We start from the raw sequence: 112,435 nt of genomic DNA on the forward strand, positions 1-112,435 counted from the left end.
ATTGGTACATCCGCTCGCTTTATGAAATGCGGGCGATGATCGAACCGCCGGCCGCGGCCTTTGCGGCCGAACGGCGGACCGAGGCGGATCTGCAGCTGTTCCGCGAGGCCCTGCATGCGATGCGCTATTGCGACATGACCGAGGACAGCTGGCACATGGCTGATGCCAGCTTTCACCGGGCGATCCTGATTTCCTCGCACAACCCGGTTCTTCTGTCGCTGGAATCCGGCATCTGCGCGGCGGTGGCCTATACAACGGCCTTCCGCTATCGCGACATGCCCAACCCGCATACGCGCAACCCGGTCAACGAACATGCCGCGGTCTTTGAACGGATCGAGGCTGGCGATGCCATCGGCGCCCGGCGGCTGATGACGGAACTGGTCGACACGGCCCTGCTGGACAGCAAGGGCACAACGGTGTTCGACCTGGGGCTGCCGACGCTGAAGGTCTGACGGACGGCGCGAAGGACAGGAATGATGACGGATGATCTGGCCGGGGCCTACCGGGCCTATATCGATTGCCTCAACCGCCGTGACTGGGCCGGGCTGGGCGAGCACGTGGCCGCCGAGGTCGAACACAACGGCCGGCGTTTCGGCCTGAGCGGTTATCGCGGGATGCTGGAGGCCGATGTGCAGGCGATCCCCGATCTGCGGTTCAACATCGACATGCTGATGACCGACGGGCCGATGGTGGCCGCGCGGCTGCTGTTCGATTGCCATCCCGTGGCAGAGCTGTTCGGGTTGGCGGTCGACGGGCGGCGGGTGCGCTTTGCCGAAAACGTCTTCTATGAATTCCGGGAGGGGCGGATTGCCCGGGTCTGGTCGGTGATCGACAAGGCGGCAATTGCCGAGCAGCTTTGAAGCCGTGATGTGATGACGGGTCCGAACGGGCAGGGCGTTTGGCATTGGACCCAGGCGGCGACCCGCCCGAAGGCAAGCGCGCCGGGCGAATGCTTGCCTGTCCCGGCGGGCTGGCGCTTTGACACCCTAGCGCACCCGCATCCATGTCACAGGCACATCACAGCGATAAAGTGACGACCTCAACGGGCAGAAGCGCCACCCCACGGGCAGGCGCGCGCCCGTCTCATGTTGGACCGAGAAAAAGCGCCCCGGCGGAAGGCAGCCGGGGCGCTGGCAGGGCAGGGCGTTCGGAGGTCCCTAACCCTTGACGCCCGACGAGATCATCACGGCCTCGGTCACGCGTTTCTGGAAGATCAGGTAGGCAATCACCACCGGGGCCGCGGCCAGCAGGGCCACCGACATGATCCGTGCATAGGCCACGCCGAAGGCATCGTTGACCTGGGTGATGCCCACGGGAATGGTCATCATGTCCTCGGTCGTGATCACCAGGAAGGGCCACAGGAAGGCGTTCCACGACATGATGAAGGTGATGATGCCAAGGGCCGTGGTGATGCCCCAGTTCAGCGGCAGGTAGACCTTGAACAGCAGCGTGTAATCCCCCCCGCCATCCAGCACCACGGCTTCCTTCATCTCCTTGGGCACGGCATCGAAGAACTGCTTGTAGACGATGATCACCACCGGCACGACCAGCTGCGGCAGGATGATGCCTCCCCAGCGGTTGATCAGGTCGAGATCGTTCATCAGCACGAATTGCGGCACCACCAGCGCCTGGGCCGGCACCATGAAACTGGCCAGCACGATCATGTACAGCGCCTTGCGGCCGGGAAACTGCATCTGGCTGAGCGCATAGGCGCACATCATGCCGGTCAGCAGCACGATGAAGGTGATGATCACCGAGGTGCCGATGGAATTGATGTACCAATCCATCAGCGAGGTGTTGAACAGCGCGTCGACGTAAGACGACAGGTTGAACTCGTCGGGGATCAGCCCGGCCTCGTCCGACACCACCCGGTTTTCCGAGCGGATCGAGGTGTTGAACGCCCAGTAGAGCGGGAAGATCCAGAGCAGCCCGGCAAAGATCGTGATGCAGGTCAGGGCCAGGTTCTCGATGCGGCGGATGGGGGTCATTTGTCACGGCCTCCGATGCGCAGGATCTGGAATTGCAGGACGGACACGACGACGATGATCAGAAACAGCACCAGCGAGATCGCCGCCGCATAGCCGCCGTTGTTCAGCTGGAACGCCTCTCGGTAGACCATCAGCAGCAGAACATAGCTGGAATTGAAGGGCCCGCCCTCGGACAGCAGGTAGACCTGGTCAAAGATCTTGAGTTGCAGGATCAGCTGCAGGGTCAGCACCAGCGCGGTGACGGGCCAGAGCAGCGGCCAGGTCACCCGGAAGAACAGCTGGCGCGACGTCGCCCCGTCCAGCTTGGCCGCCTCGTAAAGCTCTTCGGGGATGTTGCGCAGCCCGGCGATGAACAGCAGCACGTTGAACCCGTTGGTCCACCAGATCGTGACAACGGCCACGGCGGGCATGACCCAGAAGGGGTTCTTGAACACGGGCACCGGCTTGCCGGTGAAAAACTCCAGGACGGGCTGCAGGATACCGAACTGGAAATCCAGCATCCAGGCCCAGATCTGGGTGACCACGGACACGGGCAGCACGTAGGGCGTGAAGAACAGCACCAGGGCCAGGGCCTGCATCCGCCCCGACAGCCGGTTGACGGCCAGCGCGATCAGCAGCGCGATGACGGTCGTCGGCACGACGGTCAGCAGGACGAAATAGCCGTTGTTCTTCAGCGAGGTATAGAACAGCCGATCGGACAGCAGCCGCTTGTAATTGTCCAGCCCCACCCAATCGCCGCCGCCGATCAGCGGGGCGTCGGTGAAGCTGAGGCGGATGACCTCGATCACCGGGTAGGCAAAGACCAGGGCAAAGATCGCCACGAAGGGCAGGATCAGCGAATAGGCCACCAGCCTGTGCCGCCGGTTGTTGCGGATCATCGACATCTGTTGAACACCCTTCCTTGCGAACCGGGCGGCCGGGCCACGGGGGCGCGGCCGCCCGACCGTCTTACTTCATCCGGCTTTCAAGCTCGCCCTTCATCTGGGCGACGGCGTCTTCGGGCGACAGGTAGCCGTGGATCGCCGGCGAGATGATGTTCTGCGCGGCATCATAGGCGGGCGAGGCCACGCCGGCCACTTCGGAACGCGGATCGTAGGTCGCCTTGGAGGCCAGGGTGGAATAGGTGGCGTTGGGCTCCATCACCTTGAATTCCTCGGATTCCGCCACCGGTTTGTAGGCCGGGATATGGCCGGCATCGGCCCATTGGATGGCATGCTTTTCCATCCAGCCGATGACCTGCATGACCGCCGCGCGCTTGTCGGGGTCCATTGCCTCGTCGCCCTGCACCGGGATCGCCCAGGCATGGCTGTCGGCCCAGGTCGTCTGGCTGTCCATCAGCTGCGGGATCTCGACCGCGCCCCATTCGAAGCCCAGGTCGCCATTGGCCGCCAGGTCGTTCATCGTCGGCACTTCCCAGACGCCGTTCAGCTGGAACGCGCTCTTGCCCGAGGTGAACAGCGCGACCGAGGCCTCGTAGAGCGCCTGTTCCGGCTGCCAGCCTTCGTCGTGCCACTTGGTCATGATCTCGACGGCCTTGACGGCCTTTTCGGCGCTGTCGCCGGGCAGGACCTCGCCGTCGTCGGAGATCAGCGTGCCGCCCTGCTGCGACAGCAGAGTGTAGAACACCCGGAAGACCCCGCCGTCATCGCCGGTGGCATAGGTCACCGGGCTTTCGGCACCGTTCTCCTTGGCCGCGGCCAGGGCCTCTTCGAAATCGGCGACGCTGGAAATGCCGGTCAGGTTGCCGTCATCGTCCAGGAACCGCGTCCCTTCGAGGTAGGACTTGTTGTAGTAGAGCACGATGGAATGGATGTCGAAGGGCACGGCGTACAGCTGCCCGTCCGGGCCCTTGGCGCTGTCCAGGGCCCCGGCAAAGAAATCGCCCTCGGCAATGCCGCCGGCTTCGAGGTCCTCGGCGGTGATCGGGGTCAGCACGCCTTCGCTCAGGCCAAGGGGCATGCGCGACAGGTGATAGGTCATCAGGTCGGGCCCGCGCCCGACAGCGGCCGAGGTGCGGATCTTGGTGTAAAAGGGCACGCCCCATTCCAGCGTCGTGGCCTCGATCTCGATGTCGTCATGTTCGGCGTTGAACTGGTCGATCAGCGCCTTCATCCGCACGCCGTCGCCGCCGGCGAAGAAATCCCACCAGGTCACGGTCTGCTGGGCAAAGGCCGGCAGGCCCAGCCCGGTTATTGCTGCAATGGCAGAGACTTGCGCCAATGTCTTGAATTTCATGTCGGTCTTCCTCCTATGACCGGGTGCGCCCATGGCGCGCCCCCTCCCTTGTGGTCTGCTGTCGTGCAGGCCTAACGCAGCCTTTCGCCCTGGGGCGTGAAGGCAAATACATGTTCCGGCGCGGCCCCGATGCGCAGGGCCTGGCCTTCCAGCCGGTCGCGGCTGCCGCGCCGTTCGAATACGATGTCGGCCGCGGTGGTCGACCGGGCATGGACATAGGAATTGCCGCCCAACTCCTCGGCCACCTCGACGGTCACCGGCAGGCCGCCGGTTTCGACGGGCACCAGGTGTTCGGGCCGCACGCCCAGCACGATATCCGCGCCCTGCGCCGGTTTCGGCCCGTCCAGCCGGGCCGTCAGCACCCCGCCCATGGCCTCGGCCGTGAAGCCCTGGGGATCGGTGGCCGTGACCACCGCCTCGACGAAATTCATCGCCGGCGAGCCGATGAACCCGGCGACAAAGCGGTTGTCCGGATCGTCGTACAGCTGCAACGGCCGGCCGGCCTGCATCACGTGGCCGCCCTTGAGCACGAAGATGTCGTCGGCCAGGGTCATCGCCTCGACCTGGTCGTGGGTGACGTAGATCATCGTCGCGCCGATCTGCTTGTGCAGGCGGGACAGTTCCAGCCGCATCTGCACGCGCAGCTCGGCATCGAGGTTCGACAGCGGTTCGTCGAACAGGAACACCTCCGGCTCGCGCACGATGGCCCGGCCGATGGCCACGCGTTGGCGCTGGCCGCCCGACAGGGCCGAGGGCTTCTTGTCCAGGTGGTCGGTCAGTTGCAGGATGCGCGCGGCCTCGCGCACCTTTTCCTCGCGTTCATGGCGGGGCGCCCGGGCCAGCGACAGCGAAAAGCCCATGTTATCGGCCACCGACAGGTGCGGATAGAGCGCGTAGCTCTGGAACACCATGGCCACGCCGCGCTTGGCCGGTTCCACCGCCGTCACGTCGCGCCCGCCGATCTCGATGCGCCCGCCGCTGGTGTCCTCCAGCCCCGCGATCATGCGCAACAGGGTGGATTTCCCGCAGCCTGAGGGCCCCACGAAGACCCCGAATTCGCCTTTCGGGATCTCCAGCGACACGTCCTTGATGACATCATGGGCACCAAAGGACTTCTTCACGTTGCTCAGCTTCACGCCCGACATGGTTTACACTTTCAGCCGCACCATGTGGTAGGACAGTGGCGCCAGCGATCCGCCAAGCGTGCCGTCCTCGACCGCCAGGCCCTGTCCGGGCGCCGGCGCGATGGGCTCGGAGCCGGGGCCGTTGGTGGCCCTCAGGTCGTGGCCTGCAAGCACCTGGTGGTCGATCAGCGTGGCCCCCTCGAACCCGGTCAGGGCCATGCGCAGGTCGGCCGCTTCGGTCAGGTGGCGGTTGATCAGGAAGACCGTCACCGTGCCCGCGCCCTGGTCATGGGTGGCCGCCACGTCGAGGTAATCGACATCATCGGCCACGGTGCAATCGTATGTCGGCCCGTCCACCGACACCCGCAGCGCCGTGCCGCGCCCGTAGAGCGAGGCCAGCTGGTAAGGCCAGTAGATCGTCTGCCGCCAGGCCGGCCCGCCGGCCTCGGCTCGGATCGGGGCGATGACGTTCACCAGCTGGGCGATGCAGGCGATCTTGACCCGGTCCGACCGGCGGATGAACTCGTTCAGCAGGCAGCCGATGAACAGCGCATCTTCGAAATTGTAATCTTCTTCCAGCAGGGCGGGCGCCTCGGGCCAGTCCCAGCTTTTCCAGTTCTGGGAATCCTGTTCGCGTTTGTGATACCAGACGTTCCATTCGTCGAAGCAGATGTAAACATCGTTCTTCGCCCGCTTCTTGGCCTTCACGAAGTCGATCACCCCGGCGATGGCCTGGATGTAACGGCCCGTCTCTTCGACCTTGCCGAAGAAATTCAGCGTGTCGCGGCTGGAATTGCCGAAATACTTGTGCAGCGAGATGTAATCGACGTTCTCGTAGCATTCCTCCAGGACGCCGCGTTCCCAGTCGGGATAGGTCGGCATTTCATCGTTGGAGGACCCGCAGACGATCATTTCGGCGCCCGGCGTCAGCTGGCGCAGGGCCTTGGCCGTTTCGTCGGCCAGCCGGCCGTATTCCTTGGCTTCCTTGTGGCCGATCTGCCAGGGGCCATCCATCTCGTTGCCCAGACACCACATTTTCACGTTGTAGGGGTCGTTCACGCCATGGCTGCGGCGCAGGTCCGACCAATGGGTGCCCGAGGGATGGTTGACGTATTCCATGAAATTGCGCGCATCCGAGATGCCGCGGGAACCGAGGTTGACGGCCAGCATCATGTCGAGGCCCAGCTCCTCGGCCCAGACGGCGAATTCGTTGATGCCGACCTGGTTGCTCTCTTTCGACCGCCACGCGAGGTCGAGCCGCACGGGCCGGTCCTCCTTGGGGCCGATGCCGTCTTCCCAGTTGTAGGCCGACACGAAATTGCCGCCCGGATAGCGGATGGCGGGGATGTTCAGGTCGCGCACCATCTGCGCCACGTCCCGGCGGAAGCCATGGGCATCCGCCTGCGGATGGCCCGGCTCGTAGATGCCCGAATAGATCGCCCGGCCCATGTGTTCGATGAAGGCGGCATACAGCCGGTCGTCGATCTGGCTGATTTCGAAAGCGCGATGGATGGCGGCAGTGACCCGCATCGATTCCTCCCTTAATTTGTCCGACAAATTGGCGGGCGAACTGCCATCCTGTCAACAAAAGAAACCCCGCATCCGGGGTGGATGCGGGGGAAAGTCGGTCAGGGTCTTGATTTCAGGCGCTATTTTCAGGCGCCCGAGGTGGGCCGATCACGAGGCCCAGACAGCCTCTTCATTGGCAAAGCCCTTCAGTTCGATCGGGTTGCCGGCCGGATCGCGGAAGAACATGGTCCATTGCTCGCCCGGCTGGCCTTCGAAACGGACGGTCGGCGGGATGACGAAATCGATGCCGGCGGCAGTCAGCCGGTCGGCCAGCGGGCGCCAGGTGTCCAGCGGCAGGACGGCGCCCAGGTGAGGCATGGGCACCATGTGATCGCCGACATGGCCGGTCTCGGCGGTGTGGAACGGCGTGCCCCGGTGCAACGAGATCTGGTGGCCGAAGAAGCTGAAATCGACCCAGGTATCGGTGCTGCGGCCCCGGGTGCAGCCGAGCAGGTCTTCGTAGAACCGGGCGGCGGCGTCGAGGTCGTCGACATGGTAGGCAAGGTGGAACAGGGGCTTGAAGCTCATGGCGTGGTCTTTCGTGTCAGGATCGGCGCGACCCTACAGCGCCGGCCGGGCAGGGCCAAGGTATTGGGCCATTTGCGCAGGTTATAGATCGCGCGTGTCCGGCCCCGAGCCGCCAACGTCGGTCCCGCCGTTCGGGCCTGTTGTGCGCACCGGGTCCGTCGCTTTCCCCGTGTCTGTCACCCCGATCTCGGCGGTTGTGCCACCCCCTGTCGGGTGCTCCGTCGGCATCGGTCGTGCCGCGCTCTCTGTCGGCGTCGGTCGTGCCATCAATGCGCTTCGTGCTGCCCGCGTCAGTCAAGCCACCCCGGTCGCTCGTGCCATCCGCGCCGGTTGTGCCGCTCTTGTTGGTTCCGTCATGCGGCACCGTCGCGCCATCCGCTCCTATTGGGCGGGCAACAGCTTGCCGGGGTTCATCCTCCCGGCGGGATCGAACACCGCCTTGATGGCCCGCATCAGCGCGATTTCATCGGCGCTGCGCGACTGGCCCAGGAAGGGCCGCTTGAGCGTGCCGATCCCGTGTTCCGCCGAAATCGACCCGCCCGCCGCGCGCACCAGATCATAGGCCGCGGCCTGCAAGGCGGTCTCGCCGGCCTGCCAGTCGAGCCCGGGCAGGGCGGCCATCAGGTGCAGGTTGCCGTCGCCCACATGGCCGAAGAAGTAACAGTCCGCCGCCGGATCCAGCGCCCGCACCCGGGCGGTGCAATCGGCCACAAAGGGCGCCATCGCCGCGACGGGCAGCGAGACATCGAGGTTCAGCAGCCCGTCGAGATCGCGTGTCGGGTGCAGGCTCTCGCGGATCTCCCAGAACCGGCGCGCCTCGGCCCCCGACTTGGCCAGCAGGGCATCGGTGATCAGCCCGGCCTCAAAGGCCGCTTCGAGCACCGGTTCCAGCCCGCCGCCCTCGGCCTCGATCAGCACGACCAGCGGCGGGCGCTCGGCAAACAATCCGGCGCCGCCGCTCATCTCGAAATGGTCGCGCCACATGACCTCGAAGGCCGACAGGTCCAGCCGCGCCCGGGCATCGCCCATCAGCGCGATGACGGCGTCAAAATCGGGCAGGGCGCAGAGCGCCGTCTCGGGCGGGGCGGGCAACGGGCGCAGGCGCAGCACGACGCGGGTGATCACGGCCAGCGTGCCTTCGGAGCCGATCAGCAGGTGGCGCAGGTCATAGCCCGTGTTGTCCTTGGTGACCCGATTGAGATGGCTGATCACCCGGCCGTCGGGCAGCACGGCCTCGAGTCCCAGCACGTTGTCGCGGGTGGTGCCATGGCGCAGCACGCGCACGCCGCCGGCATTGGTGGCCACGATGCCGCCCACCTGGCACGACCCCCGCGCGCCCAGGTCGATGGGCAGCAGGAACCCGGCCTCGGCGGCGGCCTCCTGGGCGGTCTGCAGGACGGTGCCCGCCCGCACGACCATCGCGCCCGAGGCGCTGTCGATCGTCTCGATCCCGTGGAACCGGGCCAGCGACAGGGCAATCTGGCCGGGCCCGGCATTGGCCGCTCCGGCCAGGCCCGACAGCCCGCCCTGGGGCACGACGGCCAGCCCGTGGCGGTGACAGATGGCCATGGCAGCGGCGATCTCGTCGCCGGTGGCCGGGCGCAGCAGGGCCAGGGGCAGGCCCTCGGCCCGGTGCCCGCTGGCATCATGCAGCCGCGAGGCGCCGGTCATCGCCGGGCCGGTCAGGCAGCCGGCCGGGCCGAGGGCGGCGGCCAGCTCGGCCAGGGCCGCGTCGCTCATGCCCCGGCCCGGCGAAAACGCACCCGGCCATCGACCATGGTCAGATCGACCCGGGTCTCGTGCAGCGTCTCGGGCGGGATGGCAAAGGGGTCGCGGTCAAGCAGGCAGAGATCGCCCAGCATGCCGGGCACCAGCTGGCCCTTGAGGTCCTCTTCGCGCCCGGCATGGGCGCCCAGCCGGGTATAGGCCAGCACGGCCTCGTAGGGGGTGATGGCCTGGCTCGCATCCAGAGAGGCGCCGGTGGCCGTGCGCCGGTTGACCAGGGCGGACATGGCGGCAAAGGGATTGGCCGTGCAGACCGGGTGATCGGAATGGGCCGGGGCGATCACGCCGGCGTCGATCATCGCCCGGTGCGGCCACATGTGGGTCATCGCCCCGGGGCCGCGGGCGGCGATATGGGCATCGCCCAGGTCCCAGGCAAAGCCCGCCGCCGAGGAACAGATGATGGCATTCCGGCGCAGGCCCTCGAGGTTTTCGGGCGTCACGGCACAGCAATGTTCGATGCGCAGCCGGTGGTCGCGCCCGGGGTGATCGGCCAGCGCCCGTTCATAGACCGCGATGACCTCGGCAATGGCCCGGTCGCCCATGGCATCGGTGCAGACCACCAGCCCGGCGTCGAGCGCCTCGCGCATGCGGGCCAGGTGGGTCTCGGGATCGAGCAGCAGCGTGCCGCGATGGTCGGGCGGCTCGTCTGGCAGGGGCGTGCCCACATAGGGCGTGTGATAGGCCGCGCTGCGCCCGGAGGTCGAGCCGTCGCCGACCCATTCCACGCCGATCAGCCGCAGCCATTCGTCGCCGAACCCGCTGCGATAGCCCGACCGCAGGGTGGCCCGGACGAGATCTTCGTCGCGTCCGGTGACCAGGATACCCACGCGCAGGGCCAGCTCTCCGGCATCGCGCATGTCCTGGTAGGCCCGGATCGCCTGGGTCTGGGTCAGCGAATTGTGCACCGAGGTGATGCCCCAGGACAGGTATTCATCCAGCACCAGCCGGAGCCCGCGCCGGAAGTCATCCCGGGTGTAACCGGCCTGCACATGTTCGATGACCATGTGGGCCGCCCGGGCGAACAGCTTGCCGGTGGCCCGGCCCTGCGCCTTTTCGAGCGTGCCGAAGGGCGGATCGGCGCTGTCGTCGGCAAAGCCCACGGCGGCCAGGGCCGCGGAATTGCCCAGCCCGATCTGGGCGCAGCGGCGATAGAGGAAAACCGGCCGCCCGCCCGATGCGGCGTCCAGCTCGGCCCGGGTCGGATAGCCGCCGTCGCGCAGGTCGTCGAACTTGTAGCCCAGGAACCAGCCATCGGCCGGCGCATCGCGCAGCCGGTCGCGGATCAGGGCCAGCACGGCATCGCGCGTGGGCGTCGCGCCATCCGAGAAATCGTGCCAGCGCCCGCGCCGGGCGCCTTCCATGTCGGGGTGGCAATGGCTGTCGATCAGCCCGGGCAGCCCGACCCGGCCCCCGGCATCGACCACCTCGGCCTCGGGCGCCAGGGCCAGGATCTCGGCCGTGCTGCCCGTGGCCAGGATGCGCCCGCCCGACAGCGCCATGGCCTCGACCTGCCGGCCCGGCGCCTCCATCGTGTAGAGCCGGCCATTGACCACCACGGTCTCGATGGGCGCCATGCGCATGTGTCTGTCTTCCGTTGCAATGAAAAAGCCCCGGCAGGGACCCTTCAGACCTGCCGGGGAAGTATCGGGGTGAACCCGACGGGGATGGATTACGAGAGCATCATCTCGTTGAACTTCTCGATGACCTCGGGCCGGTTGTCGGCCCACCACTGGTATTGATAGGGCACCATGCGCGCGTAATTCTCGGGCGCGGTGGGCAGGTCCTTGAGGATCTCCTCGGGCAGGTATTGCGCCGAGTCGACATTGGTGAACCCGTAGGGCAGCAGCGCCGAATACCGCGCCTGGGCGATGGCCGAGCTGGAGAAGGCCGCGAATTTCTGGGCATTGCTCAGGTTCGGCGCGCCCTTGGGGATCAGCCAGGCATTGTTCAGCACCATGCCCCCGTCCCAGATCAGCTCGACCGGGTGGCCTTCGTCCTTGGCGGCCTTGATGCGGCCGTTCCAGGCAGTGACAAAGGGCGCTTCGTTGTCCAGCAGCAGCTGCATGTGCTGGGCGCCGGCCTCCCACCATTTCACCACGTCGGGCTTGATCTCGTAGAGCTTGGCAATGGCCCGGTCGATGTCGATCGGATAGGTCTCGTCCATTGGCACGCCATCGGCGATCAGCGCGCCGACCAGCTCGGGGATGTTGCCCTTGGTCGCGATGGGCAGCGACCGGCCGCCGGGGAATCTGGCCGTGTCGAAGAAATCGGTCCAGCCGGTGGGCGCGCTGTCCCAGACATCGGTGCGATAGGCCAGCATCTGGGCATAGGACACGATGTCCAGCCCGTATTCGCTGCGGTAATCCTCGGTCACGCCGTCTTCGACCAGGTCGTAGTCGATGGCTTCGAGGTAATCGCCCTGGCGCATCAGCTCGATCATCGTGCCCCGGCCGATCTGGCAGATGTCCCAGGCCACGGTGCCGGTGTCGACCATGGCCTTCAGCTTGGCCGGATCGGGGCCGATGGCCTCGACGACCTTGATGCCGCAAAGCTCTTCGAAGGGTTCGAACCAGGCCTTGCGCTGCATCTCGGTGCCGATGCCGCCCCAGGTCACGACGACAACCTCGCCGTCGCCCTTCCAGGCATCGGGGATCGCGTCAAAGGCCGGCATGGCCGCCTCGTCGGCCAGGGCGCGGGTGGCCAGCGAGGGGCCGGCCATGGCCAGGGCGGCAGCGCCGCCGAACATCTTGAGGAAATCACGGCGGGCGGTCGGCGGCACCTGCACGGTGCTGCGCAGGCGGCGGATCAGTTCCTTGTCCCGATCACTCATGAATTGGTCTCCTGTTGGATCGCGGGAAGAAGTCTTGGCGCCTGGTCTCTGTGTCCCGGGCTTGGCACGAGGCTAGGCCCGGGACGGTGGGAGCGGCAAGTTCAATATCCCAAAATCATCATTACATCTGTCAAAAATGTCAGATCGTATATTATTTGATCGGCGCCCGGAGAGGACGCTCAGATCCGGGCTTCGATCAGCTGCGGCCCGGGGCGCGACAGGGCGTCCTGCAGGGCGGTCTCAAAGGCGGCCACGGTCTCGGCGCGGCAGGCGTCGACACCCTGGGCCCGGGCCATGGCCACCCAGTCGATCGCCGGTTCGTCGAGGTTCAGCATGCGCTGCGCGTTGCGGCCGGGGTCACTCACGCCGACGCGGGTCATCTCGCCATGCAGGGTGGCATAGCTGTTGTTGGCGAAGATGATGGTCAGCACGTCCAGCGCCTCGCGGGCCTGGGTCCAGAGCGCCTGCACGGTGTACATGCCGCTGCCATCGGCCTGCAGGCAGATGACCTTGCGATCCGGGCAGGCGATGGCCGCGCCGGCGGCCAGGGGCAGGCCGATGCCGATGGCCCCGCCGGTCAGGTCCAGCATGTCATGGGCGGGCGCGCCCCGGGCCTGGTCCATGAACTGCCAGCCGGTGGTGATGGATTCGTCGACCACGATGGCCTGTTCGGGCAGGTGGCGGGCGACAAGGGCGGTCACCGCGCCGCCGGTCAGCGGGCCGTCGGCCGGCCGGTCGGGCAGGGCGGGCGCGGCGGTTTCGGCCTGGGCCGCATCGGCCCCCAGCGCCGTGCAGAGCGCGTCGAGTGCGCCGGTGGCGTCACGGCCCGGCGCGGCCAGGTCGATGATGTCGCAATCGGGCCGCGTCGGCAGGCTGGGCTGGCCGGGATAGGCAAAGAAGGCCACCGGGGCGATGGCCCCGACCAGCACCAGCACATCCACGTCGTCCAGCGCCTCGCGGGCCATCTCGATGCGATAGGGCACCCGTTCGACGGCCACCCGCCCGGCGCCCCGTTCGATCCGTGCCACCGAGGTCGGCGCCAGCAGGCGCAGGCCGGTCTGGGCGCGGATGCGGCCGGCCCTGTCCAGGGGACCGGCGCGCAGGGCCGGGCCGTCGAGCAGCAGCGCCACGCGCTTGCCCGCCCGCACCGCCGCAACCGCCCGGTCGAGGGCCGCACCGTCAAAGGGGGCAGGCGCAGGGGGCGTGGCCGGCACGACGGGATCGGTCGGCGCTTCGGACCAGGCGGTGTCGGCCGGCAGGATCAGCGTGGCCACCCCCGGCGCGGCCAGCGCGGCGACGTAGGCGGCGTTCAGGTCGGCGGCCATGTCCTCGGCCCGGTCACAGCTCTTGACCCAGGCCGACATCGGCCCGGCCAGGGTTTCCACGTCCGACGACAGCGGCGCTTCGAGATCGCGGTGATGGGTGGCATGGTTGCCCACGACGTTGATCATCGGCGTATGGGCGCGGCGGGCGTTGTGCAGGTTGGCCAGCCCGTTGCCCAGCCCCGGCCCCAGATGCAGCAGCGTGGCCGCCGGCCGGTCGGCCATGCGGGCATAGCCGTCGGCCGCCCCGGTCACCACGCCTTCGAATAGGCCCAGCACGCAGCGCATCTGCGGCCGCGCATCCAGGGCGGCGACGAAATGCATCTCGGACGTGCCGGGATTGGCGAAACAGACATCCACCCCGTTGGCCAGCAGGGCATCGCAGAGGCGGTCGGCACCATTCATCTTCGTCATCGCGCTCAGGCTCCGAAGGCCGGGGGCATCAGGGTCTCGGCCGGTCGGCCCGCCCAGTCGTACTTGTGCACCTCGGCGACCGAGGCCTTCTGCGCGGCCTCCAGCCGGGTCAGGGCGTCGTCCATGTCGAAGGCCAGCGCGGTGCCGTCCTTCACCACCCGGGCCCCGTCGACATAGACATCGCGCACCGGCCGGTCGCCGGCCGAATAGACCAGGCTGCGCAGCGGGTCGAAGACCGGGCGCATCGACGGATCGTCGAGATCGACGGTGAAGAAATCGGCCTTGGCTCCCGGCGCGATCCGGCCCAGGTCGTCGCGGCCCAGGGCCTTGGCCCCGCCAAGTGTCGCGGCATGGATCATGATCTCGACATTGGCCGCGCGCACGTCATGGGCCGACACCCGGGCGGCATAGATCCCGTTGCGCATTTCCTCGATGAAATTGTGCGGATAGGTATCGGTGCCGATGCCAACGTTGACGCCTTCGCGCACGTATTTGCCCACGTCCTGAAGCGCGATGCCCCGGCGCACGAAGACCGTCGGGCAATGGGCCACGCTGGTGCCGCTTTCGGCCAGCAGGCCGATGTCGCGCCGTTCGGGCCAGCCCAGCCAGTCGTTGTGATCAAGGAAGATGCCGTGGCCGACGATCATGTCCTCTCCCAGCATGCCCATCTTGTCGAGCCAGCCGATCGGCGTTTCACCGTGGCGGCGCATGATCTCCTGGAACTCGACGACGCTTTGCGCGGCGTGGGTCTGGATCTTGAGCCCGCGCGCGCGGGCCGCGTCGCGGGCATCTTCGAACATCTCGCGCGAACAGGTGTCGATCTGGGCCGGGCAGATCATGCCCGACAGCCGGCCCGAGGGATGGGCCAGCGCGGCATCGACCTCTGCCAGGGCCGCGGCCATGCGCGTTTCGCCGGCGGCCTCGTCCCAGTCATAAAGCACCTCGTGGCCATTGGGCGTGTACCAGCGCGCCTCGCGGAACATCGGCGCGGCGATGGCCCGCATGCCCGAGGCGCCCAGCGTGTCGATCCAGCCGGCATGGGGCGTGGAGATGTCGCAGATCGTGGTCACGCCCGATTGCATCAGCTCGCTCAGCGCCACCTGGGTGGCGGCGACCATGCCGGCATGGGTCGTGTCGAAGAGGAAGAGGTATTCGTAAAGCGACGACATCTGCAGCTTGAGGCTGCCGACCTCTTCGGTCAGCCCCTTCAGCATGGTTTCAAAGCCCGGATGAGCGTGGATGTCGACAAAGCCCGGCAGGATCATCCGCCCGCGCCCGTCGATCGTCTCGCCGATGTCCTCGGCGGCCAGGCTGGCCGGATCGACAAAGCGGCCCCCCCGAAAGGCCATGTCGGCGTCGCGCATCATGCGGTGGGTGCCGGCCTCGGCGTCATAGGCCAGCAGGTAATCGATGCCGCGGATCAGCGTGGCCTTGCCGGCGGTGGCGTCGGCAGGGCCGGCAATCGGGGTTTCGGGCATGTCAGGTCCTTTCGCGGCCGGCCAGTTCGCGGCCGAGGTAAACGGTGTAATCTTCGACATAGGCCAGGAAAGCCTCGGCCCGGTCGCGGGCCAGGGTCTCGTCTCCGGCCACCACGGCATCGCCGATCTCGATGTGGAAATCGGTCAGGGTCTGGTCGCGGTACTGGGTCTGGTACAATTCGTGATGGGCCCACCAGAACCGCCGCGACAGCGAATAGAGCGGCAGGATCTGGCCCAGGAAGGGATTGCCCGAATAGGCGATCAGCAGGCGGATGAAATGGCGGTCGAGGCGCAGCAATTCGCGGTTGTCATCGCCGCCCGACAGCTCGCGGAAGCTTTGCACCACCCGGGCCAGGATCTCGGCATCGTCGCGGGTGCGGCGGCGGGCGGCGGCGGGCACCAGCACCATTTCCAGCGCCCGGCGGGTCTCGAAGACCTTCATCTGCAACGAAAAGCTGATGCCCCGCACGGTCATGCCCTTGCGCGGCGTGGCCACCAGCAACCCGTCGGCGGCCAGCCGCAACAGCGCCTCGCGGATCGGCGTGCGCCCGATGTCCAGCTGCTTGACCAGCGCGCTTTCGACCACCCGCGCGCCGGGCTGCATCTCCATCATGACGATCATGTCCTCGATGCGCTCATAGGCCAGGTCGACCTGGTTGACCGCCCGGTCGGCGTCGAGCGCCTGCAGGATCGTATCTGCCATCAATATGCCTCCAGTTCGGGCGGCGAGAGCGCGTCGATCCCGCGCCCGGCCCAATCGCCCGGTCCCATGTTGCGCCACACCCGTTCGGCCGCGTCCTGCAGCCCCCGTGCGGCCTGTCGTTCATCCAGGCGCGTCAGGCGCCGGTCGGTCATCAGCCAGTCGCCATCGACCATGACATGGGCGATGTCGTCGGACTGGGCGGAAAAGACCAGGTTGCGCAGCGGATCGCGCAACGGGGTCATCGACAGGCCCAGCCCGTCCCAGATCACCAGGTCGGCCTTGGCCCCCGGCGCGATCCGGCCGAGGTCGTCGCGGCCCAGCACCCGGGCCGGGGCCAGGGTTGCCGCGTCAAAGACCTCGCGGGCGCTGGCCCGGCGGCTGTCGCGGTCGGCCACCTTGCACAGGATCGAGGCCATGCGCATGGCCACCAGCATGGATTGCGGCGCGGTGTCGGAGCCCAGGCACATGTTGACCCCGGCCTCGCGGTACCGCGCAAAGCTTTCCATCACCACGCCCCGCCGGGCAAAGACCCAGGCGCAATGGGCCACCGATGCTCCGCTTTGTGCAATGATCTCAAGGTCTCGCCCGGGATAGTTGATCCAGCTGTGGCCGCTGGTAAAGATCGTGTGGCCCAGGATCGTGCGGTCGGTCAACAGGTCCTGGCGGGCCAGCCATTCGATGGGTGACAGGCCCTCGCGGGCGATCATCTCGTTGACCTCGAAGACCGCTTCGGACGTGTGCAGGGTGACCGGGATGTCCAGCTCTTCGGCCATGGCCCGGGTGCGGGCCAGCAGTTCGGGCGTGACCATGGCCACTTGCATCGGGCTCATCAGCCCGGTCAGCCGGCCATTGGCCCGGCCGTCGATGCGCCGGGCGAAATCGGCCGCCGCGTCCAGCCCGGGCAGCCCGCCGTCGGGCTTCCAGTCATAGCTCATGCGCTTGCCGTCGCGGGTGCGCCAACGCGCGGCGCCATAACCTTCGCCGATCCAGGCCCGCAGCCCGGCCCGTTCGATGGCCTGGGCCGTGTAATCGCCCGGCCCGCCGATGTCGAAGACCGTTGTCGTGCCGTTTCGGGTCAGCTCGGCCACCGAGAAATCGGTCGCCGCGCGGATCGCCTCGGCATCCAGCGCCGCGCCCATGGCCGGCAGCAGCTCGGGCAGGCCCGAGAAACAGAACCCCGGCTTGCCGACATCCTCGACATAGGACCGGTCGAAGGGCGCGCTGGTGATATGGGCATGCATGTCGATCAGCCCGGGCGCCAGCAGCGCGTCGGGCAGGTCGAGCCGCTGGTCGAACGCGCCGTCGACCGGCCCGCCGGTCACATGGGTGACCCGGTCGTTTTCGATCACGACCGACCCGTTGCGCAGCAGCCGGTGGGCCCCGTCGCGATAGGCGATGACATGGCCGCAGGTGATCAGCCGGCGCATCACTCACCCCCTCCGACAAGCGCCCGGGTGCGGCGCCGGGTGCGGGCCTGCAACCAGTGCGAGGTGAAGAACAGCGCGACCGAGACCGTCACGGCCAGCACCGAGACGGCCGCCAGCGTCGGGTCGAGCGAAGAGCGCATGCTTTCCCACATGCGCAGGGGCAGGGTGACCTGGCGCGGGCCGGCGATGAACAGCGCGATGATCAGCTCGTCGAAGGACGAGATGAAGGCAAAGAGCGCACCGGCAAAGATGCCCGGGCGGATGATCGGCAGGGTGACCAGCCGGAACGTGTCCCAGGTGCCGGCGCCCAGGTTCTGGGCGGCCATTTCCAGGCGCCGGTCAAAGCCCTGCAGAGAGGCCGAGACATTGATGACGACAAAGGGCACGGCGATCGTCGTATGGGCCACGGCAATGGCGATGGGCGAGCCGACCAGGCGCATCTGGGCGTAGAAGAAATAGATGGCGATGGCCACGATGACGCCCGGGATGATCAGCGGCGACAGGATGAAGGCCAAGATGATCCGCTGGCCCCAGAACGACCCGCGCACCAGGCCAAAGGCGCCCAGCGTGCCAAGCACCGTCGAGGCCAGGGTGACCAGCAGGGCGATCCAGACCGACAGCCAGGCGCTTTCGGCCCAGACATCGCGCTCGAGCAGCCGCTGGTACCATTGCAGGCTGAACCCCGGGGGCGGAAAGCTGAGGAAGCTGCCGGCCGAGAACGAGGTCGGCACGATGATCAGCACCGGCACGATGAGAAACAGCGCGACCAGCAGGGCGATGGCGCCCAGCACGGCCTGGGTGACGGGGCCCGAGACCCGGATCGACCGTTTCATCAGCTGCTCCTTCCGAGGATGCGGTCGATGCTGACCAGCCGCCCGACCAGCGCCAGGGCGGCCAGGGTCAGCACCAGCAGCACGGCGGCGATGGCCGAGGCCTGCGACCATTCGTAAAGCTCGACCTTCTGGGCGATCAGCATCGAGATCATCATGTCCTGCGGCCCGCCGATCAGGGCCGGGGTGATGTAGAACCCCAGCGCCAGCACGAAGACCAGCACCGACCCGGCGATCACCCCGGGCATCGACAGGGGCAGGATGACATGGCGGAACACGCTGGGCGCCCCGGCGCCCAGGTTCTCGGCCGCGGCGACCAGCCGGCCGTCGATGCCCTTGAGCGCGCTCAGGATGGGCAGGACCATGAAGGGCAACAGCACGTGGATCATGCCGACATAGACCGCAAAGGTCGTGTTGAGCATGCGGATCGGCGCGTCGATCAGGCCGGCCCAGGACAGGAATTCGTTGATCACGCCCTGCCGGCCCAGCAGCACCATCCAGGCATAGGACCGGATCAGGATCGAGGTCCAGAACGGCACCAGCACGATGGCCATCAGCAGCGCGGCCATGCGCTCGGAGGTGGTGACGATGAAATAGGCCAGCGGATAGGCCAGCAGCAGCGTCAGCAGGGTGACCAGCACGGCGACCTTGACCGTGAAGGCAAAGACCTTGAGCGTCACGGCGCTGTCGAAGGCCTCGGCAAAGGGCGCCATGGTCCAGCCCTCGCCGGCGCTGCGCAGCAGCATCAGCGCCACGGGCAGCAGGTAGAAGACCAGCAGGAAGGCCATCAGCGGCACCAGCAGCAGGCCCGGTTTGCGCAGCAGGGTCATTGCAGGGCGACCCCGTCGGAAAAGGCCCGGATGCGGCCGGCGGGCCAGTCCAGCGCCACCCGGGCGCCGGGGGCCAGCGGGGTCAGCCCGTCGGTCTCCTGCTTCTTGGCCACCAGCATCGTGCCATCGTCCAGCGCGATGTCATAACGCCGGTGATCGCCCACGTAGGTCACGTCGCGCACGGTGGCGATGCCGGCCGCATCGGCGTGAAACGACAGGTGTTCGGGCCGCACGGCCAGTTTCACGCTGGCCGCCGCAGGCGCCCGGCTGGCCGGCAGCACGAGGTCTTCGCTGGCCATGTCGATCGTCAGCCTGCCATCGGCATAACCCTTGACCGGCCGGGTGAACATGTTGGATTCGCCCAGGAAACCGGCGACGAACTCATCGGCCGGGGCCTGGTACAGCGTTTCGGGCGCGCCGATCTGGGCAATGCCACCGTCGCGCATGACACAGATCCGGTCGGACATGGTCATGGCCTCGTCCTGGTCATGGGTGACATAGACGACCGTGATGCCCAACTCGCGCTGGATGCGCTTGATCTCGATCTGCAGGCGCGAGCGCAGGTACTTGTCCAGCGCCGACAGCGGTTCGTCCATCAACAGGACCGGCGGGCGGAAGACGATGGCCCGGGCCAGGGCCACGCGCTGCTGCTGCCCGCCCGACAATTGGGTGGGGAAGCGCTCGGCCAGCTCGCCAAGGCCCACGGTGTCGAGCATCTCGTCGACCATGCGCGCCTGTTCGGACGCGGCGATCCCGCGCATGCGCAGGGGAAAGGCCACGTTCTGGCGCACGGTCATGTGCGGGAACAGCGCGTAGTTCTGAAAGACCATCCCGATGTTGCGCCGGGCCGGGGGCATGGCCGTGATGTCGGTGTCGCCGACCAGGATGCGCCCGGTCGACGGGCTTTCGAACCCGGCCAGCATCATCAGCGTCGTGGTCTTGCCCGAGCCCGAGGGCCCGAGGAAGGACAGGAATTCGCCGGGCTGAACGGTCAGGTCCATGGGCTTTACGGCCGTGACCGGGCCATATGTCTTGGACAGCGACGAGAACCGGACGGAGCGGCCGGAGACGGGCTGGTCGGGGGTTGCGGACACCATGGCCGGGCGGGCTCCTTCGATGGGCGGAACGTGGTCTGGTCCCCGTGATGCGGGGCGCATGATGGGTTTGCAATGGTTTCGTATCTGAAAGTGTCAAGATTGTATATTTTCTTTCGAAGATCCCCGCCATTGCCCTCTTTTGCGGCAGAGTCGTGCCATGTCCGGCCCGGGTGCGGCGCATTTTGTCCTGCAGGGCCGGGCGCTTGACGCCCTTTGGGGCGGGGCCTAGCAAAGGCCGGCAAGACGCGGTCGGAGCAGGTAATGAGTGAAGACAGGGGGCAGATGCCGCCGGGTGAAAACCTGGTGGGCGCGGACCTGGTGGGCCCGGATGTGTCGTGGCATGTGCCCGAACTGGGCCAGAGCCTTGGCGTGGGCTGCGACGAGGGCGGCCGCGTGCTGACCCCGCCCGGGGCGGTTCCGGCGGCCTTGTGGATGTTCAACGGCGGCATCCGGCCGCTGGATGGCTGCGGCGTGGTGCCGGCGCGGTCGCACAACCAGACCCCGCTACCGGTCGAGCAGATCGATCACCTGGTGCCCGCGCGGGAGGCCAGCAACGGGCGGTTCCACGAAACCCACCTGACCGCCCTTGGCGCGACGCTGCTGGACCGGCTGGCGGTGCCTCCGGCCCGGATCGTGCTGTCGGCCCACGGGTTCGGCTGGTCGGCCTATGCGGCGATCCGCAAGGGCCAGCCGGCCTATGCCAATGCCATGGCGGCGGTTGCGGCCCATGTGCGGCTGGCCCGCGCGGCGGGGCTGCGGCCGGTGGTGCCCTTCGTGACCATGGTGCATGGCGAATCCGATGCCGGCCTGTCGCGGGCGGCCTATGCCGGCCATCTGCGCGAATTCCTGGCCGATTTGCGGGCGGATATCCGGGCCGCGACGGGGCAGGCACAGGCGCCATTCCTGCTGATCGGCCAGACCGGGGCGCAGCATTGGGGCCGGGTGTCGGACGTGGCCCTGGCGCAGCTGGAGGTGAGCGGCGCGGATATCCTGTGTGCCGGGCCGAAGTACCAATGGGACTTCAGCGATCCGCTGCACCTGACCAGCGACGGGTATCGGCGGATGGGCGAACAGATGGGCGCCATGGCGGCGGCGCGTCTGGCCGGACAACGGGCGGGACCGCTGCGGCCGGTGGCGCTGGAGCGGGTCGATGCGCGGCGCATCCGGCTGCGATTTGAGGTGCCGGTGCCGCCGCTGCGGATCGATCCGGCCCAGGGGGTCGGCGATCCGGGCGATTGCGGCATCGAGGTCTATGTCAGGCGGCAGGGATGGCTGCGGGTGGCGGTCCGGGCCGTGGGCAAGGCCGGGCCGGCGTCGGTGATCCTGCGGCTGGGCGAGGCGGTCGAGGGGCTGCCGGTACATGTGCGGTTGGGCATGAGTGGAACGGGCCGGCAGGGGCCGCAGACCGGGCCGCGCACGGTGATCCATGACAGCGAGACGGCGATCGGCGTGCTGACCGGGGCGCCGCTGACCCATTGGTGCGCCCATGCCGTACTGACCGATCCGCCCGAGGCCGCGCCCTGATCCGGGCTAATTGGCTGATCGGTGCGCCGGGTTCTGACAGGTCTGGGCTGAGCGTGTCGGGTTCTGACAGGTCCAGGCCGGGTGTGTCGGGCGGTGACTGGCTTGCCCGGCTCTGAAGGCGCCGTCATGCCCGCGCCCGGCTCGTCAGGCCCTGTCAGGCCTGCTCGCGGCTCAGCGCGATCACCCGGGGGTCTTCGGTCCATAGCCGGTCGACCAGGTCGGCCCGGTGGCGCAGCACGGCGCGCTGGTTGACCGAACCCTTGTCGGTCACCTCGCCCCGGTCGAAGCTGAGCGGCGCTTCGAGGAACATCAGCCGCATCACCCGCGTGGCCGACCCGCCGGCGCGTCGGGCATGATCGGCGAGCAGCTCGGCGGTGCGCCGACGCAGGCGGGGATGGTCGAGCAGGGCAAACCGGTCGAGCCCGGGCGCCCGGGCCAGGGCCTCCACCGCCGCCCAGTCGGGCACCACCAGCGCGCCCAGGCTGTCATGGCCTTCGCCGGCGATGACCACGTCGCTGGCCAGCCCGCCGAGGTCGTCCAGCAGCCGTGCCCGCAGCGTACCCACGGCCACCCAGGTGCCCGAGGCCAGCTTGAAATTCTCGGCCAGCCGGCCATCAAAGCGGAACCCCGCCTCGGGCCGGGCGGGATCGACCGGGCGCATTGCGTCGCCGAAGCAATAGAACCCCTCGTCGTCAAAGGCCCGGGCGGTCAGCTCGGGCGCCCGCCAATAGCCCGGCGTGACCGACGGGCTTTTCACCCGGGCCTCGTAGCGGTCGCCGTGGGGCACCAGTTTCAGCACCACGCCGGGGGCCGGGATGCCCAGGTTGCCGGCCCGGTCCTGCGGTTCGGTGCACATCAGGCAGAACGGCCCGGTTTCGGTCGCGCCGAACCCGGTGCAAAGCAGGGCGCGGCCGGGGGCGGTGGCCCGGGTGATGCGGGTGATGCGGTCCCAGACCGGCTGTGACATGCCGGCCCCGGCATACATCATGACCTTCAGCCGGGCAAAGAAGCTGCGGCAGAGGTCGGCATCGCCTTCCATCGCGTCGAGCAGCATCTGGTAGCCGAGCGGCACGTTGAAATACCAGGTCGGCGAGATGTCCTTGAGGTTGCGGATGGTGCGCCCGATGTCGGCGGGCGTCGGCCGGCCGTCGTCGATGTAGAAGGTGCCGCCGTTGCTGATCACCATGTTGAAGACCTTGTTGCCGCTGGCCGTGTGGTTCCAGGGCGCCCAGTCGATGACGACGGGCGGCTCGTGGCGCATGAACGGATAGCAATTGGCCACCATTTCCTGGTTGGCGCAGATCATGCGCTGGGTCTGGATCACGGCCTTGGGCGTGCCGGTCGTGCCGGAGGTGAAGAGGAACTTGGCCACGGTGTCTGGGGTGATTGCCGCGTGGGCGGCATCGGCGGCGCGTGCGGCGGGATCGGAGGGCGGTGCGCAGGCAGTGTCGAAGGCGATGATTGTGCGGTCGGTCAGGGCGTCGGGCAGGGCCTGCGGCGGGGTGTTGGCCTGGTTGTGTGGCGGGTTGTCGAACGGGGCGTCAGACGGGGTGGGCAGCGGCGCGTCGGGCGGGGTGGGCTGCGTGGCCTCGGCAAGGGTGTGCGGCGGGGCGCCGGCCGTGGTGTGGCGCGGGATGTCGGCCTCGGCACAGGGCGGGGCACCCCGACGCGTGATGATTGGCACGTCGGGCGGCAGGGTGGCGGCAATGGCCGGGGCAAAGGGGGCGAGATCTTCGGCAAAGACCAGTCCGGGGGTCAGCTGGGCCACGATGTCGCGCAGCTTGGCATGGTCGCCCGAGGCCAGCGCATAGGCCGGGGCCAGCGCGGCCGAGGGGATGCCCACGTGCTGGGCTCCGAGCGCCATCAGCCCATGGGCCACCGAATTGCCCGACAGGATCAGGAGCGGCCGGTCAGGCCCCAGCCCGAGGCCCAGCAAGGTCGCACCGATGGCCCGCACCAGGCGCGCGGCGGTGCCATAGCTGGTGCCCTGCCAGGCCCCGTCCGGCCCGCGTTCGGCCATCCAGGTGCGGTCGGGCGCGGCATCGGCCCAATGCAGAAGGCGGTCTGTGATGCAGCGGGCATGGGGGCCCAGCGGATCCTGGCGCCAGACCAGCAACGTGCCGTCGGGCCGCGTCTCGCTGCGGATCTCGGGCTGCCAGAACGCGGGCGCGGGCCGGTCGATCATGTGAGTCCTCCTCCAAAGCTCGCATGTGCGGGGATATTGGCGAGGGGTGGGAATTTTGTCTACTGGGAAACTAAATTCGGGGCTGCAGGGATGCGGTCGGGCGGGTCAGACCGGCCCGGGGACTGATGGGCCGAGGTGGGCGGCGGCACGTGGATGGGTGGCCAGAGACGGGGCCGGGATATGCGGGTCGGGATACGGGGGGCAGAACGGGCTGGTACGCTGACAGGTGGGCCGAGGTCGGACTGGGCGTAGACAGACACCCGGGCCGGCGTGCCGGTTGGGACACTGACCCGGACGGCGGGCGGCGGCGCGGGTCTGTGACTGGAGCCCGTCCGTCACAGAGTGCGGGCAGGGCCCGCCCCTTGAGGCAAGGGATCAGGCCAGCGGGGCGGGGAAACAGGCTGCCGGGCCGGAGATCAGGCCAGCGGAACCGAAGATCAGGCCAGTGGAACCGAAGATCAGGCCAGCGGAGCCGAAGATCGGGCCGGCGGGCCGGGGGATCAGGCCGGCGGGGCGGCGGTGCTGTCGCGCACGACCAGCTCGACATCGACGGTCAGCACCTGGCCACCGGCCGGCGCCGGGGCCTGGCCGCCCAGCCGGTCCAGCAGCAGCTGCGCGGCCCGTGCGCCCAGCTGGCGGCGGAACTGGCGGATCGTGGTCAGGGCCGGCACGTAATATTCCGACAGCTCGATATCGTCGAACCCCACGACCGACAGGTCCTGCGGCACCCGCAGACCGGCGGCATTCAGCGTCGAGATCAGGCCAAAGGCCACCTGGTCGGAGGCGCAGAAGACGGCCGTCGGCCGGTGGCGCATCTCAATGATCCGCCGGGCCGCCTCGCGCCCCGATTCCAGCGAGAAATCGCCCCGGATGATCCAGTCGTCGCGGGCGGGCAGGTCCAGCCGGGCGCGTTCCTCCAGCATGCCCTGGCGGCGGGCATGGGTCAGCACGTTGTCTTCGGGCCCGGTGACATGGGCAATCTGGCGGTGACCCAGGTCGTGCAGGTGGCGCACGGCCAGCCGCGCACCCTGGACATTGTCGCTGCGCACCGAGGGCAGGGGCGTGTCCTGGACCCATTCGCAGGCAAAGATCATCCGGTCGGTCGCGCCCTGGGCGGCAAATTCCTCCATCGTGGCCGGGGTCAGCCCGCCGTCGAGGCTGATGATCCCGTCGACCCGGGCCAGCGAGTAATCGACCAGCCGGCGGTTGGCGGCCGCCGGGCCGCGGGTGTCGGCGATCAGCACCGAGTAATCGGTTTCCATGAACACCCCCGAGATGCCGGCGAGGATCTGGCTGAAGAAGGGGTTGGACAGGTAGGGCACCAGGATGAGCACCGCTCCCGCCCGCTGCATGCGCAGGTTGCGCGCCGCGTGGTTGACCCGGTAGCCCGTCGCGCGGATCGCCTCGAACACCGCCTTGCGGGTCTCTTCCGACAGCTTCTCGGGCGTCGACAAGGCCCGGCTGACCGTCGCGGTCGAAACCCGCGCGGCCTGGGCAACATCCTGGATCCTAACCGTTTTCTGAACCATTCCCCTGTCCCGTTCCTGCTGACGTCCGCTCGATTTGCTTATGCGCGATACGATGGCTTGACACGAATCTCCTCACGGCAAATGGTACATGTAATCGTTTGCATGCCAAGACGGAGAAGCATCGGGCCGCAATTGACCCTGAACATGTAAACGATTTCATGCGGGTGGAGGCCCGCAGCATATTCCGGGCGCAAGCCCGAAGGGAGGACGACATGAAATCAATCCGCAACGCCTTTTGGGCGGGCACGGCGCTGTGCGCGGCATCGGCCGTTTCGGCCACGGAACTGGAAGTGACGCATTGGTGGACATCGGGCGGCGAGGCGGCGGCCGTGGCGGAATTTGCCAAGGCTTTCGACGCGACGGGCAACACCTGGGTCGACGGGGCGATTGCCGGGTCGGGCGGCACGGCCCGGCCGATCATCGTCAGCCGGATCATCGGCGGTGATCCGATGGGCGCGTTCCAGTTCAACCATGGCCGCCAGGCCGAGGAACTGATCGAGGCCGGCCTTCTGCGCGACATGACGGCCGTGGCCGAGGCCGAGGGCTGGAAGGACATCGTCAACCCGCCGTCGCTGCTCGATGCCTGCACCGTCGATGGCAAGATCTACTGCGCGCCGGTCAACATCCATTCGTGGCAGTGGATCTGGCTGTCGAACAAGGCCTTCGAGGATGCCGGCGTGGCGGTGCCGACCAACTGGGAGGAATTCGTCGATGCCAACGAGGCGCTGCGGGCGGCCGGCAAGCAGCCCCTGGCCCTGGGCGGTCAGCCCTGGCAGAGCGCGGGGCTGTTCAACGTGCTGCTGGCCACGATCGGCGGGCCGGAGGTGCTGCAGCAGGTCTATGGCGACGGTGACACCGACGTGGCGGCCGGCGAAAAGATCCTGGGCGTGTTCAACGCCGCCGCCCATGCCCGCGACATGGCGCAGGGGTCCAGCATCCAGGACTGGAACCAGGCCACCAACCTGGTGATCACCGATGCCGCCGGCGGCCAGGTGATGGGCGACTGGGCGCAGGGCGAATTTGCCGTGGCCGGAGAGGTCGCGGGCCAGGATTACACCTGCCTGCCGGGGCTGGGCATGAACGAGGTCATCTCGACCGGGGGGGATGCCTTCTACTTCCCGGTGGTCGACGACCCCGAGATCACCGCCGCCCAGGACGTGCTGGCCGCGACCCTGCTGGCGCCGGAAACCCAGGTAGCCTTCAACCTCAAGAAGGGGTCGTTGCCGGTGCGCGGCGATGTCGACCTGGATACGGCCAATGATTGCATGAAGAAGGGCCTGGAGATCCTGGCCTCGGGCAACACGCTGCCCGACGTGAACATGCTGAACACCGAAGACACCAACAACCAGCTGAACGATCTCTTTGTCGAGTTCTTCAACGACCCGTCGATCACCGCCGAGGATGCCCAGGAGCGTTTCGTGCGGATCGTCAAGAACAAGGACTGATCCCGGCCCGCAGCGGCCTGGCGCCGCTCCACCGGTCCCGGTCCGCCCATAGGGCGGGCCGGGACCCTTCCGCAAAGACCTGACTGCAAGGACCCGCCCATGGCGACGGACCGTCCGCTCAGCCTGTTCCGCAACATGGCCGCCAAGATCGCGGCCATCCCGATGATCCTGACCGCTTCGGTGGTCTTCGTCGGCGGAACGATCTGGACCATCACCTATTCCTTCACCAATTCCAAACTGCTGCCGCGGGCCAATTTCGTCGGTCTCGATCAATATGAACGGCTGTGGTCGACCAACCGCTGGGTCGTGTCGCTGGAAAACCTGCTGATCTACGGGCTGTGCTCGCTGGTGCTCAGCTTTGTCATCGGCTTTGTCCTGGCGGCCCTGCTGGATCAAAAGATCCGCTACGAAGACGCCTTTCGCACGATCCTGCTCTATCCCTTTGCACTGTCCTTCATCGTCACGGGCCTCGTCTGGCAATGGATCCTGAACCCCGATTTCGGCATCCAGGGCATTGTGCGGGGCATGGGCTGGGAAAGCTTCACCTTCGATCCACTCTACAACCCCGACATCGTCATCTTTGGCGTGCTGATCGCCGGGCTGTGGCAGGGCACCGGGCTGATCATGGTGCTGATGCTGGCCGGCCTGCGCGGCATCGACCAGGAGATCTGGAAGGCCAGCCGCGTCGACGGTATTCCGGCCTGGAAGACCTATATCTTCATCGTCATCCCGATGATGCGCCCCGTCTTCATCACCACGCTGGTCATCATCGCAAGCGGCATCGTGCGGCTTTACGACCTGATCGTGGCCCAGACCGGGGGCGGGCCGGGCCTCGCCTCGGAAGTGCCGGCGAAATACGTCTATGACTACATGTTCCAGGGCCAGAACCTGGGCCAGGGCTTTGCCGCGTCGACGATGATGCTGCTGGCCGTGGCCATCGTGGTCATCCCCTGGGCCATGCTCGAATTCGGAGGGCGGAAACGTGGGTAACAAGACCGCAACCATGCCCGAGTTCACCTATGACCGCGCGCTCGAAGGCCCCGCCGGACCCAAGCCGAAAAAGCGCCTGTCGCGGCGCAACATCATGATCTACGGCACGTTGATCGTGGTGAGCCTGTATTACCTGCTGCCGCTCTACGTGATGGTCGTGACCTCGCTGAAGGGCATGCCCGAGATCCGCCTGGGCAACATCTTCGCGCCCCCGATGGAGATCACGTTCGAGCCCTGGGTCAAGGCCTGGGCCGAAGCCTGCACGGGGCTGAATTGCGATGGCTTGTCGCGCGGGTTCTGGAACTCGGTGCGCATCACCATGCCGTCGGTGATCCTGTCCATCGCCATCGCCTCGGTCAACGGCTACGCGCTGGCCAACTGGCGGTTCAAGGGGGCGGATATCTTCTTTACCATCCTGATCTTCGGGGCCTTCATCCCGTACCAGGTGATGCTCTACCCGATCGTGATCATGCTGCGCGAGATCGGCCTTTACGGCACGCTCTGGGGGCTGGTGCTGGTGCATTCGGTCTTCGGCATGCCGATCCTGACGCTCTTGTTCCGCAACTACTTCACGTCCTTGCCCGAGGAGCTCTTCAAGGCCGCCCGCGTCGATGGCGCCGGGTTCTGGGGGATCTACTTCCGCATCATGCTGCCCATGTCGCTGCCGATCTTCGTGGTGGCCATGATCCTGCAAGTCACTGGGATCTGGAACGATTTCCTCTTCGGCGTGGTCTATACCAAGCCCGAATTCTACCCGATGACCGTGCAGCTCAACAACATCGTCAACTCCGTCCAGGGGGTGAAGGAATACAACGTCAACATGGCCGCCACGCTGCTGACCGGGCTGGTGCCGCTGGTCATCTACTTCGTGTCCGGCAAGCTCTTCGTGCGCGGCATCGCCGCCGGCGCGGTCAAGGGCTGAGGGGAGGATTTCCATGGAACCCAGCATTTCCATCCGCAACCTGGCGCTGAACTTCGGCGCGCTGAGGGTGCTCGACGATCTCAACCTCGACGTGGGGCAGGGGGAATTCGTGGTCCTGCTGGGGTCGTCGGGCTGTGGCAAGTCGACCCTGCTGAACTGCATCGCGGGCCTTCTGGACGTGACCGAGGGCCAGATCTTCATCAACGGGCGCAACGTGACCTGGGAAGAGCCCTCGCAGCGCGGCATCGGCATGGTGTTTCAATCCTACGCGCTCTATCCGCAGATGACCGTCGAGGGGAACCTGTCCTTCGGCCTGAAAAATGCCCGCATCCCCAAGGCCGAGATCGCCGACCGGGTCGCCCGGGCGGCCAGGACACTGCAGATCGAACCCCTGCTCAAGCGCAAGCCCGCGGCCCTGTCGGGTGGCCAGCGTCAGCGGGTGGCCATCGGGCGCGCCCTGGTGCGCGATGTCGATGTCTTTCTCTTCGACGAGCCACTGTCCAACCTTGATGCCAAGCTGCGCGCCGATCTGCGGGTCGAGATCAAGCAGCTGCACCAGCGCCTGCGCAACACGATGATCTATGTCACCCATGACCAGACCGAGGCCATGACCCTGGCCGACCGCATCGCCATCATGCGCGGCGGCCAGGTGCTGCAGTTCGACACCCCCAACGAGATCTACAACCGCCCGGCCTCGCGCTACGTGGCCGAGTTCATCGGCTCGCCGACGATGAATTTCCTCGAAGGCACCGTCGACCTGTCGGCCGCGCCGCGGTTTGCCGGGGAACAGGGCGAATTCGCCCTCGACGGCTATGATTTCGTCCGCCGGCCCCAGGGCGGGCCGGCGGCCTTCGGCATCCGGCCCGAACATATCGCCACCGGGGCCGCGGCCGGGGCCAAGCCCATCCGCTTCGACACCCGCGTCGACCTGGTCGAGCCGCTGGGGTCCGACACGCTGGCCTGGGTGCATGCCGGGGCCCAGCCCTTCTGGGTGCGGCTCGACGGCCAGTCGGCCATCCGGCCCGGCGACCAGCTGCCCATCGGGTTCGACCCCGCCCGGGCCAATCTCTTCGATACGCAAACCGAGGCCCGGCTCTAGGCCCGGCCCTGACAAGGACAGGACGATCATGGACGTTTCCTACCAGCTCTATTCCTCGCGCGATGCCGGCCCCTGGGCCGAGACGCTCAAGACCCTCGCCGGGGCGGGCTATACCCAGGTCGAAGGTTTCGGCGGGGTCTATGATGACGCCCCGGGCTTCAAGGCCCTGCTCGATGCCAACGGGCTGACCATGCCGTCGGGCCATTTCTTCCCCGTCGGGGCTTTCGAAGACGGGCTGGCCGACACGCTGGCCGCGGCCAAGGCCCTGGGGATGCAGCGGCTGTTCTGCCCCGCGCCCGAGGACATGTACCGCAACGGGGCCGATGCCGCGGCCTGGATCGACCTGGCCCGGCGGCTGGAAACGGCCGGCCGGAAGGTGCGCGATGCCGGGCTGCGCTTTGGCTGGCACAACCACCATTGGGAATTCATGCCCCTGCCGGGCGGCGAGATCGCCATGGACCTGATGCTGGAACATGCGCCGTCGATCGAATGGGAAATGGACGTGGCCTGGGTGGTGCGCGGCGGGGCCGATCCGCTGGCCTATATCGCCGAACACGGCGACCGGATCACCACGGCCCATGTCAAGGATATCGCGCCCCAGGGCGAATGCACCGACGAGGACGGCTGGGCCGACGTGGGCCAGGGCACGATGGACTGGCCGGCGCTGATGGCCGCGCTGCGGGGGGCCGGGGTCGATCTCTTCGTGATGGAACATGACAAGCCGTCCGATGCCAATCGCTTTGCCACGCGGTCCATCGCCGCCTTCAAGACCTTCTGAGGACCATTCCATGAGCAAGACACTGGGCATCGGCGTCATCGGCTGCGGCAACATCTCGGCCGCCTACATGCGCCTCGCGCCGCTCTTCAAGGGCATCGAGATGCGCGCCTGCGCCGACATGAGCGACGAGGCGGCCCGGCTGCGGGCCGAAGAGTTCACCCTGCGCGCCGAGACCGTCGAGGGCCTCCTGGCCGCCGACGACATCGACATCGTCGTCAACCTCACCGTGCCCAACGCGCATTTCGAGGTCTCCCGCGCCGTTCTCGAAGCCGGCAAGCATGTCTATTCCGAAAAGCCCTTCGTGCTGACCCGCGAGGAAGGCGCGGCGCTCAAGTCCATCGCCGCCGGGAAGGGCCTGCGCGTGGGCTCGGCCCCCGATACCTTCCTGGGCGGCGCCCATCAGCTGGCCCGCCACCTGGTCGATACCGGCGCCATGGGGCGCATCGCCTCGGGCACCTGCTTCGTGCAATCGCCGGGCATGGAGATGTGGCACCCCAATCCCGACTTCTTCTTCCAGCCCGGCGGCGGCCCGATCCTCGATCTCGGCCCCTATTACGTCTCCAACCTGGTCCAGCTGCTGGGCCCGGTGAAACGCGTCACGGCGATGTCGTCCTCGGCCCGGGCCGAGCGCACGATCACGTCCCAGCCGCGCTTCGGCGAAAAGATCCCCGTGGGCACGCCAACGACGATCCACGCCATCCTGGCCTTCGAAAGCGGCGCCCAGGTGACCTATTGCGCCAGCTGGGATGTCTGGGAACACGGCCATTCCAACATGGAGCTCTACGGGCTGGACGGCACGCTGCACGTGCCCGATCCGAACTTCTTCGGCGGCGAGGTGCGCATGACCCGGCAGGGCGCCTTCGTGAACCCCGGCCTGGCCTGGGATCATCCCTTTGCCGTGGCCAATGACAACGGCCGGGCCAATTACCGGGCCGCCGGGCTGGCCGACATGGCCCAGGCCATCGTCGAAGACCGGCCGCACCGCTGTTCCGACGATTTCGCCCTGCACGTGGTCGATGTCATGACGGCCATCCTGGCCTCGGGCGAAGAGGGGGCGTTCAAGGACATCACCACGCCCTGCGACCGGCCCCAGGCGCTGGATCCCGACGCCGCCCGCGCCCTGCTGGCCTGAGCCCATGATCCGTGCCGTGCCCGGCCATGTCACGCCCCGTTCCGGCTGCCGCCCGGTGCGGCCGGGCCGGGCCGCCTCCGGTCGAACGACCCCGGGCGGCGGCCCACCGCGTCTTTGCAAGCGACAGGTGTCCCGATGATCCGCAATCCGATCCTGCCGGGGTTCAACCCCGATCCCTCGATCTGCCGCAGGGGCGAGACCTATTACATCGCCACCTCGACCTTCGAATGGTTCCCGGGCGTTCAGATCCATCGCTCGACCGACCTGGTCAACTGGGACCTGGCCTGCCGCCCGCTGTCGCGCCCCGCCCAGCTGGACATGCGCGGCAATCCCGACAGCTGCGGGGTCTGGGCGCCCTGCCTGTCCTGGGCCGATGACCGGTTCTGGCTGGTCTACACCGATGTCAAACGGCTGGACGGCAATTTCAAGGACGCCCACAATTACATCGTCACCGCGCCCGGGATCGACGGCCCCTGGAGCGACCCGGTTTACGTCAGCTCGCACGGGTTCGATCCCTCGCTCTTTCACGACGAGGACGGGCGCAAATGGTTCCTGGTGCTGCAATGGAACCATGTCTCGGCCTCGGTCGGGGGCAAGCCCCGGACCTCGGCCTTTGACGGCATCCTGTTGCAGGAATGGTCCGAGACAGACGGGCTGATCGGCACGCCCGAGGTCATCTTTACCGGCAGCCACCTGGGCCTGACCGAAGGCCCGCACCTCTACCGGCGGGATGGCTGGTATTACCTGACCGTGGCCGAAGGCGGCACGGGTTATGACCATGCCGTGACCATGGCCCGGTCGCGCGACATCCGCGGCCCCTACGAGCTGCATCCCGACACCCACCTGATCACCGCGCGCAACACGCCCGACCATCCGTTGCAGCGGGCCGGGCATGGCCAGATCGTCGAGACGCCCGACGGCCAGACCTATCACACCCATCTCTGCGCGCGGCCCTTGCCCGGGCGCTGTTCGCCGCTGGGCCGCGAGACGGCGATCCAGAAATGCGAATGGCGCGCGGATGGCTGGCTGTATCTCGACGGGGGCGGCCGGCTGCCCGAGGTGCTGGTCGAGCCGCCGGTGCCGGCCACGCCGCGCCCGCCCGCGCGGATCGACCGCAGGTTCACCGGCACCGCCCTGCCGCCCGAATTCCAGTGGCTGCGCACGCCCCAACCCGAGCGGATCTTTTCGCTGACCGGGCAGGCGCTGCGGCTGACCGGGCGGGAAAGCATCGGCTCGTGGTTCGAACAATCCCTGGTCGCCCGCCGGCAAGAGCACCTGAGCTATCGCGCGGCGACCGAGCTGACCGCTTTCGACCCGGTGACCTATCAGCAGGCCGCCGGGCTGACGACCTATTACAACCGGCACAAGTTCCATTTCCTGGCCGTGTCGCATCATGCCGATATCGGCCGGTGCCTGATGATCCTGTCCTGCCCGGGCGACTGGCCCGATGGCCGGCTGCAATTCCCGGCCGAGCCGCTGGCCCTGCAGGACGGGCCGGTCGAGCTGGCCGTGACGGTCGACCGGGCCACCCAGCAGTTCCACTATCGCCAGGGCGGCAGCTGGAAGCCCCATGGCCCGCCGCTCGATGCCGCCGTGATCTCGGACGAGGGCGGGCGGGGCGAACACGGGTCCTTCACCGGGGCCTTTGTCGGCATGATGGCCTTTGACATCACCGGCCATGGCATGACCGCCGATTTCCCGCGCTTTTCCTACGCGCCGGAGGGCAGCTGATGCGTGCATGTGTCGAGATATTCGACCTCGACAGCGGCCGGTCCCATGTCGTGCTGGACTGCGACCGCCATGTCGAGGCGCCCAACTGGGCGCCCTCGGGCGATTGGCTGCTGGTCAATGCCGAAGGCCGGCTCTATCGCATCGACCTTGACGATCCCGCGCTGGTGGCGCTCGACACCGGCCCCTGCATCACCTGCAACAACGATCACGGCATCTCGCCCGACGGGCGCCAAATCGTGCTCAGCGATCATTCGCTGGGCGAGGGGTCCTGCATCCACGTGGTGGATGCGGGTGGCGGTGATCCCCGGCGCCTGACCGATCACGTGCCCTCCTGGTGGCATGGCTGGTCGCCCGATGGGAGCACGCTGGCCTATACCTGCGTCCGCGCGGGGCATTTCGGCATTGCCACGCTGGCGGCCGACGGCGGGGACGAAACCGTCCTGCTGTCCAGCCCGCATCACTATGACGGGCCGGATTACACGCCCGACGGGCAGTGGATCTGGTTCAATTCCGACCGTGCCGGCACGATGGACCTGTGGCGCATGAAACCCGACGGATCGGCGCTGGAGCGCATGACCCATGGGGCTTCGGTCGACTGGTTTCCGCATCCCTCGCCGGACGGCAGCCAGGTGCTGTTCCTGGCCTATCCGCCCGGCACGACGGGCCATCCCTTCGGCCGGCACGTGCAGCTGTGCCTGATGCCCGCCGCCGGCGGCGCGGCGCGGGTGCTGCTGGATCTCTTCGGCGGGCAGGGCACGCTCAACGTGCCCTGCTGGGCGCCCGACGGTCGCCGTTTCGCCTTTGTCCGCTATTTCGAGAATGACCAACCATAGGAGACGCCCATGCCCGGAAGAATAAAGGGGCCCGCGCTGTTCCTCGCCCAGTTCGCCGGCGATGATGCCCCGTTCAACAGCCTGGAAAACATCACCCGCTGGGCCGCGGGGCTCGGCTACAAGGGGGTGCAGATCCCCACCTTCGACGGCCGGCTCTTCGATCTCGACAAGGCGGCCGAGAGCGACACCTATTGCGACGAGGTCAAGGGCATCTGTGCCGATGCCGGGGTCGAGATCACCGAGCTGTCGACCCACCTGCAGGGCCAGCTGGTCGCGGTGAACCCGGTCTATGACCGCGCCTTCGACGGCTTTGCCCCGGCGTCGGTCCATGGCAACCCGGCTGCGCGCCGGGCCTGGGCCGTGGACCAGCTGAAGAAGACCGCCGTGGTCAGCCGCAAGCTGGGCCTGGCCGCCTCGGTCAGCTTTACCGGCTCGCTGGCCTTTCCCTTCCTCTATCCCTGGCCGCAACGGCCCGCAGGGCTGATCGAGGAAGCCTTTGCCGAGCTGGCCCGGCGCTGGAAGCCGATCCTCGATGTCTATGACGAGAACGGCGTCGACGTGGGCTATGAAATCCACCCCGGCGAGGATGTCTTTGACGGGGCGACCTTCGAGATGTTCGTCGATGCGCTGGACGGCCATTCCCGCGCCCAGATCAACTATGATCCCAGCCATTTCCTGTTGCAGCAGATGGATTACCTGGCCTTCATCGACCTCTATCACGACCGCATCTGCGCCTATCACGTGAAGGATGCCGAGTTTAATCCTGATGGCCGGCAAGGGGTCTATTCGGGCTATCAGCCCTGGTTGCAGCGGGCCGGGCGGTTCCGGTCGCTGGGCGATGGCCAGGTCGATTTCGGGGCGATCTTTTCCAAGCTCGCAGCCTATGATTACGACAGCTGGGCCGTGCTGGAATGGGAATGCTGCATCAAGTCGCCGGAACAGGGCGCGGCCGAGGGCGCGCCTTTCATCGCCAGCCATATCATCGATGTCACCGACAAGGCCTTTGACGATTTCGCCGGGGGCGAGACCGACATGGGCGCCATCCGTTCCATGCTGGGGATCACGTCATGAGCCGTTTGAAACTGGGTATGGTCGGCGGCGGCCAGGGCGCTTTCATCGGCGGCGTGCACCGGATCGCCGCGCGGATCGACGACCGCTGGGACCTGGTCGCCGGGGCGTTCAGCTCCGATCCCGACCGGGCGAGAGCCTCGGCCGCCGAGCTGAACGTGGCACCCGACCGGGCCTATGGCTCCTTTGCCGAGATGGCCGAGGCAGAGGCGGCGCGGGCCGACGGGATCGACGCCGTGGCCATCGTGACCCCCAACCACATGCACGCCCCGCCCGCCGTGGCCTTCCTGAAGGCCGGCATCCACGTGATCTGCGACAAGCCGCTGGCCGCGACGATGGACCAGGCCCGGGAGATCGCCGATGCGGTGGCGGCCTCGGGCAAGCAGTTCATCCTGACCCACAATTACACCGGCTATCCGCTGATCCGGCAGGCCCGCCAGATGGTGGCCGACGGCGAGCTGGGGGATCTACGGGTGGTGCAGGTGGAATATCCGCAGGACTGGCTGGCCGAGGCGACCTCGAACAAGCAGGCCGACTGGCGGACCGATCCGGCGCGGTCGGGGGCCGGGGGCTGTGTGGGCGACATCGGCACCCATGCCTATAACCTGGCCAGTTTCGTGACCGGGCTGCGGGCCGAGCGGCTGGCGGCGGATCTGGATGCCTTCGTGCCGGGCCGGCCTGTGGATGACAACGTGCACGTGATGCTGCGCTTCCCCGGCGGGGTGAAGGGCATGCTCTGGGCCAGTCAGGTGGCCGTGGGGAATGAAAACGCCCTGAGGCTCAGGGTCTACGGGACCAGGGGCGGGCTGGAATGGGCCCAGGAGAATCCCAACGTGATGCGGTTCACGCGGTTCGGCAAGCCGACGCAGATCCTGACCCGGGGGGGCGCCGGGGCGACGGCGGCGGGCACACGGGTGACGCGCATCCCGCCTGGCCATCCCGAGGGCTACCTGGAGGGATTTGCGACGATCTATGCCGAGGCGGCCGACCTCGTGGCCCACGCCCGCGACGGCACGGCGCTGCCCGAGGGGCTGCATGTGCCGGATATCGAGGACGGGCTGGACGGGATGCGGTTCATCGCGGCCTGTATCGCGTCGAGCCGCGATGACGGGGTGTGGACGGCCCTGGGCTGATTGGCCCGGTCACATGGCTTGCGGGGGCGCGGCACGGGGATGTGCGGCGCCCTTTTTCGTTGGGGGATTGGCGCGGTGACCGGAGGGTTGGACGGTTGGGAGCGTGGTTGGGGGGCGCTGCCCCCGTCCTCCGTTGGAGGACTCCCCCGGGAATACTTGAGAAGAGAAAGAAGCAGGAACGCGGCGCGATGCAGGAGCGGCCCGCTTGGCCGGGACCTTCGGGCGGGGTATGGCTGAGGGGGACGCGGTTTCGGGAGTGTGGGTGATGGTGGCAAGGGCGGCCGAAGCGGCGGATGTGCCGGGGATGGCGGAGCTTTTGCTGGCCGAGGCGCGGCGGCGCATGGCGCTGGACCCCGGGCTTTGGGCAATGAAGGCCGGGGCCGGGGCGGCGGTGGACCGGGCGCTGCGGGTCGCGCTGGACGAGGCCGGCGGGCCGGTCCGGCAGGTCTGTATCGTGGTCGATGAGGGTGGGCAGATGGCGGCGGTGGGGCGCGGGCTGCGCTTGCCGGTGCCGCCGATCTATGTCGGGCGGTTCGGGGCGCCGGGGCTGATCCTGGCGGATCACGGGCAGAGCGATGCGGCCTCGGGCGCGGCCGGGGTGGCGGCCCGCGAGGGGATCGAGGCGGCGCTGCTGGCCGATGGCGCGCAGGTGTTGGTACAGGCGGTGGTGCCGGGGCGCGAGGCGTTGGCGCCGGGATACGGGCCGTTGACGCTGTATTACACGCGGGACCTGGGCCGGGGTGTAGAGCAGGGAGAGGCCATCCGGCCAGCCGAGGCCGGGGATCTGCCGGGGATCGTGGCCGGCAGCGCGGTCAACCGGCGGGTGCTGCACGGGATCGACCGGTTCTGGGAACCCCATCCGGAGGCCGATGTTCGGTTCGGGGCCTGGATGGGCCGGAGCCTGGGGTTGGACGACCGGGACATGCTGGTGGCCGATGGGCCGCGGGGGCTGGCCGGTTATGCCGTGGCCCAGCCGGCCGGGCCGTTACACCTGCCGCCGGCCCATGAGGCCGCGGGGGTGGGGTTTCTCGATGATTTCCACCATGAGGATTTTGCCGATCCCGTCGGGCTGGCCGGTGACGGCGCCGGGGCGGCGGCTCTGCTGGCCGCCTGCGAGCGCGCCTTCGTGGCCAGAGGGTGCCGGTCGGTGCTGGTGGTCTGCCCGGCGGGCTGGGCCAGCAAGCGGGCGGTGCTGGAACGGGCGGGTTACCGTGTCGGGCTGAGCTGGGGGATCCGCTGGGCCTGAGACCCCGGAGCCGAGGCCCGGGTGGCAAGATTAGGGGGACAAGACTAGGGGGGGACAGGGCCAAGGGGACAGGCAAAAACGGGGCCCCCGAAGGGACCCCGTTCCACCACAACAAGGCAAGGGAGGGGGAGGGCGTCAGAAGAAGCCCAGCTTGTTGGGGTTGTAGCTGACCAGCATGTTCTTGGTCTGCTGGTAATGGTCGAGCATCATCTTGTGGTTCTCGCGCCCGATGCCCGATTGCTTGTAGCCGCCAAAGGCCGCATGGGCCGGGTAGGCATGGTAATTGTTGACCCAGACCCGGCCGGCCTCGATCGAGCGGCCGAAGCGGTAGCAGGTGTTGGCATCGCGCGACCAGACCCCGGCGCCCAGGCCGTACATCGTGTCATTGGCGATCGCCAGCGCCTCGGCCTCGTCCTTGAAGGTGGTGACCGAGACGACCGGGCCGAAGATCTCTTCCTGGAAGACGCGCATCTTGTTGTGGCCCTTCAGGATGGTCGGCTGGATGTAATAGCCGTTCTCCAGCCCGTCGACCGTGGCCGCGCCGCCACCGGTGAGCACCTCGGCGCCTTCCTCGACACCGATGGTCAGGTAGGACAGGATCTTGTCCTGCTGTTCGCGGCTGGCCTGGGCGCCGACCATCGTGTCGGGCAGGCGCGGGTCGCCCTGCTTGATCGCCTTGACCCGGGCAATGGCCCGTTCGATGAAGGCCTCGTAGATGTCCTCGTGGATCAGCGCCCGCGATGGGCAGGTGCAGACCTCGCCCTGGTTGAAGGCAAAGAGCACGAAGCCTTCGATGGCCTTGTCGAGGAAGGCATCATCGGCGGCCATGACATCCTTGAAGAAGATGTTGGGGGACTTGCCGCCCAGTTCCAGCGTCACCGGGATCAGGTTCTCGGTGGCATATTGCATGATCATCCGGCCGGTCTGGGTCGAGCCGGTGAAGGCGATCTTGGCGATGCGGGGCGATTTGGCCAGCGGCGCGCCGACCTCGGCGCCATAGCCGTTGACCACGTTGAGCACGCCGTCGGGCAGCAGGTCGGCGATGATTTCCACCAGCACCATGATCGCCGCCGGGGTCTGTTCGGCCGGTTTGAGCACGATGCAATTGCCGGCGGCCAGCGCCGGGGCCAGCTTCCAGGCGGCCATCAGGATCGAGAAGTTCCAGGGGATGATCTGGCCGACCACGCCCAGCGGTTCGTGGAAGTGATAGGCCACGGTGTCGGCATCGATCTCCGACATGGTGCCTTCCTGGCCGCGCAGGATGCCGGCGAAATAGCGGAAATGGTCGACGGTCAGGGGGATGTCGGCGGCCGTGGTCTCGCGGATGGGCTTGCCGTTGTCCCAGGTCTCGGCCATGGCGATGCGCTCGAGGTTCTCCTCGATGCGGTCGGCGATCTTCAGAAGGATGTTCGAGCGTTCCGCCGCCGGGGTCGCGCCCCAGGCTGTCTTGGCCGCATGGGCGGCATCGAGGGCCAGTTCCACATCCGCCGCGCCGGACCGGGCGACTTCGCAGACCACGGCGCCGGTGATCGGCGTGATGTTCTCGAAATAGGTGCCGTTGACCGGGGGCACGAAGCGGCCGCCGATGTAATTGTCGTAGCGCGTCTTGAAGGGCGAGGCGAATTGCCCCTGCGCCTGGGTCATGACGTTCATGATGGTCCTCCTCTGGTCCCGGCTCCTCTGCCGGGGATGAGGTCAGCACATCATGGAACGGCGCGCCGGTCAGCGGGGGCGCAACAGGCCGGCGCCGGGCATTGTCTCAGTTGCGAGACACATCCGAGCCGCTTTTGTCGATGCCCAGCCGGGCCATGCGCCGGTAGAGCGTGGCCCGGCCGATGCCAAGCGCCTTGGCCGCCGCCGAGGCATTGCCGCCGGCGCGGGTCAGCGCGCGGACAAGGGCCGCGCGTTCGGCCTTTTCGAAGCCGGTGGGGCCTTCGCGGCCAAAGATGTCGGAGGCCGGGCGCGGGCTCATCGGCCCCTGGCGCTCCAGCCCGAAGGCCTTGCGGGCCGCGCGCGTGGCGCCCACGACGATATCATGCGCATCGACGGCCAGCAGCAGGGCCGCCTCGCTGTCATCGCTGTCGGCATAGAGGATGCGGGCCCGGGGAAAGGACGCGCGGAAGGTGTCGATCTCGATCTGGCGGGCGGTCTGGGCGACCATGGCCGCGATCAGCCGGTTGAAGCCCTCGGTCTGGTCGGCCCGGGCCGAAGAGACATCGAGCGCGGCCAGCACGTGGCCGTCCGGCCCGTAGATCGGCGCATCCATGCAGGACATGCCGATGTTGCGGGCCAGGAAATGTTCGTCGCGGTGGATCGTGACCTGGCGTTTCTCGGCCAGGCAGGTGCCGATGCCGTTGGTGCCCTCGGCCGCCTCGGACCAGTCGGCCCCGGTCCACAGCCCCCAGGATCGAAAGATATCCTCGTCGGCCGCCGCGCAGCGCTGGTCGATCACCACGCCCTGGGCATCGGTCAGCAGCACGCCGCAGCCCGACTGGCCGATCAGCCCGAAGAGCTGGTCGAGCTTGGGCGCGGCCACGTGCATCACCTGGTCCAGCGCGGACCGGCGTTCGCGGATGGTGCCTTCGTCATGCAGGTTGGGGCTGCGCCGGTCGGCCGGGTCCAGCCCGTGCTGGATCAGCGAACGGTGCCAGGACGCCGCCAGCCGTGACCGGGCGGCGGCCGAGCCGGAACGGGCGGTCGAGACGACACGGTCGACATGTTGCTTGGCGGTGCTGATGGTCCTCTCCTCCTCGCCGCCGGCCCCTCCTGGCCGCCTGCGGTTGAACCAGGAGCGTAATCAAGGCGACATTCCATATCAAGCGGCCGTGTCGGGGCCGGCTTTTGCCCGCCTGTGGGGGTCCTGTGGGGGTGTTGCGCCCGGCAGGCGGGGCGGCGGGCGCTGTGGTGTGCATTTCTTCAGGGCGTTTGCCTGACGATTGGGCAGACGTTCCGATTGTGCCTGCGTGAACACTCACATTTCGCTGCGTTGCAGCATTTTGCCCGCGCGGCGACCGGCCCGGCCGTCTAGGGTCGGCGCTGTCCGGGCCGGGGGAGGCAGGCCCGGGGAATGGCATGACGCAGGAGCAAGAACATGTGCCTCACGACAGAAGCCCTGGTGCTTTTTCTCAACATCATCGGTGCCGGCATGGTCAGCACGCCCGAACCGGGGCGGATCATCGTCCATGCCGAGGCGGCCGACGTGCATTGGGTTGCCCGCGACGACAGCGACGACCGTTGGTGCACCATGGGTCCCCAGATCGACCGGCTGGCCCGGTTCGACGCCGCCAAGTAGGCCGGGACCGGCGCGCCCGGCCTAGCGGGCGCGTTCGAACAATTCCTGGCGGGTGTAGGACCGGCGGATGCGTTCCAGCTCGCCCTGGGCAAACCGCGGATCCCAGGGCAGGCATTTCGGCCCGCAGAGCAGCTCGACCCGCGAGGTTACCCCGTCGACCAGCCAGAACCGCCCGCCGGGCGTGGCGACATAGCCGCGCAGACCCTGGGACCGTTCGCTTTCGAGGTCGATGATCGAGGGCACCTCGTTGTCATAGCCGGCCAGGTAGCCGCCATGGGTGTGGAAACTGGCCACGATGCGCTTGGCCGTGCGGGGCCGGCGAAAGGTGCAGCGGGCAGCTGTCCCGCGCGAGATCGGGCCGACGACATAGCGCCCGCGATCATCCACGCCGATCATGCCACAGAATTCCCGGCTCTCGCGGATCGACCGGGCCTGCATGTCGCTGAGCAGGCGCCGGGCCAGCTCGACCTCGGCCTTGGGCTGGGCGACGGCGGGCAGGGCGGCGACCAGCGGCAGGGCCAGCAGCCACAGGGCCCGGGCCAGCCGAGGCAGGCCGCGGCGCAGGAGCAGGGCAGGGAACGGGGCGCGCGGAAGTCTTGGCATGGAATGAAACGTGGGAGAAGGGCGTAACGAAGGGTTGGTCGGATGACAAAAGGCGCTTCTTTCCGGGCAATGTCAAAGCGGTGACGGGCGGCGATCACGGAATGGTCATATCCTTGCCGGTTGTCCGGCCAGCCGGACATTTCCCGGAAGCGCATTGCCCGTGTCAGGGCGGTGAACGCGCAAAATCGGGCAGGCTGTTGACCGCATCCGGAGGCAGCTGCCCGGCCGGTCGGTTCCGGTTGGGTGCTTTGCCGGCGGAACGCGGGCGTGCCTGCGATCAATCGCTGGCATTGCCGTGCCGCTTGTCCGAGATAGGCCCGCTGAAACGGCGAGTCAGTTCGTCGTCGTCGGTCACCTGCGTCTTCGGAGCGTTTGACCGATACGGATATCGTGCCTTGCCGGGATGGGTCCCTGCGATCATTGCTCCGAATAGGTGAGCCGGTTCCTTGCTGTCGATCATCCGCGTTTTCGGGGGGTGGCCTTTGCGGATCATCTGGATTGGCGTGCCGCGTCCCAGCAATCGGGACCCTGTATCGGCGCGCCGGTTCGTCGCCATGGAACCATCGCCAGGTCGGTTCGCCTCCACCACTCACCCGCATTGGCCAACCGTTCCGCCGCGATTACTCACCGCCATCATAGCCGGTCATCTCGAGATACCCGCGCCCGGCCCGGTCACCGCCCACGCGGACGGGGCCTTCCCAGTAGGATGTAGTCGTGCCCATCCAGGCCCCGGGGTTCAGCGCCTCGATCTCCAGCGCCAGACCTTCGCCGGGCAGGTCGATGCGCCAGCTCAGCGGCAGGCGGGCCGGGCCGATGTCGCGGGCTGGGCCGGGGCTCAGCGCCAGGTCCTGCCCGGACAGCGCGCGCACGTTGCCGTCGCGGGCGATCCAGGTGCCAAACCGGAACCCCGCCCCGCCATCGCGCAATTGCGCAGCCATCAGCCGCTCTCCGGTCTCCAGCGTCAGGGCCATCCAGTCCCAGCCGCTCTGGTCGCCGGCCAGCGGTTGCGACGACCATTCCCGGTCCAGCCAGCCCGTCCCGGTGACGGCCATCTCGCCCCGGGGCGTGCGGATCGTGCCGGTGACGCGGTAATGGGGCTGGGAGTAATAATGGCTGGCCCGGCCATCGGGGGATTTCACCGAAAAGCCCTCCTGGCCGTGCAGGACCAGCGGGCCGTCGGCGGCCAGGGCCAGGTCATAGGCAAAATAATCCCCCCGGGCGGTCAGCTCCAGGGCCTGCAACCCGTCATCGCCGGGCGCGGCCGTGCCGGTCATCTGCCAATCGTCGATCCAGGCGGCAAAGGGCGTGGCTGTGGCCCCGGCCGTGCCGATCCCCCCGCGCGAGAAGCGTTCGGCGAAATGGTGAGCGTCGGGCGTGGTCAGGGCGGCATGGGCCATCCAGACCTGCGGGCTGGTCCAGCCTTGGGCCGTGGCTCCGGGCGGTTCAGGGCGCAGGGCCGAGCGGAACAGGGTCCATTGCACGCCGTAGTCGCGGCCATCGGCGCCGGTCAGGTTGGCCGTGAGATACCACCATTCGATGCGGAAATCCGGGTGCGGACCGTGATCGCGGGGAAAGACCAGCCGGCGCGCGGGATCGGGCACGGCAAAGCCTTCGGCCGTGGTGCCGAGCGCGGCAAAGCCCTGGGCCCGGGCGGTGGCGGGGGGCATCAGCAGGGCCAGCAAGACGGCCAGGGCGCGGAGGGCGAAGGGAACGGCAGCGCGGCGATACTCAGCGGACATTGGCAAAGACCTTGACCAGTTCGGCCGGGGGCAGGCGGCGCAGGCGCAGGGCGGGGATCAGGGCGGCCAGCCCGGCCGCGGCCAGGGCCAGCGCGAAGAGCCGCAGCCAGTCGCCGGGAAAGAGATACATGGGCAACCGCCAACCAAAGGCTTCGACATTGATGACGGCCAGCAGGGCCCAGGCCAGCACCAGCCCCAACGGCAGGGCCAGCAGGGCGGTCAGCGCGGCCAGGGCCAGCGCCCGGATGATGTCCAGCCGGCCCAGCCGGGCGCGGGTCAGCCCCAGCGCCCAGGCCGGGGCCAGCTGGGGCAGGCGGATCGTCCAGAGCGTCAGCAGGCTGGTCAGGATGGCAAAGGCTGCCACGCCCAGGGTCAGCAGGTTGAGCGCGCCGGTCACCAGGAAGGTCCGGTCGAAGACCTGCAGCGAGGCGTCCTTGATCCGGGCCTGGGGCACGATGGCATCGCCGGGCAGGTCGAAGGCCGCGCGGATCTCGGCGGCCAGGGCCTCTGGCCGGGCGCTGCGCAGGGCGATCTGGCGATAGGGCAGGTCGGGCACCCGGGCCAGCAGGGCATCGAGCGCCACGATGGCCTGCGGGTCGGGATTGCCGTAATCGGCATAGACACCCACGACGGGCAGCGACCAGCCCGGCAGGATCTGCAGCGGCTCGCCGATGCCCGGCCCGCCTCGGTGGTAAAGCTGTTCGCTGATCAGCACGCCCCGGCCGGCGGTCAGGCGATCCCACAGGCCGTCCGTCCCGCGCACGACAGGCCAGTCCCGGCGATAGACCGGATCGTCGACCACGCCATAGACCCGCCCGGGCCGCCCGGCCAGGGGCAGGTCGGCGGCCCGGACCGGCAGCACGCTGTCGGCCCGCCCGGCCAGCCAGCCCTGCAGGGCCATGGCCTGGTCCCGGTCGGTGGGCGAGACATAAAGATCGGCCGACAGCCGCTGGTCGAGCCAGCCGGTAAAGGTCAGCCGGAAGCTCGAGACCATCGTGCCCACGCCGATATTGGTGGCCAGGGCCAGCAGCAGGGCCATCAGCGCCAGCGACAGCCCGGGCAGCTGGGCGCGCATGTCGGCCCAGACCCATTGCGCCACCGGCCCCCGGGCCAGCCGCGCGCCGCCATCCAGCAGCACCGACAGCAGCGGGGCCAGCAGCAGCGCGGCGCCCAGCAGCAGCCCGCCCAGCAGGGCAAAGCCCGCGACCAGCCCGTCAAAGAGCCAGACCGCCGCCCCGCCGGCCAGGATCAGGCCCAGCCCGGCCAGTGTCTGCAGGGCCAGCGCCCGGGCACCGGCCCGGCGCCAGGCCTCGGCCCCGGTCAGGGCCAGCACCGGCAGGCCATGGGCCCGCCACAGCACCTGGGCCCCGGCCAGCAGCACCCCGCCGCAGGACATGGCCAGCCCGGCCAGGACCCAGCCGGGCCGCAACGCCAGGCTGCCCGCGACCTGGGCGCCATAAAGCCCGCCCAAGGTGGCCGCCACGCCCGGCAACAGCGCCGCGGCGATGACATAGCCCAGGGCCACGCCCAGCAAGCCGGCCAGCACCCCGGCCAGCAAGAGCTCGGCCAGCATGGCCAGCGCCAGCCCGCGCCCCGACACCCCCAGCGCCCGCAGCGTGCGCATGATCCCCCGGCGCTGTTCAAAGGCCAGCCCGATGGTGCCATGCACGATGAAGAGCCCCACGGCAAAGGACAGCATGCCGAAGGCCACCAGGTTCAGGTGAAAGCTGCGGGTCAGACCCTGGACCCCGGTGCGCTCCTCGGCCGGTTCCAGCACCAGCCCGGGCGCCAGCCGGTCCAGCGGGGCCAGGCCCATGGGCTGGTCGGCCAGCACCAGGATGCGGCTGAGCCGGCCGGGCGCATCCAGAAGCCGTTCGGCCACCGAGATATCGGTCAGGGCCACGCCGGGGGGCAGGCCGTCGATCACCTCGACCGGCGGCAGGTCGGGGCCGGTCAGCCGGGCGGCGGTCTCGGGCCCGGCCAGCAACCGGCCCGGGGCCAGCAGGACATCGGCCGGATCCTCGGTCCCGATATCGGCCAGCCCGGCGGGCAAGGCGGGATAGGACAGCAGGTCGACGCCCATCACGGTCACGCCATCCATCCCGTCCGGCCGCCCTTCGAGCACGGCGCTCAGCTGCCAACCGGCCCGGCGCAGGGTGACATAGGTTTCCAGGCCGATATGCCCCGACGGCGCGGTCAGCGTGGCCATCCGCGCCGGCTCCAGCAGCGCATTGGCCCGGGCATAGCTGGCCCGGGCCTCGGCATTGATCGCCTGCACGGCCGTCCACAGCGCCGTGGCCAGGGCCAGCCCGGCGATCAGCGTCAGGGCCTGGCCGGGGTGGCGCCGCCAATGCGACAGCAGGGCCAGGGCCACCGCCCGGATCACGTCAGCCGCCCCGCGCTGAGATGCGCCCGCCGGTCCAGCCGCCCGGCCACGGCCGCCGAATGGGTCACCAGGAACAGCGCCGCCCCGCTTTCGGCCACCAGGTCGAGCATCAGCGCCAGAACCTCGTCGCCGGTTGCCTCGTCCAGGTTGCCCGTCGGCTCGTCGGCCAGCAGCAGGCGCGGCCGCATGGCCAGCGCCCGGCCGATGGCCACCCGCTGCTGCTGGCCGCCCGACAGCGCCTCGGGGAAGCGCCCGCCCAGGTCATCGAGCCCCAGCCGGGTGCGGATCGTCGCGATCCAGTCGCGGTCCGCCCGCCCGGCCAGCCGGGCATGAAAGGCCAGGTTCTGGTCGACGGTCAGCGCCGGCATCAGGTTGAACTGCTGGAAGACCAGCGCCACGCAATCGCGGCGCAGCCGCGCCCGCCCGGCATCGGCGAGGCCCGACAGGGCCGTGCCGTCCAGGGTGATCTCGCCCCCGTCGAACCCGTCCAGCGCCCCGGCCAGGTGCAGCAGCGTGCTCTTGCCGCTGCCGCTCTCGCCCGTCAGGGCGAGCGTCTGGCCCGCATCGAGCGTCAGCGAGACGCCGTCGAGCACCGGGCGCGCCGCGCCCGGGTAGGTCTTTTGCAGGGTGTCGATGGTCAGCAGCAAGGTCTTTGGTCCGGGCAAGGGCGGTCAGACCGTCAGACTAGCGCCCCGTTCCGGGCCCACAAGATCCGCCGGCGCCCGAACCGCCGCTTCGCGGCGGGCCGGGACATTCTGCCGCTGGCGGGGGGCCGCCTTCGGCGGTCTTGCCGGGCCGGCCTTCGGCCGGTTTTTTGGCGGGCGCCTTCGGCGCAGGTATTGTTTGTGCGCCTTCGGCGGTTTTTTCGAAGTGGCGCGCCTTCGGAGATTTTTTCATCGCGCGCCTTCGGCAGTTTTACTTTGTCGCGCGCCTCCGGCGCGACTGGGATCACCGAGCGCCGGTCCAGATCCGGTCCCAGTCATTGGCCATGTCGACGATCAGCCAGCCCATGTCCGGCCCTTCGTCCAGCCCCCGGACCAACTGGCCGATATGGCTGTCGCGGTCATAGGCCCATTCGCGCTCGGCATCGGTGTGATGGATCAGGATGCCCAGCCGCGGGCCGTCGCCGGCCGTGGTCCATTGCATCATCGGGAAATCGCCGTCGGAATTGCCCCCGGCGATGATCGGCCGCTTGCCGATGATCCGCATGATGTTGATCGGCTTGCCGTCCTTGTCGTCGAGAAAGCTCAGCGGCGCGGTCTTGGTGATCACCGGCATGCCGTCGTCGCCCACCGCATAGGCCGTGTCGCCATAGCTGCCGATGACCTGTTCGGTCGGGATGCCATAGGCCCTGTCGGCAAAGACGCGCATGAAATCGATGCCCCCGCCGGACACGATATAGGTCTTGAACCCCTCGTCGCGCAGGTAGCGCAGCAGCTCGACCATCGGCTGGTAGGTCATCGTGTCATAGCCCATGCCGGTGTAGGGATGGCGCGCCGTGGCCAGCCATTCGGCCACCTCGGCCTGGTAATCCTCGATGGTCCGCCCGGTCTGCGCCGCACCCAGCACCTCGATCAGCGCCTCTTCGCCGCCCCCCAGGACCGTGGCGTAATCGCCCGCCGCGGCGGCCTTGAGCGTGTCTGTCGTCAGCGTGGCCGGATCGTCCTGGCCCATCCTGGCGACGTAATCGAAGGCAAAGATTCCCTGGAAATAGGCCGGCTGTTCGGACCACAGCGTGCCGTCATTGTCGAAGACTGCGATGCGCTCGGCCACGGGCACGAACTCCTCCGAAGCCGGGTCGGTCACATCGGTGACGAAATCGATGATGCGCTGGCGGGCGGGGCCGTCGGACCAGGACGGCAGTGGATCGGCCAGGGCCGGGGCGGCAAGGATCATCAGGGCGGCGGTAACGTGGCGCAGCATGGGGCGCTCCTGTGCAGGACGGAAAAAGGGCAATGTCTAACGCAACCGGGCCGCCGCAGGGATGCGGGCGGCCCGGCCGAAATGTGTGAGGGCTTGGGCCCGCCGTCAGTGCGCGGTGGGCTCCGACAGCTTCTCCATCACCTTGTCGAGGCTGAACGACGCCGCTTCCTGGCGCGGCGGGTAGTCCTGGAAGGTGGCCAGGAACTGGGCCACGTATTGCTGTGCAGGCACCAGCATGTAGGCCCGGTCGATCATCCAGTCGTAATAGGTGTTTGACGTCCGATAGGCCCGTTCATAGGGGTCGCGACGCAGGTTGGTGATCAGCGGCACGCGCAGCGGGGTCAGCGGCTCCATCCAGGCGCGGAAGGTGGCCCAGGCTTTCTGCTCCAGGAAGGTGATCTTCCAGTCGCCGTAGCGCAGGGCGGCCAGGTCGCCGTCATCGGTGAAGTAGAAGATCTCGCGACGCGGGCTTTCGGTGGCCTCACCGGTCAGCAGCGGCAGGATGTTGTAGCCGTCGAGATGGACCTTGTAGTCACGTCCGCCGCCCACTTCGGCCACGGTCACGCCGTCGAGCAGGTCGTCCTTGATGGTCTCGTTGCCGGCCATCGCCAGGAAGGTCGGCAGCCAGTCCATGTGGTGGACGATCTCGTTGATCACTTCGCCCTCGGCGATATGGCCGGGCCAGCGCACCATGGCGGGCACCCGCCAGCCGCCTTCCCACTGGGTGTTCTTTTCACCCCAGAACGGGGTCATCGCGGCATCGGGCCAGCTGTTCATGTGCGGGCCGTTGTCGGTCGAATAGAACACGACGGTGTTGTCGGCGATGCCCAGCTCGTCCAGCGCGGCCAGGAATTCACCGATGTGCATGTCGTGTTCGATCATGCCGGCGGTGTATTCATCGACCTGCTTGCCGACGATCTCGTTGGCCTGGGCCCATTTGTCCTCGGCCACGTGGGTGCGGAAATGCATCCGCGTGCCCGACCACCAGACAAACCAGGGCACCCCGGCGTCTTCCTGGCGCTTGATGAAATCGATGGCCGCGGCGACGGTCTCGTCGTCAACGGTTTCCATGCGCTTCTTGGTCAGCGGGCCGGTATCCTCGATCTCGCCGTCGGCCGACGATTTGATCACGCCGCGCGGGCCAAAGGCCTCGCGGAAGGTACGGCCATCGGGCAGGACGGCATCACCGGGATAGTCGATGTTCTCCGGCTCTTCCTCGGCGTTGAGGTGGTAGAGGTTGCCGAAGAATTCATCGAAGCCGTGGTTCGTCGGCAGGTGCTCGTCGCGGTCGCCCAGGTGGTTCTTGCCGAACTGGCCGGTGGCATAGCCCTCGGCCTTGAGCAGGCCGGCGATGGTCGGGTCTTCGACCTGCATGCCTTCCTCGGCACCGGGCAGGCCGACCTTGGACAGGCCGGTGCGGAAGACCGACTGCCCCATGATAAAGGACGACCGGCCGGCGGTGCAGGATTGTTCACCGTAGTAATCGGTGAAGATCATGCCCTCGTCGGCGATGCGGTCGATGTTGGGGGTCTCATAGCCCATCAGGCCCATGGTATAGGCCGAAATGTTGGATTGGCCGACGTCATCCCCCCAGATGACGAGGATGTTCGGTTTTTCCGCGTCCTGCGCCAGCGCCGCGCCGGCCGTCAGGGCCGCCAGGGCGGCGGCGGACAGGATCCGGACACCGAACTTCAAGGAACCAGACATAACACTCTCCCGGTTTTAATGATTACTCATGGTTGAAGCGTAGGGTTTCACCGTGACACTTAGCCAATTGTTTTGCTAGGAAATTTGTCACGACTTCGTGAATACTTGCGAGCGACCGGCGGCCGCTTGCTCATCGGGCAGCGGGGGCGTGGATCCGGCCGATCGGGTCGTGCGTTTGTCACGATGAGGGGCTAGCATTTCCGCCTCGACCCCCGTTTGCAGGAGAACACCCGATGACCGCGAACCTTGTCGCGATCCTGATGAAGGATGCCGAAACCGCCCGGGCGGCCCGCCAGGAATGTTATGTCATGGCCCGCGACGGGCTGATCACGATGGAAGACGCGGTGGTCGTCTACCGGGACGACAGCGGCGAGATCAAGCTGGACCAATCGGTCAACCTGACTGCCGCCGGCGCGATGAGCGGGGCCTGGTGGGGCGTGCTGATCGGCGGCATCCTGGGCATTGCCACGGGCGGGGCCGGGCTGTTGCTGGCCGGGCTGGTCGGCGGAGCCGCCGGCGGGGCGCTGAGCGGGTCGATGTCGGACATGGGCGTGTCCGACGACATGATGCGCGAGACCGGCGCGGCACTGGACGACGGCCAGGCCATCCTGTTCCTGCTGGGCCGGACCAATGCGCCCGACAAGTTCCTGCCGCGCCTGGCCCAGTTCGGCGGGCGGGTCATGACATCGAACCTGCCGGGTGACGTCGATGCCCGGATCAATGCCGCGCTGGAACAGGGCGTGCAGTCGCAGGTCGGCTGACCGCCGCATTGCCGCGCAGGGAATGCTGACGCGCGCCCGACCGGGGCGCGGCCCTCGCGGGTACGGGCCGGGGCAACCGGCATCGCGGTGCCTCAGCGATGTCCGGGCAGATCCTTGTAGGGGCAGACATCGTCCTCGAAAGGCACGCGCCGGCGGCGAAACGTCGTATCGGGCACGGCCTGAGGATCGCTGATCCGGTCCATCCGGAAATGGCGGAAATCCTGGCGGGCCGGGTCCCAGCCCACCAGGTACCACAGGGGCGGCAGGATCAGCATGGCCTGCGGTTCGACCTCGCGCCGGGACTGGCGGCCCCTTGCATCGCGATAGTCGAAACGGATGAACCGGCGCCCCAGGAAGGCGGCCTCGAAGGCGGGAAGCAGCCCGGGGTCCATCGTGCCCATGTCGGACAGATCCTGTAGCGGCGACAACCGACCGATGTGCAGGCAGTCGAGAAAGGCGCGCAGGTCCCTGACCTTGTCCGCCGGCAGGGCCTTTTCAATCTTGGCCAGCCCGGTATCGGCCAGTTCGGAGAAAGGCAGCGTTCCGGCCGCCCGCATGGCCGCCACGCTGATCAGCAGGGCAAAGACCTCGGGGACGGACAGCCGGGCCTGTGTCTGGATCGATTGCGGGTCCAGCTGCAGCCCGCCGCCACGGCCGACATCGGAATGGATGACATAGCCTTCGTCCCGCAGGGCGCTGATGTCGCGCAGGATGGTCCGGCGCGACGCGCCGACCTCGCGGGCCAGAAGATCGACCGTGGCCGTGCCGTTCCGGCGCAGGCTGCGCACGATGGCGTCATGTCTGGTTCTTGCGTTCATGCGGACAGTGTAGTGTGAATGATGACATAATTTGGCACTGTTTCATCCTACACCGGGTCCAGCAACGAAAATCAAGGAGATTGCGACATGGAACGGACAGCGGTGAACCCCTGGGATTGGTCGGTCAAGCTGGGCTACAATCAGGCCGAAGTGATCGAGGGCGCGACGCGCCAGGTGATCTGTGCAGGCCAGACCGCGGTGGACGGCGAGGGTACCCCGCAGCATCCCGGTGACATGCGCGCCCAGATCGGGCTGGCGCTGGACAACCTCGAAACGGTGCTGAAGACCGCGGGGATGGACCTGGGCAATGTCGTCAGGCTGGGGGTCTATGCGACCGATGTGGACGAGGCGCTGAAGAATTTCGACCTGATGGGGATGCGCTTTGGCCCTCATGGGGTGGCGCCGCCCATGACCTTGCTGGGCGTGACGCGCCTGGCCATCCCCGGGCTGCTTTTCGAGATCGAAGCAACGGCAGCGGCCTGACGTTCAGGGCTGGCCGGTGGGCGGCAGGCCGCTGGCCGCCGGGCCGGAGGCAGACAGCCGACACCGCAAACCCATGCGCCCGTGCCGAAACCCGCACGGGCGCTCCTGCCTTGGCATGGTGTTCCTTTGTCCGTCAGGACGTCTCGTCGATGGCCGGGGCGGCGATCACCGGCCGGGCAGTCAGCCGGGCCGGGCGCATCGCGATATCATCGGTCGGAAACGGTGGTGCAGGGCGCGCCGGGGCAGGGCGCAGGGCCTCTGCCTGACCGGTCACCGCGATGGTCAGGCCTGCGGGGCGGCCGGATCCTCGGGGAAATCGCCCTCCATGCCCGGCGGGCTGGGCGGCGGCGCCGAGGGGGGCGCGGCGGGATCATCCGGCTGGGGCTTGGGCGTCTCACCCCGGCCGGCCAGAAGCGCGTTGAGCAGAGGCGTCAAAAGGCCGGGCAGGATGTTGCCCAGCGGGTCGCGCGTGAACCGGCGCACCTCGCGGGCCGTGCCCCGGACTTCTTCGACTAGATCGTCGATCTCGCCTTCCAGGTCCTCCAGCGCCATGTCGCGCATCTCGATGGCCGAGGACAGTTCGCGTTCGCCCGACATCCGTCCGGCGACCAGCGCCATGATCCCTGCCAGGACGACATTGCCAAGCGCCACGAAGGCCGCGGCCCAGGCCAGCGGCATGACCGTGGCCAGCCCCTGGTAGACCGCCACGTTGGCCATGACGACGGCCACGGCCACGAACAGCCCGGCCAGCACCATCAGGCCGGTCTGGCGGCGCAGAACGGTCACGCGCCGGGCGGCAATGAGCCGCTCGGCGCGCAGGACGATTGTCAGGGTCCGGCTGATCCGGCCCGGGGTCTTGCCCAGCGTCACGAACGACGCCCGGCGACCGACCCGGCCTTGCACATCATCAGGCCCGCCGCAAAGGCGATGCCCACCGACAGCAGCGGGCGTTCGCGGATCACCGAGGACACGGCGTCTTCGGCTTCGCGGGCACGCACGGCGGTGTCATGAGCCACGGTCTCGGCGGTGTGGCGGCCGGTGGCGATGGCGTGCTGGGCGCGGGCCTTGCCTTCTTCGACGGCATGGCCAACGTAGCCATTGACCCGGTCGGCCAGCGTTTCGGCCACGTTGCCCGACTGCGCGCGCACCTCGGCCAGCTGCTGTTTCAGGACTTCGACTTCGGTTTCAAGATCTGACTTGGTCGGCATCGTGATCTCCGCTTCTCGTGTTCCAGCATGGGCCGTCCCGATCGGGGCGGCAAGCTTGTTTGCTCTGGACATGAAACAAATGCGGCTCTGCAAGGTTCCGTAGATGAAGCAAAAATCTTTGCGCGGGGTGCAATGGACCGTCGCGCATGCTATCGCCCGGTCAACGAATTTTCGAGATGTGACAGATGATCCGATATACCCGCATACCCATCGCCGCCTTCCTGCGCTTCCGTGACAAGAACGGCTGGATCATGAGCAGCCACGTCGCGATGTCGATGATGATGGCGCTTTTTCCCTTCATGCTGTTCATGGTCGCGCTGGCCGGCCAGTTTGCTCAGGGCATCGACGTCAACCGCCTGATCGAGCTGACCATGGGCGGCTGGCCCACCGCCGTGTCCGACCCGCTGTCGCGCGAACTGCGCGCGGTCACGTCCCAGGACACCAGCGGGCTGATATCGGTCGGCGGTGTGCTGGCGCTTTATTTTGCGTCGAACGGGGTGGATGCGATCCGCCAGGCCATGACCACGGCCTACCGCGAGGTCGACACCCGGCCCTGGTGGAAACAGCGGCTCTTGTGCCTGGCCTTCGTGCTGGCCGGGGCGGCGCTGGTCGTGGGGATTGCCATCCTGGCCGTGGCCCTGCCGGTCTATCTCAGCTTCGTGCGCGGGGCGCTGCCGGGGATCTATTCGCTGCTCTTCGAAAGCCGGGCGGCCCGGCTGATCATCGGCGGCGGCTTTGCCGTGCTGATCGTCACGGCCTGCCATTACTGGCTGCCGGGCAAGGTCGGCAAGCGGGTCAAGATCTGGCCGGGCGTGGCGCTGACGGTGGTCATCTGGGCCATCGTTGCCCGGGCCTTTTCGATCTACGTGTCCAATTTCGCCAGCTACTCGGCCACCTATGCCGGCCTGGCCGGGGCGATGTCGGCGCTGATCTTCCTGTACCTGATGGCCGCCATCCTGATCTTTGGCGCGGCGTTCAACAACGAGCTCAGCGAAGAGCTCTACGGCAGCCATGACGACCGCCCGCCCGAAGCGCCGGGCGAAGGCGACATGCTCGACGAACCCGATGCCTCCGACGCCCCGGCCGAGGCCCCGGCCCAGGACGACGACACGCCCGGCGCGCCGCAGGACGACACAAAGGACGGGCCCGACCGCATCGCCTGACCGGCGCCGGTCGGGCGGGCATCATGTGGCCCGCCCGACCGGGCCGGGCGGACAGCACGATTGCAACGCCCGGCCAATCTGCTAGCCATGGATCAGCCAGGTCCGATCCGGGGAACGCCGCCAGATGTATTTGTTTCACCAGTGCCTTTTTGCCCGCCGCGCCGCAATCACGGCCCTCCTGGCGCTGCTGTCGGTCATGGCGCTGCTCTGGCCGGCCCCGGGCCGCAGCGCGCCCGATTACGTCGGCAGCGAGACCTGCGTCGACTGCCACCAGGACATTGCAGAGGCCTGGGCCGGGTCGCATCATGCCCTGGCCTGGACACCCCCGACCGAGGCCAACGTGCTGGCCGATTTCGATGGCACCCGGTTCGAACTGGGCGACATGTCGGTCGATTTCCGGCTGTCGGGCGGGGTGCACGGGCTGACCGTGACCGAGACCGACGGCAGCGTGACCGATTACCAGGTGCATTCGGTCATCGGCGTCGCGCCCTTGCAGCAATACCTTTTGGAAACCGAACCCGGCCGGCTGCAAAGCTTCGACGTGGTCTGGGATGTCGAAAAGGGCGAGTGGTTCCATCTTTACCCCGACCAGAATTACCCGCCCGATGACGGGCTGCACTGGAGTGGCCCCTACAAGACCTGGAACGCCCGCTGCGCCGAATGCCATGCCACGGGCTATCGCAAGAATTACGGCCAGCAGACCGGGCGCTATCGTTCGACCCAGGCCGAGATCGGCGTCGGCTGTGAATCCTGCCATGGCCCCGGCGCGGCCCACCTGGCCTGGACCGAGGGCCAGGACGTCACCGAGGCCGGGCTCGACGAGTACGGCTTCTCGATGTCCTTCGACATGGCCGAGCGCGATGCCTATGTCGGCCAATGCGCCGGCTGCCATTCCCGGCGCGAGCCGATGGGCGACGGCAACCCGCTGCCCGGTACGGCCTACCATGATGCCTATACCCTGTCGCTGCTGCGCGAGGGCCTCTACGAGCCCGATGGCCAGATCCTGGACGAGGTCTATGTCTACGGCTCGTTCCTGCAATCGCGGATGTATGCCCGCGGGGTGGGCTGCGGCAATTGCCACGATCCCCATGGCGCCGAGCTGCTGATCGAAGGCAACGGGCTGTGCACCCAGTGCCATTCGCCGGTGGGCAACGATGCCTTCCCGACCCTGCGCAAGGCGGATTACGACACGCCCGAACACCATTTCCACGATGCCGGCAGCGCGGGCGCGCAATGTGTCAGCTGCCACATGGCCGAACGGACCTACATGGGCAATGACGGCCGGCGCGATCATTCCTTCCGCGTGCCGCGCCCCGACCTGGGCGCCCGGATCGGCGCGCCAGATACCTGCACCGATTGCCATGTCGACCGCGACCAGGGCTGGGCCGCCGCCGAGATCGCCGCGCGCTTCCCCGACAGCGTCCATCGCGGCGCCCATTACGGCGAGACCCTGGCGGCCGGCCGGGCCGACCCCGCCGCTGCCGCCGAGGCGCTTCTGGCCCTGGCCCTCGATGCCGACCAGCCCGGCATCGTGCGGGCCACCGCGGTCGAACTGCTCGCCCGTGCACCCACGCCCGCCCTGGCCGAGGCCGGACTTGCGCTGATTGCCGATGATGATCCGATGGTCCGGGCCATGTCCGCCCGGCTGCAGGCCGCGGTGCCGGGGCCCGAGCGGGTCGCCCGGCTGATGCCGCTGCTCTCCGATCCCCTGCGCATGGTCCGCGTGGAAACCGCCCGCTCGCTGCTCGATGTCTCGCCCCAGGGGCTGGCCCCGTCCCAGGCCGCCCTCTTGCGGGCCGGGCTGCAGGACTGGCAGCGCGCGCTGGTCAGCCGGCTGGATTATCCCGAAACGCACCTGGTGCTTGCCGGCCTGGCCCTGACCCAGCGCAACGCCGCTGCCGCCTCGGCCGCCTTTCGCCAGGTTGTCGAGATGGATCCCCAGCGCGGCGAGGCCTGGGTGATGCTGGTGCGCCTGGCCCATGCCACCGAGGGGCCGCGCGTCGCCCGTGGGGTGCTGGACGAAGCCCTGGCCCGCTTGCCCGATGACCCCGCCCTGGCTCAGCTCGACGCGCAAGTGCCGCGCTGAGCCCCTGTCTTCTTCTTGGCTGAAATACCCAACACAACAGCCGCCACGGGGCGGCCCGCCGGACGGCCGGGCGCCCGGTTCCAATCCCGGTTCCAGCCCCGGTCAGCCGCGATAGATCATCCGCGACAATTCAGCCGCGATACCCCGTGGCCACGACGAATTTCTCGGAACTGTCCGAACGTGACGCCGGCGGCTTCACGTTGGCCACCTTGTCGAACTTCTGCTTGAGCAGCTTCTGCAACTCGCCCTCGGCGCCCCCGGCCAGCACCTTGGCCACGAAGGTCCCACCCGGCTCCAGCACGTCAAAGGCGAAATAGGCCGCCGCTTCGCACAGCGCGATGATGCGCAGGTGGTCGGTCTGCTTGTGCCCCGACGAAGCCGCCGCCATGTCCGACATCACCACGTCGGCCTTGCCGCCCAGCCAGTCCTTCACCTTCAGGTCGGCATCGTCTTCCATGAAATCCAGCTGGTGGATCTCGCAGCCCGCGATCGGCTCGACCTCCTGCAGATCGACGCCCAGGATCGTGCCCACGGCCTTGCCGGATTTCTCGCCCAGGGCATTGACCCGCTTCACCGCCACTTGGCACCAGCCCCCCGGCGCACAGCCAAGGTCGACAACCCGGGCGCCGGGCACCAGGAAGCGGTACTTGTCGTCCAGTTCGAGGATCTTGTAGGCCGCGCGCCCACGATAGCCCTCGGCCTGGGCGCGCTTGACATAGGGATCGTTCAGCTGCCGTTGCAGCCAGCGCGTCGACGACAGCTTGCGGCCCCGGGCGGTCTTGACCTTGACCGTCAGGTCACGCTGGCCACGGCCCGAGGTGTTGCCGGAGCGTCCTGTGGGTTTCTTGACCATGCGTTTCTCTCTCTGCTTGCCGGGGAGGGGGCGCTGCCCCCGTCCTCCGTTGGAGGACTCCCCCGCGGGTATTTGGACCAAGAAGAAGACGCAAGGGTCTTCTCAGAACGGACCGTCTTCCAGGACCCCGTCGGCCGACATCTGGGCATAGAGCAGCCCTTCGCGCAGGCCGCGGTCGGCGACCGACAGGCGATCGGTGGGCCAGCAGCGCAGCAGCGCCTGCAGGATGGCCGAGCCCGACATGATCAGCGCGTGGCGGTCCTCGCCGATGCGCGGATCGCGGCGCCGGCCGGTGGGGCCGAGATCGAGATAGGAGCGGATGACCTTGTCGATCTGGTCCGAGGTCATGCGCAGCCCGTCGACCTTGGTGCGGTCATAGCGTTTCAGGCCCAGGTGCGAGGCCGCGACCGTGGTGACCGTGCCGGATGTGCCGACGATCTGGAACCCTTCACGGGCCTGTTCGTCCTTGTAGGGCGCGAATTCGGCGAGGTTTTCCTCGAAGAACCAGGACATCAGCGCAAAGCGCGCGGCATCGTCCTCGACATCGGCGAACTGGTCGCGCAGCGTGGCCACGCCCAGGGGCACCGAGATCCAGTCGACCACCTTGGCCGCCGGAAACGGGCTTTCGGGCGGGTGGAACCCGGCATGCAGGCGCATGATCGCCGCCGGCCGGTCGCGCCGGGGCACCGAGGAGATGTCGATCCAGACAAGCTCTGTCGAGCCGCCGCCGATATCGACCACCAGCAATTGCTCGGTACGCGTCGAGACCAGCGGCGCGCAGGAGATCACGGCCAGCCGGGCCTCTTCCTCGGGGGCGATGATTTCCAGCCGCAGCCCGGTCTCGCGCCGCACCTGGGCAATGAAATCGCCGGCATTCTTCGCCCGCCGGCAGGCCTCGGTCGCGACCAGCCGCATGCGGCGGACCTTGTTGCGCTTGAGCTTCTGCTGGCAGATCCTGAGCGCCTGCATCGTGCGCGCCATCGAGGCACGCGACAAACGGCCAGACCGTTCCAGCCCGGAGCCGAGCTGAACCGATTTCGAGAAACTGTCGACCACGTGAAACCCCGACCCCTTGGGCTGGGCGATCAGCATTCGACAACTATTGGTGCCCAGATCCAGAGCGGCGTAAAGCTCGGACGGATCGGGCGGTTTCGGCGCAGGGCTTTCGACCGGTTTCGGGAACGCGCCCGCACCTTTGGGACGCCTGGGCGCCATCTTTGCGCCCTCCGATTTCGTGTTGATCCCAGAATAGGAATCATCCCTGCCAAAGGCAAGGACTTCGCGGTCCGGCTGCCGCCCGGTTCACCATGTCGCGAGGCGGCGGTTGTGCGGGTGGGTGTCGTGGTATACCACGGGCCAGTGGGCTGCGCGCGAGGGCCGGCTGCGGGTCCGGACCGTGATGAAAGACGCGACAGGGCCCGTGCCAAGGCCGGGTCGCAGGCGCGGCGTCATGTGTCGAAAACCGACCGCGGGGCACCGGCGGGCCGGATTATCAAGGGGTGAGCGGAAGGAATCAGAGATGCCCGATGTGACCATCGTCTACTGGCGCGACATCCCGGCGCAGGTGATCGTGGGCCGCGGCCGGCGCGGGGCCAAGCGGCCCCTGGCCGAGCGGTTCGAACAGGCGATCGACCGGGCGGCGATGAAATCGGGCATGGCGGGCACCGACGATTACCTTGCCGAATGGCGTCGCGCGGCGCCCTACGCCGTCGATGGCGACCCCGAGGCGGTGGCCGCATCCGAGGCGGAGCGGATCGAGAATGAATACGACGGCGCGCGCATCCGGGCGCTGATCGACAACGGCGGATGGGCGTGAGCCCGCGACGAGGATGGGAGGGCCTGATGGCATTGTTGAACTTCCGCAGGGCCGAGAGCCGGCCTGAAGGGCCCGATCCCAGGGTCGAAGCCTTCCTGCAGGATTACTCGATCGAGGTGATGCCGCGCACGGCGGCCAAGATCGAGGATTTCCGCGCGCTGCTGCCCGAGGGCACGCGGGTCTACATCGCCCATATCGACGGTGTGCCGATCGAGGACATGGTGGCCACGGCCCGCCGGCTGGCGCGCGACGGGTTCCGGGTGATGCCGCATTTCCCGGCGCGCATCATCCCCGACAAGGCCACGCTGGGCGACTGGATCGCGCGTTACCAGGGCGAGGCCGGGGTCAGCCGCGCGCTGTTGCTGGGCGGCGGGATCGCCACGCCGCACGGGGACTTTGACAATTCCATGCAGCTGCTGGACACCGGGCTGTTCGACAAGGCCGGGTTCGACCGGCTGCACGTGGCGGGACACCCCGAGGGCAACCGCGACATCGATCCCGACGGCGGCCAGGCCAACGTGGCCGCGGCGCTGCGCTGGAAACAGGCGTTTTCCGAGCGCACCGATGCCCGGATGGCGATCAACACCCAGTTCTGTTTCGATGCCGCGCCGATCATCGACTGGGTCGACGGGCTGGCGGCGGCGGGGATCGACCTGCCGGTGCATATCGGCATCGCCGGGCCGGCCAAGTTGCAGACGATGATCCGCTTTGCCATCGCCTGCGGGGTCGGGCCGTCGCTGAAGGTCCTGCAGAAACGGGCGATGGACGTGTCGCGGCTGTTGCTGCCCTACGAGCCCGACGATGTGCTGGGCGCGCTGGCCGCGCACAAGGCGGCCAACCCCGATTTCGGCATCGCGCGGGTGCATTTCTTTCCGATGGGCGGCATTCGGGCCAGCACCGACTGGGCCGTGGCCCATGGCGGCGCGGCGGCCCGCCCGGCCGGGGCCTGAGCCCGCCCGGGCAGGCGCCCATCACCCGACATCCAGCCGGCGGCAGACCGGCACGGCCCTTGCAGGAGAGGACAGCATGACGCGTACCATCGTGGAATCGAAGACGAAATCGGCCATCATCGGCTTTGACCAGCCGTTCTGCGTGATCGGCGAGCGGATCAACCCGACCGGGCGCAAGAAGCTGGCCGCCGAGCTGGAGGCCGGGGATTATTCGACCGTCGAAAAGGACGCGCTGGCCCAGGTGGCGGCCGGGGCCAGCATTCTCGATGTGAATGCCGGGGTGGTCTATAATTCGAACCCCAACCCGAACGAGACCGAGCCGCCGCTGATGGTCGAGATCCTCAAGCTGGTGCAATCTCTGGTCGACGTGCCGCTGTGCATCGACAGCTCGGTGCCCGGGGCGCTTGAAGCCGGGCTGGAGGTCTGCGAAGGGCGTCCGCTGCTCAATTCGGTGACCGGCGAGGAAGAGCGGCTGGAGCAGATCCTGCCGCTGGTGAAGAAGTACAACGTGCCGGTGGTGGCGATTTCCAACGATGACACGGGGATTTCCGAAGATCCCGACGTGCGCTTTGCCGTGGCCAGGAAGATCGTGGAACGGGCGTCGGATTACGGCATCGCGGCGCAGGATATCGTGGTCGATCCGCTGGTCATGCCGATCGGGGCGATGGCCACGGCGGGCCACCAGGTCTTTACCCTGGTGCGGCGGCTGCGCGAGGAACTGGGCGTGAACACGACCTGCGGGGCGTCGAATATTTCCTTCGGGCTGCCGAACCGGCACGGGATCAACAATGCCTTCCTGCCGATGGCCATGGGCGCGGGCATGACCAGCGCGATCATGAACCCGGTGGCGCTGCCGGTGAGCCAGGCGAAGATCGCCGAGAAGAAGGCCGAGGTTCTGGCCGCGGGGGTGGTTCTGCCCGAGGACATGGACGACGAGAGCTTCGTGGCGCTGTTCGGCATGGGCTCGACCCTGGCCCGTCCGGGCAAGGAGATGGAAGCGATCCGGGCAGCCAACCTGCTGTTCGACCGCGATGCCCATGGGGCGGACTGGATTGCCTTCAACAAGCCCGGCGGTGGCGAGGCCGCGGGTGGCCGGCGCGGGCGCAGCGGCGGGCGCCGGCGCCGGGGCTGAGGTCGGGAAGGGGGCGCTGCCCCCGTCCTCCGTTGGAGGACTCCCCCGGGAATACTTGGAAAGAGAAAGAAGCAGGAGGGCCGGGCGGCCCCCCGAAGGGCGGCGCGTCAGGGGATGATGCGCAGCGAGAGCATTTCGTGGTCCGACAGGTACTGCCCCGCGGCCGAGACGGCCGGCCAGATGCGGGGATCGAAGGGGGCGACGTCGCGGACCAGCAGCCAGTCGAGCACCATGAGCGGGTATTTCACGCTCTTGCCCGGGGCGGCGCGGGTGGTGAAGCCCGGGGCGACCGCGCCGCGCCAGTCATAGCCGGCTTGGGCGAAATGGGCGAAGCTGGGTTCGACCGAGGCGGGGTCGGCCGTGATTTCCGCCGCCGTGCGGGTGCCGTCGGCCAGCCAGTTGGTGTTGAGGTCGCCGCCGATCACGGCCTTGCCGGTGCCATAGCGGGCATCGAGCGCATCGGTCAGGATGCGGGTCTGTTCGGCGCGCAGGGAGGGGTCGCTTTCGCTTTCGTAATGGGCGGCGGCCAGGGTCAGCGGGCCATTGGCGGTGTCGATCCGTGCGGCCATGGCCATGCGCCCGCCGACGCGGTGCTGGCCGTCGCCCTTGGGGTTGGTGACATACCACAGCCCGCCGTCATCGAGGGGCACGAGGCAGGGATCGATCAGCGGATAGCGCGACAGGATGGCATTGCCATGCAGGCCATGGTCGTTAGGCACATCGGCGAAGAGCGAGGTTTCATAGGGATCGCCGGTGCCGAGCTCGACGAATTCCGTGCCGTAGACATGGCCCATGCCCAGGGCCCGGGCGAGATCGCGGGTGGTGTGGCGCTGGCCCGAGCGGGCCATGCCGTGGTCCATTTCCGTGGCCAGCACGACATCGGCCCCGGCGGCGCGCAGCAGGGCGGCGCTGTCTTCGACGCGTTTGCAGCGTTCCATGTTCCAGGCGCAGATGGTCAGCTGGGCGGGCAGCGGCAGGGGGGTATCGGGCTGGGTCAGTTCGATGGCGGTCATGCAGGGCCAGTCGGACATCATCCGGTCATGGGCGGCGCGGTCGCCCCCGCTGGCGCGGGCCTGGTCGCGGTCGTCCTGCGAGGGCGTTTGCAGCGTGGCAGTGGTCCGGGTGAGAATCGGGCGCATCTTGGGTCTCCGGGTGGGGCCAGTCGCCCCGGTGGATGGCATGAAGGTGGTGCGGTGACAACGGGTTAGGCTCGGCGGCGAGGCGGGCATGGCAGGGGGCGACCGGCCGGGGGCCGTGGGTGCAAGCACCCACGCTACGGGGTGCGGCAGCTGTAGGGTGGGTGCAAGCACCCACCGCGTGGATTTCATGGAAATGTCACGCAAAACCTGTCTGTCTTGCCGGGACCGGCCGCGCGCCGGGCAGACCTGGCAACGGAGGCTGGCCATGATCTTCAAGGGTGTGACGCTGATCCTGGAGCACGGGATCGAGACGGGAGACCTGCGCATCGAGGCTGGCCGCATTGTCGAGATCGGCACCGGCCTTGTCGGTGAGAGCCATCCCGGGGCCACCGGGCTGGTGCTGGCCCCGGCGCTGATCGACGTGCATGGCGATGCCTTCGAGCGCCAGGTCATGCCCCGGCCCAACGTGTTCTTCCCGCTCGAAGCCGCGCTGATCGACACCGATCGCCAGCTGGCGGCCAATGGCATCGCCACGGCCTATCACGCGCTGACCCTGGGCTGGGAGCCGGGCCTGCGCGACGTCAACCGGGGCCTGTCGATGATCCGGGCGCTGAAGGCCCTGGCGCCGCAGCTGCTGGTGGAAAACCGCATCCAGCTGCGCTGGGAGACCTTTGCCTTTGATGCCCTGCCGGTGATGCAGGAAGCCCTGGCCGGCCCGCTGACCCCGGCCATTGCCTTCAACGACCACACGTCGATGAGCATGCGCCCCCACGACATGGCCATCCAGGACCGGGCCTTTGAACATTCTCCCGCATTCGAGAGCGCGGCGCTGGACGATCCGCGGTTGCGGGCGCGATGTGCCAAGCATGCCCAGCGGTCGGGCCTGTCGCAGGAGGCTTATGTCGACCTGTTGTCCCGGATCTGGGACAGAAGGGAGAATGTCCCGGATATGATCGGCCGGGTGGCCGCGATGGGCCGGGACGGGGGTGCGGCGATGCTCAGCCACGACGACACAAGGGCCGAAACCCGCGCCTGGTACCGGGCGCACGGAGTGAGCGTGTCGGAATTCCCGATGACCCGCGAGGCGGCCGAAGCGGCAAGGATGGGTGGCGATCTGATCGTCTTTGGCGCGCCCAACGCGGTGCGCGGGGGCAGCCATATCGGATCGCTCGGGGCCGGTGACATGGTCGAGGACGGGCTCTGCGATGTGCTGGCCTCGGATTATTTCTACCCCGCGATGCTGGCCGGGGTGGCACGGATGGAAGACGAACGGCGGGCCGCGCGACACAAGCTGTGGCAGCTGGTCTCGGCCGGGCCGGCCCGGGCGATGGGGCTGGCGGATCGGGGGCGGCTGGCCGTGGAGCTGCGGGCCGACCTGGTGCTGCTGGACTGGCCCGAGGGTGGCGCGCCCAGGGTCCGCGAGACCTGGGTGGCGGGCCGGCCAGCCTATCGCGCGGTTCCACATGGAGGGTAATGCCGAGCGGTTCGACGGGCTGGCCGAGGCCTATGACGCCTATCGCCGGCCCTATCCGGATGCGGTGTTCCGCGAGCTGGCCGAGCGGGTGCCGGCGGGGGCGCATTTTGCCGTGGATGTCGGGGCCGGGACGGGGATCGCCACCGAGGGGCTGCTGGATTACCTGCCGGCCGCGTGGATGGTGATCGGGGTCGAGCCGGGCACCGACATGCGCCGGGTGTTGGGCCGGCGCCTGCGGGACCGGCCGAATTTCCAGGCCAACCCCGGCACGGCCGAGGCAATCCGCCTGCCGGATGGCTGCGCGGGGCTGGTCACGGCTTTCACGGCGCTGCACTGGTTCGACCGGCCGGCCTTTCTGGCCGAGGCGCGACGGCTCATGTGCCCGGGCGGGCTGTTGGCGATCTGCCGGAACCGGCGGTTGGGCGAAGGCGTCGTGGCCGCGGTGGACAGGTTGGTCGAAGAGCAATCGGAGATGCTGCGCGACATGGGCCGCTGGGAGGCGGCCAAGCGGCCGGAGACGGGGATGCTGGAGGGGGACGCGGGATGGTGTGTCCTTGATGTAAGACATTATCCCTTGAGTGAGACACTGACGGCCAGAGATCTGCTGGATCTCTACCTGACCCGGTCGGTGGTGCAGGACGTGGTGCGGGCGATCGGCTTGCGGGCCTTTCGCGACCGGTTCGAGGCGATCTGCCGGGCGCATCACGGGGACGGGGCCTTCGCGATGCGCTGGGAAACGACGCTGGTGATGGCGCGGGTCGATTAGTCCGTCGGCAGGGCGGCCAGGGCGATGGGCGCATTCGGCGATCGATGCCCAAAGTCGCCCGGACATGATCGGACAACCGCCTTCATCATGGCGCCGACCTCGGTCCCGGCGCCCAGGTCGCGACCGACGAAGCAGGGGGCGGGGATTTGCCCGTGTGGGCCTTGGATCCGGGTCCGCTCATGTCAGGCGGTCCAGGTAGGTGTTGACGTCGCGCGGCCGGCGAAAGCGGCGGCGGGGGATGTGGGCCGCGTCAAAGACCCGGTGGGCCCGGGCGCGGCTGGACCGGTTCGATGTCCAGATGAAACGGATGAAGCCGGGCAGGTTGGACAGCTGTTCGGGACAGCCCTGCTGCATGTCGGGGCGCACCTGGCCGAGATCGCGCAGCGACCGGCGGATCACCCGCCACAGGCGCAGGCCCATCGGCAGGTCGAGCCAGATCAGCAGGTCGGCCCGGGCCAGCCGGTCTTCGTAGCTGGAGGAATGACCGCCCTCGAAGACCCAGCGATCCCCGGCGATGACCTGGCGGACCAGGACCATCTTGTCGGCCGCGTCGCGCTCGACCCAGCCGGGGTGCCAGTGGATGTGATCCATGTGGTGGACGGGCAGGTCCAGCCGGTCGGCCAGGGCCCGGGCCAGGGTGCTCTTGCCCGATCCCGGGCTGCCGATGATCATGATCCGCTGCATGGCCCCCGGTCTAGCGCGGGCCCGACCAATCGCCAATCATGGCCTTGCGGATCTTTGCCGACAGCCAGTCGATGACATAGACCATGGCGATGATCAGGAAGATGATCGACCAGGCCTCGTCCCATTTGTAGGCCGCGATGCGGTCGGACAGCAGAAAGCCGATGCCCCCGGCTCCGACGATGCCCAGGATCGTGCCCGACCGGACGTTGGATTCGAAATTGTAGAGCAGGATCGACACATGCACCGGCAGGACCTGGGGCAGGATGCCGTAACGGATGGATTGCAGCCGCGATCCGCCCGAGGCCGTGACGCCGTCGACCGGCCGCGACGAGGTGTTTTCCAGCGCTTCCGAGAAGAGCTTGGCGAAGGTGCCGATCTCGGAGACGGTGATGGCCAGGATGCCGGCCAGTGGGCCCAGGCCGAAGGCGCGGATGAAGATCAGGGCGAGGATCAGGGTCTCGAAGGCGCGGATGACGTCATAGCCCCGGCGGATGGTCATGCGGAACCAGAAGATGCGGTTGATCGTGCTGGCGCCGAGGAAGCTGAGCGGAAAGGCGATCAGCGCGCCCAGCACGGTGCCCAGGAAGGCCATCGACAGGGTTTCGCCCAGGCCCTTGAGGATCTCGGACCATTCGGCCCAGGTCTGCCACAGGTGCGGGGGGAACATGAACGACAGCACCCGGCCGAACCGGCCCAGCCCGTCGATGATGCGCGCCGGGGTGATGGCGAAATCGACGAGGCACCAGGCGAAGAGCCCGGCGAACAGCGCCCAGAGCGCGGCCCGGCGCAGGCGGTGGGGCAGCGGCGCGCCAAAGGCCCGGGGCGTGGCCCTTCGGGCGGCGGCGACCTGGTCGGGGGTGATGGCCGCAAGGGACGGGATGGTCGTGCTGGTCGGGGCGCGGGGACCGGCGGGGCCGGTGGCGGGTGATACGGTCATGCGGGCGAAACGGTCATGGGCGGGGCTCCAGGCCGATGATGCGGTGGCGCAGTTTCTCGGAGCCGTAATCGATGGCGATGACGGTCACGAGGATGATCAGGAAGAGGGCCGACAGATCGGTGTATTCCTGAAAGGACATGGCGGTGCGGAATTCCTGGCCCAGCCCGCCGGCCCCGACATAGCCGATGATCGACGAGGCGCGGACGTTGATTTCGAAGCGCAGCAGCGTGTAGCTGACGATGTTGGGCAGGACCTGGGGCACGGCGCCATAGCGGATCTGGTCGAACCAGGTGCCGCCGGCGGCCTTGATGCCGTCGAGCGGGCCCATGTCGATGTTCTCGTTGACCTCGGAATAGAGCTTGCCCAGGGCGCCGGTGGCATGCAGGCCGATGGCCATGACCCCGGCCATCGGGCCGACCGAGAAGCAATAGACGAAGATCAGAGCCCAGACGATGTCGGGCACGGTGCGGGCGATTTCCAGGTAGCGGCGCGAAAACCACAGGACCCAGCGGTTGGGCGCCAGGTTGCGCGCGGCCGGGAAGGACAGGACAAAGCCGCCGATCACGCCCAGCGTGGTGGCCATGAAGGCGATGAGCAGGGTTTCCAGCAGCAGCCGGGCCCAGGTCTGCCAGCGCCAGAACCAGTTGGCCAGGTCGGCGCCCAGGCTGTCCCAGCGCAGGGTCGGGATGGTCTGGGCGATGTAATCGCCCAGCCGGGGAATGCCGGCGGGGATGATCCAGCGCCAGTCGCGGCTGCCGTCGGGCAGGGTGACCTGGGTGACCAGGAAGAAATCGCCAAGCCAGGAGGTCAGGGCGAAGAGCGCCAGGAAGAGAGCCGTGCCAAGCGCCCAGGCGCGGCGGCTGCGCCGGCGGAGCGCAGCGTAATCGGCCTCGAACCGGGCGATGTCGCCGGTGGCGGGCAGGGCGGTGGACGGCGGGTCGGTCAGGCTGGTCATGGGGTGATCCGTCGAGGTGTCGGCGGCAGGGTGACGACAGCGACGCATAAAAGGCGGCGGGGTGAACCCCGCCCTACACGATGCCTGTAGGGCGGGGCTTGCCCCGCCACGCCGAAGGGCGCCTCAGGACCCGCGGCGCTGTTTCTTGATCCAGGCGCGCATGTCGACGATCCACTGGTAGCGGTCGTGATCCACGCGGGTAAAGCCGGCTTCCGGGTTCGGATCGTCTGCCGAGAAGGACGAGTACAGCGCATAGCCCTCGGGATCGTCCGTCGGGAAGGACTCGATCGCGGCGGTGACCTCTTCGATCATCTCGGGCGGCAGGTTGTTGCGGAAGGTCCAGGGACCTGAGGTGATCTCGGGGCTTTCCCAGATCTTGCAGATCACGCCGGCATCGATCATGCCCTTGGCTTCCATCCGCTGGTAGATCCCGTCGGCATCGTTGTTCTGATAGGTCGAGGCCGTGTCGAACGTGCCCTGGTACACCCCCTGCACATCGGCCTCGTGGCTGCCGCCGAAGGTCACCGTGCCGAAGTACTCCTCGGGCTTGAACCCTTCGCGGGTGATCATGTTGTAATAGGGCACGGCGTAGCCCGAGGTGCTGTCGGGATCGGCGAAGGCATGCACCTTGCCCCTGGCATCGGCCAGGCTGTCGATTCCGCTGTCACAGCGCGACACGACGATGGAATAATAACCCGTCGTGCCATCCTGGCGGATCGCCGTCAGCGTCGGCACCACGCCGCCGTCGGTGGCGGTGTAAACGGCCGCATAAGACGACGAGCCGAAGCGCGCGACCTCGATCTGGTCGGCGGCCATGGCCTGGATCACCCCGTCGTAATTGCCGGCGGTAAAGATCTCGACCTCGACGCCCAGCGTGTCCTGCAGGTAGACGCGCAGCGGCTCGTTGCGCATCAGCCGGTCCTTTTCGTTCTCGCCCGACAGGATGCCGAACTTGATGATCTGGTAATCGTCCTTCCAGCCCTCGGCCAGGGCCGGGGCGGCAATCAGCGCGGCAAGCGCGGTGGTGGTCAGGAAACGCATGTGTCTATCCCCCAGGGTTGGCGTTTCGAAGGCGCGGTCAGGCCGGAACCCGCAGCCGCGCTGCGGTGGATGTCACCGCCTCGTTGAATTCGGCCAGCCCGTCGGTGCCGTAGATGTCGCGCACGACCCCGTCGGTCAGCTGGGTGGCGGTGCCGTCAAACATCACCCGGCCGGCGCGCATGGCGATGATCCGGTCGCAATAGGCCCGGGCGGTATCCAGCGTGTGCAGGTTGACCAGCACGGTGATGCCATCGACCCGGTTGATCGCCTTGAGCCCGTCCATCACCCGCGTGGCATTGGCCGGATCGAGCGAGGCGATGGGCTCGTCGGCCAGCATGATCCGGGGCCGCTGGACCAGGGCCTTGGCGATGGCCACGCGCTGCTGCTGGCCGCCCGACAGCGTGCCGGCCCGTTGCAGGGCCTGGGGCACCAGGTCGAGCCGGTCGAGCGCCATCAGGGCCATCGTCCGTTCGGCATCGGAAAAGCGCATGGCCATGGACGACAGGAAGCCATGGTCGGCCAGCCGCCCGACCAGCACGTTGGTCAGCACGTCCAGCCGGTCGACCAGGTTGAACTGCTGGAAGATCATCGCGCAATCGCGCCGCCAGTGGCGCAGGGCCCGGCCCTTCAGGGCGGTGACATCGACCCCATCAAAGGTGATCCGGCCTTCGGTCGGCTCGGCCAGCCGGTTGATCAGCCGCAGCAGCGTCGACTTGCCCGCGCCGGACCGGCCGATGATGCCCACGAACTGGCCCTGGCGGATGTCCAGCGACACGCGGTCGACGGCGCGGGTCTGGCCGAAATGGCGGCTGATGCCGTCGAGGGTCAGTGTGGCGCTCTGCATGCCCGGCCTCCGGTTTGCTGATGCGCAACGGGGTAGGCCGGGCGGGTGACAGGCAGGTGTCGGCCCGATGAAAAGGGCCGTCACAATCGGGCTGAGGGCGTCATCCTGTTGTTACATGGCCGGGTGCCCGGGGCCGGCGGGGTGCCCCGGGGCCGCCTGTCACAGCCGCAGCGTGCCGTCGAAATGCACCAGCCGGCCGGCCGACCAGGCCGCGACGCAGCGCCCCGAGGACTCGGGGTCGAAGACGGCCAGGTCGGCGCGCAGGCCCGGTTCGATCCGCCCGCGATCGGCCAGGCCAAGCGCCCGGGCGGGGGTGTCGGTGGCCATGGCCACGGCCCCGGCCAGCCCGCGCGGATCGGTCTCGGCCAGGATCAGCAGGGCAGGCATCAGCGCGGCCGGGTGGTAATCGGCGGCCAGGATGTCGAGATGGCCGGCGGCATGGGCCTGGCGGGCCGAGAGATTGCCCGAATAGCTTTGACCGCGCAGGGCATTGGGCGCGCCCATGGCGGTGACCAGCCCATGGGCCCGGCAGGCCGCGGCGGCCTCGTCCGACACCGGGAATTCGCTGATCCGCACGCCCAGCCCGGCCATCAGCGCGACCTTCTCCGGCGTGTCGTCGTCATGGCTGGCCATCGGCACGCCCGAGCGTGCACAGAGCGCCGCGATCTCCTGCAGCGTGGTGGCAATGACCTCGGCGGGCTGGGTCCGGTCGGCGATCTTTTCGGCCACCAGCTGTTCGGCCTCGTCCTGGGCGATGCCCCGCATGTAGGCCAGCTGGGCAGCATAGCGTTCGATATCGCGATACTGGCCCTGTCCCGGGGTGTGATCCATCAGCGAGACCAGGTCGACGGTGCCATCCTCGATCAGCGCCTCGACCACGGCCAGCGCATCCTGGAAGGTGATGTCGAACCGGGCATGCACCCGGTGATCGATCCGTAGCCGCGCCCGGGCGGCATCCAGAGCGCGGATCACGTCGGAGGTATGGTCGAAACTGCGCCGCTGGCCCTTGCCGGCCCCGGCGGTGAAGGACACGGCCGCATAGGCCGTTGTCACCCCGGCCGCCGCCAGCCGCAGGTCCAGCGCGTTCAATGCGACCTCGGTGGGGAAATGCACCTGGGCGCGGGGCTCCAGCTCCTGTTCGATCATGTCGCCGTGCATGTCGATCAGCCCCGGCGTCAGCAACAGGCCCTGGCAATCGATCGCCGCGCCGTCGACCGGCTCTTCGGTGATCTCCTCGATGCGGCCGTCGGCCATGCGCAGGGCGCCGGTATAGACCCGGTCGGGCCCGACCAGCGTTGCATTCATCAGCCACATGGGCATGTCCTTTCGTTGTCATCCGGGCGGCCGCGGACGCGGTGCCCCTGGTGCGGCCGTGCCTTGGCCGGCCCATCCCCGTCATTCCCCGGCGCAATCTCGCACGGGTCCGGGGATCGGGCCTAGAGCCGGAGTGCAACAGATCCGTGACGCTTGGCCCGGTGTCCGGCGATCCGGGCCGGGTGCCGCATCGTTGCGCGGGCGGTGCATCGGCCCAGGGGTCAACGCGGGCGGGGCCGGAGGCGTTCCGCAGGCGCCCGACAGCCGGGGCAACGGCGCGTGCCATGATTCCGCCTTGATTCTGCGGGGCAGCATTTTGAGGGCGCCGTAAATTCCCGAAAACAGGGGGAATTGAACGGGATTGGTGAACAATGCAGGCTAAGTTGCGGGTATTTATCCTTCGTGGGGCGCAGTAAGTTAACCAAGCAATCAGATTGAGACCCGCGTGTCCGAGGCGAGAGGCAGGGCGATGCAATCGTCGCTATGTTCAGGCGGTACATGTTGTAAAACAAATGGTTAGTGGTCATTCATGAAGTGTCACATGAGCATGTTAACCACTGCCCCTTGGTCATAAGCGCCTTTCTCCTCATGCGTGTGCGACGAATGATGGCAATTTTGCGTCTTTTTTCGCTTTGTTCTCCGGAATTGCGGCGGTAATCAGATGCCAGCCCAACTGGGGGGCAATCTGCTGGTCGCGGGGGCGGCCATACGTGACGGCACCGTGTTTCGGTGCTCTGGGGAAAACATGGATCGGTCGGCGATCCGGCGTGGGGCCGGATGTGCCGTCATATCGGGGATCGGCCTCACCGGTCTCTGACGGCGTTCGCCTGTGCGGACATCGGCCGATATCGTCGTGCGCAGCATGCGCACCCCGGCACGTCGGCCGCGGATCAGTCGAAATGCCCTTGGGGGGCTTCTGCCTGTCGATTTTGGCGGGCCGGTACGCAAGTACCGCCAAGGAGTGAACGATGACGCATACGACGCCGCCGACCATGGCCGAAGACTTCGAGAACACCTATTCGGCGAACCTTGTGGGCCTGTGGGAATTTACCCTCGGCAACAGTGACGACACGCTTTACGACCACGTGGCCGATGACACCGGGCTGGACGATGGCATCGCCCAGAACGGCAGCTTTCACGGTGCCTGGGTCACCGACAACGAGCTGGTCACCCACGGCGGCAGCTACTTCCAGGTCAATGGCCAGGACGCGCCCTTTGACCTCGACGAGGGCACGATCGTCCTGGAATTCACCCAGGCCGGCCACAACGGCGATTGCGACAACACGCTGGTCAGCCGGGGCGAATATGCCGACCGCTACGACGAGGGGTTCCTGGATATCCGGGTGACCGCCGATGGCGCGGTCGAGGTCCAGCACGTGTCCGGCGGCACCGAGATCTGCGTGTCGACCTCGGACGGGATGTTCGATGCGGGCGACGACGTGCAGGTGTTCTATTCCTGGTCGGAAAGCGACGGCGGCGCGCTGAAGGTGGTCAATGCCACCGACGGCACCGAGGAAACCATCGAGATCGCCTCGGGCCTGTCGATGGATATCGGCGACAACGACAACCAGTCCTTTACCTTCGGCGCCCGCGAATATGACGACGGCTGCTATGACCAGGGCTTTGTCGGCTACATGGATTACGTGGCCGTGCTGGACGGTGACGTGATCGGCGAAGGCGACGGCGTGGTCGAAGGCACCACCGGCGATGACGTGATCGACCTGGCCTATGACGGCGATCCCGACGGCGACATGATCGACAATGGCGATGCGATCCAGCCCGGCGCGGGCCCGGACGACGACATCGTCGAGGCCGGCGACGGCAATGACACGGTCCTGGCCGGCCAAGGCGACGACCAGGTCTATGCCGGCGGCGGCAATGACATCGTGTCGGGCGGGGCCGGCAACGACGTGATCTATGGTGACAGCACCTATGCGGGCGGGGCGACCGGCTCGGTCCGCGAGGTCTTTGAATGGTCCGAGGCGCCCGATCCCAACGGCCCGGCCCCGATCGAGGACGGCGACCGGATCAGCGGGTTCACCCAGAACACCGGCAGCGTCGATGTCACCTTCAAGGTTCTCAATGCCGACCACGGGGTGACCAACAGCTACGACAACATCACCCAGGCCACCGCCGGCATCGACGATGACGGCAACGGGGTGAATGCCAACAGCTCGTTCCAATCGGTGCTGAACGGCGACCACAATGATGCCGACTACCGCCTGTCCTTCTCGGACGAGGTCGACAACGTGTCGTTCCGCATCAACGACCTGGATGGCGACGGGGTGGTCAAGGTCACGGCCTATGATGCCGACAACAACCCGGTCGAGATCACGCTGACCGTGGGCTCGAACCTCAGGCTGACCGATACCGACACGGTCACCGGCGGCGACACGGCCCAGCAAAGCGGGCATCACGAGAATTATGCCAATCCCGATCACCTGCCCAACTCGGTGCTGGTCGAGATCGAAGGCCCGGTCTCGCGGATCGAGATCGCCCATGACCAGAACGGCCATGACAATTCGGGCATCAACATCACCGATGTCTATTTCGATGCGGCCAGCCCCGAAGGCGCGGGCGACGATCTGCTCTATGGCGCCGAGGGCGACGACACGATCTATGGCGAGGGCGGCAACGACCTGATCGCCGGGGGTGACGGCAGCGACACGGTGTCGGGCGGCGATGGCAACGACATCATTTCCGGCGACAACGATCACGCCAACGACGGGGCCGACCGGCTGTCGGGCGATTACGGCGATGACACCTTCGTCAATATCGGCGCGGGCGACGTGATCGACGGGGGCGAAGACCCCGACGACGGCGACACCGACACGCTGGATCTCAGCGGCGCGGCCGAAGCGGTGAACCCGGGCGGCTCGCTCAAGGTCAATTATGCCGATGGCGACCCCGAAGCGGGCACCGTGCATTTCTATGACAAGGACGGCCAGGAAACCGGCACGGCGTCGTTCAGCAACATCGAGAAGGTGGTGATCTGTTTCACGCCCGGCACGCTGATCGCCACGCCGCGCGGGGAAAAGCCCGTCGAGTCGCTGCAGGTCGGCGACCGGGTGATCACCCGCGACAACGGCATCCAGGAAATCCGCTGGCTGGGTCAGCGCCAGCTGGACGCGATGGACCTGGCCCGCGCGCGGCACATGCGGCCGGTGCTGATCCGCAAGGGATCGCTGGGCAATGGCCTGCCGGAACGCGACATGATGCTCAGCCCCAACCACCGGGTGTTGGTGGCCAATGACAAGACCGCGCTTTACTTCGACGAAAGCGAAGTGCTGGTGGCGGCCAAGCACCTGACCGGACTGCCGGGGGTGGATATCGTCGATGTGAACCAGACGACCTACCTGCACATGATGTTCGACCACCACGAGGTCGTGCTGTCGGACGGGGCCTGGACCGAAAGCTTTCAGCCGGGCGATTATTCGCTGGCCGGGATCGGCAATGCGCAACGCACCGAGATCTTTGAACTGTTCCCCGAGCTGGAAACCGAAGCCGGGCTGGACGAGTATCAATCGGCCCGGCGCGCGCTGAAGAAACACGAGGTGCGCGTGCTCTTTTCCTGACCTGCCGTGGGTCGCGGCGCATGGTGATCATGGTCGTGGGCGTCACGGTCATCAGGTGCGCGCCTAGTATGGCGCAGTGGCCCGGGGTCCTGCGCGGAATGTGAGGTGTGATGATCCGGGGGTTGCCCGGACGGCGCGTGTCAATCGGTGGGGCACACCGCCAAGCGCGCGGTAAGGCAGGGCGGGGTCTTCGGCGCCGCGCGTCATTCCGGTGTCACGCTGCAAGGCAGACAGCACCCGTTGTCACGCCGAGATCCAGGCACCACCGAGTGTCACGCCGAGAGCCAGGCACCACCCGGTGTCACGCCAACAGGCAGGCCCCGGTGCCGCACCCCATGGCAGGCATCACCCGGTGTCACCCCGTTCGGCGCGCCATGCGGCCCAGGCTTCGGGGGTGTCCAGGTCGGCGCGGGCGCGCTGGCCGGGCAGGGGCACCAGGCAGACATCTTTCCCGGCGGCAGCTACAACCGACCGTCCGCCTTCGTCACCGGCGAGGGCGGCAAGATCCGGGAACAATGGCGCGGCAAAGACGATGGGATGGCCGGGGGCGCCGTCCTGCGTCGTGCCGCGCCATACTTTATTTCCAGGCGTCCGGACGACCTCTGCCAGCACCGTCCGCAGATCGTCGGCCGTCAACTCGGGCAGATCGGCCAGCAGGACCATGACCGCCGGGCTGTCGGCGGGCAGGGCGGCCACGCCGGTGCGGATCGACGCGCCCATGCCTTCGGCCGCCTCGGCCACGGTCAGAGCGGTGACATCCAGCCCGGCCAGCGCCGCGTGGCGCGGATGGGGCGGGGCGGGCAGGGCAACGATGACCGGCCCGCGCGTGGCCTGGCGGGCGATGGCTGCCTGTCGGGCGACCAGCGGCACGCCGTCGATGCTTTCCATCAGCTTGTCGCGCCCACGCATGCGGCTGGAAGATCCGGCGGCAAGCAGCAGGATGGGCAGATCGCTCATCCGCGCATCCGCGTGCCATCGGGGTCAAAGAGCGGTCGGGTGATCAGCCGGGCCGGGCACATCCGGCCCAGGATCTCGATCTCGGCCTCGAGGCCCTCGCGGATGCGGTCGGTCGGCAGAAAGCCGATGGCCACGGATTGCCCGGAATGATGGGCATAGCCGCCCGACGTGCAGAACCCCTGAACCCGGCCATCGAGCCAGATCGGCTCATAGGCATTCACATCGGCATCCTCGGCGTCGACCACGAAACTGGCCAGCCGCCGCGCGGGGCCGGCCGTCCGGTCGGCCTCGGCCGCGGCCCGGCCGATGAACGGGGCGGGCTTGGACCAGGCAATGAACCGGTCCATCCCGGTCTCTGCCGGGGTGTAATCGGGCGAATATTCCCGCATCCAGCTGCCGAACCCCTTGTCCAGCCGCAGCGACATCATCGCCCGCATGCCGAAGGGCGCCATGCCCAGCGGCTGGCCGGCGGCCCAAAGCACGTCCCAGAGATGGCGCTGGACCATCGGGTCGCAATAGATCTCGTAGCCCAGATCGCCGGTATAGCTGACCCGCTGCACGATGCAGGAGGCCATGCCCAGGGTCATGGGCGCCACGTCGAGAAAGCCCAGGGTCTCGACCGGATAGGACGTGCAGGCGGCCAGCACCTCGCGCGCGCGGGGGCCGGCGATCTGGAAACCGGTGCGCCGGTCTGAGATGTTGTCGATCTGCACGTCGCCTTCCAGGTGGTCGCGGAACCAGCGCATGTGAAAGGCCTGGGCCCCGTAAGAGGCCGTCAGCTGGAACGTCTCCTCGTCCAGGCAGGAGATCGTGAAATCGCCGATCAGCCGGCCGCGTTCGGACAGCATCGGCGTCAGCGCCACCCGGCCCGGCCGGGGCACCCGCCCGGCCATCACCCGGTCCAGCCAGTCCCGCGCGCCCGGGCCGGTCACGGCATATTTGCCGAAGTTCTGCAGTTCGTTGATGCCCACAGCCCCGCGCACGGCGGCAACCTCGCGGGCGGTGGCGGCAAAGGCGTTCGACCGCCGGAAGGAAGGCGTTTCAAAGCGCGGCTCGTCGCCCCTGGCAAAATAGTTCACCACCTCCAGCCCGTATTGCGCGCCCCAGACCGCGCCCATGCCATCGAAGAGATCATGCATCGGCGTGCGCCGCATCCCCCGGGCGGCGGGCAGTTCCTCGTTGGGATAGGAGACCGAGAAGCGTTTCTGATAGTTCTCGATGACCTTGGGCACGGTGTATCCCGGCGTCGTCCAATGGCCGAACCGGGCGACATCCATGGCAAAGACATCGCGTTCCGGCTCGCCTTCGATCATCCATTGCGCCAGCGTCAGGCCAACCCCGCCACCCTGGGAAAACCCGGCCATCACCGCGCAGGCCGACCAGTAATTGCGCAGCCCCGGCACCGGGCCGACCAGCGGGTTGCCATCGGGCGCAAAGGTGAAGGGCCCATGGATCACCGATTTCACGCCGGCCCGTTCCAGCACCGGGAACCGCCGGTAGGCAAAGGCGATCGACGCTTCGATCTTGTCGAAATCGTCGGGCAGCAGCTCGTGGCCGAAGGTCCAGGGCGTGCCGTCGACGGCCCAAGGCCGGCAGGGCTGTTCGTAGAAACCGATGCACAAGCCGCGGCCTTCCTGGCGCAGATAGCTTTCGCCGGCCGGGTCCATGACATGGGGATGTTCGCTGCCGCTGTCGTAGATTTCGGGGATGTCGTCGGTCACGATGTACTGGTGCGCCATGGGCAGCAGCGGCAGGTAGATCCCGGCCATCGCCGCCACCTCGCGCGCCCAGAGCCCGCCGGCATTGACCACGTGCTCGGCATGGATCGTGCCCTTGTCGGTCACTACGTCCCAGGTGCCATCGGCCCGGGGGGTGGTCTCGATCACCTTGCAATGGGTTTCGATCGTCGCCCCGGCCATGCGCGCGGCCCTGGCATAGGCATGGGTCGTGCCCGACGGGTCGAGATGGCCGTCCAGCGGATCGTAGAGCGCGCCGATGATGCCGTCGAGATTGGTGATCGGCGAGATCCGGGCGATCTCGTCTGGCCCGATGATCTCGGTGTCCAGTCCCATGAACCGGTGCTTGGCCCGTTCGGCCACCAGCATGTCGAACCGGTCGCGGTTGTCCGCCAGGGTGATGCCGCCGACGTGATGCAGCCCGCAGCTCAGCCCGGTGATCTCTTCCAGCTCGCGGTAAAGCCGGATCGTGTAGCCCTGCAGGGCGGCCATGTTGGTGTCGCCATTCAGCGTGTGGAACCCGCCCGCCGCATGCCAGGTGGAACCCGAGGTCAGCTCGGACCGTTCCAGCAACAGGACATCCGACCAGCCCAGCTTGGTCAGGTGGTACAGAACCGACGCGCCGACGACGCCGCCGCCGATGACCGCGACACGGGTGGTTGTCTTCATGGACAGGTTCCTTCAGCTTGGCGCGGAAACTGTCGGCCCGCCATGGGCCGGAAACAAGCCGAAACGCGACGCCCGGCGTCGTTTTCAGCCAAGGGAAAGGAACCTCGGCCCATGGTGCGATCGGTTCTGCGCATGTTGGGGCAGGTGCTGCGGCGGCTGGCCACGCGGGTTCTGCTGATTGCCTCGCTGGCATTGGTGGCCCTGGCCGCGTCGGTCTTTGTCGGTCCGGTGGTGCCGGACTGGCTGGTCGAACGGCTGGGCGTGGATTCCCTGGATACGATCCTGAACATCCTGGCCTCGTCGATGCTGACGGTCACGACCTTCTCGCTGTCGATCCTGACCGGCGCGATCCAGTTCGCCTCGTCGTCGGTCACCCCCCGGTCGCGGCTGGTGCTGCGCGACGATGCGCTGACCAACATGGTGCTGGCCAATTTCGTCGGGGCCTTTGTCTTTGCCCTCTTGGGCATCATCCTGCGGGCCACGCCGTTCATGGGCGAGGCCGAGAGCGCGCTGCTGTTCCTGCTGACCGTTGCGGTGATTGCCGTGGTCATCGTGTCGATCCTGCGCTGGATCGATCACCTGGCCCGGCTGGGCGCGATGGACGAAACGGTGGCCGTGTTCGAAACAACCGCCCTGCGCGTGATGCAGGGATTCAACGCCCGGCCGGCCCTGGGCGGCCACGTGGTCAGCCGCGAGGATATCGACGCGCAATCGGATCATCCGGCGCTGACGGCGGCGGCGTCCGGCTACGTGGAACAGATCTTCGAAGACGCCCTGCAGGATGCGGCCAGGGACGCCGGGGTCGATCTGTATGTTGCCGTGCGGCCGGGCGATTACGTCGTGCCGGGCATGCCGCTGGCCTGGATGGTCGGCGGGGCGCCGACCGGCGGCCAGGCCGACAGCCTGCGCGGCGGTTTCCGCATCACGACCAACCGGCTCTTCGAACAGGATCCCCGGCTCTGTGTCATCGTGCTGACCGAAGTGGCCAGCCGGGCCCTGTCGCCGGGCATCAACGATCCGCAGACGGCCATCGACGTGGTCCACCGGCTCAGCGCCATCCTGCTGCATTGTGCCCCCGACCTGTCCCGCGGGCCCGACGAGATCACCAATGACCGGCTCTACATGGCCCCGACCGACCCTGATGCCTTCTTTCGCGCGACATTCGACGTCATCGCCCGCGACGGCCAGGACAAGGCCGAGATCGGCGGCGCAGTGGACGCCGCGCTGGACCGGCTGGAGGGCTTCGGCAACGACCGCGTGCGCGCGGCCGCCCGGGCCTGCCGCGCCCGCCTGCAGGATCGGCCACGCGGCTGACGGCCAGGCTCAGGCGGCCGCGCTGTCTTCCTCGCCGGCGGCAAAGCGCGCCTGGGCCGCGGCCACGGCGCCTTCGTTCGACACCGCCCATGTGGTCAGCGCCAGCAGCGGGTCCATCAGCGTCTCGCCCAGGTCGGTCAGCGCGTAATCGACGCGCGGCGGGATCGACGGCGTGACCTTGCGCGCCACCAGCCCGTTGCGCTCCAGCTCGCGCAGGCAGGCGGTCAGCGATTTCTGGGTCACCCCGCCGACCGACCGGCGCAGGTCGGAAAACCTGTGCGGCCCGCGCGACAGGTGCAGCACGACGATGACCGACCATTTCGAACCAACCGTCTGCAACAGGTTGCGCACGGCGGGGCAGCGCGGATCGCCATGGCGGGGCAATGGTTTCATCAAGGATACCTCGGTTTCGGGAACGTGCCGTCTTGTGGCGCGTTACTGGGACGTTATCTAGGCGTCGGTATCATATGGATACCACGGTTTCCGACGGCAACCAAGGTGCGACCACCGGACAGCCCAAGGATGACACCCCGCCGCGCGGCCCCGATCAGGAGGAGGGACCGGCCCGCCGCGCCGGCAGAAGAATGACAGGACCAGGAGAAGCAACCATGTCCCTCAAGCTCAAGATCATCATCGGCTCCACCCGTCCGGGCCGCATGGGCCCCATCGTCGCCGATTGGGTCGCCGAGGCCGCCGCGGCCCATGCCGGCTTTGACGCCGAACTCGTCGACCTCGCCGCGCTCGACCTGCCGCTGCTGGACGAGCCGAACCACCCGGCCGCCCAGGATTACCAGAAAGACCACACCAAGGCCTTCTCGGCGATCATCGACGATGCCGATGCCTTCATCTTCGTCACCCCGGAATACGACGGCTTCCCGCCGGCGGCCGTGGTCAACGCACTGCAGCTGCTGGTCAAGGAATGGGCCTACAAGCCCGCCGGCACCGTGGCCTATGGCGGCATCTCGGGCGGCCTGCGCTCGGCCCAGGAACTGCGCCAGCTGATCGGCAACCTCAACATGGTCGCCCTGAACGCTGTCGTGCCCGTGCCTTTCCACTGGGAAAAGATCGAAGACGGCAAGCTGGTCGCCAATGACCCGATGAAAGACGGCCTGTCCGGCCTGCTGGACGAGCTGCAGAAATGGGGCGACACTCTCAAGCCGCTGCACGCCGCCGAGGTCGCAGCCGCCGCCTGATCCGGCCAACCCCCGAGGCCGCGCCGCATCCCATGGCGCGCCTCACCCCGCACCTAAATCCGCCGGGCGGCCACCCGTCGCCTCCCTCCGGCATGGGCCCTGTCCCCCATCTTCTTCTTGGCCCAAATACCCGACGCGCCGTGATCCAAAGGCGCCTCGCCCCTCAATTCCGCACCACGGCACCACTTGCCCAAGCGCGCCGCCACCCGCTAATGGTTAACAATTCGTAAACCCCGGCTCGTAAACCCCGGCGCCGACCTCACGCGCCGCCCGTCCGTCGACCATTACCGAGTACACCCATGTCCGCCATCTCCCGCCGTGTCGCCGCCACCCTCGTGGCCCTGGTCACCGCCACCGCACCGATCGCCCTGTCCGCCCAGGCGGCCCCCGGCCTGTCTCCGGCGCCCTGGGCCGCCACGCTCTCCGATCGCCTCCTGTCGCTGGGCCATGCCCCCGGCGTCGCCCAGTCCTGCTGCAAGACCTGCCGCAAGGGCAAGGCCTGCGGCGATTCCTGCATTTCCAAGACCAAGTCCTGCCACAAGGGGTCGGGCTGCGCCTGCAACGGCTGAACCGGGCGCCCGAACGCAAGACAGGGGCACGTGGCCCCTGTCTCAATCCCGACTACATCTCCGGCACATCACCATCCGCAGGCCCCACACCGGGCCGCATCACCCCTCAGAGCGGCCGGATCTTCAGCTGCGTCACCCGGTTCCCCTCGCGCCCGGTCACTTCGAACCGGAAGCCGTGGAAGGAAAACACCTGGCCCACCACCGGGATCGTCTGGGCCTCGTGGATCACCAGCCCGGCCACGGTGTTGGCCTCTTCGTCGGGCAGCACCCAGTCGGTCGCCCGGTTGAGGTCGCGGATCGTCATCGCCCCGTCGATCAGGTACTGGCCGTCCTCGCTGCGATCGATCTGCGCCTCGACCTCGGCATCGAACTCGTCGGTGATCTCGCCCACGATCTCTTCCAGGATGTCTTCCAGCGTGATCAGCCCGCGCAGGCTGCCGTATTCGTCGACCACCAGCGCAAAATGCGTCCTCAGCCGCAGGAACTCGCGCATCTGGTCGTCCAGCGTGGTCGTCTCGGGCACGAAATAGGGCGGCGTGGCCACGGCCGTCACGTCGAAATCCGACAGCTCGCCCCGGCCGCCATCCGGCCCGCCGATCAGCGCATGCATCGCCCGGCTCAGGTCCTTGGCATGGATCACCCCGATGATGTTCTCCTGCTCGTCGCGAAAGACCGGCAGCCGCGTATGCGGGCTCTTCAGCGCCTGGTCCAGGATCGCCTCGGGCTCCTGCGCGGCATCGATCATCTCGATGCCCGAACGGTGCAGCATGATCTCTTCGACAAAGCGCTCGCCCAGGTCCAGCGCGCCCAGGATCCGGTCGCGGTCTTCCTTCTCGACGACCCCTTCCGAATGGCCCAGGTGCAGCGCCCCGGCGATTTCCTCGCGCACGGCCAGCACGTGGCTGTCGGGGTCGATGCGCACGCCAAAGACCCGCAGCACCCCGCGCACCAGCACCCGCACGGCCTGCACCACCGGCGAGAACACCAGGATCACCAGCCGGATCACCGGCGCCACGGCCGCGGCGGCCGTCTCGGCATTGGTTATCGCATAGGTCTTGGGCAGGACCTCGGCAAAGATCAGCACCATCAGCGTCATGACCAGCGTGGCCAGCGCCACGCCGCCTTCGCCGAACAGCTTGGTGAACAGCGCCGTGGCCAGCGACGTGGCCAGGATGTTGACCAGGTTGTTGCCCAGCAGCACCGACCCGATCAGCCGTTCGTTGTCCTCGGTCACGTCCAGCGCAACCTGCGCCCCGTGGGCGCCCTTGTCGGCCTGGCTGCGCAGCTTGCCCCGCGAGGCCGCCGTCAGCGCGGTTTCCGAACCCGAAAAGAAGGCCGAGAAGACGAGCAGCAGCAAGATGCCGCCCGCGGTCAGCCAGAAAGCGGTGTCGAGCACCGGATCACCTGTCTCCATTGTCCCGAATATCTTGTTTCACCGGATGGTTATGGGCGTCGCGGCGCTCCGGTTCAAGCCTCGGCGTCACTCGGTCCCACCCGGGCGGGCCAGGGGGTGATGTTCCAGCACCAGTTCCTTGAGCCGCTCGTCCAGCACATGGGTATAGATCTCGGTCGTGGCCACGTCGGCATGGCCCAGCAGCGTCTGGATCGAACGCAGGTCGGCTCCGTTGGCCAAAAGGTGCGTGGCAAAGGCGTGGCGCAGCGTGTGCGGCGTGACCTTGGCCGGCGACACCCCGGCCGCCACGGCGATTTCCTTGATCAACAGGTAGAACCGGTGGCGCGTCAGATAGCCGTCCTTGGAGCGCGAGGGGAACAGGAAGGCCGACCCGGCCCGCCCGGTGCTGCGCGCGGCGTCTTCGGCCGTGTCGCGCGTGGCGAGCCAGTCCCGGAGCGCGGCGCGCGCCGGGCTGGAGAGCGGCACCATGCGTTCCTTGTCGCCCTTGCCCCGGATCAGCAGCATGCGCGGATCGCCCCGCGCGGCCGAGACGGGCAGGGACACCAGCTCGCTCACCCGCATGCCCGTCGCATAAAGCAGCTCCATCAGGCAGGTGTTGCGCTGGCGGTCGGCCTCGGTGCGCCCGGCCTGGCGCGCGGCCTCCAGCAGGCGGTCGACCTCGGCCACTTCCAGAGTCATGGGCAGCTTCTTGTCGCGCCCCGGGCCACGGATCTGGATCGCCGGGTTGTCCTTGCGCCAGCCTTCCTCGAAGGCAAAACGATAGAGCTGCCGGATCGCCGACAACCGCCGTGCCCGGGTCGCCCGCGACAGGCCCTGGGCATCGCAGGACACCAGGTAATCCTCGATGTCGTGCCGCGCCGCGCCGGCGAAATCCAGCCCCCGGGCCTCCATCCAGCCGGCCAGGTCGCGCAGGTCGCGGGCATAGGCCAGCTGGGTGTTTCGGGCCGCGCCCAGCTCGGCCGCCTGGGCTTCCAGAAAGGCCGAAACCCAGAGCATCATCGCCGCCGGCCCGCCACCGGCGCCGTCGGGCGCGCTCATCGCCGCGGCTCCAGCAGGATCAGCTGCAGCGCCGCGCGCCGGGCGGTGTCTTCCATGCCCACGCTGCGGAACGCCGCCAGCGCATCGGTCAGCGCTTCGGGATTGCCGTCCAGTCCCTGCTGGTAAAGCGCCATGGCCCGCAGGATCATCTCTCCCAGGGCATCGCCCTGCCGCAGGTCGCGCAGGGTGCGCGGCAACTCGGCCGCATCGTCGAACCCGGCGGCAATGGCCTGGTAGAGATCGGGATCGTTCGGCCCGGCCTCGGGCCGGCCCCGGGCGATGCCCGCCAGGAATTCCGCCTCGGCCCGGGCCCCGGTGCCACCGCCCTCGGGCATGTCCCGCGCCGCCCGTTCATATTGCTCCGACAGCAGCCGGATGCGCCAGGCCAGCGCCCGGGCCGTGGCGCTTTCGGGCGGATGGGCAGCCAGTTCACCGGCAAAGAGCGTGGCAAAGGTCACCTCGGTGCCCGCCGCGCGCATGGCGTCCCAGGCCGGGCGCAGGGTCTTGCCGATGGCCGCCGCGCTGCCCGTCGACAGGGCCGTTTCAAAGCGCTGCACCGCCTGCACCCGGTCCCAGACCCCGCCCGAGGCCGCCGGCTGGCGTTCGGTATAGATGCCCAGGAACAGGTTGGCGCTCAGCGCTCCGGTGCGGGCCAGCCGCTCGGCGGCCTCCAGCTGGGCTTTCCATCCCGCCACGTCGCGCAGGTCGGCATGGGCAAAGGCCCGGGGCAGGGATTGCGTGGGCAGCCGCTCGCCGATCGCCTCGTACAACCGGAAGTCCAGCGGCGCCACGGCCACCGGCGGGGCCGGGGGCGGCAACAGCTCGTCATCCAGGTCGCCATGCAGGAACCGCGCCAACAGCGCGGCCCGCGCCCCGTCCAGGTCGCCCAGGGCCTCGGCCGTGTCCAGCATCAGCGCCGCCGCCGGCCAGTCGCCCCGCCGGGCACTGCAATAGATCCGGGGCGAATATTCCCGGGCCAGGAAGGGGTTGGCCGCCAGCGTCGCACAGGCCGCATCCTCGGTGCCGGTCAGCAGCGTGGCATCGAACCAGCGCGCGAACAGATCCGGCGACCGGGTCGGCCCGACCCGCCGGGCCAGCGCCTCGGCCGGCTCGACCGCGCCCAGGTCCATCAGCCGGTCGATCATCGCCAGCGTCAGCTCGGTCGAGGCCCCGGCATCGCGCGGCGGCTGCGCCTCGGCCAGCAGCAGGGTATAAAGCACCGATTGCATCGCCGGGCTCTGCGCCGGCACCGTGCGGATCAGCCGCGACAGGGTCACCGCCCGGCTGCCCGACCACAGGCTGGCCGGCAGGCCCGTCACCGTGGCCGGCACCAGCCCCATCGACATCGGCGAGGCATCCAGCGGCGTGACCTCGATCACCGGGGCCGACACCCCGTCGGTCACCGGCGGTTCGGCCCGGGGCGGCAGCCCGGCCAGGTGGCTGTTGGATGCGCCCGGCACGGCACCGGGCAGAACGGCCCGCCCCGGCGTGCCCGGCCGGGCCATCGGCGGCACCGAAGGCGGGTTGCGGCGCAGCCAGTCGATGGCCGACAGCGGCTCCTGTGCAAGCCCCGGCCCGGCCAGGGCGGCCCATCCCAGAAGCGTTGTCAGAAGGGCAGCCGAAGGCACGCGCCGCGTGGCCCGGCCGCGCCGGCCTGTCAGCCCCGGGAACGCCGGCCTCGGCCTATTCGGCATCCAGCGTCACCGGCTTGCGCACCTCGCCCTGGCGGGCGGAAAAATCGACGCCGAAATAGGGCCCGAGATAGGCGTAGACGGTCAGCGCGGCAAAGCCCAGCACGACCAGGACGAGGAGAAATTTCAGAAGACGGCCCATGTATGTCCTTTGCCTGCCTGCATGTCTTTTTCGGCAAACTATAACTGGCCTTTTGACCAAGTTCACGTCATTGAAGGGCAATGAGCGGAAAAGAGCACGAAATTGTGTCAACCGGTCGCCCGGGCGGTCACGCCACGGGCCAGGGCATGGAAGAAGGCATGAACGGGGGCATTGTTCGCACCGCCGGTCCGGCAGGGGCGCAGGGCGATGGCCCGGTGCCGGCCGGCCCGCAGGACGATGCCGGGGCCGACGCGCCGAAGGGTAGGGGAACATTGAAGAAAACCGTCGTCATGGTGGGGATGATGGGCGCCGGCAAGACCGCCGTGGGCAAGGCCCTGGCGCATCGCCTGGGCGTGCCCTTTGCCGACAGCGATGCCGAGATCGAGGCCGCGGCCAACATGTCCATCCCCGAGATTTTCGCCCGCGACGGCGAGGCCTTCTTCCGACGCAAGGAAGCCCAGGTGATCTCGCGCCTGCTGGCGGATCGGTCGGGCATCCTGTCGACCGGTGGCGGGGCCTTCCTGGCCGAGTCCAACCGGCGGATGATCTCAGATCGCGGGGTGTCGGTCTGGCTGGATGCCGACCTCGACACGCTGTGGAACCGGGTGCGCCACAAGGACAGCCGCCCGCTGCTGCGCACCCCCGATCCGCGCGGGGCGCTCACCCGGCTTTATGAACAACGTGTGCCGATCTACCGGCTGGCCGATATTGCCGTGACGTCGGATGCCCAGACATCCGTCGATGCCATGGCCAACCGGGTGATCGACGCCCTGGCCACCCGTCCCGACGTGCTGGAGACCGCCTGATGTCCGCCATTCCCGAAGCCGCCCGCCTTGTCCACGTGCCACTGGATGACCGGGCCTATGATGTCCATATCGGCCCCGGCCTGCTGGCCCGGTCGGGCGCCCTGGTCGGCCCGCTGCTGCACCGGCCGCGCGTGGCCATCCTGACCGACGAGACCGTGGCCGCCCGCCACCTCGGCGCGCTGACCACCGGGCTGACCGCGGCGGGGATCGACAGCACTTCGCTGGCGCTGCCGGCGGGCGAGGCGACCAAGAGCTGGGCCCAGCTGACGCGCACCGTCGAATGGATGCTCTCCGAACGGATCGAGCGCCGCGACGTGCTGATCGCCCTGGGCGGCGGGGTGATCGGCGATCTCGGCGGCTTTGCCGCGGCGGTGCTGCGCCGCGGCATCCGCTTTGTCCAGATCCCGACCTCGCTGCTGGCCCAGGTCGACAGCTCGGTCGGTGGCAAGACCGGGATCAACACGTCCCACGGCAAGAACCTCGTGGGCGCGTTTCACCAGCCGTCGCTGGTGCTGGCCGATACCGATGTGCTGGCCACCCTGACCCCGCGCGATTTCCTGGCCGGCTACGGCGAGGTGGTGAAATACGGGCTGCTGGGGGACGCGGATTTCTTTGCCTGGCTCGAAGCCAACGGCCCGGCCATGGCGGCCGGCGATACTGCCGCCCGGGTCGAGGCCGTGGCGCGGTCGGTGCAGATGAAGGCCGACATCGTCGTGCGCGACGAGACCGAACAGGGCGACCGGGCGCTGCTGAACCTGGGCCATACCTTTGGCCACGCGCTGGAATCGGCGACGGGCTATTCCGACCGGCTGCTGCATGGAGAAGGCGTGGCCATCGGCTGCGCCCTGGCCTTTGACTTGTCGGCCCGCCTGGGGCTCTGCGCCCAGGAAGAGCCCAGCCGCGTCCGGGCACACCTTGCGGACATGGGCATGAAGGCCCGGCTCTCCGACATCCCCGGCGACCTGCCCGATGCGGATGCGCTGCTGGACCTGATGGGCCAGGACAAGAAGGTCATCGACGGCCAGCTGCGCTTCATCTTGGCGCGCGGCATCGGCAACAGCTTCGTGACCTCGGACGTGCCACGCGAATTGGTGCGGGACTTGCTCGCCACCTCCCTCGCCGACCGCATCCCCGCCTGAGCCGGCGGGTATTGGCAGCGCGCGCCGCCTGACACCGGCATCGCGGCCCGCCCGATCGGCGCGGGCCACCTCCGCCATTGCCCGACTGCTGCTTCTTTCTCTTTCCAAGTATCCATACACAGCGTCGACGTTCCGCACCCCATCGCAGAAAAAGGCGGAGCGTCTGGATTGCGGGGACTACGCCAGGACGCGGCCAGGATTGCGCACTTTTCTGCATTGTCGTGCCGGGGGGCGGGGTCTTTCCGGATACTTGAGAAGAGAAAGAAGCAGGAGCGCGTGCAAGACTTCCAGCGTGGCGCGGGCTTTGGGGGCACAAAAAAAAGGGCGCGGCCGGATGGCGCGCCCTTGTGCTTGGTGTCGAGTGGTCTGGCCGGCTGGGGTCAGAACGGGATTTCGTCGTCCAGGTCGTTGGAGATCGGGCCACGGCCACCGCCGCCGCCCGAGGAACCGCCGCCGAACCGGTCGTCGGACGGGCCGCTGTCATAGCCGCCACCGCCGCCGCCATAGGACGAGCCGCCGCTGCCGCCGCCGAAGTTGCCGCCGCCACCGCCTTCGCCGCGGCCGTCCAGAAGCGTCAGCTCACCGCGGTAGGGGCGCAGCACGACCTCGGTCGAATAGCGGTCCTGGCCGGACTGGTCCTGCCATTTGCGGGTTTCCAGCTGGCCCTCGATATAGACCTTGCTCCCCTTGCGCAGGTATTGCTCGGCGATCCGGGCCAGGGGCTCCGAGAAGATGGCCACCGAATGCCATTCCGTCCGCTCGCGCCGTTCGCCGGTGTTGCGGTCCTTCCAGTTCTCGGACGTGGCGATCCGCAGGTTGCAGACCTTGCCACCATTCTGGAAGCTGCGCACCTCGGGGTCCCGGCCCAGGTTGCCGACGATGATCACTTTGTTGACTGAACCGGCCATGGCATGTCGTCCTTTCAAGCCTCGGGCGCGCCGAATCCGGGGCGCGCTGCATTTGGGGCAACTTACACGTCGCCGCCGCGGGTTGGAACCGGATTGCCGTGTCGGAATGCCGGCAGGTGGCGCTTTGCCCGCGCACTGGCCGCCAAAGCGGGCGGGGGCGGTGTCACGGGGCGATCACGGCCCCGGCAGCCCGTCCAATCCCCATCTGGTGCCACCGGGCAAAATGCGTATAGTGCCCCGGGCGAACGAGCAGGATGAGACAATGGTGCACAGGGTTTTGCTGGTGGCCGTCCAGGCCGGCGCGCTGGTCATGGCCGGCGGTGCGGGGCAGGCGGACGAGATCTTCTCGACCAAGTCGCGCAAGGCCATCTTTGAAAACCAGGCCCGGGTGCTGGATTCCCGCGGGGCCTCGCAATACGCCTATTCCACCCGCCTGCAGCCCGATACGATCATCTCGGGCAATTCCACCGGCCCGCGGCCCTATACCGGCAGCTATCGCGGCGAATATTACGACCTGGCCATCGCCGCCGCCCGCAAGCATGGCATCCCCGAGGCGATCTTCCTCAACCTCGTTCAGCAGGAAAGTGCCTGGAATCCCAATGCGGTGTCGCACAAGGGTGCCATCGGCCTGGCCCAGTTGATGCCCCAGACCGCCAAGCACCTGCGTGTCGATCCCCAGGACCCGGGCCAGAACCTCGACGGGGGCGCGCGTTACCTGGCGCGGCAATACCGCAAGTTCGGCACCTGGCAGCTGGCCCTGGCCGCCTACAATGCCGGGCCAAAGGCCGTCAAACAGCACAAGGGTATCCCGCCCTACAAGGAAACGATGAATTACGTGCAAAAGATCTGGGGCAGCTGAGGTCGGTAGAACCTCGCCTTGCCAAAGGCTTACGTACTTTGCGTCCCACCTGTGTCTCGGCCTGACCGGGGAAATCCAACTGCCGTTAAGGTTTGCGCAACCCCCTTGCGCTAGCTCTGGCCGCGATCGGTCCTGGGTCCTTGGGGGAATGTCTGATGTCTCGTTTCGGTAACCGGCTGGGCAGCGTTGCGCTGTCCGTCATCCTGTCCTGTTTTGCCGTCCAGACGGCGGAAACCGCCGAGGTCGCGCCGGACCTCAAGCGCAAGATCAACATCGCCGGCAAGCAGCGCATGCTGTCCCAGCGCATGGCCCGGGCCGTCTGTTTCTCGTCGCGCGACGTGATGGCCCGCCAGAATGACGATATCGCCCGCCTGGCCGAGGCGGCCTTTGACAGCGCGCTCGACGGGCTGCGCAATGGCGATGGTGATCTGGGCATCCGGCGCGAGGCCAATGCCGCCGTCCTGGCCGAGCTGGATCGCGTTGATGCGCTCTGGCCCGATTACATGGTCGCCCTGCAGGCCGTGGCCGATGATCCGTCGCGGCTGGGCGAGGTGGCCGTGCGCTCGCTCGACATCCTGACCGCTGCCAATGACGTTGTGCTGGCGCTCGAAGCGTCGGCCATTGGCTCGACCGTGTCCGAAGAGCTGGCCCGTATGATCAACATCGCCGGGCGTCAGCGCATGCTGACCCAACGCGCCGCCAAGGAATATTGCCTGATCGCCGCCGGCATCGACGTGCCCGCGCAGCGCGCGGCGCTGGCCCGCACCGTTGCGCTGTTCGACCAGTCCCTGAACGGCTTGCTTGAGGGTGACGACGACATGGGCCTGCTGGCCGCGCCGGACGAGATCATCCAGCTGCAACTGGAATATGTCCGTGACCTCTGGATGCCGGTGCGCAGTCAGCTGCAACGGGTGATCGACGGGTTGCCGGTCAATGACATCGGCCTGCAGACCGTGGCGGCCAATATCGACAGCGTGCTCAAGGCCGCGGACGAGGCTGTCTGGCTCTACGAAAACATCTGAACGGCTCCGGGCCGGGTGGCCTGGGCGGCTTGACATCATCCGCTTGCCGGCGTCCCCTTGGCGCGGGGCGATCCCGCCCCGGATAAATGTTCCGATGATGCCTCAGCCCATCCTGTCCCCCCGGCCCATGCCCGATTTCGGCCGCCGTCTGCGGCGGCTGCGCCGGGCGCTTGGGGTCAAGCAGGCCGCGCTGGCCGATCTGGCCGGGGTCGACCAGGCCACGGTGTCGCGCTGGGAAAGCGGCAGCATCAGACCCGAGGCGGCCCGCCAACAGGCGGTGTTGGACCTGTTGCGCGGCGAGCGGGCCGATGACGGCGCCCTGCGCCGGCTGGTCGAAGGCTCGGGCGAGGCGCTGCACCTGGTCGACGAGGCCAGCCATGTCTGCCTGGCCTGTTCGCGGGCGCGGGCCGCGGAATGGCAGGTTGGCCAGCGCAGCATGCTGGGCCAGTCGCTCTGGCCCTTTGCCACCGACGAGATCCGCGCCGCCGAGGCGGAACTGGCCGAAACCGGCTGGTGGGATCTGCAGGCCCCGGCGCCCCGGGTCTTTCTGACCTCGGCCGCCCGGCATGACCGGCTGCACATCCGCGCCGGGCCGATCACATGGGAGCGGCTCTACCTGGCCGATGGCACGCCGGTGCGGCTGGTGAGCGGGGCGCGTCTTTTGGGATGAGTGCTTTGGTGGTGTGGTCTGTTTGATTAGGATTGGCCTTTAAGATACTGAATAAAAATGATTTACTTCCAACGTAGACTGTCGAGGAAGCGCCGCGCATGAAATATGCGTGGCCCCCGGCGCGCTGGTGGGCTAGGTCCGCCGCATGTCCCGTATTCCGTCGCTGACCTGTCCCGCGCCCGTGCTCGTCCTGCTCTTGTGGGCCGCCGGTTTGGGCGCGGCCGGGCAATTTGCCAAGATCGCCGTGCCCTTTGCCGAGTTTGCCGCGCTCTACCCGGATGCGGGGGCGCGGATCGGCTGGTTGTTGACGGTCATCAGCCTGATCGGCGCGGTATTCGGTGCGCTGGCCGGCGCGGTGGTCAGCCGCATGGGGCTGGCGCGCATGTTGCTGGGCGGGCTGGTGATCGGCGGGGTGATCTCGCTCTGGCAGGCCAGCCTGCCGGGTTTTCCGCTGTTCCTGGTCAGCCGCGTGTTCGAAGGCGCGTCGCACCTGGCCATTGTCGTCGCCGCACCCACACTGATCGCCGAGATCGCCCCCGACCGCTATCGCGGGGCGGCCATGGCGCTTTGGAGCACCTTCTTCGGGGTGACTTTTGCCGGCGTCGCGCTGTTCGGACTGCCTTTGGTCGCACAGGCGGGGCCGGAGGCCTTGTTCGGTCTGCACGGGATGTTCCTGCTGGTCATGGCAGCAGTCCTGGCCCTTGGCCTGCGTGGCCGCGACACCGGTGCGCGGCGTGTGGGTGACGGCGCGCCGGCCGGGTCGGTCGTGGGCCGGATGATCGCCGCCTGCCGGTCGCCTTTCATCGCCGCGCCGGGGCTGGGCTGGCTGTTCTACACGCTGACATTCGTGTCCTTGCTGGCCGTCCTGCCCGAGCGGCTGGACCCGGCGCTGCGGGCCCAGGTGACGGCCGCCATGCCCCTGACCGGCACGGCGGTGGCGCTGATCTGCGTGCCGGTCCTGATGCGCTGGCGGCCGGCCAGCCGGTTGATGCCGCTGGGCTTTGCCGGCGCGGCGCTGGTGGCGGGCGTGTCGGGGGTGGCTGGGCTGATGGGGCTGGCGCTGGCCTGTGTCGGGCTTTTTGCATGTTTGGGCGTGGTACAGGGCGCGGGCTTTGCCGCGGTGCCCGAGCTGAACCTGTCGGCCGATGACCGGGCGATGGGCTATGGGCTGATGGCGCAGACGGGCAACCTGGGCAATCTGCTGGGCACACCGGTGTTGCTGGCGTTGCTCGACCTGGGCGATGTGCCGGTCATGATGGGCGCTGTGGCGGCGACCTATGCCCTGGCCGTCGGCGCCCTGGCTCTGCTGGCCGCCCGTCGCCGCCGGCAGATGGGTTTGTAACCCATCCTACGTGGTCCCGCACCGGCCCTTCGTAGGGTGGGTGCTTGCACCCACCGTCCCCATAATGACTCGCTGTATAGGATTAATAAGACCCGTCAAGTCGTTGAATTAAAATGGATCAAGTCAACCCTTCGCCGGCCTCACTCCGCCGGAACTTTGATCACCGGCTGCATCGCATCCAGCACCTGTCGGTCCAGGTGGCACTTGATCTGGTGCCCGCCGTCCAGCGTCCTCAGCGGCGGCACTTCGGTTTCGCACAAACCGCCGGCCACGCGGTCCTTCCACCGGCAGCGTGTCTGGAACGGGCAGCCCGGCGGCGGATCCATGGCCGAAGGGATGTCTCCGTCCAGCACGATCCGTTCCTTCTCGACGCTGGTGTCGGCGATCGGCACCGCTGATAGCAGGGCCTCGGTATAGGGATGATAGGGCGGCGCAAAGACCTGGTCGGTCGCGCCCATCTCGACCACGTGACCCAGGTACATGACCATGACCCGATCGGCCAGGTACCGCACGATCGACAGGTCGTGGCTGATGAACAGCAGAGTGGTCTTTTCCTCGCGCTGGATCTCCATCAGCAGGTCCGTCACCGCCGCCTGGACCGAGACGTCCAGCGCCGAGACCGGCTCGTCGGCCACGACGACCTTTGCTCCGCCGGCAAAGGCCCGGGCAATGCCCACCCGCTGTTTCTGCCCGCCCGACAGCTGGCGGGGCATCCTGTCGGCAAAGGCCCGGGGCAGTTTCACCAGGTCCAGCAGGTGGTACATGCGTTCGCGCCGCTCGGCATCGTCGCGCCCGATGCGAAAGATCTCAAGCGCCCGGATGATCTGGCGGCCGACGCTCATCGACGGGTTCAGCGTGTCGAACGGATTCTGGAACACCATCTGCACCGAACTCACCGTGTCGGTCTTGCGCATCTCGATGGGCAGGTCCTGGATGTCCTGGTCATAGAGCATGATCTGCCCGTCGGTTGCCGTTTCCAGCCCCATCAGCACCTTGGCAAAGGTCGATTTCCCGCAGCCCGACTCGCCGACGATGGCCAGCGTTTCGGACTCGCGTGCCTCGAAGCTGATCGCCTCGTTGGCCTTGACGACCCGCGTCGCGCCCGACCCGCCGAACAGCGCGTTGGCCGCGACCTCGTAGTATTTCTTGAGCGCCTCGACCTTGAGCACCACCTTGCCCGGCTCGGTGGCCGCGACAGCCTCGGTCGTGGCGATGGGCGCGGTCCAGTCGATCTCGTCAAAGCGCAGGCAGCGCGTGGCATGGCGGTCATCGCCGGCCACCCCGGCCATCTCCACCGGCCCGGCATCACAGCGCCCGGCCTGGAAATAGTCGCAGCGCGGGCCAAAGTTGCAGCCCGGCGGGCGTTCATGGGGCAGGGGGAAATTGCCCGGGATGGCCTTGAGCGGCCGGGCGGTCTTGTCCGCGCCGGGCAGCGGGATCGAGCGGAAAAGGGCCTGGGTATAGGGGTGGCGCATGCGCTCGAAGACATTGCCGATCGACCCGGTTTCCACGGCCTCACCGGAATACATCACGCAGAGCCGGTCGCAGGTGTCCAGCACCAGGCCCAGGTTGTGGCTGATGAACAGCATCGAAGTGCCGTATTTGCGCCCCAGCTCCTTGACCAGGTCGACCACCGCGGCCTCGACGGTCACGTCCAGCGCCGTGGTTGGCTCGTCGAGGATGAGCAGCGCGGGTTCCGACATCAGGGCCATGGCAATGACGATGCGCTGTTGCTGGCCGCCGGACAGCTGGTGCGGAAAGCTGTCGAGGATGCGCGCCGGGTCGGGCAGCTTGACATCCGTCACCAGTTGCAGCGCCCGTTCGCGGGCCTGGGCGGCCGACAGGCCCTGGTGGATCATCGGGACTTCCATCAGCTGGCGGCCGATCTTCATCGCCGGGTTCAGGCTGGCCATCGGCTCCTGGTAGATCATGGCGATTTCCGAGCCGCGGATGTCGCGCAGTTCCTTGGCGCTCATCTCGGCCAGGTCGCGGCCCTTGAAGCGGATCTTGCCCCCGACGATGCGCCCGTTGCGGCCGAGATCCTGCATCACGCCCAGCGCCACGGTGGATTTCCCGCAGCCCGACTCGCCGACCAGCCCGACCGCCTCGCCGGGCATGACGCTGACGGAAAAGTCCATCACCGCCGGGATCTCGCGCGCCCGGGTGAAGAAGGAAATCGACAGGTTCTCGATCTCGAGGATCGGTCCGTTTGAGGCACCGTGATCCGATGTCATGGATTGTTTATCCTTCCTGTTCGGGATGCCACACCGGGAAACGATCGCAAAAGCTGAGTGCTCCATGATAGCCGTAAGTCGTCAGGAACTCCTGGATGGCAGGCTTGAACTTTGGCTGAGCCATCTTCGCGATGTAGTAGTCGACCGGATGCCGGAGGTCCTGAAGAGTTGTCAAATCGACCGAGATAAAATGCTCGAAGCGTTCGAGGAAACCAAGAAACTCGTCGAAAGCATCGCGGATGAAGACTTCATTTTCATCAAAGACGAGCGTCTTTGAGTCTAGTTCCTGCGGATGGACCAGTTGAGTGCGCAGGGCCAGAGCGACATCGGCATCTGAAAAACCACCATACTCTTTTCCATTGTAGGTATATTCCCGCCGTTCCCAATCCAGCATGGTGAGAGCGAAACGGGCGGGTTCGGCGGCAAGCAATTCGTCAGAAAGCTGCTTCGCGGCTTGAGCTTGCCTCCAACGATAGTCACGGTCGGATTGCTCTCGGGCACGCCGCAGATCTTGAAGAGCGCGCACCGCCGCGAATGCCCCGAAAGCGACACCGGCCAACGCGGCGAAAGCACTGATGAGATTCAATGTCTCTTCCGGCATCACCTCAATCCCGCAGGCTTTCTTCGCGCAGCCCGTCCGCCAGCAGGTTCAGCCCCAGCACCAGCGACAGCAGCGCAAAGGCAGGCGGCAGGGCGGGATGCAGGTAGATCGACAAGAGCTTGCGCCCCTCGTTGATCGTCGAACCCCAGTCGGGGCTTTCCGGGGGCAGGCCCAGGCCAAAGAAACCCAGGGTGCCCAGCAGGATCGTCGTATAGCCGATGCGCAGGCAGAAATCGACGATCAGCGGGCCGCGGGCATTGGGCAGGATTTCCCAGAGCATGATGTACCACGGGCCTTCGCCCCGGGTCTGGGCGGCGGCGACGTAGTCGCGGGTCTTGATGTCCATCGCCAGCCCCCGGACGATGCGGAACACCGTCGGCGCGTTGACGAAGACCACCGAGACAAAGACCACCAGGATACCGCCCGGCACGTCGAAGAAATCCAGCGGCCAGAAATCGATCCGGCTGCCGGAGGCATTGACCAGCGACATGTAGCCCAGGAACAGCGGCACCAGCACCAGCGCCAGGAGCGTCGCGTTGCGCCGGGGCTGGGCCTTGTGGCGCGACGAGATCAGCACGCCGAAGAAGACCAGCGGAAAGACAAAGAGCACGACGGCCATGTATTGCGGCACGCCTGTAGCCACGATCTCGGGGGTGACCAGCAGGTAGAACAGCAAGATGACCGGGAAGGCCAGGATCAGGTTGGCCAGGAAGGACAGCACGGTATCGAGCCGGCCGCCGTAATAGCCCGCGGGCAGGCCCAGGGTGATGCCGACCATGAAGGCAAACAGCGTGGCCAGAGGCGCGATCTGCACGACGATCCAGGCGCCCTTGACCATGCGCGAGAACACGTCGCGGGCCAGGTTGTCGCCGCCCAGCAGGTACCAGGCATATTGGCCGTCCTCGGGCGAGGGCAGCGGCGTGCCCGGGACCTTGTTCTTCATGCCCGACAGCTGGGCCAGCGGGTCATGGGTGACGATCAGCTCGAAGGCTCCGAAGAGCCCGGTGAAGACCCAGAACATGACCAGGCCAAAGCCGATCATGCCGATGGTGCTGTCGAAGAGCTTGCCGTACAGGCCCAGGTGCCGCTTGAAACGGATCGACAGGCCGAACAGGGCCAGAAGGGCGATCCAGACCGGCAGGAACCGGCCCAGGATGCGCAGGATGATGTCCAGGGTGCTCAGGGGATCCATCGGCGCCTCCTCATGAAATCCGGATGCGCGGGTTGAGGTAGACATAGCCGATGTCGGAAATCAGCTGTGTCAGCAGCACGACAAAGACCGACACGACCGACACGCCCAGCAGCAGCTCGATGTCGTTGTTGCCGGCGGCCTGCACCAGCACCCAGCCAAAGCCCTTGTAGTTGAACAGGGTCTCGACGATGACCACGCCGTTCAGCAGCCAGGGCACCTGCAGCATGATCACGGTGAACGGCGCGATCAGCGCGTTGCGCAGGGCGTGTTTCAGCACGATGTTGGGAAAGCTCACGCCCTTGAGCCGGGCGGTGCGGATGTACTGGGCGGTCATGACCTCGGCCATCGAGGCCCGGGTCATCCGGGCGATATAGCCCATGCCGTACAGCGAGATGGTCAGCACCGGCAGGAAGAAGTTCTCGAATGTCGGGTTCTCCATGGCCGAGGTCGCCGTGCCCTTGAACCATTTCAGCCCGACGGTCGACGACGTGAAGACCGCGATGAAGATCACCCCCGAGACGTATTCCGGCGTGGCCGTGGTCAGGATCGACACGGTCGACAGGCCCCGGTCGAGGCCCGAGCCTTCCTTCATGCCGGCCAGCACGCCGATCAGCAGGGCGCAGGGCACCATCAGGACCATGACCCAGAACATCAGGATGCCGGTCAGGCCCAGCCGCTTGGCGACGATCGGGCCGACATCGTCCTTGAAGACCGTCGAATAGCCCCAGTAGCCCTGCAGGATGCCGCAATAGCGCGGGGCGTCGTCGGCCGTGTCGCCCCGGATGCAGCGTCCGGTCGGGCCGTCGTCGGTCTGGCGCGTCCAGCCGGGGGTGACGCCCAGCCACTGGCCATAGCGCATCACCATCGGCCCGCCATAGCCGTTGTTGTCCAGCCAGCTGGCCACGGCCTCGTCGGACATGCGGAAATTGCCCTGGGTCTTGGCCAGTTTCTCGAGGTTGGGATGCAGGTTGGTCAGGCAGAAGACGATGAAGGTCAGGCAAAGTGCCGTCAGCAACATCACCCCCATGCGTCGCAGGATGAAGACTCCCATCGTGCCCCTTTTCGGTCAGGCTGGTCCGGTTGCGTCATGCAATCCGGGGACTGGCGGTCGCGCCGTCGAGGCGACGGGGCCGGCCCTTGCGGACCGGCCCCGGTAAAACGGCTCAGGAGGCCAGCGCCCACTTGTAGTGGTGATGCTCGAAGGCGACGTGCTGTTCGGTGCCCAGCAGGCCCTCGCGGCCGTGGCGGTAGAGCGAGCGCCAGTAGGGCTGGATGGTCACGCCCTCTTCCTGGATCAGCTCTTCGCCGCGCTTGGCGATCTCGCGGCGCTTGTCGGCATCGGCGATGGCCAGCGCCTCTTCGAGCAGGGCGTCGAACTCGGCATTTTCCCAGCCGAACTCGTTCCAGGCCTCGCCCGAGCGATAGGCCAGCGCCCAGATCTGCACGCCCAGCGGCCGGTGGTTCCAGTTGGTCGAGCTGAACGGGTACTTGGTCCAGTCGTTCCAGAAGGTCGACCCGGGCAGCACGGTGCGCTTGACCTGGAAACCGGCGTCGCGCATCTGCGCGGCCACGGCATCGGTGGTGTTCTTGCGCCAGTCGTCGTCGATCGAGATGATCTCGTGCTCGAAATCCATCATCCCGGCGTCTTCCATCAGCGCCTTGGCGGCCGCCGGATCGGCGGTCTGGGCCGGCAGTTCGGCATATTCGGGATGGATCGGGCCGACATGGTGGTTCTCGGCCACCGCGCCGCGGTTGCCATAGCCCAGCTCCAGGCAGACGGCATTGTCGACGGCCTTCTGGATGGCCTGGCGCACGCGCTTGTCGGCATAGGGCTTGACGCCGTTGACCTCGGCCAGCTGGTTGGGCCGGATCACCAGGGTCGACATGGTCACGACCTCGGATTTCACGAAGCCCAGGGCATCCATGACATCGATGAATTCACCGACGGATTCATGGACCATGTCCACTTCTTCCGATTCCAGCGCGGCCAGCCAGGACGAGGGGTCGGTGCCGAAATCGATGTATTCGATGCGGTCCAGGTAGGGCCCGCCATAGATCTCGCTGCCCCACCATTCGTGGTCGCCGTTGCGCACCAGCGTGCATTTCACGCCGACTTCCAGCTCTTCGACCAGGTAGGGGCCGGTGCCGACATTGGCGGTGTAATCGTCGTTCTGGAACGTCGAATGGACCACGGCGGCCGGGTAGTCGGACATGCCCGCAATGAGCGAGATGTCGGGTTTGGGCAGGTTCAGCTGCACGGTCAGCGGATCGACGATCTCGATCGCGCCCTCCATCACCGTGCCGCTGTCGGCGTCGATGATCGTGCCAAAGCGCCCGGCCATGGAATTGCCCTCCATGCCCTTGTCGCACCACAGCTCGATGTTGCGCGCCACGTCCTCGGCGGTGAAATCCTCGCCGTTGTTCCACTTGACGCCCGGCCGCACCTTGAGCGTGTAGACCGTCGCGTCGTCGTTGATCTCCCAGCCTTCCAGCAGCATGCCCCGGAAGGTGCCGTCGGAATTGTACTCGACCAGGTATTCCAGCGTGCCGCGGGTCTGGTTGCCCATCTCGGACCAGTCGTAGGTCCGCGGGTCCTTGAGCGCGCGCACCGACATCTGGCAACGCAGCGTGCCGCCGTCCTGGGGTGTGGGCTGCGCCAGGGCCGGGGCGGGCAGGCCGATCATGCCATAGGCCGCCACGGCCGAGACGCCGTACATCGTCGCCCGGGTGAGGAATTCGCGTCGGCTCAGCTTGCCGTCCCGGTATTCACCGGCGTGCATCTCGGCGGCCCAATGCACGGGCTGGCCGGAGGTCAACGTGTCAGTCATTCGCATCTCCCTGCGATGGAAAGGGCGGGCGGTGCCGCCATCGCTCGGACCGGGGTCCGTTATCGTTGTATTCCGATGCCGGGGCCCGGCATCTTCGCGGACCATTCGGCATGGTTTTGGCGGATGCGTCAATGCATCAAACCGAAGCTTCGTGGTCCGTATGCGACATATACCCTGCCTGAAAACGACATCAACCGGATTGGTGGCGGATCCGCGTGCTGCGCCGCAGCTGGATCGGGCTCTGGTGCGTATGCTGTTGGATGAACCGGGTAAAATAGGCCGCGCTGCCGAATCCCAGCTGGCTGGCAATGTCCTTGGCCGGCACGTCGGTGTCACACAGCAGCCGCCGCGCGGCATGCAGCAGCCGTTCGGTCAGCAGGGCGCCGGCGGTCTTGCCGATCTCGGTCTTGCAGACCCGGGTCAGGTGGGTGGGCGTGACATTGAGATAGGTCGCATGTTCGGCCAGGCTGGCGCCCGAGGCGAAATGCGAGACCAGCCGGCGGCAATAGGCCCGCGACAGGCGCTGGCCGGCGCTGCCGCCGGGCAGGCTGTCGGCCCCGGCCTCGACCTGGCGGCGCATCCAGATCGACATCAGCTCGACATGGGCGGCCATGGCGGCCTGGCGCAGCGGCCGGTCCGCCCCCTGTTCGCGCCCGATCGCCTCGAAGAAGCCGGTCAGCTCGGCCTGGGCGGTGACGTCACGGATGCGCAGGTGGTGGATCTCGGCGGGCATCGACGGCGCGATGCCCTCGGGGATGATCACCGCCTGGCCAAAGACCTGGCGGTTGAGGTCCAGTGCAAAGAGCGTGCGGGCCGGGATGAACAGCGCGTTGTGCAGGCCAAGCCCCCGGCGCGACCCGTCGATCAGCCCCACGCCCTGGCCCCGGGTGATCCAGACCAGCAGGTGGTCGGGCCGGTCATGGGCCAGGTCCAGCCGCCAGGCCCCGTCGCGCATGACCTGGGCCAGGCTCAGCGCCTGGATCCCGGGGGCCGGTGGGTCATGGGCCGTGTAGCTGTGCATCATCGGCTTTGGTCGGTCGTTTGGTCGGTTGAGCGGGCGCGGCCCGGGGCAGGCGGTCGGCCCGCCTCAGGCGGCGGGATCGTAACGGTGCCAATCCCCCATCCGCGCCCGGAACCAGGTCCGCTGCCGCTTGGCGAACTGACGGGTGGAAATGCTGGCGCGTTCGCGCGCCGCGTCAAGGGGGATCGCCCCATCCAGCAGCGCGACCAGCTCGGGCACGCCGATTGCCTTGAAGGCGGGCAGGGCGGGATCGTAATCGCCGCGCATCGCCCGGACCTCGTCCAGCGCGCCGGCATCGAGCATGGCGTCGAACCGCCGGCGGATGCGCGCTTCGAGCCAGTCGCGCCCGGCATCCATCACGATCGGCACCGCCCGGTCCAGCGGCAAGAGCGGCGGCGGCGTGTCGTCCTGCCAATCGGCCAGCCCGCGGCCCGTCGCCCGCAGCACCTCCCAGGCGCGCTGCACCCGGGCCCGGTTGCGCAGGTCGATCCGCCCGGCGGTCGCGGCATCCAGAGCCTCGATCATCGTGTCGAGGTCCAGCGCATCCGCCTCGGCCCGGATCTCTGGCGAGGTGGGCGGGATCTCGGCCATGCCCTCGGTCAGCGTGCGGAAATAGAGCCCGGTGCCCCCGGTCACGATCGGCCGCGGCCCTTGCCCGGCCCGGAAGGCCGCGATCAGCGGCGTGATCTCGCGCAGCCATTGGCCGGCCGAATAGGTCTGGCGCCAGTCGACGTGGCCATAAAGCGCGTGCGGCGCGCGGGCTTCCTCTTCGGCCGAGGGCCGGGCAGTGATCACCCGCCAGCAGCCATAGACCTGGCTGGCATCGGCATTGACCACCACCCCGCCCAGGGATTCGGCAATGGCCAGCGCCAGCGCCGACTTGCCCGAGGCCGTGGGCCCGGCAATCAGCACCGGCCGGTCGTCGGGAATGGCCGGCAGATCAGCCGGCACCCCGGCCGGCAGATCCCCGCCCGCCGGGCTCATGATGCGCCCCGCATGGGCCCGGCGCCCGATCCCGGCCGTCCCCGGGTCCCGCCATCACCCCGGCCCGGCAGGCCCGGCGCGCATCGCCGCCAGATCGCATTGAACCTTTGCACGTTTTGCTCCATTTTGCGCAGGACTTTACCCGGCCCGAGGCGGAGCGCAACATGACCCTTCCCAGACCCGCAGATGCGACACAGAAACCCAGCGGGCGGAGCAAGCCGCCGGTCGATCCCGACGCGAAGTACCGCCGCGTCATGCTCAAGATCTCGGGCGAGGCGCTGATGGGCGACCAGGGCTTCGGCCTGCATCCGCCCACCGTCCGCCGCATCGCCGAAGAGGTCCAGTCGGTCCACGAGCTGGGCGTCGAGATCTGCATGGTCATCGGCGGGGGCAACATCTTCCGCGGCCTGCAGGGCTCGGCCCAGGGCATGGAACGCACCACGGCCGATTACATGGGCATGCTGGCCACGGTCATGAACGCCCTGGCCATGCAATCCGCGCTCGAGGCGCTGCAGATCCACACCCGCGTGATCAGCGCCATCCGCATGGACGAGGTCGCCGAGCCCTACATCCGCCGCCGCGCCGTCCGCCACCTGGAAAAGAAACGCGTCTGCATCTTTGCCGCCGGCACCGGCAACCCCTATTTCACCACCGACACGGCGGCGACCCTGCGCGCCAACGAAATGTCCTGCGAAGCCATCCTGATGGGCAAGCAGGTCGACGGGGTCTATGACAAGGACCCCAAGAAACACCCCGATGCCACCCGGTTCGACACCATCACCTACAACGAGGCCCTGGTGAAGAACCTTAAGGTCATGGACGCCTCGGCCTTTGCCCTGGCCCGCGACAACGACCTGCCCATCATCGTCTTCTCGCTGGACGAGCCGGGCGGGTTCAAGGGCATCCTCGCCGGCCGGGGCACCTATACCAAGGTCCACGGCTGACACCGCCATTGCTGCTTCTTTCTCTTTGAAAATATCCGGCACGCCGCCCGCCACCCGGGCCCGCCGCCGCAGAAGAGAGAGAGGCCGCGCCGCTTGCGCCCCCGGTCGCCACGGCGGCCGGCCCATCGCGAGCCTATACAAGCCCCGGGCGAACCCGCTATAGACGCGAAAAAGCCGCAGGAAGAAGGAGCGGGCAGCATGTCGGACGATTTCGAACTCGACACCGATGATCTTCAACGCCGCATGGACGGCGCCATGTCGAACCTCAAGACGGAATTCGCCTCGCTGCGGACGGGCCGGGCCTCGGCCTCGATGCTCGAGCCGGTGATGGTCGACGCCTATGGCGCGTCCACCCCGATCAACCAGGTCGGCACCGTGAACGTGCCCGAGCCGCGCATGGTCACGATCAACGTCTGGGACAAGGGCCTGGTCGGCAAGGTCGAAAAGGCCATCCGCGAAAGCGGCCTGGGCATCAACCCGCAGCTCAACGGCACCATCATCATGCTGCCGATCCCCGAGCTGAACGAGGAACGCCGCCGCGAGCTGACCAAGGTCGCCGGTCAATATGCCGAACATGCCCGCGTTGCCGTGCGCAACGTGCGCCGCGACGGCATGGACCAGATCAAGAAGGCCAAGGCCGACGGCATGTCCGAGGATGACCAGAAATTCTGGGAAACCGAAGTGCAGGAACTGACCGACAAGATGATCGCCGCGGTCGACGAGGCGCTCGAGGTCAAGCAAGCCGAAATCATGCAGGTGTGACCAGCCAGATGTCGGCAGATCCGGATCCCAGCGCCCAGCACGGGCCCCGTCACGTGGCCATCATCATGGATGGCAACGGCCGCTGGGCCCAGGCCCGCGGCCGCCCGCGGCTCTTCGGCCATCACGCCGGGGCCAAGCGCGTGCGCGACGTCGTGCAGGCCTGCCCGGAACTCGGCATCAAGTACCTGACGATCTTTGCCTTCTCGACCGAGAACTGGAAACGCACCCAGGTCGAGGTGGCCGGGCTGATGAGCCTGTTCCGGCGCTATATCGCCAAGGAAACCAAGGATCTCTTCTCCGAAGGCATCCGGGTGCATTTCATCGGCGACCGCGACCGGCTCGACCCCAAGCTGGTCGAGCTGATGCGCGGGCTCGAAGAGATGACCCGCGACAACGACCTGGTCCACCTGACCATCGCGCTGAACTACGGCAGCCGCGACGAGGTCGCCCGGGCGACCAAGCTGCTGGCCCGCGACGTGGCCCGCGGCGAGCTCGACCCCGAGGATGTCGACGAGGAAACCCTGACGCGCTACCTCGATACCCGCGTGCTGCCCGATCCCGACCTGGTCATCCGCACCAGCGGCGAGGCGCGGATCTCGAATTTCCTGCTGTGGCAATCGGCCTATGCCGAATATGAATTCGTCGACACGCTCTGGCCCGATTTCACGCCCGACGAGCTGGCCCGGCTGTGCCGCAACTACGGCAGCCGCGATCGCCGCTTCGGGGCCGTGCGGGCGTGACCGGGGAACCTGCAAAGCCCGCAAAGGGTCGCTGGTCCGATCTTGCCCTGCGCGTGGCCTCGGGGCTGGTGCTGGCCGGGGTGGGGCTGGGCGCGGTCTGGGCCGGGGGCTGGGTGTTCATCACCTTTGTCGCCGTGCTGACCGGCATCATCGTCTGGGAACTGGCTGCCATGCTGGCCCCCGAACGGCCGGGCTTTGCCCTGCAGATGGGCGCCATGTCGGGCCTGGCCTCCTATTGCGCGATCTGGGGGCCGCCGGCGGCGGTCATCCCGACGCTGCTGGTGCCCGTGGTCGTGGGGTACATCACCCTGCCGGACCAGCGCCGGCTCTTCGTGCCCTTCCTCGTCGTGATCCAGCTGGCCGCATTCGGCATGACCTCGGTGCGCGACGAGTTCGGCTTTGTCTGGATGCTGTGGCTGGTCTGTGTCGTGGCCGGCACCGACATCGCCGGCTATTTCGCCGGCCGCATCATCGGGGGGCCCAAGCTGTGGCCCCGCCTCAGCCCCAAGAAGACCTGGGCCGGCTCGTCCGCGGGCTGGATCGTGGCGCTGATCGTGGGCGTGATCTTCATGCGGGTGACCGGCGCCGGGCCCTGGCTGCCGGTGCTGTCGCTGATCACCTCGGTTGCCTCGCAGGCCGGCGACCTGGCCCAGAGCGCGATCAAGCGCCGGGCCGGGGTCAAGGATTCCGGCGGCCTGCTGCCCGGCCACGGCGGGCTGTTCGACCGGTTCGACGGCATGGTCGTTGCCTCGGTTCTAGTGCTTGCGGTGATGGAAACGACGGGCTATCCGCCGGGGCCTTAGGGGATCACGGAACTGGAACGCGTGCGACGTGTAAGCATTCTCGGGGCGACGGGCTCCATCGGACAGAACACCATCGACCTGATCGACCGCGCGCCCGACGCCTTCCGGGTGGTGGCCCTGACCGGCGGGCGCAACATCGCCCGGCTGGCCGAGGATGCCCGCCGCCTAAAGGCCGAGATCGCCGTCACCGCCCATCCCGAGCTGCTGGATGACCTGCGCGCCGCGCTGGCCGGCAGCGGGGTCGAGGCGGCCGCCGGGGCGCAGGCGCTCTGCGAGGCCGGCGCGCGCGAGGCCGATTGGGTCATGTCGGCCATTGTCGGGGCGGCGGGGCTGGCGCCCGGGCTGGCCGCGCTGCAGACCGGGGCCACGCTGGCCCTGGCCAACAAGGAATCGCTGGTCTGCGCCGGGGCGCTGCTGCTGGACACCGCGCGGCGCCACGAGGCCCGGCTGCTGCCCGTCGACAGCGAACATTCGGGCATCTTTCAGGCGCTGCGGGGCGAGGACATCGCCGCCGTCGAGCGGATCATCATCACCGCCAGCGGCGGGGCATTCCGCGACTGGCCGATCGAGGACCTGGCCCGGGCGACGCTGGACGAGGCCTCAAGCCATCCCAATTGGGCGATGGGCCAGAGGATCACGATCGACAGCGCGTCCATGTTCAACAAGGCCATGGAAGTCATTGAAACCCGTGAGTTCTTTGGCGTCGAGCCCGATCAGATCGAGGTCGTCGTGCACCCCGAGTCGCTGGTGCATGCGCTGGTCGGCTACCGCGATGGCGGGCTGATCGCCCATGTCGGGCCGCATGACATGCGCCATGCCATCGGCTTTGCCCTGAACTGGCCCGAACGCCGCGACCTGCCGGTCGAACGGCTGGACCTGGCCCGGGCCGGCGCGCTGACCTTCCGCGCGCCCGAAGCCGCCCGTTATCCCGCGCTGCGGCTGGCCACTGCGGCGATGCAACGCGGGGGCATGGCCGGGGCGGTGTTCAACGCGGCCAAGGAACAGGCGCTGGATGCCTTCATCGCCGGGCAGATCGGTTTCACGGTGATGGCCGAGATCGTCGAAGAGGTCATGGCCCGACTGGATCGTGATGCGGGCCTCATTGACGCCCCAATGACCCTTGATAACGTCACCCGAACTGACCATCTGGCGAGGCAATGCGCCCGAAACGTGATGGCGGAACGAGCAGGATAGACTTTGGACATAACGCAACTCATCCCCGAATTCGGCGGGCTGATCTGGACAATTCTGGCCTTTGTCGTGGCCTTGTCGGTCATCGTGGCCGTGCATGAATACGGCCATTACATCGTCGGGCGCTGGTCCGGCATCCATGCCGAGACCTTCTCGCTGGGCTTCGGCCCGGTGATCTGGAGCCGCGTCGACAGACGCGGCACGCGCTGGCAGATCGCCGCGCTGCCCTTTGGTGGCTACGTCAAGTTCCTGGGCGATGCCAACGCGGCTTCGGGCAAGGACGAAGACGCCATGGCCGAGGCGGCCACCGATCCTGCCCAGCTGCGCCGGACGATGCATGGTGCGCCGCTCTGGGCGCGGGCGGCCACGGTTGCGGCCGGGCCGGTGTTCAACTTCATCATGTCGATCCTGGTCTTCACGGCGATCATGTTCTCGCGCGGCGAAGTGCGCGAGCCGCTGACCGTGGGCGAATTGCTGACCCTGCCCGAAGGCACCTATGGCCTGCAGACCGGCGACGAGATCGTGGCCATCGACGGCGTGCCGGCCCCGGCCTTCGACGATCCCGAGGCCTGGGACGTGTTCACCGACGGCGTGCCAGAAGCGCCGGTGCTGGATTACACCGTGCGCCGCGACGGCAACGAACAGGTGGTGCAGGGGCCCTATCTCTTCCCGCCGCATATCTCGATGGTCGCCCCGCGCAGTGCCGGCTATGACGTCGGGCTGAAGACCGGCGACGTGATCGTATCGGTCGACGGCACGCCGATCCATGCGTTCAACCAGCTCAAGGAGGTGGTCGAAAGCTCGGACGGACGGGCGCTGCTGCTGGAGATCTGGCGCGACGGGCAGGTGATGGATTTTGCCGTGGCGCCCAAGCGCTGGGACGAGCCGCAGCCTGACGGCAGCTTCCAGACCTATTGGCGAATCGGCATCTCGGCGGGCATGGCCTTTGCCCCGGCGACCCAGCCGGTCGGCCCGGGCCTGGCGCTGGAAGGCGGGGTTCTGCAGACCTGGTCGATCGTCAAGGGATCGCTGTCGGGCCTGTGGCACATGGTGACCGGCGCGATCAGCACCTGCAACCTGTCCGGCCCGATCGGCATCGCCGAGACCTCGGGCGCGATGGCCAGCCAAGGCGCGCAGAACTTCGTCTGGTTCATTGCCGTGCTGTCCACCGCCGTCGGCCTGCTGAACCTCTTCCCGATCCCGGCGCTGGATGGCGGCCACCTGGTGTTCTACGCCTACGAGGCCGTCGCCGGCCGTCCGCCTAGCGACAAGGTCCTGCGGGTGATGATGGCCGTGGGCATCACGCTGATTCTGACCCTGATGGTCTTTGCCCTGGGCAATGACATCTTCTGTCCCTGACGGGATTTTTCCCGCCGGCCGGGGGCTTGCGCCCGGCCGCGGGGCCAGGGCGCATGGGCCGGGGCAGGGCGGTCGCCCCCGGGCATGGCATGGCCGCAGAGGTGCCAAAGTCCTGCCATAATCCCTGGCTATTCCCCGGTTCATGAACCATACCGCGGACAGACCGATGCAAACGCTTCAGCACACCTACCAGGGGCTCAGCCTTGTCCTGAGGCTGAACCAGGACCGTTTGATCAACCTGGTCACCCTGATCATCGCGCTGCTGGCCGGCGCCTATGTCGGCAGCCTTCTCTGATCACCGGCCCGCCGACACCGGGCCCGTGGCCCGGCCGGAGCAAATGCCCAAATCCTGATCCTGCCGCCCCCCGACCGCGTGTCGCGGGGGCCTTTCGCGTGACCTCTTTCCATCATCGCCCGAACAGGCGTTTTTCGGCTTTTGACAAGCCAGATCAATCCCGATAGTCAGGTCTTCAATATCTGCTGAGAATTGGGTCGGACGGATGGGTTTGGGGAAAACTACCCGAACATCTCGCGCTACAAGGGATGACGGGGGCTATATGTCGTATGTTTGTCGAGTTGCTTCTTCGGGTCTGATTGCTGCCTGGGCGCTGTGTGCGGCGCCCGCGGCGATGGCTCAGAACTTTGTGTTCAACAGCTTTCAGGTCGAGGGAAACCAGCGCATCCAGAGCGCGACGATCCTGTCCTATGCCGGGATCGAACCCGGCACGTCGATCTCGGCCGGCCAGCTGAATGACGCCTATCGCCGGGTGACCGACAGCGGCATCTTCGAGACCGTCGAATTCGTGCCCCAGGGCGGCACGCTGCTGATCCGGGTCGAGGAATATCCGACGATCAACCAGATCAGCTTTGAAGGCAACCGGCGCCTCAAGGACGACGACCTGGGCGCGCTGATCTCGTCCTCGTCGCGCCGGGTGTTCAGCCCGCAGCAGGCCGAGGCCGATGCCGAGCTGATCGCCGAGGCCTACAGCCAGACCGGCCGGGTCGGCGCCGTGGTCACCCCGCGCATCATCCGCCGGTCCGACAACCGCGTCGACCTGGTGTTCGAGATCTCGGAAGGGTCCACCATCGAGATCGAGCGCGTGTCCTTCGTGGGCAACCGGTTCTTCACCGAACGTCGCCTGCGCGGCGTGCTGGAAACCAAGCAGGCCACCATCCTGCGCACCTTCCTGCGCGGCGACACGCTGGTCGAGGACCGGATCGAGTTCGACAAGCAGCTGCTGCGCGATTTCTACCTGTCCCGCGGCTTTGTCGATTTCCAGATCCTGTCGTCCAACGTCGAATTCGCCCGCGAACGCGATGCCTTCTTCCTGGTGTTCAACGTCCAGGAAGGTCAGCAGTTCAAGTTCGGCAATGTCTCGACCGTGTCGGAAATGGCCGGTGTCGATGCCGCCGATTTCCAGGATGCGCTCAAGATCAAGCCGGGCGTGGTCTATTCGCCGACCCTGATCGAAAGCTCGATCGAGCGCCAGGAACGTCTGGCCATCCGCAAGGGCATCGACTTCCTGCGGGTCGAGCCGCGCATCGCGCGCAACGATGCCGACCAGACGCTCGACGTGGAATTTGCCCTGGTCAAGGGCCCGCGCGTCTTCATCGAACGCATCGACATCGAGGGCAACACGACCACGCTCGACCGGGTGATCCGCCAGCGGTTCCGCATCGTCGAGGGCGACCCGTTCAACCCGCGCGAAGTGCGCGAGGCGGCCGAACGCATCCGCGCGCTCGGGTTCTTCTCGGAGGCCGAGGTCAACACCCGCGAGGGCACCACGCCCGACCGCGTGATCGTCGATGTCGACGTCGAGGAACAGCCCACCGGCCAGCTGTCGCTGGGCGGTTCCTACTCGGTCAACTCCGGTGTCGGTGTGGCCATCGGCCTGAGCGAGAACAACTTCCTGGGCCGTGGCCAGCGGCTGAACCTGGATATCTCGACGGCAACCGATGCCCAGGCCTATACCTTCGGTTTCTCCGAACCGTACCTGCTGGGCCGCGAGCTGCGCTATGATTTCGACGTGGCCTATACCGAGACGGATTCGTCCTTTGTGTCCTATGACACCGAGGCGCTGTTCTTCTCGACGGGCCTGACCTTCCCGGTCAGCGACAATGGCCGGCTGAACGTGCGCTATTCCTACGACAATTCGCGCATGCTGACCAATTCCGACGATGCCGCCGGGCCGGTGATCTCGTCCGAGATCGCGCAGGGGTCCAAGGTGTCCTCGGCCGTGGGCCTGACCTACAGCTACGACACCCGCCGCACGGGCCTGAACCCCAATGCCGGCGTGCTGCTGGAACTGGGGTCGGAATTTGCCGGGGTGGGTGGCGACAACACCTATATCAAGACGACCGGCAAGGCCGTGGCCCAGACCCGCGTGCTGAGCGAAGAGGTCGTGCTGCAGGCCACGCTGGAAGGCGGCGCGCTGAGCTGGCAGAGCGATCACGCCAGCCGGTCGCTGGACCGGTTCGTGCTGGGGCCGAGCATCTTCCGGGGCTTTGACCCGGCCGGGATCGGCCCGCGTGACCAGACCGGCGGCGTCGACGACGCGCTTGGCGGCAACTTCTACACCGTGGCCCGGTTCGAGGCCCAGTTCCCGCTGGGTCTGCCCGAGGAAATCGGCCTGCGCGGCGCGGTGTTCTACGACGTGGGCAACCTGTGGGGCCTGTCGGGGGCGGATACCGCCGGTTCGACGATCGTGGGCGAGGGCGGGTCGTTCCGCCATGTCGTCGGGTTCTCGTTCCTGTGGGACACGGCCATCGGCCCGCTGCGCTTCGATTTCACCGAGGCGCTGGTCAAGCAGACCTACGACAAGGACACGTTCTTCAACTTCACTCTGTCGGCCCAGTTCTAGGCCGGCCATGGGGCGGCGGCGCATGATCCCGGCTTTGGCCCCGGCGCCGCTGCGTGGCGCGGGGCTGGGGGCAACCCTGGCCCTGGTCCTGACGCTTGGCGGCGTTGGTGGCATGCCGGCGGTGGCCCAGGGCCTGGACCCCCTGCCGTTCAACGGGGCCAGCAATGCGCCGGTCACGCCGATCCTGACCATCGACAGCGAGCGGTTCTTTGCCGAAAGCGCCTTTGGCCGGCGGCTGGCCGAAGAGATCGAGGCGGCAGGCGTCGAACTGGCCGCCGAGAACCGCCGGATCGAAGCCGACCTGACCGAGGAAGAGCAATCCTTGACCGACCGGCGGGCCAGCCTGCCGGCTGATCAGTTCCGCGTTCTGGCCGATGAATTCGACGTCAAGGTCCAGCGCATCCGGCGCGAGCAGGATGCCAAGGCCCGGGCCCTGACCGAGCGCACCGATGCCGACCGGGTGGCCTTTCTGTCGGCCGCGCGGCCGGTGCTGGGCCAGATCATGTATGATGCCGGGGCCAGCGTGATCCTGGAACGCGGATCGGTGTTCTTCAGCTCGAATGCCAGCGACATCACCGACCTGGCCATCCAGCATATCGACGCGGCCATCGGTGACGGCCTGTCCGCGCCCGAGGTGGCACCGGGTGGCACGGCGGAGGACGGCAGCGCCGGACCTGCGCCGGACGCCATGACCGGGCAAACGCCCGAAACCACCCCCGAGACGGCGCCCGAGGATGGCTCTGAAACACCGCCCCAGGGCGATGCGACACCGGGAACCGCGCCGCAAGAGCCCTGAGGCGCTTGCCCATCCGGGCGGGGATTGCTAGGCAGACCGGCGAACGCAAGAGCAAGAGCCAGCCCATGAGTGCCGAACTGAAGTCCGCCGACATTACCCTGATCCAGCGCATCCTGCCCCACCGCTACCCGTTTCTGCTGGTGGACAAGGTGGTCGATATCGACGGGACCAACTCGGCCCGGGGCATCAAGAACGTCACCATGAACGAGCCGCATTTCCAGGGCCATTTCCCCGGAACGCCGATCATGCCGGGCGTGACCCTTGTCGAGGCGATGGGCCAGACGGCCGGTGTGATGATCGGCGTGGGCGGTGACCTGGTCGACCGCGAGGCGCTGATCTATTTCATGTCCATCGACAAGTGCAAGTTCCGGCGCAAGGTCGTGCCGGGCGATGTTGTCGAGCTGGAAATCAAGACCCTGCGCGGCAAGCCGGGCGGCAAGATGTGGCGGTTTGCCGGCCGTGCGCTGGTCGAAGGCGAAGTGGCCGCCGAGGCCGAGATCGCCGCCATGCTGGACCTCAAGTGAGAGAGACGCGATGAGCGACATTCACCCCAGCGCCGTGATCGAGGAAGGTGCCCGGATCGGCGCCGATGTCCGGATCGGCCCGTTCTGCCATGTCGGGCCCGATGTCACGCTGGGCGACGGGGTGGAATTGCGCAGCCATGTCGTGGTCACCGGCTTGACCAGCATCGGCGCGGGCACCCAGGTGTTCCCCGGGGCCGTGCTGGGCGAGATCCCGCAGGATCTGAAATTCTCGGGTGAACAGACGCGGGTCGAGGTCGGCGAACGCAACCGCATCCGCGAACATGTGACGATCAATGCCGGCACGGCCGGCGGGGGCGGGCTGACCCGCGTGGGCGATGATTGCCTGCTGATGGCCGGCTGCCACGTGGCCCATGATTGCCATGTCGGCAACCGGGTGATCATCGTCAACCAGGCGGTGATGGGCGGCCATTGCATCATCGGTGACGATGCGATCATCGGCGGCATGTCGGCCCTGCACCAGTTCGTGCGCGTCGGCCGTGGCGCTATGATCGGCGGCATGAGCGGCGTGGAACGCGACGTGATCCCCTATGGCCTGGTCCAGGGCGAGCGGGCCGGGCTGGAAGGGCTGAACCTTGTCGGCCTGAAACGCCGGGGTCTCCCGCGCGAGGATATCCACGCTCTGCGCGCGGCCTTCCGCGATCTCGGCGCCGAGGGCGGCAGCTTTCAGGAGCGGGCCCAGAAGGTGGCCGAGACCTACCAGTCCGACCAGGTGCGCGAGATCGTCGAGTTCATTCTCGGCGCGACCGACCGGTCCTTCCTCACCCCGAGGTAAACCATGCTGGCGCTCATCGCCGGAGAAGGCGCCTTGCCCGCGGCCCTGGTCGAGCGGCTGCCCAGCCGGCCGATGATCCTGTCGCTGCAGGGCTTCCGGCCCGATGGGGTCGAGGTCGACCGGGTGTTCCGGCTGGAAAAGCTGGGATCGGTGCTGAAACAGCTGCGCCGCGACGGGGTGACCGAGATCTGCTTTGCCGGGGGCATCCGCCGGCCGCAGATCAACCCGCTGGCCATCGACCTGGCCACCATGCCCTATCTGCCGACGGTCAAGAAGGCCCTGGCGGCCAGCGATGACGGCGCCCTGCGGGCGGCCATCGCCGTGCTGGAACAGGCCGGGTTCGCTGTGCGCGCGGCCCATGAGATCGCGCCCGACCTGCTGCCGCCGGCGGGCATTCCCACCGCCGCCCAGCCCGACGACAAGGCGCGCAAGGATGCCGCCCGGGGCCAGGCCATCGTCGAGGCCATGGCCGGGGCCGATATCGGCCAGGCCTGCGCGGTCTGGCGCGGCCAGGCGCTGTCGATCGAGGGGATCTATGGCACCGACTGGATGCTGCGGTCGCTGCGCCGGCGGCCCGATGGAGGGGCCGATGGCAGCCGCAAGGGCGGGCTGCTGTTCAAGGCACCCAAGCCGACCCAGGACCGGCGGGCCGATCTGCCGATCATCGGGCCCAAGACCGTCGAGGCCGTGGCCGAGGCCGGGCTGACCGGCATTGTCGTCGAGGCCGGCGGGGTGATGGTGCTGCACCGCGAACAGGTCATCGCGGCCTGCGACGACCGGGGCATGTATCTCTGGGTCCGGGAGCGGGCCTGATGCGGGTCTTCATCATCGCCGGCGAGCCGTCCGGCGACCGGCTGGGCGGGGCGCTGATGGCCGGGCTGCGGGCGTTGCGGCCCGACGTGCGGTTCGACGGCATCGGCGGGCCCGAGATGGAAGCCCAGGGGCTGTCCAGCCGCTTTCCGATGCAGGAACTCAGCGTGATGGGCATTGCCGAGATCCTGCCCGGGCTGCGCCACCTGATGCGGCGCATCGACGAGACGGCCGAGGCGGTGGTCACGGGGCGGCCGGATGTGCTGATCACCATCGACAGCCCCGATTTCTGCCTGCGCGTGGCACGGCGGGCCAAGGCGCGGATGGCTTTGCGCACGGTGCATTACGTGGCGCCGTCGGTCTGGGCCTGGCGGCCGGGCCGGGCGGCCAAGATGGCCCGGGTGATCGACCACGTTCTGGCCCTGCTGCCCTTCGAGCCGCCGTACATGGAAGCGGCGGGCATGGCCTGTGATTTCGTGGGTCATCCGGTCTCGACCGAAGCCGTGGCCGGGCCGGCGGAGGTGGCGGCCTTTCGGGCGGAACACGGGCTGGGCGATGCGCCGCTGCTGACGGTGCTGCCCGGGTCGCGGGGCGGCGAGGTCGCGCGCCATGCGCCGGTCTTCGGCAAGGCCCTGGAACCGATCCTGGCCGAGCGGCCCGACCTGCGGCTGATCCTGCCGACGACAGGGCCCCAGGCCGACAGGCTGCGGGCGCTGACGGCCGACTGGGTGCAGCAGCCGCTGATCCTGGATCCCCGGGGGCTGGACAACGACCGGGTGCAGGCACGCAAGCGGGCGGCCTTTGCGGCGTCGCAGGCGGCATTGGCGGCATCGGGGACGGTGTCGCTGGAGCTGGCGGCGCAGGGCACGCCGATGGCGATTGCCTACGGGATGAACCGGCTGACCTGGGAGATCGTGTCGCGCATGGCGCTGCTGGACACGGTGACGCTGGTGAACCTGGTGAGCGAGACGCGGGTGGTGCCCGAGGCCCTCGGCCCGCGCTGCGCGCCGGAGCATGTCACGCCGATCCTGCGCCAGGTGCTGGACGATCCGGCGGCGCAGAAGGCAGCCATGGCCCTGACGATGGACCGGCTCGGCCG

Annotated in this window: 101 protein-coding genes (2 of these 101 running past the window's edge); 47 read left to right on the forward strand and 54 right to left on the reverse strand. The window is 67.8% G+C overall.

The features are described 5' to 3' along the window. Window positions 1-452, forward strand: partial view of a FadR/GntR family transcriptional regulator gene (locus tag ACK3BB_RS12890; protein WP_428925047.1) — the 3' portion only. The gene continues 328 nt to the left of window position 1, outside the view; 452 of the gene's 780 nt are visible here — the last part of the coding sequence; its start codon lies beyond the left edge, outside the window; its stop codon occupies window positions 450-452. 24 nt (window positions 453-476) lie between these two features. Continuing rightward, window positions 477-860 carry an ester cyclase gene (locus ACK3BB_RS12895; RefSeq protein WP_428925048.1) on the forward strand — a complete coding sequence of 128 codons (384 nt, stop codon included), beginning with the start codon at window positions 477-479 and terminating at the stop codon, window positions 858-860. Between the two features lie 297 nt (window positions 861-1,157). Here ACK3BB_RS12895 and ACK3BB_RS12900 read toward each other — a convergent pair whose 3' ends face one another. The 16 genes from ACK3BB_RS12900 to ACK3BB_RS12975 form a co-directional block, all read right to left on the reverse strand. Beyond that, window positions 1,158-1,988: a carbohydrate ABC transporter permease gene (locus ACK3BB_RS12900; protein ID WP_428925049.1), complete on the reverse strand. Its 831-nt coding sequence runs from the start codon at window positions 1,986-1,988 to the stop codon at window positions 1,158-1,160. Continuing rightward, window positions 1,985-2,872, reverse strand: a complete 888-nt coding sequence (locus ACK3BB_RS12905) for a carbohydrate ABC transporter permease (protein ID WP_428925050.1) — start codon at window positions 2,870-2,872, stop codon at window positions 1,985-1,987. The genes ACK3BB_RS12900 and ACK3BB_RS12905 overlap by 4 nt, the downstream gene beginning before the upstream one ends. Window positions 2,873-2,936: 64 nt before the next feature. Next, complete coding sequence (locus ACK3BB_RS12910; RefSeq protein WP_428925051.1) at window positions 2,937-4,223, reverse strand: extracellular solute-binding protein; 1,287 nt, start codon at window positions 4,221-4,223, stop codon at window positions 2,937-2,939. A 71-nt stretch (window positions 4,224-4,294) separates the two neighbouring features. Then, complete coding sequence (locus ACK3BB_RS12915) at window positions 4,295-5,368, reverse strand: ABC transporter ATP-binding protein (RefSeq protein WP_428925052.1); 1,074 nt, start codon at window positions 5,366-5,368, stop codon at window positions 4,295-4,297. Window positions 5,369-5,371: 3 nt separating this feature from the next. Next, a complete protein-coding gene (locus ACK3BB_RS12920; RefSeq protein WP_428925053.1) occupies window positions 5,372-6,877 on the reverse strand; it encodes an alpha-N-arabinofuranosidase in 1,506 nt (501 codons plus the stop codon). A gap of 147 nt (window positions 6,878-7,024) precedes the next feature. Beyond that, window positions 7,025-7,444, reverse strand: a complete 420-nt coding sequence (locus ACK3BB_RS12925) for a VOC family protein (RefSeq protein WP_428925054.1) — start codon at window positions 7,442-7,444, stop codon at window positions 7,025-7,027. Window positions 7,445-7,825: 381 nt separating this feature from the next. Then, a complete protein-coding gene (locus ACK3BB_RS12930; protein WP_428925055.1) occupies window positions 7,826-9,184 on the reverse strand; it encodes an FAD-binding oxidoreductase in 1,359 nt (452 codons plus the stop codon). Further along, entirely contained in the window at window positions 9,181-10,809 is a 1,629-nt protein-coding gene (locus ACK3BB_RS12935; protein ID WP_428925056.1) for an amidohydrolase, read from the reverse strand. Before ACK3BB_RS12935 ends, ACK3BB_RS12930 begins: the two co-directional genes overlap by 4 nt. Before the next feature lie 89 nt (window positions 10,810-10,898). Beyond that, window positions 10,899-12,059 (reverse strand): ABC transporter substrate-binding protein, encoded by a 1,161-nt coding sequence (locus tag ACK3BB_RS12940; protein WP_428925057.1) that lies wholly within the window; start codon window positions 12,057-12,059, stop codon window positions 10,899-10,901. A 179-nt stretch (window positions 12,060-12,238) separates the two neighbouring features. Continuing rightward, on the reverse strand, window positions 12,239-13,795 hold the full coding sequence (locus ACK3BB_RS12945) for an acetolactate synthase large subunit (protein WP_428925058.1): 1,557 nt from the start codon (window positions 13,793-13,795) through the stop codon (window positions 12,239-12,241). Window positions 13,796-13,800: 5 nt separating this feature from the next. Next, window positions 13,801-15,273 (reverse strand): amidohydrolase family protein, encoded by a 1,473-nt coding sequence (locus ACK3BB_RS12950; RefSeq protein ID WP_428925059.1) that lies wholly within the window; start codon window positions 15,271-15,273, stop codon window positions 13,801-13,803. Window position 15,274: 1 nt separating this feature from the next. Beyond that, a complete protein-coding gene (locus ACK3BB_RS12955; protein WP_428925060.1) occupies window positions 15,275-15,976 on the reverse strand; it encodes a GntR family transcriptional regulator in 702 nt (233 codons plus the stop codon). Next, on the reverse strand, window positions 15,976-17,403 hold the full coding sequence (locus ACK3BB_RS12960; protein ID WP_428925061.1) for an amidohydrolase family protein: 1,428 nt from the start codon (window positions 17,401-17,403) through the stop codon (window positions 15,976-15,978). The genes ACK3BB_RS12955 and ACK3BB_RS12960 overlap by 1 nt, the downstream gene beginning before the upstream one ends. After that, complete coding sequence (locus ACK3BB_RS12965; protein WP_428925062.1) at window positions 17,403-18,236, reverse strand: ABC transporter permease; 834 nt, start codon at window positions 18,234-18,236, stop codon at window positions 17,403-17,405. The genes ACK3BB_RS12960 and ACK3BB_RS12965 overlap by 1 nt, the downstream gene beginning before the upstream one ends. Then, the gene (locus tag ACK3BB_RS12970) at window positions 18,236-19,063 is read right to left on the reverse strand and encodes an ABC transporter permease (RefSeq protein WP_428925063.1); all 828 of its coding nucleotides are present in this window, start codon (window positions 19,061-19,063) and stop codon (window positions 18,236-18,238) included. The genes ACK3BB_RS12965 and ACK3BB_RS12970 overlap by 1 nt, the downstream gene beginning before the upstream one ends. Beyond that, on the reverse strand, window positions 19,060-20,160 hold the full coding sequence (locus tag ACK3BB_RS12975; RefSeq protein WP_428925064.1) for an ABC transporter ATP-binding protein: 1,101 nt from the start codon (window positions 20,158-20,160) through the stop codon (window positions 19,060-19,062). Before ACK3BB_RS12975 ends, ACK3BB_RS12970 begins: the two co-directional genes overlap by 4 nt. A 261-nt stretch (window positions 20,161-20,421) precedes the next feature. Here ACK3BB_RS12975 and ACK3BB_RS12980 point away from each other — a divergent pair, with 261 nt between their 5' ends. Continuing rightward, entirely contained in the window at window positions 20,422-21,684 is a 1,263-nt protein-coding gene (locus ACK3BB_RS12980; protein WP_428925065.1) for a hypothetical protein, read from the forward strand. Window positions 21,685-21,838: 154 nt separating this feature from the next. Here ACK3BB_RS12980 and ACK3BB_RS12985 read toward each other — a convergent pair whose 3' ends face one another. Both ACK3BB_RS12985 and ACK3BB_RS12990 read right to left on the reverse strand, forming a co-directional pair. Then, window positions 21,839-23,869 (reverse strand): feruloyl-CoA synthase, encoded by a 2,031-nt coding sequence (locus ACK3BB_RS12985; RefSeq protein ID WP_428925066.1) that lies wholly within the window; start codon window positions 23,867-23,869, stop codon window positions 21,839-21,841. A 500-nt stretch (window positions 23,870-24,369) separates the two neighbouring features. Beyond that, window positions 24,370-25,398, reverse strand: a complete 1,029-nt coding sequence (locus tag ACK3BB_RS12990) for a LacI family DNA-binding transcriptional regulator (protein WP_428925067.1) — start codon at window positions 25,396-25,398, stop codon at window positions 24,370-24,372. A 212-nt stretch (window positions 25,399-25,610) separates the two neighbouring features. Between ACK3BB_RS12990 and ACK3BB_RS12995 the strand changes: the two genes are divergently transcribed. The 11 genes from ACK3BB_RS12995 to ACK3BB_RS13045 all read left to right on the forward strand — a co-directional run bounded on the left by ACK3BB_RS12995 (window position 25,611) and on the right by ACK3BB_RS13045 (window position 37,775). Further along, window positions 25,611-26,843 (forward strand): ABC transporter substrate-binding protein, encoded by a 1,233-nt coding sequence (locus tag ACK3BB_RS12995; RefSeq protein ID WP_428925068.1) that lies wholly within the window; start codon window positions 25,611-25,613, stop codon window positions 26,841-26,843. A gap of 99 nt (window positions 26,844-26,942) precedes the next feature. After that, complete coding sequence (locus ACK3BB_RS13000; RefSeq protein ID WP_428925069.1) at window positions 26,943-27,833, forward strand: carbohydrate ABC transporter permease; 891 nt, start codon at window positions 26,943-26,945, stop codon at window positions 27,831-27,833. Between the two features lie 13 nt (window positions 27,834-27,846). Beyond that, window positions 27,847-28,755, forward strand: a complete 909-nt coding sequence (locus ACK3BB_RS13005; RefSeq protein ID WP_428928734.1) for a carbohydrate ABC transporter permease — start codon at window positions 27,847-27,849, stop codon at window positions 28,753-28,755. A gap of 13 nt (window positions 28,756-28,768) precedes the next feature. Beyond that, complete coding sequence (locus ACK3BB_RS13010; RefSeq protein ID WP_428925070.1) at window positions 28,769-29,854, forward strand: ABC transporter ATP-binding protein; 1,086 nt, start codon at window positions 28,769-28,771, stop codon at window positions 29,852-29,854. Window positions 29,855-29,882: 28 nt separating this feature from the next. Continuing rightward, on the forward strand, window positions 29,883-30,632 hold the full coding sequence (locus ACK3BB_RS13015; RefSeq protein ID WP_428925071.1) for a sugar phosphate isomerase/epimerase family protein: 750 nt from the start codon (window positions 29,883-29,885) through the stop codon (window positions 30,630-30,632). Window positions 30,633-30,642: 10 nt separating this feature from the next. Next, window positions 30,643-31,764, forward strand: coding sequence for a Gfo/Idh/MocA family protein (locus ACK3BB_RS13020; protein ID WP_428925072.1), 1,122 nt, complete (start codon window positions 30,643-30,645; stop codon window positions 31,762-31,764). Window positions 31,765-31,899: 135 nt separating this feature from the next. Beyond that, complete coding sequence (locus ACK3BB_RS13025) at window positions 31,900-33,495, forward strand: glycoside hydrolase family 43 protein (RefSeq protein ID WP_428925073.1); 1,596 nt, start codon at window positions 31,900-31,902, stop codon at window positions 33,493-33,495. Continuing rightward, window positions 33,495-34,328, forward strand: a complete 834-nt coding sequence (locus tag ACK3BB_RS13030) for a TolB family protein (RefSeq protein ID WP_428925074.1) — start codon at window positions 33,495-33,497, stop codon at window positions 34,326-34,328. The genes ACK3BB_RS13025 and ACK3BB_RS13030 overlap by 1 nt, the downstream gene beginning before the upstream one ends. A 9-nt stretch (window positions 34,329-34,337) precedes the next feature. Continuing rightward, window positions 34,338-35,399 carry a sugar phosphate isomerase/epimerase family protein gene (locus tag ACK3BB_RS13035; RefSeq protein ID WP_428925075.1) on the forward strand — a complete coding sequence of 354 codons (1,062 nt, stop codon included), beginning with the start codon at window positions 34,338-34,340 and terminating at the stop codon, window positions 35,397-35,399. Beyond that, window positions 35,396-36,529 (forward strand): Gfo/Idh/MocA family protein, encoded by a 1,134-nt coding sequence (locus tag ACK3BB_RS13040; RefSeq protein WP_428925076.1) that lies wholly within the window; start codon window positions 35,396-35,398, stop codon window positions 36,527-36,529. Before ACK3BB_RS13035 ends, ACK3BB_RS13040 begins: the two co-directional genes overlap by 4 nt. Before the next feature lie 304 nt (window positions 36,530-36,833). Beyond that, the gene (locus ACK3BB_RS13045; protein WP_428925077.1) at window positions 36,834-37,775 is read left to right on the forward strand and encodes a hypothetical protein; all 942 of its coding nucleotides are present in this window, start codon (window positions 36,834-36,836) and stop codon (window positions 37,773-37,775) included. 135 nt (window positions 37,776-37,910) lie between these two features. On the opposite strand, the gene adh is transcribed toward ACK3BB_RS13045, so the two are convergent. Together adh and ACK3BB_RS13055 are read right to left on the reverse strand one after the other, a co-directional pair. Beyond that, entirely contained in the window at window positions 37,911-39,428 is a 1,518-nt protein-coding gene (adh, locus tag ACK3BB_RS13050; protein ID WP_428925078.1) for an aldehyde dehydrogenase, read from the reverse strand. A 106-nt stretch (window positions 39,429-39,534) separates the two neighbouring features. After that, window positions 39,535-40,512, reverse strand: a complete 978-nt coding sequence (locus ACK3BB_RS13055) for a GAF domain-containing protein (RefSeq protein ID WP_428928735.1) — start codon at window positions 40,510-40,512, stop codon at window positions 39,535-39,537. 354 nt (window positions 40,513-40,866) lie between these two features. Here ACK3BB_RS13055 and ACK3BB_RS13060 point away from each other — a divergent pair, with 354 nt between their 5' ends. Then, window positions 40,867-41,067 (forward strand): hypothetical protein, encoded by a 201-nt coding sequence (locus tag ACK3BB_RS13060; RefSeq protein ID WP_428925079.1) that lies wholly within the window; start codon window positions 40,867-40,869, stop codon window positions 41,065-41,067. A gap of 21 nt (window positions 41,068-41,088) precedes the next feature. Here ACK3BB_RS13060 and ACK3BB_RS13065 read toward each other — a convergent pair whose 3' ends face one another. The 7 genes from ACK3BB_RS13065 to ACK3BB_RS13095 all read right to left on the reverse strand — a co-directional run bounded on the left by ACK3BB_RS13065 (window position 41,089) and on the right by ACK3BB_RS13095 (window position 49,425). After that, window positions 41,089-41,670: a DUF4329 domain-containing protein gene (locus ACK3BB_RS13065; RefSeq protein WP_428925080.1), complete on the reverse strand. Its 582-nt coding sequence runs from the start codon at window positions 41,668-41,670 to the stop codon at window positions 41,089-41,091. 277 nt (window positions 41,671-41,947) lie between these two features. Then, entirely contained in the window at window positions 41,948-42,130 is a 183-nt protein-coding gene (locus tag ACK3BB_RS13070; RefSeq protein ID WP_428925081.1) for a hypothetical protein, read from the reverse strand. Window positions 42,131-42,290: 160 nt separating this feature from the next. Then, on the reverse strand, window positions 42,291-43,409 hold the full coding sequence (locus ACK3BB_RS13075; protein WP_428925082.1) for a lipocalin-like domain-containing protein: 1,119 nt from the start codon (window positions 43,407-43,409) through the stop codon (window positions 42,291-42,293). Beyond that, a complete protein-coding gene (locus tag ACK3BB_RS13080) occupies window positions 43,399-45,795 on the reverse strand; it encodes an FtsX-like permease family protein (RefSeq protein WP_428925083.1) in 2,397 nt (798 codons plus the stop codon). Before ACK3BB_RS13080 ends, ACK3BB_RS13075 begins: the two co-directional genes overlap by 11 nt. Then, entirely contained in the window at window positions 45,792-46,442 is a 651-nt protein-coding gene (locus tag ACK3BB_RS13085; protein WP_428925084.1) for an ABC transporter ATP-binding protein, read from the reverse strand. The genes ACK3BB_RS13080 and ACK3BB_RS13085 overlap by 4 nt, the downstream gene beginning before the upstream one ends. Before the next feature lie 301 nt (window positions 46,443-46,743). Next, window positions 46,744-47,718 carry an HAD family hydrolase gene (locus ACK3BB_RS13090; protein WP_428925085.1) on the reverse strand — a complete coding sequence of 325 codons (975 nt, stop codon included), beginning with the start codon at window positions 47,716-47,718 and terminating at the stop codon, window positions 46,744-46,746. Between the two features lie 105 nt (window positions 47,719-47,823). Further along, window positions 47,824-49,425, reverse strand: a complete 1,602-nt coding sequence (locus ACK3BB_RS13095; RefSeq protein ID WP_428925086.1) for an arylsulfatase — start codon at window positions 49,423-49,425, stop codon at window positions 47,824-47,826. Window positions 49,426-49,658: 233 nt separating this feature from the next. Between ACK3BB_RS13095 and ACK3BB_RS13100 the strand changes: the two genes are divergently transcribed. Next, window positions 49,659-50,186, forward strand: a complete 528-nt coding sequence (locus ACK3BB_RS13100) for a DUF1269 domain-containing protein (RefSeq protein ID WP_428925087.1) — start codon at window positions 49,659-49,661, stop codon at window positions 50,184-50,186. A gap of 92 nt (window positions 50,187-50,278) precedes the next feature. On the opposite strand, the gene ACK3BB_RS13105 is transcribed toward ACK3BB_RS13100, so the two are convergent. After that, window positions 50,279-51,004: a helix-turn-helix transcriptional regulator gene (locus ACK3BB_RS13105; RefSeq protein WP_428925088.1), complete on the reverse strand. Its 726-nt coding sequence runs from the start codon at window positions 51,002-51,004 to the stop codon at window positions 50,279-50,281. 87 nt (window positions 51,005-51,091) lie between these two features. Between ACK3BB_RS13105 and ACK3BB_RS13110 the strand changes: the two genes are divergently transcribed. Next, window positions 51,092-51,487, forward strand: a complete 396-nt coding sequence (locus tag ACK3BB_RS13110) for a RidA family protein (protein WP_428925089.1) — start codon at window positions 51,092-51,094, stop codon at window positions 51,485-51,487. A gap of 282 nt (window positions 51,488-51,769) precedes the next feature. Here ACK3BB_RS13110 and ACK3BB_RS13115 read toward each other — a convergent pair whose 3' ends face one another. Both ACK3BB_RS13115 and ACK3BB_RS13120 read right to left on the reverse strand, forming a co-directional pair. Further along, window positions 51,770-52,357 carry a phage holin family protein gene (locus ACK3BB_RS13115; protein ID WP_428925090.1) on the reverse strand — a complete coding sequence of 196 codons (588 nt, stop codon included), beginning with the start codon at window positions 52,355-52,357 and terminating at the stop codon, window positions 51,770-51,772. Continuing rightward, a complete protein-coding gene (locus ACK3BB_RS13120; protein ID WP_428925091.1) occupies window positions 52,354-52,695 on the reverse strand; it encodes a DUF883 family protein in 342 nt (113 codons plus the stop codon). Before ACK3BB_RS13120 ends, ACK3BB_RS13115 begins: the two co-directional genes overlap by 4 nt. A 185-nt stretch (window positions 52,696-52,880) precedes the next feature. On the opposite strand from ACK3BB_RS13120, the gene ACK3BB_RS13125 reads away from it, so the two are divergent. Together ACK3BB_RS13125 and ACK3BB_RS13130 are read left to right on the forward strand one after the other, a co-directional pair. After that, complete coding sequence (locus tag ACK3BB_RS13125; RefSeq protein WP_428925092.1) at window positions 52,881-53,858, forward strand: YhjD/YihY/BrkB family envelope integrity protein; 978 nt, start codon at window positions 52,881-52,883, stop codon at window positions 53,856-53,858. Window positions 53,859-53,982: 124 nt separating this feature from the next. Next, a complete protein-coding gene (locus tag ACK3BB_RS13130) occupies window positions 53,983-55,944 on the forward strand; it encodes a multiheme c-type cytochrome (protein ID WP_428925093.1) in 1,962 nt (653 codons plus the stop codon). Window positions 55,945-56,074: 130 nt separating this feature from the next. Here ACK3BB_RS13130 and ACK3BB_RS13135 read toward each other — a convergent pair whose 3' ends face one another. Beyond that, window positions 56,075-56,797 (reverse strand): RlmE family RNA methyltransferase, encoded by a 723-nt coding sequence (locus ACK3BB_RS13135; RefSeq protein ID WP_428925094.1) that lies wholly within the window; start codon window positions 56,795-56,797, stop codon window positions 56,075-56,077. Between the two features lie 102 nt (window positions 56,798-56,899). Continuing rightward, window positions 56,900-58,012, reverse strand: coding sequence for a Ppx/GppA phosphatase family protein (locus tag ACK3BB_RS13140; protein ID WP_428925095.1), 1,113 nt, complete (start codon window positions 58,010-58,012; stop codon window positions 56,900-56,902). Between the two features lie 304 nt (window positions 58,013-58,316). Here ACK3BB_RS13140 and ACK3BB_RS13145 point away from each other — a divergent pair, with 304 nt between their 5' ends. The 3 genes from ACK3BB_RS13145 (at window position 58,317) to ACK3BB_RS13155 (ending at window position 60,695) form a co-directional block, all read left to right on the forward strand. Further along, entirely contained in the window at window positions 58,317-58,613 is a 297-nt protein-coding gene (locus tag ACK3BB_RS13145) for a virulence factor (protein WP_428925096.1), read from the forward strand. Window positions 58,614-58,639: 26 nt separating this feature from the next. After that, window positions 58,640-59,563, forward strand: coding sequence for a methylenetetrahydrofolate reductase (locus ACK3BB_RS13150; RefSeq protein ID WP_428925097.1), 924 nt, complete (start codon window positions 58,640-58,642; stop codon window positions 59,561-59,563). Between the two features lie 76 nt (window positions 59,564-59,639). Further along, a complete protein-coding gene (locus tag ACK3BB_RS13155; protein ID WP_428925098.1) occupies window positions 59,640-60,695 on the forward strand; it encodes a methyltetrahydrofolate cobalamin methyltransferase in 1,056 nt (351 codons plus the stop codon). 107 nt (window positions 60,696-60,802) lie between these two features. Here ACK3BB_RS13155 and ACK3BB_RS13160 read toward each other — a convergent pair whose 3' ends face one another. Next, complete coding sequence (locus ACK3BB_RS13160; protein WP_428925099.1) at window positions 60,803-61,834, reverse strand: endonuclease/exonuclease/phosphatase family protein; 1,032 nt, start codon at window positions 61,832-61,834, stop codon at window positions 60,803-60,805. A gap of 265 nt (window positions 61,835-62,099) precedes the next feature. On the opposite strand from ACK3BB_RS13160, the gene ACK3BB_RS13165 reads away from it, so the two are divergent. Together ACK3BB_RS13165 and ACK3BB_RS13170 are read left to right on the forward strand one after the other, a co-directional pair. Beyond that, window positions 62,100-63,308, forward strand: coding sequence for an alpha-D-ribose 1-methylphosphonate 5-triphosphate diphosphatase (locus ACK3BB_RS13165; RefSeq protein ID WP_428925100.1), 1,209 nt, complete (start codon window positions 62,100-62,102; stop codon window positions 63,306-63,308). After that, complete coding sequence (locus tag ACK3BB_RS13170; RefSeq protein WP_428925101.1) at window positions 63,298-64,074, forward strand: class I SAM-dependent methyltransferase; 777 nt, start codon at window positions 63,298-63,300, stop codon at window positions 64,072-64,074. Before ACK3BB_RS13165 ends, ACK3BB_RS13170 begins: the two co-directional genes overlap by 11 nt. A 177-nt stretch (window positions 64,075-64,251) precedes the next feature. Here ACK3BB_RS13170 and ACK3BB_RS13175 read toward each other — a convergent pair whose 3' ends face one another. From ACK3BB_RS13175 to ACK3BB_RS13200, 6 genes are all read right to left on the reverse strand, one after another. Beyond that, the gene (locus tag ACK3BB_RS13175) at window positions 64,252-64,758 is read right to left on the reverse strand and encodes an AAA family ATPase (RefSeq protein ID WP_428925102.1); all 507 of its coding nucleotides are present in this window, start codon (window positions 64,756-64,758) and stop codon (window positions 64,252-64,254) included. A gap of 10 nt (window positions 64,759-64,768) precedes the next feature. Then, window positions 64,769-65,695, reverse strand: a complete 927-nt coding sequence (gene phnE, locus ACK3BB_RS13180) for a phosphonate ABC transporter, permease protein PhnE (protein WP_428925103.1) — start codon at window positions 65,693-65,695, stop codon at window positions 64,769-64,771. 13 nt (window positions 65,696-65,708) lie between these two features. Next, window positions 65,709-66,650 carry a phosphonate ABC transporter, permease protein PhnE gene (phnE, locus tag ACK3BB_RS13185; protein WP_428925104.1) on the reverse strand — a complete coding sequence of 314 codons (942 nt, stop codon included), beginning with the start codon at window positions 66,648-66,650 and terminating at the stop codon, window positions 65,709-65,711. Window positions 66,651-66,773: 123 nt separating this feature from the next. Further along, complete coding sequence (phnD, locus tag ACK3BB_RS13190) at window positions 66,774-67,691, reverse strand: phosphate/phosphite/phosphonate ABC transporter substrate-binding protein (protein ID WP_428925105.1); 918 nt, start codon at window positions 67,689-67,691, stop codon at window positions 66,774-66,776. Window positions 67,692-67,728: 37 nt separating this feature from the next. Next, window positions 67,729-68,535, reverse strand: a complete 807-nt coding sequence (phnC, locus tag ACK3BB_RS13195) for a phosphonate ABC transporter ATP-binding protein (RefSeq protein WP_428925106.1) — start codon at window positions 68,533-68,535, stop codon at window positions 67,729-67,731. Between the two features lie 159 nt (window positions 68,536-68,694). Beyond that, the gene (locus ACK3BB_RS13200) at window positions 68,695-69,849 is read right to left on the reverse strand and encodes an alpha-D-ribose 1-methylphosphonate 5-triphosphate diphosphatase (protein WP_428925107.1); all 1,155 of its coding nucleotides are present in this window, start codon (window positions 69,847-69,849) and stop codon (window positions 68,695-68,697) included. 968 nt (window positions 69,850-70,817) lie between these two features. Between ACK3BB_RS13200 and ACK3BB_RS13205 the strand changes: the two genes are divergently transcribed. Then, window positions 70,818-73,424, forward strand: a complete 2,607-nt coding sequence (locus ACK3BB_RS13205) for a Hint domain-containing protein (RefSeq protein ID WP_428925108.1) — start codon at window positions 70,818-70,820, stop codon at window positions 73,422-73,424. A gap of 345 nt (window positions 73,425-73,769) precedes the next feature. On the opposite strand, the gene ACK3BB_RS13210 is transcribed toward ACK3BB_RS13205, so the two are convergent. Together ACK3BB_RS13210 and ACK3BB_RS13215 are read right to left on the reverse strand one after the other, a co-directional pair. After that, complete coding sequence (locus ACK3BB_RS13210; RefSeq protein ID WP_428925109.1) at window positions 73,770-74,381, reverse strand: nucleotidyltransferase family protein; 612 nt, start codon at window positions 74,379-74,381, stop codon at window positions 73,770-73,772. After that, window positions 74,378-76,786 (reverse strand): GcvT family protein, encoded by a 2,409-nt coding sequence (locus ACK3BB_RS13215; protein ID WP_428925110.1) that lies wholly within the window; start codon window positions 76,784-76,786, stop codon window positions 74,378-74,380. Before ACK3BB_RS13215 ends, ACK3BB_RS13210 begins: the two co-directional genes overlap by 4 nt. A 111-nt stretch (window positions 76,787-76,897) precedes the next feature. Between ACK3BB_RS13215 and ACK3BB_RS13220 the strand changes: the two genes are divergently transcribed. Next, entirely contained in the window at window positions 76,898-78,100 is a 1,203-nt protein-coding gene (locus ACK3BB_RS13220; protein WP_428925111.1) for a DUF2254 domain-containing protein, read from the forward strand. 9 nt (window positions 78,101-78,109) lie between these two features. Here ACK3BB_RS13220 and ACK3BB_RS13225 read toward each other — a convergent pair whose 3' ends face one another. Continuing rightward, window positions 78,110-78,493, reverse strand: a complete 384-nt coding sequence (locus ACK3BB_RS13225; protein ID WP_428925112.1) for a winged helix-turn-helix transcriptional regulator — start codon at window positions 78,491-78,493, stop codon at window positions 78,110-78,112. Between the two features lie 215 nt (window positions 78,494-78,708). Here ACK3BB_RS13225 and ACK3BB_RS13230 point away from each other — a divergent pair, with 215 nt between their 5' ends. Next, entirely contained in the window at window positions 78,709-79,293 is a 585-nt protein-coding gene (locus ACK3BB_RS13230; RefSeq protein ID WP_428925113.1) for an NADPH-dependent FMN reductase, read from the forward strand. Between the two features lie 299 nt (window positions 79,294-79,592). Then, window positions 79,593-79,862 (forward strand): hypothetical protein, encoded by a 270-nt coding sequence (locus tag ACK3BB_RS13235; protein WP_428925114.1) that lies wholly within the window; start codon window positions 79,593-79,595, stop codon window positions 79,860-79,862. A 106-nt stretch (window positions 79,863-79,968) separates the two neighbouring features. On the opposite strand, the gene ACK3BB_RS13240 is transcribed toward ACK3BB_RS13235, so the two are convergent. The 4 genes from ACK3BB_RS13240 to ACK3BB_RS13255 form a co-directional block, all read right to left on the reverse strand. Next, window positions 79,969-81,276, reverse strand: a complete 1,308-nt coding sequence (locus tag ACK3BB_RS13240) for an HlyC/CorC family transporter (RefSeq protein ID WP_428925115.1) — start codon at window positions 81,274-81,276, stop codon at window positions 79,969-79,971. Window positions 81,277-81,342: 66 nt separating this feature from the next. Continuing rightward, on the reverse strand, window positions 81,343-82,314 hold the full coding sequence (locus tag ACK3BB_RS13245) for a site-specific tyrosine recombinase XerD (protein ID WP_428925116.1): 972 nt from the start codon (window positions 82,312-82,314) through the stop codon (window positions 81,343-81,345). After that, complete coding sequence (locus ACK3BB_RS13250) at window positions 82,311-83,942, reverse strand: hypothetical protein (protein WP_428925117.1); 1,632 nt, start codon at window positions 83,940-83,942, stop codon at window positions 82,311-82,313. Before ACK3BB_RS13250 ends, ACK3BB_RS13245 begins: the two co-directional genes overlap by 4 nt. Before the next feature lie 55 nt (window positions 83,943-83,997). Beyond that, entirely contained in the window at window positions 83,998-84,147 is a 150-nt protein-coding gene (locus tag ACK3BB_RS13255; protein WP_428925118.1) for a hypothetical protein, read from the reverse strand. 158 nt (window positions 84,148-84,305) lie between these two features. On the opposite strand from ACK3BB_RS13255, the gene ACK3BB_RS13260 reads away from it, so the two are divergent. Beyond that, window positions 84,306-84,953: a shikimate kinase gene (locus tag ACK3BB_RS13260; protein ID WP_428925119.1), complete on the forward strand. Its 648-nt coding sequence runs from the start codon at window positions 84,306-84,308 to the stop codon at window positions 84,951-84,953. Further along, on the forward strand, window positions 84,953-86,092 hold the full coding sequence (aroB, locus tag ACK3BB_RS13265) for a 3-dehydroquinate synthase (protein WP_428925120.1): 1,140 nt from the start codon (window positions 84,953-84,955) through the stop codon (window positions 86,090-86,092). The genes ACK3BB_RS13260 and aroB overlap by 1 nt, the downstream gene beginning before the upstream one ends. A 380-nt stretch (window positions 86,093-86,472) precedes the next feature. Here aroB and ssb read toward each other — a convergent pair whose 3' ends face one another. Next, window positions 86,473-87,000: a single-stranded DNA-binding protein gene (gene ssb / locus ACK3BB_RS13270; RefSeq protein WP_428925121.1), complete on the reverse strand. Its 528-nt coding sequence runs from the start codon at window positions 86,998-87,000 to the stop codon at window positions 86,473-86,475. A gap of 262 nt (window positions 87,001-87,262) precedes the next feature. Here ssb and ACK3BB_RS13275 point away from each other — a divergent pair, with 262 nt between their 5' ends. The 4 genes from ACK3BB_RS13275 (at window position 87,263) to ACK3BB_RS13290 (ending at window position 90,893) form a co-directional block, all read left to right on the forward strand. Further along, the gene (locus ACK3BB_RS13275) at window positions 87,263-87,859 is read left to right on the forward strand and encodes a lytic transglycosylase domain-containing protein (protein WP_428925122.1); all 597 of its coding nucleotides are present in this window, start codon (window positions 87,263-87,265) and stop codon (window positions 87,857-87,859) included. Window positions 87,860-88,014: 155 nt separating this feature from the next. After that, window positions 88,015-88,881 carry a type IV pili methyl-accepting chemotaxis transducer N-terminal domain-containing protein gene (locus tag ACK3BB_RS13280; protein ID WP_428925123.1) on the forward strand — a complete coding sequence of 289 codons (867 nt, stop codon included), beginning with the start codon at window positions 88,015-88,017 and terminating at the stop codon, window positions 88,879-88,881. Window positions 88,882-88,975: 94 nt separating this feature from the next. After that, window positions 88,976-89,551, forward strand: a complete 576-nt coding sequence (locus tag ACK3BB_RS13285) for a helix-turn-helix domain-containing protein (RefSeq protein ID WP_428925124.1) — start codon at window positions 88,976-88,978, stop codon at window positions 89,549-89,551. Between the two features lie 145 nt (window positions 89,552-89,696). After that, on the forward strand, window positions 89,697-90,893 hold the full coding sequence (locus tag ACK3BB_RS13290) for an MFS transporter (RefSeq protein ID WP_428925125.1): 1,197 nt from the start codon (window positions 89,697-89,699) through the stop codon (window positions 90,891-90,893). 140 nt (window positions 90,894-91,033) lie between these two features. Here the strand turns inward: ACK3BB_RS13290 and ACK3BB_RS13295 are convergent, their stop codons facing one another. The 7 genes from ACK3BB_RS13295 to miaA form a co-directional block, all read right to left on the reverse strand. Beyond that, window positions 91,034-93,127: a dipeptide ABC transporter ATP-binding protein gene (locus ACK3BB_RS13295; RefSeq protein ID WP_428925126.1), complete on the reverse strand. Its 2,094-nt coding sequence runs from the start codon at window positions 93,125-93,127 to the stop codon at window positions 91,034-91,036. A gap of 7 nt (window positions 93,128-93,134) precedes the next feature. Next, window positions 93,135-93,728, reverse strand: coding sequence for a hypothetical protein (locus ACK3BB_RS13300; RefSeq protein ID WP_428925127.1), 594 nt, complete (start codon window positions 93,726-93,728; stop codon window positions 93,135-93,137). Between the two features lie 4 nt (window positions 93,729-93,732). Further along, window positions 93,733-94,920 (reverse strand): ABC transporter permease, encoded by a 1,188-nt coding sequence (locus ACK3BB_RS13305; RefSeq protein ID WP_428925128.1) that lies wholly within the window; start codon window positions 94,918-94,920, stop codon window positions 93,733-93,735. A gap of 10 nt (window positions 94,921-94,930) precedes the next feature. Then, on the reverse strand, window positions 94,931-95,971 hold the full coding sequence (locus ACK3BB_RS13310) for an ABC transporter permease (protein WP_428925129.1): 1,041 nt from the start codon (window positions 95,969-95,971) through the stop codon (window positions 94,931-94,933). A gap of 112 nt (window positions 95,972-96,083) precedes the next feature. Further along, on the reverse strand, window positions 96,084-97,748 hold the full coding sequence (locus ACK3BB_RS13315) for an ABC transporter substrate-binding protein (RefSeq protein ID WP_428925130.1): 1,665 nt from the start codon (window positions 97,746-97,748) through the stop codon (window positions 96,084-96,086). Between the two features lie 190 nt (window positions 97,749-97,938). Beyond that, the gene (locus ACK3BB_RS13320; protein ID WP_428925131.1) at window positions 97,939-98,769 is read right to left on the reverse strand and encodes a helix-turn-helix domain-containing protein; all 831 of its coding nucleotides are present in this window, start codon (window positions 98,767-98,769) and stop codon (window positions 97,939-97,941) included. 66 nt (window positions 98,770-98,835) lie between these two features. Continuing rightward, the gene (gene miaA / locus ACK3BB_RS13325) at window positions 98,836-99,753 is read right to left on the reverse strand and encodes a tRNA (adenosine(37)-N6)-dimethylallyltransferase MiaA (protein WP_428925132.1); all 918 of its coding nucleotides are present in this window, start codon (window positions 99,751-99,753) and stop codon (window positions 98,836-98,838) included. Window positions 99,754-100,007: 254 nt separating this feature from the next. Between miaA and pyrH the strand changes: the two genes are divergently transcribed. The 13 genes from pyrH to lpxB form a co-directional block, all read left to right on the forward strand. Next, complete coding sequence (pyrH, locus tag ACK3BB_RS13330; RefSeq protein WP_428928736.1) at window positions 100,008-100,697, forward strand: UMP kinase; 690 nt, start codon at window positions 100,008-100,010, stop codon at window positions 100,695-100,697. Window positions 100,698-100,895: 198 nt separating this feature from the next. Next, on the forward strand, window positions 100,896-101,459 hold the full coding sequence (gene frr, locus ACK3BB_RS13335) for a ribosome recycling factor (protein WP_428925133.1): 564 nt from the start codon (window positions 100,896-100,898) through the stop codon (window positions 101,457-101,459). A gap of 8 nt (window positions 101,460-101,467) precedes the next feature. Beyond that, complete coding sequence (uppS, locus tag ACK3BB_RS13340; protein WP_428925134.1) at window positions 101,468-102,199, forward strand: polyprenyl diphosphate synthase; 732 nt, start codon at window positions 101,468-101,470, stop codon at window positions 102,197-102,199. Next, window positions 102,196-103,002, forward strand: coding sequence for a phosphatidate cytidylyltransferase (locus ACK3BB_RS13345; protein ID WP_428925135.1), 807 nt, complete (start codon window positions 102,196-102,198; stop codon window positions 103,000-103,002). The genes uppS and ACK3BB_RS13345 overlap by 4 nt, the downstream gene beginning before the upstream one ends. A gap of 21 nt (window positions 103,003-103,023) precedes the next feature. Beyond that, window positions 103,024-104,196, forward strand: coding sequence for a 1-deoxy-D-xylulose-5-phosphate reductoisomerase (gene dxr, locus ACK3BB_RS13350; protein ID WP_428925136.1), 1,173 nt, complete (start codon window positions 103,024-103,026; stop codon window positions 104,194-104,196). Window positions 104,197-104,199: 3 nt separating this feature from the next. Then, window positions 104,200-105,552 (forward strand): RIP metalloprotease RseP, encoded by a 1,353-nt coding sequence (rseP, locus tag ACK3BB_RS13355; RefSeq protein WP_428925137.1) that lies wholly within the window; start codon window positions 104,200-104,202, stop codon window positions 105,550-105,552. Window positions 105,553-105,718: 166 nt separating this feature from the next. Then, window positions 105,719-105,847, forward strand: a complete 129-nt coding sequence (locus ACK3BB_RS13360) for a hypothetical protein (protein ID WP_428925138.1) — start codon at window positions 105,719-105,721, stop codon at window positions 105,845-105,847. A gap of 205 nt (window positions 105,848-106,052) precedes the next feature. After that, window positions 106,053-108,413, forward strand: a complete 2,361-nt coding sequence (bamA, locus tag ACK3BB_RS13365; RefSeq protein WP_428925139.1) for an outer membrane protein assembly factor BamA — start codon at window positions 106,053-106,055, stop codon at window positions 108,411-108,413. A 22-nt stretch (window positions 108,414-108,435) separates the two neighbouring features. Continuing rightward, the gene (locus tag ACK3BB_RS13370; protein WP_428925140.1) at window positions 108,436-109,209 is read left to right on the forward strand and encodes an OmpH family outer membrane protein; all 774 of its coding nucleotides are present in this window, start codon (window positions 108,436-108,438) and stop codon (window positions 109,207-109,209) included. Between the two features lie 65 nt (window positions 109,210-109,274). After that, on the forward strand, window positions 109,275-109,733 hold the full coding sequence (gene fabZ / locus ACK3BB_RS13375) for a 3-hydroxyacyl-ACP dehydratase FabZ (protein ID WP_428925141.1): 459 nt from the start codon (window positions 109,275-109,277) through the stop codon (window positions 109,731-109,733). A 10-nt stretch (window positions 109,734-109,743) separates the two neighbouring features. Continuing rightward, window positions 109,744-110,526: an acyl-ACP--UDP-N-acetylglucosamine O-acyltransferase gene (gene lpxA / locus ACK3BB_RS13380; protein ID WP_428925142.1), complete on the forward strand. Its 783-nt coding sequence runs from the start codon at window positions 109,744-109,746 to the stop codon at window positions 110,524-110,526. 3 nt (window positions 110,527-110,529) lie between these two features. Next, window positions 110,530-111,339 (forward strand): LpxI family protein, encoded by an 810-nt coding sequence (locus ACK3BB_RS13385; RefSeq protein ID WP_428925143.1) that lies wholly within the window; start codon window positions 110,530-110,532, stop codon window positions 111,337-111,339. Beyond that, window positions 111,339-112,435, forward strand: the 5' portion of a protein-coding gene (gene lpxB / locus ACK3BB_RS13390; protein ID WP_428925144.1) for a lipid-A-disaccharide synthase. The gene runs 55 nt beyond the window's last position; the window shows 1,097 of its 1,152 coding nt (coding positions 1-1,097); the start codon lies at window positions 111,339-111,341; its stop codon lies beyond the right edge, outside the window. The genes ACK3BB_RS13385 and lpxB overlap by 1 nt, the downstream gene beginning before the upstream one ends.

The organism is Marinibacterium sp. SX1 (assembly GCF_050389775.1).
In the GTDB taxonomy this organism is placed as follows: Bacteria; Pseudomonadota; Alphaproteobacteria; order Rhodobacterales; family Rhodobacteraceae; genus Marinibacterium.

What these genes read in the sequence shown, in the direction of transcription:
- ACK3BB_RS12895 (WP_428925048.1), top strand. Translation starts at nt 477, where the DNA reads ATGACGGATGATCTGGCCGGGGCCTACCGGGCCTATATCGATTGCCTC.
- ACK3BB_RS12900 (WP_428925049.1), bottom strand. Translation starts at nt 1,988, where the DNA reads ATGACCCCCATCCGCCGCATCGAGAACCTGGCCCTGACCTGCATCACG.
- ACK3BB_RS12905 (WP_428925050.1), bottom strand. Translation starts at nt 2,872, where the DNA reads ATGTCGATGATCCGCAACAACCGGCGGCACAGGCTGGTGGCCTATTCG.
- ACK3BB_RS12910 (WP_428925051.1), bottom strand. Translation starts at nt 4,223, where the DNA reads ATGAAATTCAAGACATTGGCGCAAGTCTCTGCCATTGCAGCAATAACC.
- ACK3BB_RS12915 (WP_428925052.1), bottom strand. Translation starts at nt 5,368, where the DNA reads ATGTCGGGCGTGAAGCTGAGCAACGTGAAGAAGTCCTTTGGTGCCCAT.
- ACK3BB_RS12920 (WP_428925053.1), bottom strand. Translation starts at nt 6,877, where the DNA reads ATGCGGGTCACTGCCGCCATCCATCGCGCTTTCGAAATCAGCCAGATC.
- ACK3BB_RS12925 (WP_428925054.1), bottom strand. Translation starts at nt 7,444, where the DNA reads ATGAGCTTCAAGCCCCTGTTCCACCTTGCCTACCATGTCGACGACCTC.
- ACK3BB_RS12930 (WP_428925055.1), bottom strand. Translation starts at nt 9,184, where the DNA reads ATGAGCGACGCGGCCCTGGCCGAGCTGGCCGCCGCCCTCGGCCCGGCC.
- ACK3BB_RS12935 (WP_428925056.1), bottom strand. Translation starts at nt 10,809, where the DNA reads ATGCGCATGGCGCCCATCGAGACCGTGGTGGTCAATGGCCGGCTCTAC.
- ACK3BB_RS12940 (WP_428925057.1), bottom strand. Translation starts at nt 12,059, where the DNA reads ATGAGTGATCGGGACAAGGAACTGATCCGCCGCCTGCGCAGCACCGTG.
- ACK3BB_RS12945 (WP_428925058.1), bottom strand. Translation starts at nt 13,795, where the DNA reads ATGACGAAGATGAATGGTGCCGACCGCCTCTGCGATGCCCTGCTGGCC.
- ACK3BB_RS12950 (WP_428925059.1), bottom strand. Translation starts at nt 15,273, where the DNA reads ATGCCCGAAACCCCGATTGCCGGCCCTGCCGACGCCACCGCCGGCAAG.
- ACK3BB_RS12955 (WP_428925060.1), bottom strand. Translation starts at nt 15,976, where the DNA reads ATGGCAGATACGATCCTGCAGGCGCTCGACGCCGACCGGGCGGTCAAC.
- ACK3BB_RS12960 (WP_428925061.1), bottom strand. Translation starts at nt 17,403, where the DNA reads ATGCGCCGGCTGATCACCTGCGGCCATGTCATCGCCTATCGCGACGGG.
- ACK3BB_RS12965 (WP_428925062.1), bottom strand. Translation starts at nt 18,236, where the DNA reads ATGAAACGGTCGATCCGGGTCTCGGGCCCCGTCACCCAGGCCGTGCTG.
- ACK3BB_RS12970 (WP_428925063.1), bottom strand. Translation starts at nt 19,063, where the DNA reads ATGACCCTGCTGCGCAAACCGGGCCTGCTGCTGGTGCCGCTGATGGCC.
- ACK3BB_RS12975 (WP_428925064.1), bottom strand. Translation starts at nt 20,160, where the DNA reads ATGGTGTCCGCAACCCCCGACCAGCCCGTCTCCGGCCGCTCCGTCCGG.
- ACK3BB_RS12980 (WP_428925065.1), top strand. Translation starts at nt 20,422, where the DNA reads ATGAGTGAAGACAGGGGGCAGATGCCGCCGGGTGAAAACCTGGTGGGC.
- ACK3BB_RS12985 (WP_428925066.1), bottom strand. Translation starts at nt 23,869, where the DNA reads ATGATCGACCGGCCCGCGCCCGCGTTCTGGCAGCCCGAGATCCGCAGC.
- ACK3BB_RS12990 (WP_428925067.1), bottom strand. Translation starts at nt 25,398, where the DNA reads ATGGTTCAGAAAACGGTTAGGATCCAGGATGTTGCCCAGGCCGCGCGG.
- ACK3BB_RS12995 (WP_428925068.1), top strand. Translation starts at nt 25,611, where the DNA reads ATGAAATCAATCCGCAACGCCTTTTGGGCGGGCACGGCGCTGTGCGCG.
- ACK3BB_RS13000 (WP_428925069.1), top strand. Translation starts at nt 26,943, where the DNA reads ATGGCGACGGACCGTCCGCTCAGCCTGTTCCGCAACATGGCCGCCAAG.
- ACK3BB_RS13005 (WP_428928734.1), top strand. Translation starts at nt 27,847, where the DNA reads ATGCCCGAGTTCACCTATGACCGCGCGCTCGAAGGCCCCGCCGGACCC.
- ACK3BB_RS13010 (WP_428925070.1), top strand. Translation starts at nt 28,769, where the DNA reads ATGGAACCCAGCATTTCCATCCGCAACCTGGCGCTGAACTTCGGCGCG.
- ACK3BB_RS13015 (WP_428925071.1), top strand. Translation starts at nt 29,883, where the DNA reads ATGGACGTTTCCTACCAGCTCTATTCCTCGCGCGATGCCGGCCCCTGG.
- ACK3BB_RS13020 (WP_428925072.1), top strand. Translation starts at nt 30,643, where the DNA reads ATGAGCAAGACACTGGGCATCGGCGTCATCGGCTGCGGCAACATCTCG.
- ACK3BB_RS13025 (WP_428925073.1), top strand. Translation starts at nt 31,900, where the DNA reads ATGATCCGCAATCCGATCCTGCCGGGGTTCAACCCCGATCCCTCGATC.
- ACK3BB_RS13030 (WP_428925074.1), top strand. Translation starts at nt 33,495, where the DNA reads ATGCGTGCATGTGTCGAGATATTCGACCTCGACAGCGGCCGGTCCCAT.
- ACK3BB_RS13035 (WP_428925075.1), top strand. Translation starts at nt 34,338, where the DNA reads ATGCCCGGAAGAATAAAGGGGCCCGCGCTGTTCCTCGCCCAGTTCGCC.
- ACK3BB_RS13040 (WP_428925076.1), top strand. Translation starts at nt 35,396, where the DNA reads ATGAGCCGTTTGAAACTGGGTATGGTCGGCGGCGGCCAGGGCGCTTTC.
- ACK3BB_RS13045 (WP_428925077.1), top strand. Translation starts at nt 36,834, where the DNA reads ATGGCGGAGCTTTTGCTGGCCGAGGCGCGGCGGCGCATGGCGCTGGAC.
- adh (WP_428925078.1), bottom strand. Translation starts at nt 39,428, where the DNA reads ATGAACGTCATGACCCAGGCGCAGGGGCAATTCGCCTCGCCCTTCAAG.
- ACK3BB_RS13060 (WP_428925079.1), top strand. Translation starts at nt 40,867, where the DNA reads ATGTGCCTCACGACAGAAGCCCTGGTGCTTTTTCTCAACATCATCGGT.
- ACK3BB_RS13065 (WP_428925080.1), bottom strand. Translation starts at nt 41,670, where the DNA reads ATGCCAAGACTTCCGCGCGCCCCGTTCCCTGCCCTGCTCCTGCGCCGC.
- ACK3BB_RS13070 (WP_428925081.1), bottom strand. Translation starts at nt 42,130, where the DNA reads ATGATCGACAGCAAGGAACCGGCTCACCTATTCGGAGCAATGATCGCA.
- ACK3BB_RS13075 (WP_428925082.1), bottom strand. Translation starts at nt 43,409, where the DNA reads ATGTCCGCTGAGTATCGCCGCGCTGCCGTTCCCTTCGCCCTCCGCGCC.
- ACK3BB_RS13090 (WP_428925085.1), bottom strand. Translation starts at nt 47,718, where the DNA reads ATGCTGCGCCACGTTACCGCCGCCCTGATGATCCTTGCCGCCCCGGCC.
- ACK3BB_RS13095 (WP_428925086.1), bottom strand. Translation starts at nt 49,425, where the DNA reads ATGTCTGGTTCCTTGAAGTTCGGTGTCCGGATCCTGTCCGCCGCCGCC.
- ACK3BB_RS13100 (WP_428925087.1), top strand. Translation starts at nt 49,659, where the DNA reads ATGACCGCGAACCTTGTCGCGATCCTGATGAAGGATGCCGAAACCGCC.
- ACK3BB_RS13105 (WP_428925088.1), bottom strand. Translation starts at nt 51,004, where the DNA reads ATGAACGCAAGAACCAGACATGACGCCATCGTGCGCAGCCTGCGCCGG.
- ACK3BB_RS13110 (WP_428925089.1), top strand. Translation starts at nt 51,092, where the DNA reads ATGGAACGGACAGCGGTGAACCCCTGGGATTGGTCGGTCAAGCTGGGC.
- ACK3BB_RS13120 (WP_428925091.1), bottom strand. Translation starts at nt 52,695, where the DNA reads ATGCCGACCAAGTCAGATCTTGAAACCGAAGTCGAAGTCCTGAAACAG.
- ACK3BB_RS13125 (WP_428925092.1), top strand. Translation starts at nt 52,881, where the DNA reads ATGATCCGATATACCCGCATACCCATCGCCGCCTTCCTGCGCTTCCGT.
- ACK3BB_RS13130 (WP_428925093.1), top strand. Translation starts at nt 53,983, where the DNA reads ATGTATTTGTTTCACCAGTGCCTTTTTGCCCGCCGCGCCGCAATCACG.
- ACK3BB_RS13135 (WP_428925094.1), bottom strand. Translation starts at nt 56,797, where the DNA reads ATGGTCAAGAAACCCACAGGACGCTCCGGCAACACCTCGGGCCGTGGC.
- ACK3BB_RS13140 (WP_428925095.1), bottom strand. Translation starts at nt 58,012, where the DNA reads ATGGCGCCCAGGCGTCCCAAAGGTGCGGGCGCGTTCCCGAAACCGGTC.
- ACK3BB_RS13145 (WP_428925096.1), top strand. Translation starts at nt 58,317, where the DNA reads ATGCCCGATGTGACCATCGTCTACTGGCGCGACATCCCGGCGCAGGTG.
- ACK3BB_RS13150 (WP_428925097.1), top strand. Translation starts at nt 58,640, where the DNA reads ATGGCATTGTTGAACTTCCGCAGGGCCGAGAGCCGGCCTGAAGGGCCC.
- ACK3BB_RS13155 (WP_428925098.1), top strand. Translation starts at nt 59,640, where the DNA reads ATGACGCGTACCATCGTGGAATCGAAGACGAAATCGGCCATCATCGGC.
- ACK3BB_RS13160 (WP_428925099.1), bottom strand. Translation starts at nt 61,834, where the DNA reads ATGCGCCCGATTCTCACCCGGACCACTGCCACGCTGCAAACGCCCTCG.
- ACK3BB_RS13165 (WP_428925100.1), top strand. Translation starts at nt 62,100, where the DNA reads ATGATCTTCAAGGGTGTGACGCTGATCCTGGAGCACGGGATCGAGACG.
- ACK3BB_RS13170 (WP_428925101.1), top strand. Translation starts at nt 63,298, where the DNA reads ATGGAGGGTAATGCCGAGCGGTTCGACGGGCTGGCCGAGGCCTATGAC.
- ACK3BB_RS13175 (WP_428925102.1), bottom strand. Translation starts at nt 64,758, where the DNA reads ATGCAGCGGATCATGATCATCGGCAGCCCGGGATCGGGCAAGAGCACC.
- phnE (WP_428925103.1), bottom strand. Translation starts at nt 65,695, where the DNA reads ATGACCGTATCACCCGCCACCGGCCCCGCCGGTCCCCGCGCCCCGACC.
- phnE (WP_428925104.1), bottom strand. Translation starts at nt 66,650, where the DNA reads ATGACCAGCCTGACCGACCCGCCGTCCACCGCCCTGCCCGCCACCGGC.
- phnD (WP_428925105.1), bottom strand. Translation starts at nt 67,691, where the DNA reads ATGCGTTTCCTGACCACCACCGCGCTTGCCGCGCTGATTGCCGCCCCG.
- phnC (WP_428925106.1), bottom strand. Translation starts at nt 68,535, where the DNA reads ATGCAGAGCGCCACACTGACCCTCGACGGCATCAGCCGCCATTTCGGC.
- ACK3BB_RS13200 (WP_428925107.1), bottom strand. Translation starts at nt 69,849, where the DNA reads ATGTGGCTGATGAATGCAACGCTGGTCGGGCCCGACCGGGTCTATACC.
- ACK3BB_RS13205 (WP_428925108.1), top strand. Translation starts at nt 70,818, where the DNA reads ATGACGCATACGACGCCGCCGACCATGGCCGAAGACTTCGAGAACACC.
- ACK3BB_RS13210 (WP_428925109.1), bottom strand. Translation starts at nt 74,381, where the DNA reads ATGAGCGATCTGCCCATCCTGCTGCTTGCCGCCGGATCTTCCAGCCGC.
- ACK3BB_RS13215 (WP_428925110.1), bottom strand. Translation starts at nt 76,786, where the DNA reads ATGAAGACAACCACCCGTGTCGCGGTCATCGGCGGCGGCGTCGTCGGC.
- ACK3BB_RS13220 (WP_428925111.1), top strand. Translation starts at nt 76,898, where the DNA reads ATGGTGCGATCGGTTCTGCGCATGTTGGGGCAGGTGCTGCGGCGGCTG.
- ACK3BB_RS13225 (WP_428925112.1), bottom strand. Translation starts at nt 78,493, where the DNA reads ATGAAACCATTGCCCCGCCATGGCGATCCGCGCTGCCCCGCCGTGCGC.
- ACK3BB_RS13230 (WP_428925113.1), top strand. Translation starts at nt 78,709, where the DNA reads ATGTCCCTCAAGCTCAAGATCATCATCGGCTCCACCCGTCCGGGCCGC.
- ACK3BB_RS13235 (WP_428925114.1), top strand. Translation starts at nt 79,593, where the DNA reads ATGTCCGCCATCTCCCGCCGTGTCGCCGCCACCCTCGTGGCCCTGGTC.
- ACK3BB_RS13240 (WP_428925115.1), bottom strand. Translation starts at nt 81,276, where the DNA reads ATGGAGACAGGTGATCCGGTGCTCGACACCGCTTTCTGGCTGACCGCG.
- ACK3BB_RS13245 (WP_428925116.1), bottom strand. Translation starts at nt 82,314, where the DNA reads ATGAGCGCGCCCGACGGCGCCGGTGGCGGGCCGGCGGCGATGATGCTC.
- ACK3BB_RS13255 (WP_428925118.1), bottom strand. Translation starts at nt 84,147, where the DNA reads ATGGGCCGTCTTCTGAAATTTCTCCTCGTCCTGGTCGTGCTGGGCTTT.
- ACK3BB_RS13260 (WP_428925119.1), top strand. Translation starts at nt 84,306, where the DNA reads ATGAACGGGGGCATTGTTCGCACCGCCGGTCCGGCAGGGGCGCAGGGC.
- aroB (WP_428925120.1), top strand. Translation starts at nt 84,953, where the DNA reads ATGTCCGCCATTCCCGAAGCCGCCCGCCTTGTCCACGTGCCACTGGAT.
- ssb (WP_428925121.1), bottom strand. Translation starts at nt 87,000, where the DNA reads ATGGCCGGTTCAGTCAACAAAGTGATCATCGTCGGCAACCTGGGCCGG.
- ACK3BB_RS13275 (WP_428925122.1), top strand. Translation starts at nt 87,263, where the DNA reads ATGGTGCACAGGGTTTTGCTGGTGGCCGTCCAGGCCGGCGCGCTGGTC.
- ACK3BB_RS13280 (WP_428925123.1), top strand. Translation starts at nt 88,015, where the DNA reads ATGTCTCGTTTCGGTAACCGGCTGGGCAGCGTTGCGCTGTCCGTCATC.
- ACK3BB_RS13285 (WP_428925124.1), top strand. Translation starts at nt 88,976, where the DNA reads ATGATGCCTCAGCCCATCCTGTCCCCCCGGCCCATGCCCGATTTCGGC.
- ACK3BB_RS13290 (WP_428925125.1), top strand. Translation starts at nt 89,697, where the DNA reads ATGTCCCGTATTCCGTCGCTGACCTGTCCCGCGCCCGTGCTCGTCCTG.
- ACK3BB_RS13295 (WP_428925126.1), bottom strand. Translation starts at nt 93,127, where the DNA reads ATGACATCGGATCACGGTGCCTCAAACGGACCGATCCTCGAGATCGAG.
- ACK3BB_RS13300 (WP_428925127.1), bottom strand. Translation starts at nt 93,728, where the DNA reads ATGCCGGAAGAGACATTGAATCTCATCAGTGCTTTCGCCGCGTTGGCC.
- ACK3BB_RS13305 (WP_428925128.1), bottom strand. Translation starts at nt 94,920, where the DNA reads ATGGATCCCCTGAGCACCCTGGACATCATCCTGCGCATCCTGGGCCGG.
- ACK3BB_RS13310 (WP_428925129.1), bottom strand. Translation starts at nt 95,971, where the DNA reads ATGGGAGTCTTCATCCTGCGACGCATGGGGGTGATGTTGCTGACGGCA.
- ACK3BB_RS13315 (WP_428925130.1), bottom strand. Translation starts at nt 97,748, where the DNA reads ATGACTGACACGTTGACCTCCGGCCAGCCCGTGCATTGGGCCGCCGAG.
- ACK3BB_RS13320 (WP_428925131.1), bottom strand. Translation starts at nt 98,769, where the DNA reads ATGCACAGCTACACGGCCCATGACCCACCGGCCCCCGGGATCCAGGCG.
- miaA (WP_428925132.1), bottom strand. Translation starts at nt 99,753, where the DNA reads ATGAGCCCGGCGGGCGGGGATCTGCCGGCCGGGGTGCCGGCTGATCTG.
- pyrH (WP_428928736.1), top strand. Translation starts at nt 100,008, where the DNA reads ATGCTCAAGATCTCGGGCGAGGCGCTGATGGGCGACCAGGGCTTCGGC.
- frr (WP_428925133.1), top strand. Translation starts at nt 100,896, where the DNA reads ATGTCGGACGATTTCGAACTCGACACCGATGATCTTCAACGCCGCATG.
- uppS (WP_428925134.1), top strand. Translation starts at nt 101,468, where the DNA reads ATGTCGGCAGATCCGGATCCCAGCGCCCAGCACGGGCCCCGTCACGTG.
- ACK3BB_RS13360 (WP_428925138.1), top strand. Translation starts at nt 105,719, where the DNA reads ATGCAAACGCTTCAGCACACCTACCAGGGGCTCAGCCTTGTCCTGAGG.
- bamA (WP_428925139.1), top strand. Translation starts at nt 106,053, where the DNA reads ATGGGTTTGGGGAAAACTACCCGAACATCTCGCGCTACAAGGGATGAC.
- ACK3BB_RS13370 (WP_428925140.1), top strand. Translation starts at nt 108,436, where the DNA reads ATGATCCCGGCTTTGGCCCCGGCGCCGCTGCGTGGCGCGGGGCTGGGG.
- fabZ (WP_428925141.1), top strand. Translation starts at nt 109,275, where the DNA reads ATGAGTGCCGAACTGAAGTCCGCCGACATTACCCTGATCCAGCGCATC.
- lpxA (WP_428925142.1), top strand. Translation starts at nt 109,744, where the DNA reads ATGAGCGACATTCACCCCAGCGCCGTGATCGAGGAAGGTGCCCGGATC.
- ACK3BB_RS13385 (WP_428925143.1), top strand. Translation starts at nt 110,530, where the DNA reads ATGCTGGCGCTCATCGCCGGAGAAGGCGCCTTGCCCGCGGCCCTGGTC.